Consider the following 115,343-nt stretch of genomic DNA (forward strand, 5'->3'; position numbering starts at 1 on the left):
TGGTGCTGTAGCCATTGAATATCAGGGAAGAAAATCAATTACAGCATCTTCGATAAATTAAGTCAGCTCAATCAACGAGAGATTGTTGAGAATAAACGTTTGGGTTCTGTGGTGGCACATATTCAACAACAGCATGAACAACTGGGACACCAAAACAAACGCAATCATTCTCAAACGATGCCACGAAGACAAGCACAGAAAACAGCGATTGAACAACGAAATCTGAATCCTGTGCTTGACTTGGAAATGTCCATATAGGACATTTCTACTTGGGAATAACAAAAAAAGCCTAGACACTGGTCTAGGCTTTAAACTTTAAAAATACATAAAAATCAGTGTAATAGATTCATTTCCAGAACTTCATATAACGTGTATCATGTTAGTTTTAGGGAAATTAAAAAGTAAAATGAACTTAAATCTAAATAATAAAAAATTTGTAAATGCTAAAAATACATCTAATGGAGAAGTATCTCACGAGACTATTTTTAATTATTACCAAGTAGGTGAGCGTATAGAAGCTACCTATTCTGGTGGCAGTATTACCAATGGACATTTACTAGGTTTGATGACTTCTGAAAAAACTTTCACTATGGCGTACCACCACATCAATGAGATGAATGAATTACGTATAGGGGAGTGTAATACTGAGATTCAGATCCAAGCTAATGGGAAAATTAAGTTAATTGAAAACTGGCAATGGCGTAATGGAGACTGCTCTACAGGCGAATCAATACTTGTTGAAGTGTAAGATAGAGATACATAAAGCCCTGATTGTAGTTCAGGTGTTATTCCCCAATTAAAATGTCTATGCGATAAACCATTTAAAATGTCCTGTTTTTAACTACAAGAGTCAAGCACAGGATTTAAATTTCTTTGTTCAATAACAACTTTCTGAGCTTTACGACTCGGCATACTTTTCTTGAGACGGGAACGTTTATTCTGTTTCTCCAATTCCTCATGTTGCTGCTGGATATGGGCCAGGACCGAACCTAATCTTTTATTCTCAACCACATCATTCTGCTGTAGTCCAGCCAGTTTATTGAAGACGCTATAGTTGATCTTCCGTCCTTCATGCATGATTGCCACAGTACCATCCGGGTACTCCAGAAATGAAATGTATTGCCCAACAAGCTTATGATTCAGCTCTGTCGGTTCAAGCATATAAATACACTTGTCATAGGTCAGGGTCAGATTCTTGGTGACCTTACGCGGTTCCTGCCAGGTAAAAATATCATCCAGTTCAAGATCAGATTCGGTTAATGGCCGATGCAGGTTCTTTGAGTTTCGCGCACATTTGGTGAACTTCTGATTGAACTGCTCAATAAAGCAGGGTAACCATATATTGGCCTCTGCAATCGAACCGATGCCTTCCAGGCGCATCTCTTTGATCAGACGATCCTGAAGGGTTCTGTTGGCACGTTCCACACGACCTTTGGCTTGGGGTGAGTTGGCAAAGATAATATCGATGTTCAAATTATTCAGAATCCGCCCAAATTGCGTAATCTGGCTGTCTTGCCTGGATTTCTGATTAACTCTGAATACCGAATGCTTGTCACTATAAAAGGCTAGAGGTTTGTCGTATTGTTCAATGTAGGCTCGGGTTGAAAGCATGTAGTCAAAGGTCGTTTCAGCCTCACAAAAGCGCAGATGCAACAGCTTTCCAGTGGCATCATCGATATAAACCAACAAGCAGCATTTTGCAGCTCGACCTTCAAACCAGTCATGATATGAGCCATCAATTTGGATCAGTTCACCGAAGCAATCCCGGTTATAACGTGGCTGATATGGACGCTTCAGGCGCTTGGATCGCGGAATCCACAGGTCATTGGCCGTCATCCAGCGCCGAAGCGTTTCTACCGGGATATTCAGGTCAAATATGCTGCTGAGCTTCTCATGCGCCAAGGTGGGTCCAAAGCCCAGCAAATGTTCAGCAATAATGGAAAGGCACTTTGATTTTAACAAGTCATCATGGCGACGATGGCCAGGTTGACCACGACTGGCATGTGCCATACCTGAGACACCATCTTGATTGAGCTTCTGCAATAACCGGGTAATTTGACGGGTGGAAAGATTTAGGATTTCAGCAGCACGGACCTGGGTAATACGATGATCTCGAACGTCTTGCAGAACTGCAAGCCGTTGAATTTATTTGTCAGACATAGTGATCAGCATCTATATTTATATCCAGTCCATGGTGATAAAAACCATCATAAACTAGACATTTTTATTGGTGAGAATATAGACACTTTAAATGGGTTCTAACATTAAAATTTCGTATAATCGCCATTATGTTAAATGGAGAGAAAATTAGTCTAAAATTCTTATATATTCTTTTTGTACCCCAGTTAAGATACTCACAAGTTGTTTCTTTAAATTATCAGCATCTTCTTTATAATCAGTATTCCAATCATTCCATTCAGTTGGTCTGTTAGCTAAATCCCAATCGCATAAAGCTAACCCATTTATTACTTCCATATCGAAAATTAAAGTACCTAATTGCTCCTGCATTTCTATAGGGAAATTATCTTTAAAACCATCGTAAATATTTTCAACATTTTTCGTAAATTCAGCATAGTGGTAATGAGTTTCTGTGGGTCTCGAATAGTTCTGTACAAATTCTAAAAGTTCATTCATTTTATTTTCCCTTACCATCAATTTTCCCATGCGATACTGTAACAACATTGATCCTAGCCAAAATAATGGACAGTACTTCCCTCTAAAGATAACGTAACGTTAACTTTGGAGATACAAGAAATGGGCAAACGTTTTAGTCCTGAATTTAAACAGCAAGCAATTGATTATGCACTTTCAAACTCACACGAGTCAGTAGCTGCAATCTCCCAGAAATTAGGTGTGGGTTATTCAACATTAGATAAACGGATTCGTGAAACCAATCCGGCAGGTTCAAGCAAACGTCAACTTTCACCAGAACTACAGCGGATCCTAGAATTAGAGAAAGAAGTCAAACAGCTCAGGGAAGCCAATGACATCTTAAAAAAAGCGCATGTGTACTTTCTGACAGATCATGCCAAGAAAAGTACACGGTAATTCAAGATCTAGCTGTGAATGGAGTCACTGTATCTTCTGTCTGTAAATGCCTGGCGAAAACGCCAGGCCAATACAGCGCAAAAATATAATGATTTAAAAGCCGTATATTGGCGGCATCATGCACGATTGGGTGCACCTTCATTGGTACATGACATGCATGATTTGGGTTACAGCATGAGCGAACGAACCGTTGGAAGAATGCTTAAAAAGCTTGGTTTACGTAGCAGGATTGCACGTAAATACAAGCATACGACAGATTCAAAACATCGTTTGCCTACAGCATCAAATCTGTTGGAGCGTCAATTTACAGTCATTCAGCCTAACAAGGTTTGGACAACGGATATCACCTATATCCGTACCAAGCAAGGTTGGCTGTATTTATGTGTGATGCTGGATCTATTTAGCCGTCGTATTGTGGGTTGGCAAACCAGCCATCGAATAGACCGTCAATTGGTGTGTGATGCATTTAATTATGCAATGGCTCGTCAGGGGTATCCAACGGGTGTTATGGTACATTCACTTGCGAAGCAGTGCTTCTCAGGCTCACAGTACTGTAGTCGTGATTTTAGGGCGCTATTATTAACGAATAACTGTATTCAAAGTATGTCTAGAGGAGGCCTTGCGCAGTATACTGCTCATGGGATAATGCAGTGACCGAAAGCTTCTTTCATACATTGAAAGGTCATGTAGTCCATGGCAGTGCGTTTGCCACTCGAAAAGAAGCGAATACTGTCTTGTTTGACTATATTGAGATTTATTACAGTCGGGTCAGAAGGCATTCCGCAAACGGCTGGTTAAGCCCAGAAGCCTTTGAACAGAAATATTTCAAGAATTTAGAGGGATTTTTGTCCACGATACTGTCTAGGATCAGGTGGACTTTCAGTACTCCAATATATTTTCGAAGCCGTTTTTGGTGGAGATTGGAAAAAGCCTGATGCTAGAGGAACCATTGAAGATATAGGAATGGATCAAGCAGGAAAGGCTTATGAGCATGCTAAAAATGATGCCCGTATGAAATATTTCAAAGTCCGTGACTCTGGAGATATTGATGGACGAATTGGAGATGCAGGGCAAGCTGCCATAGCAGGTCTTCAAATGACCTACAAAAACCGATTTGCGATGCTGCAATAATCTTCACTATCTAGGGTGATTTAGTAATTCTCTGAATAATGGTCTGAGTCGCCCTATCTGTCATAGAATGTAAGTTTTTAACTAATTGCACATATTGATCTTGTAAACAAGAAGCTGTTTCTTCATAAATTTTATTTTTGTCTTTAGGAATATCTACAAATGCGAAACTTGTATTCATAGCACAATATTCTTCAGATGCCTGAACATAGTTCCTCGCATATTCTCGCACCTCTTTTTCAAACTTACCTTTTCCAACTTGTTGAAAATAGTATTTTACTTCTTCATTTAAATATTTGTTTTTATAATTTTTTAATTCACAATGCTTAGTATGTTCTGTACTGCCTGATACACATTCATATACTCTAGAATCAACATTCTTGGCTTGAGTACAACTAGTTAAAATAAAGAAAGATAAGATGGAAAATAGTAATGTTTTAAACATGATATAAAATTCTTTGGTTCTTATAGAGACCATTATCTAATAATTTAAAACAAAATCCATATTCATTTGTTTAACTGTAAAACCACTCTAATCGATATGCATCAGGATATGCTTTGTTGCACAAAGATTTCATAACTATATGATTTTAAAAGTTTTGATTGTTTTTTGATCCAAAATTAAATTTATTTAAATCAGATGCTTACATATTTATGCAACAAAGCCCTTCATAATTAATATTCTTTGTCTGAATGGTTTTAACTATTATCTATTACAATGTGAAAATGAATAAAAATCAATGAGGAAATGGTGCTGGATTAGGTGAAATTGTAAATATGGATGAGTTGTTTATGGATGAAACAACGATTATTACTTCAATTTGGCTTTGTTGCACAAAGCTGTTCTTGAGGGCTTCTTCAGCAATATAATCTTCAAATGAAGAATCCTACACACAAAATCTACCGCACAACCAATTGGCCCGCATATAACAGAGCCCTCATTAATCGTGGGAATATTGCTATTTGGTTCGATCCAAAGACCCAGTGGTATGCACAATTACAAGGCAAACATGGACGAAATCAAACTTACTCCGATACTGCTATTCAATGCTGCTTAATGATCAAATCTTTATTTAAATTGTCTTTGCGAATGGTCAAAGGCTTTGTCCAAAGTCTGATTAAGCTTTGTGGATTAGATTGGATAGCGCCAGATTACTCCACACTGTGCAGAAGACAAAGGCATATCAATATTGCAATTGGCTATCAAAAAAGTAGTGGTAGTCTCCATCTACTCGTAGACTCTACTGGCCTAAAGTTTTTAGGTGAAGGTGAATGGAAGCGTAAGAAACATGGACCTGAATATCGTCGCTAATGGCGTAAGCTTCATATTGGTATCGATGCTGAAACCCTTCAAATACGTGCTGTACAACTCACCGCAAATAATGTCAGTGATTCACAGGTACTGGAAGATTTACTTGCTCAAATCCCTTTAGATGAACAAATCGATTCTGTCTATACAGATGGTGCTTATGACACCAAGCAATGCCGTCAGGTCATTGCAGATCGGCAAGCGTATGCAGTGATTCCACCTAGAAAAAATGCGAAACCATGGAAAGATACAAAGATCAGCTCGCTAGCACGAAATGAATTACTTCGAACAGTTAAACGTTTAGGCAGGACACTATGGAAAAAATGGACAGGATATCATCGTCGAAGTTTGGTTGAAACCAAGATGTATTGCATCAAATTATTAGGCGATTAATTAACAGCAAGGAGTTTTCCAAGTCAGGTGAATGAGATTCGTGCACGTGTGGCCGTCTTGAATAGATTCACAGAATCAGGTCGCCCTCATACCCAAGTTGTCTCTTAAATTTGGAATACTTGGGATAGTTTTATCTTCCTAATCTTTATGCAACAAAGCCGAGGTTCCTTATAAAAACGGTCCTCCAGATAATCAGCGTTACCCAGACTTTAGTGATTTCAAATCTGAAAATGTTAATATTAAAATGACTGGTTTGCCTGAAAGTAAAATAACACCACCTGAAACAGGTGATTTTTCAAAGGCGTGGGAGCAACTTGAACAGCAGAAAGGTGAAAAATATATCAATGAAGTTTATGGAATAAACAAAAGACAAAGTGGTCAAAGAGCTGGCAGTTGGCCAGATACTAGTCCTAAAGGACAAACTTGGCATCATAGTGGTAATGGGAATGATATGGAATTAGTGGATGGAGCTGTGCATAGACAATTTACCCATAGAGGTGGTGCATCAGGAGCTAGAGGAGAATAAAGATGTCTGATTTTATCATGATTGAAGAAGGGCCTTTGCTTGATAAAAAGTTACTTGCTAATTTTGAAAAAAAAATTGGTAAAAAGTTACCAAGTGAATATCAGTCTTTTATAGAAACTTTTAATGGTGGTAGACCACAAAAATCTTATGTAGATTTTATTCTTCCTGATGGAGTTGATGCTGGTGATTCAATAAATTATTTTTATGAAATATCAAATGACGCAGGTAATAGTCTTATAGATATTTATGATGAAATAGGTTGGCAAAATCCAAAGGGAATTATAATGATAGCTGAGTCACCTGCTGGAAACTATTTTGGTATTAGTATTAATGATAACGATTACGGTCAAATTATTTATAAAGATCATGAATTAGAAGACGAACCAACAAAGGAGGATGGGCTACCATACAACATGGTTAAAGTCGCTAATTCGTTTAATGAATTTTTAGATAAACTTTATGATCCTGATGAATAACTTAAATGAGCTTGATTAAGGATTACAATTTTTTGACCTAAAGCCATATGGTTATAAAGGGTATATCATTGTAATTAAAATTGTCTTAAAACAAAAAGTTGAATACTTCTATAGTGATCTGACCACAGAACAACGAGAACCCATCATCAAAGGTTTACCCCTCAATGCCTTTGGTCAACTGGAAAAGATCAAACATGCTGATGGGACTGAAGAACATTTTGTCCATGATGCTGAAGGACGGTTAATTGCTCACGTTGATGCTAAGCAACAGCAGACACGCTATGAATACGATGCAGCAGGTTTAATAACCAAACGCATCGATGCATTAAACCATACGCTAAAATATCAATGGGATCGTTTAGGACGCCTAAAACGATTGACGAATGAAAATGGTGCAAGTTACGAATTTGTTTACGATGCTGGCGGTCGTTTGATTAAGGAAATTGATTTCGATGACAAAGAAACAATTTATCATTATGATGAGTTAAATGGTCGACTCACCACAAGTATCGAGGTTGCGTCAGCTTATGGACAAGATTTAAAAGACCGTGCAGCACCGAAAGACCGAATTCAACAATTCATCTTTGACAGTATGGGACGTTTGGAACAACGTACCGCAGGCTATGGGCACTATGGCTTAGAACTAGAAGAGAAACAGACTGAAGAATTTGCTTACGATTACATGGGACGTATTCTGCATGCCAAGAATGCAGAAAGTAACCTACAATGGTTCTACGATGCTGCGGGTAATGTGATCAAAGAACATCAGCAAGATTACAAGAGTCATAAAACAGCGGTGTGGAAACACAGCTACGATGAAATCAATGACCGAATCAAAACCATACGCCCAGACGGACAAAATATTGACTGGCTTACATATGGTACAGGTCATGTACAAAGCCTGATTGTCAATGGACAGGATTTAGTCAGTTTTGAAAGAGATGATTTACATCGAGAAATCACAAGACACTACGCCAATGGCATCAGCCAAGAACAACAGTTTGACCTTGTAGGACGCTTACACAGCCAAATCATGCTCAATGAACATGACAATGGCTACCAAAGCCAGTACAAAGAAAAAAATAACCAACAGAACAATGCGCTGCAACAGACCAGTCAATTGATTCAACGACTGTATCAATACGATAAAACAGGTGAATTGACTGCGATCAAGGATACACGACGTGGTAACATTGCCTACAAATACGATCCTGTAGGACGTTTACTTGAAGCAAGCAGTAAACTCGGTAAAGAGACCTTTAACTTTGACCCTGCTAGTAACATCATAGATCGTTACAATGATGATAAAGCGCAAAATCATGACCAAAGCCACCAACAACAAACAGAAGAAAAAGGCTTTGGCTACAACCGTCTAGTCAATAACGTGGTGAAAGAATATCTCGACCAACAATACCAATATGATGCATACGGACAATTGGTTCGACAGAAATCTACCCAAGGTGATTTAAACCTTGAATGGGATGTCTATGGGCGCATGATCAAAAGCCGTAACAGTCAATACACGGCAGAGTATCGTTATGATGCTTTAGGTCGAAGAATACAAAAGCGGAGTAAGCACCACCACACAGGTGATGAACAAAATATCATCTACGGATGGGATGGTGACACATTGGCTTATGAATCGACTGAACAAGCCACCAAACACTACATTTATGAAAAAGACAGCTTTGTACCGATGTTACAAGCGGTATATCAAAGCCCAATAGAGTTACATCAAACACCTGATTGGTCAGACAAGCCGTATAGTGTACATCGTGACCCACTCTGGAAAACCACCAAGCAAAGCAAAGGCTTTGATGATGTATGGTTCTACCACTGCGACCACTTAGGTACACCACAAGAAATGAGTGACCACACAGGTTCGATCATTTGGAAGGCTGAATATAAGGCTTGGGGTGAGTGTAAGGCTGAAAAGGCAAAATCAAGTTTCTTTGAAAACTCAGAAATTATATCGAACAATATTCGCTTTCAAGGGCAATATTTCGATCAAGAAACAGGACTTCACTACAACCGTCATAGGTATTATTCACCTTATGTGGGAAGGTTTGTAAGTAAAGATCCAATTAGTTTATTAGGTGGAAATAATGCATATATGTATGTTAAAAATCCGACGGGGTGGATTGATAGATTAGGGCTTTGTAGCACTACATTAAATAGAAACCTAGGAGGAGTCACAGGTGATCATTTACAAGCACATCATATAATTCCTGAGGAAATTTGGGCAAAACGTAAGGACTTTCTTGATGATATCGGTATTGGTGGGAATAGGGATAAGGCTGAAAATGGAGTATTAATGCCAGATAGTGAAGCAAAGGCAAAACAAATGAAACGTAAATTGTATCATTGCGGGTCCCACCCGATATATTCTACATTAATAAATCAAAAACTGATTAGGATTGAAAATCAATTTAATGATGGAAAAATAACTGCAGCACAAGCACGAGAAAAGGTTGCAAACGTACAAACTAGTATGAGAGTTGTTTTATCAGCACCTGGAAGTAACCCAATTAGATTAAGTTAGGATTGAATAAATATGAATTATTTCGTTTTAAGTGCTACACAAAGTGAAAATTGCCCAATTTCTCTTGTTGAGGATGCAATTTTATATTCGGATAAAGAACAGGCTAATTCAAGTATAGAGCCAGGTTCTTTACCTTGGTATAGTTATAAAACTAGCGGAGATTGTGAATTACCTAAAAATGGAATTTTAGTTCTGAAAAGTAAAAAAACTAAAATGTCATTTCGAAATATTAATAAAAATATTTATGTTGTTAATGAACATTTTAAAAAAATTTTACAAAATTATATAAATGCTGACTTTTTAAATGTGAATGTAGTGAGTGAAAAATTAGAAGCAATTGATGAAAAAGGATATTTTATTTTTAGATTTAATAATTTAGTAAATTACATTGACGTAATTGATTTAAATAAATCTAAATATGAGTTTAGTGAAGGTGCTTTGATTTTAGAAAAAGTTCAAATATTAGAAAGTATAAATGAGAATATTTTTAAAATTAAAGATATTGATCCAGCACAAGATACCTTTTTCATAAGTGAAATTGTTAAAAATGGTATAGAAAAAATCGAGTTTAATGATATAAAAATTCATATTGTTTCTACAGCAAAGTGGAGAGATTCAGATGATTTTAATGTCATGTTTTTAGAAGAAAATGAAGTGAATGAATATGTGTGGCCGATCTAATGATATTGTAAACTGTAATTTTAGAAACAGATATGAATATTATTAACTTCCTTTAAAAATAATAGTACCATTGGAGGTTGTAAAAGGCTTTGTTGCATAAAGATTAGGAAGATAAAACTATCCCAAGTATTCCAAATTTAAGAGACAACTTGGGTATGAGGGCGACCTAATTCTGTGAATCTATTCAAGACGGCCACACGTGCACGAATCTCATTCACCTGACTTGGAAAACTCCTTGCTGTTAATTAATCGCCTAATAATTTGATGCAATACATCTTGGTTTCAACCAAACTTCGACGATGATATCCTGTCCATTTTTTCCATAGCGTCCTACCTATATGTTTAACAGTACGAAGTAATTCATTTCGCTCTAGCGAGCTGGTCTTTTTATCTTTCCATGGCTTCGCATTTTTTCTAAGTGGAATCACCGCATGTGCATCTAGATCTGAAATGACTTGTCGGCAGTGCTTTGTGTCATAAGCTCCATCGGTATAAACAGAGTCAATCTGCTCATCTTGTGGAATTTGATCGAGTAAGTCACCAAGTACCTGTGAATCACTGACATTGTTTGTCGTGAGCTGAACTGCCAGTATTTGCAAGGTTTCAGCATCAATACCAATGTGGAGTTTACGCCATTGGCGACGATATTCGGGCTGATGCTTTTTACGTTTCCATTCAGCTTCACCTAAAAACTTCAAACCAGTGGAGTCCACGAGTAGGTGAAGTCCATCGTTACTTTTCTGATAATTAATCGAAACATCAATATGCTTTTGTCTACGGCAAAGCGTACTGTAATCTGGAGCTGTCCAATCTAATCCGCAAAGTTTAATCAGGCTCTGAACAAAACCTGTGACCATACGTAAAGACATGCGAAATAGAGATTTGATCATTAAACAACATTGAATGGCTGAGTCGGAATAAGTTTGATTACGACCATGTTTGCCTTTAGAGTGAGCATACCATTGAGTCTTAGGATCAAACCAAATTGAGATATTTCCTCGATTTATTAGTGCCCTGTGGCTTTGTATTTCAAATCTTTGTGCAACAAAGCCGTTTTAAGTCCTTATGGATATTCGACTTATAGGGGTAACTAAGACTTAACAGGGCTAGTTTAACTAGCCCTTTTATTCGTGCTGAGTACCTAAACTACAGAAAAATCACAAAAAATTCATGATTGTATTGTTATTCTTTTAGTCAGATTAAAGTCGATAAAGCTTATTGACGCTTCGTGATGATTAAAAACGAGAATGGTATGAATCAATTTTCTGAAGAGGACTTATCCAGAATTATAGAAATGGCTTGGGAAGATCGAACTCCTTTTGAAGCTATTTTATGTGAGTATGGTTTAAATGAAGCGGCGGTGATCCGCTTGATGCGTCAAAATATGAAAGCATCGAGTTTTAAAATGTGGCGTGAACGCGTCACCGGCCGAAAAACTAAACATCTGCAACTGCGTTCACCCGACGTGATACGGGCCTATTGTTCACGGCAATACAAGCGTTTCTAAGCGTTTGATTTTGACCGCTGTCTGGACTCACGTTTACATCGTTCAGAACAGTATCTGACTTCCTCCCAGCAGCGTTGCCATTTTTTGCGCCAAGTAAAAGGGCGCAAGCAGTGAATACATATTTTTTCAGGGAGATGCTGTTTTTTCATCGTTTATAACTCATTGATCCGGCTAAGAAGCTGCTGGGCATGGCTGATGATCTGCTGCCGATCTTTCAGTTTGTCCAGCTGCCGATAGATCATGCCCATACGTGGATGGGTACGGAATATCGCTTCATGCCGGATCATGAAATACCAGTACAGGCTGTTGAACGGACAGCTGTCTGGCTCGGTACGGGTTTTGACATTGTAGCTACAGTGTTTGCAGTAATCCGACATCTTATGGATGTAATTGCCCGAAGCCGCATAGGGTTTGCTGGCCATCAAGCCGCCATCGGCATGCATTACCATGCCCAGTGTGTTCGGTAGTTCTACCCATTCATAGGCGTCGGCATAGACTGCCAGATACCACTCGCTGATCTGCTGAGGGTGTAAACCAGTTAATAAGGCAAAATTGCCAGTCACCATCAAACGCTGAATATGATGTGCATAGGCATGCTGAAAGGTATTACGGAAACACTCAGCCATACAGTTCATCTGGGTGTGGCCAGTCCAGTAAAATTGTGGCATCGGTGTTGAGTACTGCAGCGCATTGCGGCCGGCATACTCCGGCATGTACAGCCAGTAAATTCCACGCACATATTCGCGCCAGCCAAGGATCTGCCTGATAAAACCCTCCACCGCATTCAGTGGTGCATGACCGGCACAGTAGGCCGCTTCTGCCGCATCACAGACTTCTCTTGGCAGCAGCAAGCCGCAGTTCAGATAAGGCGATAGAAGGCTGTGAAACACCATATCTACACCCTGAACCATGGCATCCTGATAGTCTCCAAAATGCGGCAAACTGTGGGCAATGAAATGCTCCAATGCAATCAGGGCATTGCTGCGCGTGGTGGCCCAGTGAAAATCGGCAAGACTGCCAGAGTGATGGGAAAACTCGCGTTCAACCAGTTCCAGTACATCCAGATCAATCTGATCCCGTTCAAAATGAAGTGCTGGAGGCAATGCCGGACTGCCTGACCAGGCCTTGCGATTGGCACTGTCATAGTTCCACTGTTGTCCGAGCGGCTGCTGTCCCTGCATTAAGTAGCCGGTCTGCCTGCGCATTTCCCGATAAAAATATTCCATGCGCAGAGTCTGGTAACGGCTGGCCCAGTACCGGAACTGCTCCGGACTGCAGAAAAAACGCTCATCATTCAGGTACTGTACCGGCAGTTGCAGCTGCTGGCTCCAGTGCTGTTCAATCTGCTGCTGCAAGCGGTATTCTCCGCATTGGGTCATGACCAGTTCTGTGACAGGGAATAGCTGTTGCTGTCCCTGCACAAAATCCAGTAGGCTACGAATCGGACTGCCGGACTGAAAAGCATGGTAACGTACACGCCAGCCCTCGGCCTTGAGCTCTTTGGCAAAATGACGCATGGCGCTAAAAATCAGGGCAATTTTCTGTGGATGGTGGGCAACATACGTGGCTTCCTCCACAACTTCCGCCATTAGGATTACATCCTGGGTACGATCCAGCGCTTTGAGCGTAGCAAGCTGATGATGAAGCTGGTCACCCAAAATTAAACCAAAACGCATAGCCACTCCAGACCTGATCAAAGATAGCGAAGTGTAAATCTAGGCAGTTCAATTTTTTGTGAAAATAAAAATCACCCCACATGTTGAGCCAATTCAACACGGCTAAATGATCGTCTTGGATTGCATACATTGCACAGGAATCATGATTGCTGCAATAAAAGACTGTCCATCTCCGTAATGCTACAGCCCATTGATGAAATTCACATTGCATCATTCCTTAATCCATAGGTGGTGTGAAGATTATGTGATTTTAATCAAAAAGATACAAATTATTATGGTTGTAATTCAGGCAGCTTGCGCATAGTATCTGACCAGAAGTTACTCCATGTAAACTTCCTTAGTTTTATCCCATACACCCCTCTGTATGGGATTTTTTTTAATCAGGGAATTGTCATGAACATGCATTCAAAAGCGTATATTTTTAGACAGCAGCAATTACTGGTGGATGAGCATTTTCAGTTGCCGCAGGTAGCCAGACTGCAGCACGACCTGAACCTGACGGAAAATGGCGGGGTCATTGCCCGTGACCTGAAAGAAGACGAACCGGTGCCGCAAGGTTATCAGCTGGTTCCGATCCGGCAACTGGTGCAAGTCTGGGGCAGAACACAGTTTGAACAGGCCAGCCGTGCGGTACAGTTACTGGAATGGCGCCGTAATCACCGCTTTTGCAGTAAATGCGGTCACGCCACCCAGCAGCACGCCAGCCAGTATGCCATGGTCTGTCCATCCTGTGGCTATAACCAGTATCCGCGGGTGAATCCTTGTGTAATTACCATCATTACCCGGGGTACAGATGAAATTCTGCTGGCAAAAAATGCTCGCAACAAAACCCGGATGTACAGCCTGATTGCCGGCTTTGTTGAAGTCGGGGAAACCCTGGAAGAGGCAGTCCGCCGTGAAACGCTGGAAGAAGTGGGGCTGCAGATCAAAAATATTCAATATCTGGCCAGCCAGCCATGGCCGTTTCCCAGCAACCTGATGATGGCTTTCAAGGCGGAATATCATGCAGGGGACATCCAGATTCAGGAAAATGAACTCAGCGATGCACAGTTTTTCAAATTTGACCAGTTACCCGAAATTCCGTTCAAGGGCAGTATCGCCTATGCCATGATTCAGCATGTGATGCATGGAACGCCTGTTGCAGATGACAGCAAAGAGTGGCTTTGAAACAGCAATCCTGTTTGGGTCTCTCAAATAAACTGCGATAACGCACTGGGTCCTGAATATTCAGATGGCATTTCCTGACCAATAGACCCTGAATCGCAGCATTTGATCTTCACACTTTGTTCACATCCAGCTGGGTTATCTTAAGGCTGTAATCAAGAAAGGCTAAAAAATGAACATGCGATTCAAGTCTGTTTTTGCAGCGACGGCACTGGCCATCATCAGCTTAAGTACCACGATCCGAGCAGAAACTGCTGCACCTCAGGCAGTCGATCAGGTGGATATCCAGCAGTATGCAGGCAAGTGGTATGAAATTGCACATTTACCGATGTATTTTCAGCGTAAATGCGTCTCGGATATCACAGCGCAATATCGCCTCAATGCCGATCAGACCATGCAGGTCTTGAATAGTTGCCGGATTGCTAATGGCGAAATGATCAGCTCCGAAGGAGTTGCCTATACGCAAAATGCGGGCAACAGCAAACTGAAGGTCAGCTTTTTGCCGCCAGGTTTAAGATGGATTCCGTTTACCAAAGGGCATTACTGGGTATTACGCGTCGATCCGGAATATAAAGTGGCGCTGGTCGATGGATTCCGTTTACCAAAGGGCATTACTGGGTATTACGCGTCGATCCGGAATATAAAGTGGCGCTGGTCGGTGGACCGAGTACCAAATACCTGTGGATTTTATCGCGTGAACCGCAACTGGATGAAGCCACCTATCAGTCCTTTTTGGAAACAGCAAAATATTATGGTTATGACATCACAAAACTGATCAAATTGCCGCATTAATCTGCTACCCTTTTGCCAAACTGCTTAGTCTCTCTACAGTTCGGCTTTTTTTATTTTACTTCACATAAAATTCATATCTGACTGATTAGACTCATCAAATAGAATAGAGACAATCACTTGAAAATAGGATGAGTCCATGTTGAACAGTCTGATGCGATGGATAGACAGCTGGTCTACACCCACAGCGCCCGAAACACTGACGGCTGAAAACAGCAAGATTCAGTGGCTGCGGATTTTGCCCTTTATTCTGTTGCATCTGGCCTGTTTCGCTGTGTTCTGGGTGGGAGTGTCATGGTTTGCAATTGGTTTTATGTTGGCATTCTACCTGATCCGCATGTTTTCAATTACGGCTTTTTTTCATCGCTATTTATCGCATAAAACTTTTCAGACTTCGCGTCCCGTACAGTTTCTGTTTGTGCTGATTGGTACCATGAGCGCGCAGCGTGGTCCGCTCTGGTGGGCGGCGCATCACCGCTATCACCATCGCTATACCGATACCTTGAAAGACCCGCATTCCTCGACGCATGGTTTTTGGTATAGCCATGTGGGTTGGTTTCTGAATGAATATAATTTTGCTACACGTAAAGAAGTCATCAAGGACTGGCTGAAATATCCAGAGCTGATCTGGCTAGACCGTTTCAGTTTGATTGTTGTGCTGCTGACTGCTGGTGGAATTTATGTACTAGGCGAAAGGTTGGCAATCACTTGGCCACAACTCGGGACGTCCGGCCTGCAACTTCTGGTCTGGGGATTTGTGGTGTCCACGGTGTTGTTGATCCATGCGACCTTATGTATCAATTCACTGGCGCATCATTACGGTAGCCGTGATTTTGACACGGATGACCACAGCCGCAACAATTTATTCTTGTCTATCATTACCTTGGGCGAAGGCTGGCACAACAATCACCATTTTTATGCAGGCAGTACCCGGCAGGGTTTTTACTGGTGGCAGATTGATATGACCTATTACCTCTTAAAAATTATGTCTTGGCTCGGGATAGTTTGGGACTTAAAGCCCATTCCGGCACGGATTTATGAAGCCAGTAAAATTGCTCAGGCTCGAAAAAATAAAAAAGCTGCTACGGCAGGCACTACCACGATTCATTCGAAGGAATCACCATGAAAATTGCAATTATTGGTTCAGGTATTTCCGGTTTGTACGCTGCCTGGAAACTCAGCAAAGCGCATCAAGTTACAGTCTTTGAAAAGAATAACTACTTTGGTGGTCATACTGATACTCATCAGCTAAATATCGATGGTGAACAGGTTGCGGTGGACAGTGGCTTTATTGTCTTTAATGAGCATAACTATCCGCTGTTCTGCGCCATGCTAAAAGAACTTGGCATTCAATCGCAAAGCAGTGACATGGGCTTTTCGGTGAATAATCAGGTCACTGGCTTACAGTACAATCCTTCAAAAAAATTCTCGTTATTGTTCCGACCTCAAAACTTTTTTAATGCAGATTTTCGCGCGATGTTGTCAGATCTGTTCCGTTTCTATGCCGCCAATAGAGATCTAGATGTCGAGCAGATTGATGTACAACTCAGTATTGATGAGTATCTGAATCAGCATGGCTATTCCGAAGCCTTCCGTCAGGAACATCTCTATCCGATGTGTGGGGCGCTGTGGTCCTGTCCGGTGGAACAAGCCGGACAGATTCCCTATAAATTTGTGGTGAGCTTTTTCCAGCACCATCGCATGTTGCAGCTGAAAGACCGGCCGTTATGGCTTACGGTCAAGGGTGGATCGGCTCGCTATGTTCGTGCGATTCAGTCCCAGGCCAATATTACCTTCCGCAAAACGGGTGTTCTCCATGTCTCGCGGAGTGTCAATGATGTGGTGGTTGAAACAACACAGGGCAGCGAACGTTTTGATTGGGTCGTATTTGCCAGCCATGCTGACGATAGTCTGAAGTTACTGAAAGACCCGTCTGCACAGGAACTGGATGTGCTCGGCAAGTTCCGCTATCAGGATAACCGCATGGTGGTACATTCCGATACCTCTATCATGCCCAAATCCCGTCGCCAGTGGGCCAGCTGGCATGTACACGTCACGCCGACTAAGGCCACTGAACAAACGCCATTCAAGCACAATGGCACACATTATGGCTTTAGCTACTGGATGAACCAGTTGCAGAACCTGAACTGCAAAACCCAGGTCTTTGCCACCCTGAATCCTAATTTTGCCCTGAATCCGAAAAAAGTCTGGGTAGAACGACATTACCGTCATCCGGTGTTTGATGCCCCAGCGATTGAAGCACAGCAACGCTGGGCCGAGGTCAACGGCCAAAACCGCACCTCATATTGTGGCGCTTACTGGGGCTGGGGCTTTCATGAGGATGGGGCGCGTAGCGCATTATGGGTAATCGATCAGCTATTAAAACAGGCTGAACAGGCAGCCTAGGAGCGCATGATGCAGATGTATCCACTGGCGATCGCCACTGCTGAAATCCGGCATCGACGTTATTTGCCCCAAGCCCATGCTTTTAAAACCCAGCTAAGCTATCTATGGTTTGATCCAGATCAACTCGCGACGTTTACCGGAAAATCCTGGCTGTGGTCATCTAAACGCTGGAATTTCCTGACCCTAGATGAGCGCGATTTTCTGACTATGGAATGTGGCTCGATTCGGCAGAAGATTGCACGCCTGCTGATCAAGCGGGAAAACTACCTGCTTCCGCATGCCGCGTCTATCCGGGTGCTAGCTTTGCCACGAACACTCGGCTTTCGTTTCAATTCCGTAGTGTTTTATCTGGTCTTTGGTGCCACCGACCAGTTGCTCTTTGTGCTGAGTGAAATCACCAACACACCGTGGAATGAACGACAGGTCTACATTCACGACTGCCGGAACAATGCAGACGAATATGCGCCGTACCAGAGTCACCAGTTTGACTTTAAAAAGGCCTTTCATGTGTCGCCGTTCATGCCGATGGGGCTGGATTATCGCTGGCGCTTCAGCTTTTCGGATCGGCAAAACGTGATTCATATGCAGCTGTTTGAGGAGGGAATCTTGCAATTCGATGCCACCCTGAAATTTTCCTTGCAGGCCATCACGGTTCCTTCACAGCAGTATCGCTATGCTGTACTGAAAGTTCTTGAACCCTTCAGGATGGTCAGCGGAATTTATCTGCACGCCTTTCGTTTATGGAAAAAGAAAATTCCGTTTTACCGGCATCCTAAAAAAGAAAAAGGAAACACATTGCAATGAAAACACTATTCATGGGAGAGCAAAGCACACTGCCGGTAGTATTACGGCATTTGCTGAAATTACGGCATGGTCAGCTGATTTTTAAAGGCGTCTGGAACGGGTCGGTCGGGGAAAACAGCGATCTTGAGGCCGTGATTCAGGTGCATGATGCCCGTCTGATGGAACTGTTGTTCCGTAATGGTGTGCTCGGTGCAGCAGAGGGTTTTATCCGCGGTTACTGGAGCAGTGAAGATCTGGTGGATGTGATCCGCATTTTGGCACGTAACCGCGATGTGCTGGATCTGATGAATCAGAATGCAGTGGCCAAAGCCAGCCAGTTACTGTTAAAGGTTTGGTATAAATCGCGCAAGAATTCGATTGATGGCAGCCGCAAAAATATTGCCGAGCATTATGACCTGAGTAATGACTTTTTCAAGCTGTTCCTGGATTACAGCATGATGTATTCCAGTGCGGTGTTTAAAGAGCCGGGCATGAGCCTGGAACAGGCTTCGGATTATAAAAAAGAGCTGATCTGCCAGAAACTGCAACTCAAACCGATGGATCATTTGGTCGAAATTGGCAGCGGCTGGGGCGGTTTTGCCATTTATGCCGCGCAGCAGTATGGCTGCAAAGTCACCACCATCACCATTTCCAGAGCACAGTATGATGAAGCCGTGGCCCGGGTCGCTGCAGCCGGACTGTCACATCGTGTGACTGTGCAGCTGAAAGATTACCGCTTACTGGAAGGCAAATACGACAAGCTGGTGTCGATTGAAATGATCGAAGCCGTAGGTGAGCAGTATTTATCCACCTATTTCCAGAAATGCCGTGAGCTGCTGAAACCGAATGGTCTGGCCCTGATTCAGGCCATCACCATTGAAGATGCACGCTATGCCAAAGCCCTGAATACCGTGGACTATATCAAGCGCTATATTTTCCCAGGCAGTTTTATTCCCTGTATCAGTGTCATGACCCAGACCGCTTCCGAACAAAAACTGCGTCTCAAACATCTGGAAGATATCGGCCAGAGCTATGCCCAGACCTTGCACCACTGGCGTCAGCGTTTCTTGCAGCAGCATGATCAGGTCCTGCAACTCGGCTTTGATGAGCGTTTTATCCGCATGTGGGATTTTTATCTGTGTTATTGCGAAGGTGGCTTCCGCGAAGGCGTGATCAGTGATGTACATCTGCTGTTCGAAGCCAGTGCCTACTAAGCCAAGATAAAACAGGAGGGACGAAATGCTGCTGAATTTACTGATGCTGAATGTCTTTATCATGCTCTGTAGCTGGCTGCTGGTGACCTATAATCGCAGAGCAGGGCTGGTCGATGTCGCTTGGAGTTTCAGTATTGCCCTCAATGTGATTATTGCCGCTTGGGCGATTGACAGTGCACCGATCTTGGTTCGCTTATTTCTGGGACTGGCGAGTGGGATCTGGTTTTCACGGCTGACTTGGCATCTGTTACGGCGCTATGCCAGTGAAACCCAAGAAGACACGCGTTATGCCAACATGCGCCGAGCGATGGGGGAGTATCAGCATCTTGGTTTTCTGGTGTTTTTTATATTTCAGGCAGGATTGGCTCTACTGTTTTCTTACCCAATGCTGAAGCTGTTAAGTATCTCGACCGAGCAATGGAATGACTGGACTTTGGTCACTGTGATTGTGGCGGGCATGATCATGCTATCCGTTTTGATAGGCGAAAGCACTGCCGATCAGCAACTTTACCGTTTTAAGCTAGATCCACAGAATCAAGGTAAAACCATGGATCAGGGTTTGTGGAAATATTCGCGCCATCCGAATTATTTTTTTGAATGGCTGCATTGGTTTGCTTATCCAGTGCTCGGTCTGGCAGCAGGATGCTATGAATTATGGATTTATCCACTGCTGATGTGGCTGTTTCTGTACTACATCACCGGGATTCCCTTTAGTGAACAACAGGCGCTGGCACATCGCGGCGACAACTATAAAGATTATCAACGACGAACTTCAATGTTTATTCCGTGGCCACCCAAACAGTAGGTAAATACATGGACTTTATGATTCAACAATCTTTAAAACTGGTCGAAAGCGGCAAGCTGCCCGATTCAGTCATTCGCGCCGGCATTCGCAGCCTAAGCAAAAAACGTCTGGCACAGGAAGGACGCTTTGACCCGGCACTGGCAGCTCGGCGCTATATGGATGTGCTGCATATGCTGAAAAACAGCGAGATTGCCATCGAGACCGAAAAGGCCAATGAACAGCACTATGAACTGCCCACCGCATTTTTCCAGGCGGTGCTGGGCAAGCGTCTGAAATACAGCGCTAGCCTGTTTGAACATACTCATACCACCCTGGATCAGGCGGAAGAAGCCGCACTGGCCAGCTATTGCCAGCGTGCACAGTTAAAAGATGGACAGGATATTCTGGAAATTGGCTGTGGCTGGGGATCGTTGAGTCTGTATATGGCCGAGCATTATCCCAAGGCCCGCATTACGGTGGTGTCGAATTCCTCGACCCAGCGCCAGTATATTCAGGAACAGGCGCGTCTGAAAAAACTGCAGAACCTGACGGTGATCACCTGCGACGTCAATGTACTGCAACTGGAACCCGCGTCCTTTGACCGCGTAGTTTCGGTGGAAATGTTTGAACACGTACGTAATTACCAGAAACTGTTTGAAAATATCAGCAGCTGGCTGAAAGCGGATGGTCTGCTCTGGTGCCATATTTTCTGTCACCGTTTCCTACATTATCCGTTTGAAGTGAAAAATGAATTCGACTGGATGTCGAAATATTTCTTTAGTGGCGGACTGATGCCGGCAGCTTCGACCTTTCTACATTTCCAGCAGCATTTGCAATTAGAGCAGCACTGGCAATGGGCCGGCACGCAGTATGAACGCACCGCAAATGCTTGGCTCGAGAACATGGACCGGAAACAGGACGAGCTGCGCCCCTTATTTGAACAGACCTATGGTGTAGATGCCGCCATCTGGTGGCAACGCTGGCGGATTTTCTTTATGGCCTGTGCCGAGCTGTTCGGTTATGAGCATGGACGCGAGTGGGTGATCGGTCACTTTCTGTTTAAAAAGAAAACCGTATAATTGAATGGCGAATCGGATGGGCTAGCGGGGAATGCACCAATGTTAAAGCTGTTCAGGGACAAACACGATCATCCTCTGGGTGAGGTGTTTAACCGCTATTACTGGCTGCAAATCGGATTCATTGCCCTGTCCGTGGTGATCGGGATTGGCTGTAGTGCCTGGGTAATCAAGGGTTCCCTGCTCAGAACTGCGCTAGAACAGGAAATGTCACACTACTGGCAGCGGCTGGAACGTAATCCGGCTGCTGAACTGCCCGACACCAAAAACCTGTATGGTTACCGCTGGAGCGATCTGCCGCCAGTCCAATTTCGCCACATGCAGCTTGAGCAAGGGGTGAACCGGCATTTTGTCGATGGCAAGGAGCGCATGACCGTGTATGGTGAAAAAGACGGACAGCATGTGCTGCTGGTGTTTGGCGAAAGCAACGTCAACAAGCTGGTCTGGCTGTTTGGTCTGGCACCGCTGATGGTCAGCCTGTTCGTACTGTATAGCGTATTTTGGTGGTGGAACCGTCGGGCCCGACGTTATTTTTCCCCGATTACCCGTCTTGCTAATGCGCTGGAGCATATTGACTGGGAACATCAGAAAAATCAGGCTTCGCCTTTTCAGGACATCCGCACCGACTCCAATCTGGAAGCTGAATACCTCAAGCAGGCGCTGGAAAAATATCATCAGGTATTAAGCGAATTTATTCAGCGTGAGCGTGAATTTACCGGAGATGTAAGCCATGAGCTGCGCACGCCACTGACCATTTTAAAAGGCAATGTGCAGCTGTGTCAGGCACGCTATGGCGACAACAAGTCCTTTACCCGCCTGCATAACACAATTGAAGACATGCAGCTGCTGGTCGATACCTTGCTGGCTATTGCCCGCAATACCACCAATACTTTAACTGCTGAACCGACCATGCTTTCAGAATGTCTGGACAATCTGGTGCAGGATCTAGAGAGTGTCAGTCATAACAAAGGCATGCAGATTGACCTGCAAAAAGACCTCGATGAACAGCCGCGTAAACTTTATCCATCCATGACCAAAATGGTGTTTGGTAATATTCTGCGCAATGCACTGAACTATTCACAGGGCACAGAAATTGATGTGATTCTGGAAAAAAATAAAGTGCTGATTGCTGACAATGGGGTCGGCATGCCTTTACCTAACAATTCTAAGGTTCAGGAACTGTCTGGCCAGCAGCTACAACTGGAAATCAAAGGGCATGGCATTGGATTGCAATTGGTGCAAAAGCTATGCAAACAGCTAGGTTGGCGTGTGGAGCTGTTTGACAGGCAATATTATATTGTCACCCATCAGAATGTTGACCTGGCAATGACCACTGGACTGATTGTCGTTGTGTACCTAAATTAGGCTTCATCTTCGAAAGCAATCTTTAAACCAATCCCGGATATGGTGTGAATCAGCTTTTGTTCAAAGGGTTTATCGACCATTTTGCGTAAATTATAGATATGACTGCGCAGAGCATCACTTTCTGGCTCTTCGTCACCCCAAAGCTCCATCATAATTTCCTGTTTGGTCAGTACTTTAGGAGAGTGACGCATCAGTAGCTTCAAAAGTTTAAACTGAATTGGAGGCAATTCAATGTTCTGGCCAGCTCGAGTTAGCTGCTGTGTTGCGGGGTCCAAAATTAGGTCATGAATTTGCAGACGACTGTTGGATACTTCACCCAGGGAGCGTTTGATCAGGGCCTTGACCCGAACCACCAGCTCGTTAAAGTCAAAGGGCTTGACCAGATAATCATCCGTGCCGGAATTGAAGCCTTTGAGTTTATCATCCAAGGTATCCCGAGCGGTAAGCATCAAGACAGGTAAGTCCAACCCCTCTTCATTGCGTAACCACTCGCACAATTCATAACCAGAACCATCAGGCAAATTAATGTCTAGTAGCAAGATATGGTAGCGTTGCTGTTTCAGTAATTGTCTAGCAGCACTCAGATTGCGGGCATGATCGACCACAAAGCCATGTTCTTCCAGAAACTCGCATAGGGTAGAGGCCAGTTCATAATGGTCTTCAACCATCAGGATAAAATGTTTCGACATAGCGGCAGATACTAATTTAATAATTGCTGTTTTAATTTAGCACTAAATGGCTGGGGACCCAGCCATATATTAAAATATTGTTGTGCCAGAGGATGTCTAAGCTGCCCTAAACCTTGCTGGTTCAAGGATAAGCTCAGGGTCTGTGTAGCATGGTTGTATTTTAAACGGTATAGGTCGCCTGATCTGACCGGACGATACAAATCGGTGATTGGGTTGAATAGAGCATGTATTTTTGCGTCTTTAACATTACGTTTCAGTAAATGTGTGGCCGCACGCTTAAATGCCCATTCCGGAATATTCTGTGTATAGGAAAAGTCCATCTGTATATTTTGTTTTTCCCAGAATTGGCTACAGTTTTGGGCAAAATAACTGGCCATACCGACCTGTTTTTGACCCACCATCAGCGGACCATTGCCGCATTGATTCAGGCTTTGTGCCTGTGCCCATGGACTGAAGCTACATCCCATCACTAAAGCCGTGCTGATCGCTATTTTTTGAAAGGCAGTAGCCATGAGTAGACCCCTCCAACATAAGGCAGGGAACGGTACAGGCCGTTCGCAGGGTCCCAGAAATCCTGCTGGAAAATAATCTTGTTGTTTTCGTTGATCTTGATTTCACTGATACCGTAAGAGTCCATACTGCGGGTCGTGCCGAACATTTTAAAATCATAGGCCATATGCCAGTGCACATAGGCAGAGTCCTGATGATAAGAAGCGTTTAACAGCTTGACGCTGACCTTGCTGACCCGTTTGTTCATGCCTTGAAAGTGCTCCAGCAGATTTTGACGGGATGAAAATTGCGATAGGGTATCGTTAATAAACAGCTGGTCAGCATACAGCGATCCGGCTCTTTCCACAAATTTCGGTGTGCCCAAGGTATTAAAGGCTGAGGTAAAGCGGAGGCCGATATCCTGAGCTTTAGCCTGATCCAGCGCTATCCCCTGAATACCGTTTCTGGATTGGGCATAATCGGCTGAATAACTGGGAATACTTTTACATCCGGCTAACAACAGAAGCGGCAAGGATAAGGCTGTAGCAATAAGTGTTTTTACAAGTCTCATCATCAGTGTCCGTATGAAGTGTATCTTTATACCTTAGGCAGCACAGCGTGAACAGAATGTGAAATAGACGTTATAGATGAGCAATTGAATAGAATTTTTCAAATCAAAGATTAAATGTTTAACTTTTTTCTTCGGCCATTAACCAATCAATGATATTCATAACATCACGATTTTCGTTATTTTTTCTGACCATTGCATAAAAATTATAGTCACAATAGATAAAACCAAAAGGGGCAATGATCTTTCCATTTAACATTTCTTTTTCTACTAGAATTTGAGGTGCTATGGCAATTCCTAACCCAGACACTGCAGCTTCTATCATTAAATTCAGACTATCAAAATAACGGTCATTGGATTTTGGGGAAAAGCTTATTTGAAACTGATCAAACCATGTATGCCATGCACTTTTATTTGAGTGGGTATGAAGTAATGGATAGTTTAAAAGATCATTTACGGAATGAAGAGGGTTTATTTCACGATTACAAATAGGACCCATGTTATCGGGAAATAACAGATATTTATTCAAAAAGTTGGGAAGTAGATGATGCTCACTGACGCTATTGATAAATATGTCAACTTTCTCTTTTTCTAACAATTTTAAGTCATTACATGTCATTAATTTGATATGGATATTGGGATAAATGACTTCGAGCTTTTCTAATCGAGGAATCAGCCAATTTGCCATAAAACTATGAGAAGCGCCTATTACAACTTCTACTTCTGAAGTTTTATTTGTTAACTCAAAGACGCATTGTTCTAAACGATTAAAAAGCTGCGTACAAACTAGCGATAATTCTTCGGCATCCGCCGTCAGAGAGATGGTCGAGGAATGTCGAATAAACAATTTTTTATCCAACCATTCTTCTAACTGCTTTATTTGATGGCTAATCGCACTATGGGTTACACACAATTCTTCCGCAGCTAAACTGAAACTTTTATTTCTAGCGACAGCCTCGAATGCTTTTAAAGCATTAAGGGGAGGTAATGTTCTGCGTTTCATGTTGTAAAATTCTCTAACACCATAAGCTCAAAATATATCAATTATCATAAAAATGAAAATATTTTAAGATCAAACAAGTTTTGATAGTAAAAGAGATATGAGATGACAACCCCTTATACAGGTAATGGTCCTGATGACTTGGGATTTTTTGGTAAATTTGGCGGATCTTACATGCCAGAGAGCTTAATGCCAGCACTTCAAGAATTAGAGCAAGCCTTTAATACAGTTCGGCACAAACCTGAATTTTGGGCTGAATATCAGCAGATTTTAACGGACTTTGTTGGTCGTCCTAGCCCTCTTTTTTATGCAAAAAACCTAACAGCTTATGCAGGCGGCGCTCGAATATATTTCAAGCGAGAAGATTTGAACCATACGGGTGCGCATAAGATCAATAATTGTGTAGGGCAAATCTTATTAGCCAAATTTATGGGCAAAACCAGAATCATTGCAGAAACGGGTGCTGGTCAACATGGGGTTGCAACAGCAACGGTTTGCGCGCTGTTTAAGATGAAATGTACCATTTTTATGGGAGAAACAGATATTCAGCGCCAACAAATGAATGTTGAACGTATTAAATTACTCGGTGCTGAAGTCAGAAGTGTTCAAAAAGGTCGTGGGACTTTAAAAGATGCCATGAACGAAGCATTACGTGACTGGATTCGTCATGTGGATACAACCTATTACCTATTGGGTACGGGTGCAGGCCCTCATCCATATCCCACCATAGTGAGAGAATTTCAGAAAATTATTGGTTTAGAAGCCAAAAACCAAATACTCCTGAAAGAAAATAGACTGCCTGATGCTCTAGTTGCTTGCGTTGGTGGGGGATCAAATGCACTAGGGTTGATGCATCCTTTTCTAGAAGACCTAAATGTCAAAATGTTTGGCGTTGAGGCAGGTGGAAAAGGAACAAATAGTGGTGAACATGCCGCCTCTATTTGCAAAGGTCAAGCCGGTGTGCTGCATGGCAATTTAACCTATTTATTACAAGATTCAGATGGACAGATTTTAGATGGACACTCTATATCAGCTGGCTTAGATTATCCTGGTGTTGGTCCTGAGCATGGCATTCTGTTTGAAACAGGACGTGTGACATACACGGCTATAACCGATCAAGAGGCTGTAAATGCATTTCAGCTTTTAAGTCAACAGGAGGGTATTATTCCTGCTCTTGAGAGTTCTCATGCGATTGCATATGCGATTAAACTTGCTCAAGAAATGCAACCAGAACAGATCATTATTGTCAATTTAAGTGGCAGAGGAGACAAAGACTTAAACACGGTCAAAAAATATCTTGCAGGAGCTACAGCATGAACCGACTAGATCAAAAATTAGAGCAATTGAAACTGGAAAATCGAAGCGGTCTGGTCTGTTATTTTACTGCTGGAGATCCTAATTTTACAGAAAGTTGTCGTCTGTTAAGCCAATTGGGTCAAGCAGGGGCTGACATTATTGAAGTGGGTATTCCATTTTCTGATCCAGTGGCAGATGGAGAGATCATTCAGGCAGCGCATCTTCGGGCTTTAGATGCAGGTCAAACGGTAAAACAGACCATTGAGTTGGTAAAAGTAATCAGGCTGCATGATGACCAGACACCAATAATTTTCATGACTTATTTAAATCCGATTATGCAATATGGTTTTGAGACACTTATCGCTGAAACAGAAAATCTTATAGATGGAATATTGATTTTAGATGCTCCATATGGATATCGAGAAAAATTTGAGGTGCAATTAAATGAAAAAAATATGCATTTAATTGCAATGACCGCGCCGACGACCCCAGTTGAAAGGTTAGAGCAAATTTCAGCGCGCGCGACAGGTTTTTTATATCATGTTGCAGAAAATGGCTTAACAGGAGGAGACTTCAATCTATCTAATCTTGAGAAAAAGATAACTGAAATTAAGCCAATTTTTAATATTCCAGTTGCAATTGGCTTTGGGATCAAAAATGAAAGCCATGTTAAAGCACTAGCCAATAAAGTAGATCTTATTATCATTGGCTCAGCGCTTGTCGATACTTTTTTTAATAAGGGAATGAATGCTACTTTAGAAAAAGTGACGGTTTTTGCACAAATACTTAGAGAAAATAAATAATATCCTTTTTTAAAATCAGTATGCTTTGAGTTAATTTATCAAATGGAGCGTAAAACTCTGTCCTTTAGGCCAGAGATATAAGCGACACGACATGAAGTGTCGTTTGATTTAACTAAGGACTATTTTCCTTGAGTTTTGATTGTTAATTAAGTACATGAAAACCCTTAAATTACGTATAAAAGACAAACATTGCAAGGTGTTAGACCAACTAGCATCAGAAGTGAACTTCGTCTGGAATTATGTCAATGATTTAGGGTTTAGGCATTTGAAGCGGAAAGGTGAATTTCTCTCTGCTTTTGATATTGCCAAATATACGAAAGGCACATCCAAAGAATGTAATTTACATAGTCAAACCATTCAGGCTGTAACTGAAGAATTAGTCACCCGAAGAAAGCAATTTAAAAAGGCAAAGCTGAAATGGCGTGTCAGCAATAAAAAATCAGCAAGGCGCTCTTTGGGATGGGTTCCCTTTAAAAAGGTGGCTATCAAATATGTCAATGGATATGTCCAGTATGGAAAACACCAATTTAAGTTTGGGATAGCTACGGTTTAAGCCAATACACGTTAAAAACAGGTTCATTTGTAGAGGATAGCCGTGGGCGTTGGTATGTATGTCTTGTTGTTGAATCACCTAAGCAAGATAAATCGACAGCAACCAAAGCGATTGGTATTGATCTAGGCTTAAAAGATATTGCCACCTGTTCTGATGGCACTGTAATTTCAAATCCAAAATTCTATCGAAAATATGAGCAGAAATTAGGTATTGCTCAGAGAGCAAGGAATAAGAAGCGTGTTCGTGCATTACACGCCAAGATTGCAAATAGTCGAAAAGATCATTTGCATAAAGCAAGCACCAAGCTTGTGAATGAAAATGCATTGATTATTGTAGGTGACTTGAGTGCTAAAAAATTAGTAAAAACCAAAATGGCAAAATCTGTTTTGGATACAGGATTTTCGGCACTAAAAACAATGAACCGTACCGAGTTTGTCGGAGAGTCAATATTCTGAGAGACTACCCCGATGACAAAATTAAAATATACCCCTGAAATCAGAGAAAGAGCGGTTCAATTATTGATTGAATCTGAAAAAGATTATCCTTCTACTTGGGCTGCAATCACAGCAATTGCGCCTAAGATTGGTTGTACTCCTGAAACACTTCGTGCCTGACATCAAAAGCATTTAGATCAGCAAAATCCTATTAAAGTACAACAGATATCTGATCAAGAAAAAATGAAGCAAATGGAACGTGAAATTAAAGAATTAAAGCGTGCCAATGAAATTCTACGTAAAGCAGCCGCTTTTTTCGCCCAGGCGGAGCTCGACCGCCCACACAAATAATGGTGGATTTCATCCATAACAATAAAGACTTATATGGTGTTGATGCGATTTGTAGGATTTTACCGATCGCAGCTTCAACCTATTACCGAACTTTAGATCTCGTTGATGAGAAGCATTGCTTCGCAAGGGAACATCGAGCGAAACGAGATCTACATGATGAGTATCACGCTGAACAAATTAAACGAATTTGGAAAGAAAGTCCAGGTCGATATGGTGTGCGTAAGGTCTGGCAACAATTGAAACGTGAAGGTTATATTATCGCACGTTGTACAGTTGCTCGATTGATGAAAAAGCTAGGTATACAAGGTGTTTGGCGTGGTAAGAATAAACAAACCACCCGTAGCCGAGATGATCAAAAAAGAGCAGATGATTTAGTGAAACGGAATTTTAATGCTGATCATCCTGACCAACTGTGGGTGAGTGACTTTACGTATATTCAAACTCATTCAGGCTGGGTCTATACCGCCTTTATTATTGATGTGTTCTCATGAGCAATTGTTGGATGGAAAGTATCTACACGGATGAATACAAATATGGTGCTCGATGCACTTGAGCAAGCATTGCACGATCGAGGCATGCCAAAGAATGTGATTCATCATTCCGATAGAGGTGTTCAATATCTTTCTATTCGTTATACCAATAGTTTAGAAGCTGCAAATTTAATAGCATCAGTTGGTACAACTGGTGATTCATACGATAATGCTCTGGCTGAAACGGTGAATGGCTTATACAAAACAGAGGTGATTGAATATTTAAAAGCAGATTGGCAAGGTTTAGCAGATGTACAACTTGCGACACTAAACTGGGTAGATTGGTTCAATAAAAAGCGTGTACACAGTGCACTGAGTTATGTATCGCCTTTTGAGTTTGAAGCAATGTACTATGATAAGATTAACCCGTTAGGTCAGGTGGCCTAACTTAAATAAAAAGTCTCCGACAAACCCGGTACGGTTCAGAATAGGAAAAAAAATATATATTTATCCAAATTCACAGACTAAAAAAGAATTATCGAAAGATAAGGATGGAGGATTAGCTTTTACAAGTGTTAAAACTCTGGGATTTCAAAAATTTGAATACGCACCTAAAAGTTTAAATATGCCTTATGCACCTCAAAGTGCAACTAATTTTGGAGAGTTTAAAGTACCAGCAGACAGACCTGTAATAGTACAAATGACCTATGGTTATAAGGAAGGTCAGAGATACGAATCCTGTCCATTCAGAATGTTTAAAGTTACATTCGAAGAAAGTAAGGATTATGTATTAATTATGAATACAAATTCAGGTTGCACCTACGAATTTTACGAATATAAAAATGGGCAAGCTCTTAGGATGAAAAATATTGAAAAATTATAGTTTTAAATAATTAAGCATCTCTAAAATTAACATAATACGCGTTATACGAATCTAAAAATGGGAGCATTAAGCTCCCATTTTTTAAGTAATTTTTTCAAATAAGACTTGGATGAGCATCTAAAATTCGAATCAATGTAGCTGCTGGTCCAGTTGGATAGCGTCGTCCCTGTTCCCAATTTTGCAGGGTACGAGGACTAATATGCAGACGTGCAGCAAACTCATTTTGGCTCAAGCCTGTTTTTTCACGTACTTCTTTAATATCTGGTAGTTCGAGTTCTGTAACTCGACTTGCTTTAACTTCTTTACGTTTGATAGCTCCAGCTTCTTTTATTGAAGCAACCAAGTCATCAAATAAGTTGTTATCCATGAAATTGCTCCTTCACGAGTTGGCGCAGAATGGCTGTTTCCTCATCTGTTAAATTATCTTTCACTGATTTTGGATAAGCCACTAAGAAAAATATCTGATCATCTTCGGTGACCCAATAATAAATCACCCGAATGCCACCACTTTTTCCTTTGTTACCTTGAGCGCAACGTACTTTGCGAATACCACCGCCATTCTTGATTAGATCACCTCTATCAGGCTGTACCAAAAGATCTTGCTGAAGTTGACGATATTCCTCATCAGATACAAGGTCTTTAATTTGCTTAGTAAAGATGCTGGTTTCAATAAATAACATGGACTCTTTATACGTCAATGGCGTACTTGTATTTTAGCAGTTTCCATAACAAAAAACGAGAGCTGTCAGCTCTCGTTCCGAATAACGCCCATCATGCTAAATAAAAGGATATTCAGAAAAATATAGATGTAAAATTATGACCAAGAAAAGTTATTTGAGTTGTTATATGAGCGTTACTGTTACTCAGCAAAAAGATATTGATGAGGTTTTGAAGAAATACCCTGATTGCTGTTCAGTCTGTAAAGATCATTTTGATGATGAAGATTTGACATATACAGTTTTTGGATATGACAAGAATCAACGTATGCAAATCGTTTCAGGTTGTTGTATTGATGAAATATCAGAGGTAGTGCTTCTAGGCTTATGTGGTTGTTATGCCCCAAATGACATACAGAATTTAATGAAAGAGCATCCTCTAGTAGATTAATTCTTTAAGGTGAGCTTGAAGACTTTCTAAAATTAACATAATCGGCGTTATTTGATTATTTATTGTTGATCCAAAATTTGTAAAAGAGAGTCTGGCTTAATTTAGACAGCTCTCTACTATATTTATTTAAGGTTTTTTATGAAGCACTTAGGATTTGTAGGAAAAAGTACTGAATATTTAGGGTATACCCATGTTGAAATTATCAATAGCTCATTACGCTTATCTTTCAATATTTCATCAACAAAAGATCTAGAAGAAACCTTTAAAAAGATGGTCGAAAATAACTATGATTTACTTATGGAAACATCAGCAGAAATCGAGTTCGAGTTAGAAAGTGAAACGATAGCAGAGATAGAAACCATCATAAAAGAAAAAGGGATTGAACTTGATGAGTTTGTTCAAAATGCGCTGATTAAACTTATCAACCAAAATGAATTGGCTAAGACTGATTAGACCTTAAATGCAGGCAATAAAAAAGCCCGACATCCTGTCGGGCTTTTTCGTATTGGGTGTTTAGGTATAACTCCTGTCGTACCTCACGTCCTGGTGTCGCACTTATTATTATTGTTTTATGTGTTGGAACATCTTGTTCTCTATGTCCCTATCATATGAAAAATCCCCATAGTGGCCTAGACGCAATGGTCCTTAATTCATGTCAGCATGAGCTTACAAGATTGCTCAAAACTTACCCCAAGGTTTATCCGCAGAAATTGCGGATAGTTTCAGAGGTTGGGGTATTGAGTTATCAGGGAAAATCGCAAAATCGACTACTTTTTAAACAAATTTATTGGCAAAACATTCCAAAACTGCTCATAAAAAAGCCGACTTGTTTCCAAGTCGGTTTTTTGTTGTTTTTTAGGGGGATGAAAATTTTTAACTATATGAAAAACAAAGATATTTTAAAAAGCTGTTATTCCTAAGTAGAAATGTCCTATATGGAAATTTCCAAGTCAAGCACAGGATTTAGATTTCGTTGTTCAATCGCTGTTTTCTGTGCACGTCTACGTGGCATGGATTGAGAACGACTCCGTTTGTTTTGCTGTTCTAATTCTTCATACTGTTGTTGAATATGCGCTAGTACAGAACCCAAACGTTTATTCTCAACGATCTCTCGCTGGTTGAGCTGACTTAATTTATCGAAGATACTGTAATTGATTTTTCTACCTTGGTGTTCAATGGCTACCGTACCATCCGGGTATTCCAGAAACTCAATATACTTGCCGATAAATCTTTGATTTTCTTCTGTTTTTTCCATGATATATACGTATTTATCATATGTAATCGTCAGGCTGTTTGTAACTTTGCGAGGTTCACGCCAAGTAAAAATATCATCTAATTCTTCGGCTGTTTCAGTGATAGGCCGATGTAGATTCTTAGGATTAAAAGCCATCTTGGCGAACTTCTGATTGAACTGCTCAATGAAGCAGGGTAGCCAGGCATTCGCTTGCTCAATCGAACAGATACCTTCCAAGCGTATTTCTTTGATCAGACGGTCCTGAAGCGTTCTATTCGCCCGTTCTACACGGCCTTTGGCCTGCTGTGAATTGGCGAAGATGATATCGATATTCAGGGTGCTGAGTACACGTCCAAACTGGGTAATCTTGGTGTCTTTCTTGCTGCTTTGATTCACCCTGAAGACTAAATGTTTGTCGCTGTAAAACGCTAAAGGCTTACTGTGCTGTTCGACATATAAACGGGTTGAAATCATATAGTCAAAAGTTGATTCTGACTCACAGAAGCGTAAATGCTGTAATTTACCTGTGGCATCATCGATAAATACCAGTAGGCAGCACTTGGCAGAACGGCCTTCAAACCAGTCATGGTGTGAGCCATCAATTTGGATCAGTTCACCAAAGCAATCCCGGTTGTAACGAGGCTGATACGGGCGTTTCAGGCGCTTGGATCGAGGAATCCATAAGTCAGCTGCAATCATCCAGGAACGCAGGGTTTCTACTGAAAGATCGAGTCCATGTACGGTGGTGAGCTTTTCATGCGCTAAAGTGGGCCCGAAACCATGGAGTTGGTCAGAAACAATATTGAGGCATTTGAGTCTGAGTTCTTCAGGAAGTTTGGAATTGCTGATTTGGCCACGACCGGCATGGGCTAATGCAACTGGACCTTGGGCTTTGTATTTCTGCAGTAAGCGTCTGATCTGACGTTCTGAAATATGAAGTAGCTGAGCAGCATGGGATTGAGTTATGCGTTGATCGCAGATTTCCTGCAAGACCGACAATCGTTTAAGTTCTTTATCCGACATAGACACCAACATATCAAACCGTCCGCTAAGGAAATTGCAGAAGTGCATATTCTAAAAGCGGACATTTTTACTTTGGAGAAACCGGACATTTCTATTTTGGAGTTACAGACAAACTTCGTATAAGAGATTTTATGTTGAAGACTTTCAATAGAGAGTACAGTGATAAAGCGATCATTTGGCTATTAAAATATAGTTAAATAATCGCTTTTTTATCGTTTACCTATAGGCTAGTGATAAAATTATTTCCGATCTAACCAAGATAAAAAACTAGGGCTAAGATTCAATTTAACTGCTGGAGTTAATAGTGAATAAAAAATGATTTACGAACAAGTTTTAATCAGTTTGCAGTATATAAAGCTCATTAAAATTTAATTTTTTCTTAAAATATAAATTAAGTAACTGATCAAGTTTCGCATAATCTATTATTTTTTTAAGATTTAAGGTAATTTGAAATATACTATACCAATCATCCATAGGTGAATTATCTCTCCATTTATCACCATATGAATCATCTCTTTCAACATTAATCACGATGTCCTTATAATCTGAAGATTCTTCTCGATCATCAACTATCGCAAAGAAAAATACCTGTTCTTTATTATGATTCACACATGATAATAGAGAATAAAAAGCATCTGGATCATTCCGTCTTGCATCATAATAATCTGATGAAAATTCCCAATTATTTATTTCATCTTTAGGAATATAAGCTTTCACAATATTTAAGATCATTAATCTAGCAGCACAATATTCATCATAATTAACATAATAATTATTAAAAGGATACTTTGGATGTTTTTTAAAAAAACTAATTATTTCTTCTGTTTTATATTTCATTTAAGCACTCTTTAGAATTAATCCTGTTCTGATATCAATATCAATATCAATATCAATATCAATATCAATATCAATATCAATTCGCCTTGAATCACCCATAACTCGATCTTGCTTATGAGTTCCATCAAAACTAAAACTCCATTTACTAACACCTACCCCACCTGGAGTATTTTTTGTCATCCAAGAAACTAAATTATTATATGCCGTTGTTGCCCCTTTCTCATAATCAACTTTCTGCCCTTTTTTCTTATCCGGACTATGACCTTTTAAACCTATCATTTGTACCCGAACTGATTTTGCATATAATTTACATAAAGTTAACGAAGGTGGAGCAGGTAAATCTACCCATGCTGAATTAGCCTCAGTTGCTGTAACAATCATCTGGTTTGTTTTTGCACCATTTTGTGCTTGAATTCGACCATTATGCTTTTGTTTATTACAATTAGAATTATTAGGATTACAAGTTCTATTTAACTTATCTATTTCATCTTTAATATTTTGTAATGCTAGTGCTTTTTGATAATCAGAAATATTTCCTTTCTCTCTTTGTATTTGTTCCTCTGCTGTTTCTAATGCACTATTTAAAGCACCTGTAATAGTACTATCACCCAATGTAGATGGAGTTAATATACCGATCAATACTGCACCAACCGGATTAGTTCTCGCTCCAACTCTAGCAGCTTCACCCGCTTTTTCTACGGCTGTTCCCCATCCACCTAGACTACCAATATCTGCTGCTACTGCCATGTTTCTTTCTCCAAAGCAGCATAAAATTTTTGAGATTCAGAATTATTTAAGCAACTTTCTACAATTCCTGCTAAAACATCAATTCTTAAATACGGAGGCCATAATTTTTCTTCTAAAATACCTCTATTCCAATTATCATCATCTATATTGTTCTTATTTAAAATAAAACAAATTTCTCCATATACCGCACACCACTTATTATAGTCAGCATCTTCTTCCATTCCATTTAAATATTTCTTTACACGCCCCTGTGCAATAAATAAAAAATCAACACCTCTTTTTTCATCATTATTAAAATATTTTTCAGAAAAAAAGGAAATTTCATTTTCAATCTATTCCAATTCCATAGAGCTAAATCTTCTTCACGGCTATTTGAAAATATATCAATCTGCTCTTGAGTAAACTTTATTGTCATATCAAAGACTCACTATATTATGCAAAGTACTATCGAATTCTTGATACCACCAATTACTAATTGGTTTTAATAAAACCATATAACTTTCATCATCTAACATTTTGTTAAGTATTTTAATAATTGCTGGATCATAAAATCTAAATAAAGCTAGCTCCTCACTAGGTAGCTCTGCCTGTAAAAAAGGCTGTAAATGTTGAATTAGTTGTTGTTTAGATAAAGAAGTTTCAATAATTGAAAACATCCCTATTGTTTCACCAACAACAAGTTTTTTTTGTAATAACTCACTAGATTCCTTTGTGATTGGTATTAATAATGGAGATACTTCTAAAGGGCTTTGTTGCACAAAGATTTGAAATACAAAGCCCCCCCTAATTGAACCTAATTTAAGGCGTAACTTGGGTAAGTGGTCGACCTAATTCCGTAAATCTGTTGAGGACTGCTACACGTGCATGAATTTCATTGACTTGGCTATCAAATTTTCTTGCACTGAGTTTATCCCCCAATAATTTGATGCAATGCATCTTAGTTTCCACCAAACTTCGGCAATGATAGCCGGACCATTTTTTCCATAATGTCCTGCCTGAGAAGCACTGCTTCGCAAGATTAACTGTTCGAAGTAATTCATTTCGCGCTAGCGAGCTGATCTTTGTATCTTTCCATGGTTTCGCATTTTTTCTAGGTGGAATCACCGCATGCGCTTGCCGATCTGCAATGACCTGACGGCATTGCTTGGTGTCATAAGCTCCATCGGTATAAACAGAGTCAATCTGCTCATCTTGTGGAATCTGATTGAGTAAATCACCAAGCACTTGTGAATCACTCACATTATTTGTAGTGAGTTGAATGGCGCGTATTTGAAGGGTTTCAGCATCTATACCAATATGAAGTTTACGCCATTGGCGACGATATTCAGGTCCATGTTTCTTCCTTTTCCATTCACCTTCACCTAAAAACTTTAGACCGGTAGAGTCTACCAGCAAGTTAAGCCCACCACTGCTTTTTTGATAATTAATCGCAATATCAATATGTTTTTGTCTTCTGCAAAGCGTACTGTAATCTGGTGCGGTCCAATTTAATCCACAAAGTTTAATCAGACTTTGCACAAAGCCAGTGACCATACGTAAAGATAGACGGAATAAGGATTTAATCATTAAGCAGCATTGGATAGCTGCGTCGGAGTAGGTTTGATTTCGCCCTTGTTTGCCTTTTGATGGAGCATACCATTGCGTAGCAGGATCAAACCAAATGGCAATATTTCCGCGACTCATGAGTGCTCGGTTATATGCGGGCCAATTGGTTGTGCGATAGATTTTGTGTGTAGGCTTCTTCATTTGAAAATTATATCGCTGAAAAAGCCTTTACAGATAGGTTTGTGCAACAAAGCCTTTTTGAATTACTTTGTACTTTCATCTGAGTCTATTAGAAGTTGCCTATTTCGTTCTTGTGTATTGATAGTTTCTAGGTGACTAAGCCAATATTGAATTGCGTATTGATATTTAGAAAAGAATGTAAAAAACATAAAAGTGAAGGTGGGTCCCATATCTATACTTTCAGAATAGCCCATATATTTATCATATAGCGCCATACCTATCGACCACATAGTTAACAACCAAAACATATAAGTTGATAATTTTATAAAGTTATCGAAACTTTTACCTTTGAACATAAAATTTATAAAAGTAATTAATTATTATTCTCAATTATACCAAATTTTGTAAGTAATTAAAATTTAAGAATATCTAAAATTAACATAATACACCTTATACGAAGTCAAAAATGGGAGCTTATAGCTCCCATTTTCAGTCTTTAATACGCTTTTTCGCTTCGTCATAAACTATGCTGTCAGCTCGTTTCCCGACGGTGATGAGCAAGATAACTACCTGATCATCTTTGACTTGATAAACTAGTCAGACTCCAGCCTTTAATAATTTAATTTTATAGCAGCCTGCGAGATCCCCTCTAAGCATATTCTTGGGAATATGTGGCTGCTCTATGATCTTGGCAAGTTTCTTCTTAAATTGATCTCTTATAGCACTAGGAAGCTTTTCCCATTCAGCTGTGAAGTCCTTATGACGTAAAAGCTTATAAGTCATCTAAAGTAATTTCCTCGAACATTTCTTTAGGATCATTAATTCGTTTACGAACAATCGCTAATAGCTCGGTATCCTCTTCTGAGAGTAAGGCTTTTTGTACAGGGAGTTTTCCAGTCGCTGCAATGTATTCAAGGACATTTGTAAAAAACTCAGTAGGTGCAATACCTTGTTCTCTTAGAACTGAATACGATTTTTCTTTAAGGGCTTCATCGACCCTGAAGTTAACAGTAGCCATCACTTTTCCCATTTATTGAATGTATGGAAATATTGTAATGCAAACTGCATTACAAGGCTTGTTATTCACCAATTAAAATGTCTATGCGATAAACCATTTAAAATGTCCTGTTTTTAACTACAAGAGTCAAGCACAGGATTTAAATTTCTTTGTTCAATAACAACTTTCTGAGCTTTACGACTCGGCATACTTTTCTTGAGACGGGAACGTTTATTCTGTTTTTCCAACTCTTCATGCTGTTGCTGGATATGGGCCAGAACCGAGCCTAATCGTTTATTCTCAACCACTGCATTTTGCTGTAGTCCAGCCAGTTTATTGAAGACGCTATAGTTGATCTTCCGTCCTTCATGTAAGATGGCCACAGTGCCATCTGGGTACTCCAGAAATGAAATGTATTGCCCAACCAGCTTATGATTCAGTACTGTTGGCTCAAGCATATAAATACATTTGTCATAAGTGATGGTCAGGTTCTTTGTGACCTTACGCGGTTCCTGCCAGGTAAAAATGTCATCCAGTGCAAGATGAGATTCCGTTAATGGCCGATGTAAATTCTTTGTATTTCTCGCACATTTGGCGAACTTCTGATTGAAGTGTTCAATAAAGCAGGGTAGCCAGGCATTGGCTTCGGCAATCGAACTGATGCCTTCCAGACGCATCTCCTTGATCAGACGATCCTGAAGTGTCCTGTTGGCACGTTCCACACGACCTTTGGCCTGTGGTGAGTTGGCAAAGATAATATCAATGTTTAACTCATTCAGAATCCGGCCAAATTGCGTGATCTGGCTGTCCTGACTGGATTTCTGGTTCACTCTGAATACCGAATGTTTGTCACTATAAAAGGCCAGCGGCTTGCCGTATTGCTCAATGTAGGCTCTGGTGGAAAGCATATAGTCAAAGGTGGTTTCAGCCTCACAAAAGCGCAGATGCAACAGCTTTCCAGTCGCGTCATCGATATAAACCAGCAAACAGCATTTGGCGGCTCGTCCTTCAAACCAGTCATGATATGAACCATCAATCTGGATCAACTCACCGAAGCAATCCCGGTTATATCGAGGCTGATATGGCCGTTTCAGACGCTTGGATCGAGGAATCCAGAGATCATTGGCAGTCATCCAGCGACGAAGCGTTTCTACAGGAATATTCAGGTCAAACATGCTGATGAGCTTCTCATGCGCCAAGGTTGGGCCAAAGCCCAGCAAATGTTCAGAAATAAGGGAAAGGCATTCAGACTTTACGGCTTCATCATGGCGACGATGACCCGGTTGACCACGACTGGCATGTGTCAGACCTGAGACACCATCTTGATTGAGCTTCTGCAATAACCGGGTAATTTGACGGGTGGAAAGATTTAGGATTTCAGCAGCACGGACCTGGGTAATACGATGATCTCGAACGTCTTGCAGAACTGCAAGCCGTTGAATTTCTTTGTCAGACATAGTGATAAGCATCTATATTTATATCCAGTCCATGGTGATAAAAACCATCATAAACTAGACATTTTTATTGGTGAGAATATAGACACTTTAAATGGGTTCTAACAAGGCTAGTTCGTATAATCGCCATTATGTTAAATAGACTTAATATTCGATGAAATTTTTCTGAAGGAACAACACCTATGGCAGGTGCCGAAACTGGTTTAGGTGGTGGTTTTAATATACAACATAATCTTAGCTATACTTTTGTTATCCCTTTGAATTGAATCCGGACAAAAATATGAGAATTATTCATTTAACTTTATGTACTATTTTTTTATTCACTGGTTGCGAAGCAAAAGTAGAAAAAACTATACCCCAAAGTAGTATATCTACTATTCAACTTAAAGAATTTAAGAATATTGTTGAAAATGGCAATAAAACCCAACAAAAAACTTTATTTGAAATGATAGAAAAAAATGCTAACGATGGAGACGCAACTTCTCAAAATTTACTAGGAGTCATTTATGAAAATGGTTATCTTGAGCAAATAGAAAACTTTGAGACAGCTCTTAGTTGGTATATAAAATCAGCAAGTCAGGGCAATGGAATAGCAGAAAATAATATTGGTAATCTTTATTATAGAGGACAAGGAGTATCAAAAGATGATGAGTTGGCCTATAAATATTATGAAAAGGCAATGCAGAAAAACATTCCTGAAGCAATAAATTCACTTGGATTGATGTATTTTAATGGATCATTTGTATCTAGCGATAAGCTAAAAGCATGTGAATATTTTAAAAAGTCTGCAGATTTTGGATATTATCTAGGAGAGTCAAACGTTGCAAACTGTTATTTAAATGGTTGGAATGGACCTATAGATAAAAAGAAATACTTTTATTATTCTTTAAAAGCAGCAGAAGCTAATTATGCTCCATCACAATTTAATGTTGCTGTTATGTATTCAAAAGGTGAAGTTGTAGAAAAATCCATTACAGAATCAATAAAGTGGTATAAGAAAGCTTTAGATCAAAATGATCCTAGAGCTGCCTATAATTTAGGAAATTTATATGAAAAAGGAAATGATGTTGAGAAAGACCTAAATAAAGCATATAGATATTATGAGTTAGCTTATGAAATGGGACTAGATATTGCTAAAAATAAATTAGATGAATTAAAAAACCTAGATGTTAATTAAAATTTTTAATGTATTTGTTGTATGAGTATTTCATAACCATATGATTTAAAAAGTTTTTATTATTTATTGATCTGGTAATCCTCCAATAAATAACCGAAGTTAAAAGTAGAGATTAAAGTATCAGTCATATAATTCTACGGTCATTAATTTTTCCTAAAATTAACATAATACACGTTATACGAATTCAAAAAATGGGAGCTAAGCTCCCATTTTTAATGCATTTTTTTAAATAAGACTAGGATGTGCATCTAAAATTCGAATCAATGTTGCTGCTGGTCCTGTTGGATAGCGTCGGCCTTGTTCCCAGTTTTGCAGAGTACGATGGCTAATGTGGAGACGTGCTGCAAATTCGCTTTGACTTAAACCAGTTTTTTCTCGCACTTCCTTAATATCTGGTAATTCAAGTTCGGTCGTTCGACTAGCTTGGATCTCTTTGCGCTTGATTGCTCCTGCTTCTTTAATCGAAGCAACTAAGTCATCAAATAAGTTGTTATCCATGAAATTGCTCCTTCACGAGTTGGCGCAGAATGGCGGTTTCTTTATCCGTTAGATTATCTTTTACAGATTTTGGATAAGCCACCAAGAAAAAGATTTGATCATCCTCATTTACCCAATAGTAAATTACTCTGATACCGCCACTTTTGCCTTTATTACCTTGAGCACAACGTACTTTTCGAATGCCACCGCCATTCTTGATTAAGTCACCTTTATCTGGCTGAACCAATAGATCTTGTTGAAGTTGACGATATTCCTCATCAGATACAAGATCTTTGATTTGCTTGGTAAAGATACTGGTTTCAATGAATAACATAGATTCTGTGTACGTCAATGGCGTACAAGTATTCTAGCAGTTTCCACATCAAAAAACGAGAGCTGCTGCTCTCGTTTCGTATAACAGCCATTATGTTAAATAGGAGCTCTTCGCTCCCATTTTTACGGATGATTTTTTAGTTCATTTAGTATTACATTACATAAATTCTGATTCATACGTGTCTGTTGACCTGAAATAAATTATTTTCGGGAGTATCTTAATTTTGTGGCTTAATACCTAAGCGATCAACTTCTTTAGAAATATCAAGCATGACTTGGAATTTATCCAGTTGAGCCACAAAAGGAATATATTGGAATAGATCAACTTTTTTCATGTTTTCTATGAGCTGTTTTTCACCAAGTACAGCAGGCGGTTCATAAGCATAAATTTCATTGTCTTTCAGTTCGCCTAAATTCGTTAAACAACGATCAAAAAGTAAGTTTTCATTTTGATCATATGTATCTATTGATTCTTTTGTTCCCCTGATCATAACTTTTGATAAAAAAGCTCTTAGATGTTCCCCATCTTTAAGATTCTTATTATTATTCAAGCTCGGATAAATACGCATATCAATAATATCTATAGTCAATCCCGAAGTTGTTTCTTTACCAATTAGAAATAAGTCCCCAAATGCTGTTCGCCCTATTACATAAAAGTCATCAGGCTCTAAATCTGTGTTTTTAAGACAAAGTTCTAAAATATCTTCATAATCGACAGGATTAACGAGCCAAAATCCACCATTCTCAAATGATGCAAAACCTAATTTGTCCCAAATATAAAAAAAATATTCAGGATAAGTATGTTCATATTGAGCAATAAATTCTGGAGAGGGTTTTTTACCTATTTCAATTTTAGAAAATTTAATTTTAAAATAATCTAGATACTTTTGTATCTCTTCCTGTTGGCTTAACGGTAACATTATTTACATCTCTCTAATTTTACATTGAGCTTGAGTGAAAAATGGGAGTTATAAAAACTCCCATTAAAGCCATCTTTTTTAGATTTAACTGCTTGGCTTAATACCTAAACGATCAACTTCTTTAGAAATATCAAGCATGACTTGGAATTTATCCAGTTGAGCCACAAAAGGAATATATTGAAATAAATCGACTTTTTTCATGTTCTCTATAAGTTGTTTTCCACCAAGTACAGCAGGCGGTTCATAAGCATAAATTTCATTGTCTTTCAGTTCGCCTAAATTCGTGAGACAACGATCAAAAAGTAAGTTTTCATTTTGATCATATGTATCAATTGCTTTCTTTGAACCTTTCATTGTGATGGTTGATAACAATGATCTTAAAAAATCTATCTCCTTTTTATCTACATTTTCTCTTATATTTGGATAGATTTTTAAGCCAATGATATCAACTGTCAGTTTTGATGTTGTATTTTTTCCTATAGCATACAAACTACCAAAAGCCGTTCTACCAATAACATAGAAATCATCATATTCTGGGAAATTAGTATCTTTTAAACACAACTCTAAAATATCTTCATAATCTAAAGGGTTAACTAACCAAAACCCCCCATTTTCAAATGATGCAAAACCGAACTTTTCCCAAATATAAAAAAGATATTCAGGAAAGGTGTGTTGATGCTGAGAAATAAATTGAAGTGTTGGTTGTGGTCCTTTTTCTATTTTTGAAAAATGACTTTGAAAAAATACAAGAAACTCATCAATTAATTTTTTTGATTCTAATTCCATTATGGACACCTATGTAATTTCACGTTGAGCTTAGTTGAATCTTTAATATTAGGGTCAACGCCTTTCACCGCACTATCAATAGATTCTACGCGGGTCACACTTTCATTTTTAGCTTTATTTCCCCAACCACTACAATAGATGAGTTCACATTCTTTAATCCCATATCCATCTCTGCGCTACTATTTGCCCCACCCACAATTTGATCCGGGTTATGCAAGGCGGCCATCGTCGACATAATATCTTTGGAATCTGCATCAGCTTTTTGCTTTGCTGTTATTGGATCCATTGTTATTAAATTTTCTTCAAACTTTGAATCAGATAAATCTTTTTCATATTCCTGTCTAGGATCAGAAATTGAACTACACGGAATTTCTAACTCTGCCACACAGTTACCAAAAATAATCGTTGAAGTAAGTGCAACAACAGGCATGTCTACAGGGGAGAAAATTGTATTAGGCTTAGAAATAGCAGCCACTGTGGCTATGCTCATTCCTGGGGTAAATATTGCTGCAGGGGCATTAAGAGCCGGATTGTTTTTATTTAGAATCGCTAAAGCTGCAAAATTTTCACCTAGAATAGCTAGAGGTTTACAAAGTATATTTAGTACAGGAAGACAAGTAGCACCCGCTTTTTAATATGTAGAGATTAGGATCAATAATGCACTTAGTTGAAATAAAATCACCCTCAGAGCAAGAGTTAGTTCAACAAATCAATCAGGCTGAACGTGAATTGTTGATGTTAGATAAAGATGATAATAAATTGGCTCAGTTATCATTGACTATCCAAGTTTATTATCTGAATGGCGGTAATGAGGAAGGTAAGAAAAAAGCATTAAAGCTCATAGAACAATTCAAATTGAAATATCCTCTAAAATCACATTTCCATATAAATATCAGGGGATTTGTAAAGTTAACAGAAAAAAGCTATCAAGCCATATATAAAAAAGCACCTCAGATCAATGCTTTTGAGTGGTTTCTCAGTTCAACTGAAGATGGGGAAACTGCTGATGATTATTCAATGAGTATTTATACAGCAAGAGATAACTATGGTGTCTCTTATATGCATATTAACCTCCCCATAGATTTTGCTTATAATGAAAAAGGCAGAGCTGAATTTGACACATGGGTTAAGAATATTGTGAGCAAATTAGAGGTTCTGCATGGCTATGCAGGACTTAATATTCAATTACCTTATGATCGTCATGCATATCAATTTTATGAGTATGGCGTCACCCGCCAATATTGGGGACTAACCCCAGATGGAGCGAGTTTCTTCACTACCGATTGGCAAAAGGGGACTAGAAGCATTAATTGGTATTCTTTTGTCGGAAAACAACTCAAAAATAAACTAAAACAACAACCTTATTATGCTGAAATTTTAGCAAACACCTCTGATATTCAAGTTTCAGAACTTAATGATAGTTTGATTTTTAAAGCAGGTGAAATACCTCGCTTGGGGAATAAGGATTTACCCTTACCATTAAGCTATATCGCCATTAATGAGCTATTTAAAGTAATTCGTTCAGATATGCCGAGTGATGCAATGCATACAGCATATAAAGGCCCCCGATATTCCTTGTCACAAGTTTATTATTGGATGAGACGATGGGACAATGCTAATTTTATCCAAGGTAAATTGGACTTGAACGGTAAAAATGAAGCTTTATTTCCCGTTCTGGGGCAATATGACAATGATGATCGAATCATTCCTCATAGTGGGATATGGACACCTTTTGATTTTGAAGGAATTGAACAGCATTTAACAAAAGGTAATGAATTTCCAGAAGAAGCGGAATATGAATGGCATGATGGGGAATTGGATAGCAAAATGGCAGTATGGAGGTTAGTTAAACGAGATGATGGTGGGGATGTATTATTACCTAATCCATTTTAGATAATCTAAAATTAACATAATACACCTTATACGAAATGCTCTTTATTTTGTCTTTTAAATCATAACCTTATCGTATAGGAAAAAGCCCAGACCTACCGATCTGGGCTTTTTGGTTGAATTTTACCGTTCCACGCCTATTCTTTGACCAATGTTTCACGGTTTTAATAAGCCTTGGTAAACAATTCAACCTCTAGTCATCACTTAAAACAGCATGTAGCACTCGGCCCAATAAACCTCGTTTTTTAGGTTCCGGTGTTATCGTAGCAGCTTGCTGAATAGGCTTATTTTCTATTGCTGTAATTTGTTCGGGCTGTACAATTTCTTGTAAGTCTGTAGTTGTACGGATTTGTTCATTTGTACTGTAATCCTGACTGTCAGGCTGAATATTTTTAGGTGTATAGCCAAGTGCTAATGTTAGGTTGTCAATTTTATCTTTAAGTTGCTCAATCTCTTTGTACATAAGCCTTTCACGTTCTTCGGCAACTGATTTATCATGTCGTAATTCTTCAATCAATTGCTTGTACAGTTCAACTGTAGTGTTGTCAGTTTCCTTACTATCAGGCTTACTGTCAGCCTGACTGTTAGGCATACCGTAAACACGTTGCATTTCACTAAAATCAATGACTTTTCGATTCTTAGAGTCAATTTCATAACTAATAGAACCATTCTTCATACGATCATAAATAGATGTACGAGCGATTCCATATTTTTAGCTAATTCCGCAACAGTAAATTTAGGCATAGTTCTTTAATTATGGTTTTAGTTCGTCATTACATGAACTGTAATGTACTTAAACCTTAAAACCTAGATCTTTAAGATGTGGAAGAAGTTGTTTTTGTTGTACTGGATCTCTGAGCATATCTTTAATTTTAATGGCTAACTCTTCATAGCTTTCACCTTGATTTGCTAAATGAGACAGTTCATGTAGGCGAGATAATTGATTTCCAAATAAGTTAATTTGTGAGTCACTCATTTGATAAAAAGACTGTTTGAGAGAGTTAGTTTAGCAGCTGCAAAAAATTTCAAATTGTTTAAACAGAAATACGCTAGTTTATATAGTCAAATTGAGAATGAGTCTACTCAAAAGTTTTTCAAATGGGATCAGTCTATTAAGACCAATAATTTGCGTAGATTTTTAAGCCAATCAGCACCATCAAGAGATAAAAATTATAAAGGTGGAATTAAAGACTATGCTAAAAAAATGGGAGAAATTGGTAAATTTAGTAAACAGTTAAAACTTGCTGGTTACGCAGCTCTTGCAACAGATGTAGTAAGTTCCGGAATTACAATTGCTGAGGCTAAACCTGAAGATAGAGCAAGAACAACAGTTGTAGAAACAACTAAAATAGGAACTGGTATTTTGACAGGGGCATTCACCAGCGCATTAATTATTGGTTTAGCCACAGGTGGAACAGGATTAGTCGTTATTGGGGTTGTTGCTATTTCTGCCACTATGGCAGGCAAGGCAACTGGCGATATTACAGGTTGGATAGCTGGTGAAACTTATGATGCGATTAGTGAATATCAGAGCAAATAGAACATGAACTTTTTAATATATATTCTGGAAACTAGACCTTTTTTATTGATAGGGATGTTTGGGCTTTTCTTTTTTGCTATTTCTTTAGCTTTTTATATAATTTTTTATATTTACATGAATGTAAATATAAAAAAAATATCTAAAATTATTTTTAATGATGAAAATAAGTATAGTAGACCATTAGAACCTTTTAATTTTCTTTTCCTTAGTTTTCTGCCTACAACTTATTGGAGAGAAATTATTAATATAAAGTATGGGAGTAGCTTCAAAAAACTATATGGAAAAGAATCTTTTTACTACTCAATAGATCGAGATCAACTTACTGAGCTATTAAAAACAAATAAAGGTTATTTTATTCTTCAATATACCATATTTACTTTGATAGCCTTGGCAATCATTTGTGTTATTGTGTCATATGTTTTTGAAAAATATTAGTTAATACTTAATAATTCAGCGTTTTTAATCCTGGAATATAAATTTCTTATTTTGGGTCAATCACACACAAATCCCCACCATCATAATTGCACTGATTTCGCATGATACGAACACAAGGTTTGCTAACACCATTGACAAGACAAGTCTTAACTTCCATGTTGTAAAGCTCTGCAAGCTCTCTCCGCTGTTTAATTTCATCCCAACTTGGAATGAATAAATATAAGCACATGACAACCAGTACCACTAAGCCAATAAAAATACTGGAGTACAAGATCAGAAAGCGGTTATCAAAATTACGATCTAAACGGTTGGCAGTTTGATTTAAGACCTTGGTTTTTTCATCCAGTAACTTAGCGGATTGCTCAAGTCGGGCATGTGCATTGGATCTGCAATGACCTGACGGCATCGTTTTGTGTCATAAGTACCATATGTATAGGCAGAATCGATTTGTTCATCTAAAGGGATTTGAGCAAGTAAATCTACCACTACCTGTGAATCACTGACATTATTTGCGGTGAGTTGTACAGCACGTATTTGAATGATTTCAGTATAGATACCAATATAAAGCTTACGCCATTGGCGGCGATTCAGGTCCATGTTTCTTACGCTTCCATTCACCTTCACCTAAAAACTTTAGGCCAGTAGAGTCTACGAGTAGATGGAGACCACCACTACTTTTTTGATAGCCAATTGCAATATCGACTTACCTTAAGCAGTATTATATAGCTGTATTGGACTAAGTTTGATTTGATCCATTTTTTCTTGCGTATGAACATACCATTGAGTCAAAGAATAAAACCGGATAGAAATATTGCCTCGAATAATTAAGGTTCGGTTGCGAGGTCTTTAAAACAAACCCATTGCAGAGTAATGATTAACTATTACTGATTTTTGTTGCTTAATACAGATTTTAACAGTGGTTACTTTTTTGGTTACTTCAACTTATAAACTCAGAATAATATTCATAAAAAACATATATATAAATTCTTATGTGATGCGTAATATACGCATCACATAATAATGCTTATTTTTGATATAATTAAGATAATGGGGATCATTATGCTGGTTTATAAAAATTTATGAGTCTTACGGAAACACAAGTACGAAAGTCATATCCAAAAGAAAAAATTTACTTTTTAGCTGATGATGATGGTTTAAGCTTAAAAGTCGATCCTAATGGAAAAAAGTCTTGGAGTTATCGATATTCAGTTGCAGAAACGGGTAAAAGACCACGAGTCACTCTAGGTACATATCCTGAGATGAATCTCAAAGAGGCTAGAGTGGCCAGAGACTCCTATAAGGCAACTAAATTTTCTACACAAAATTTAGTTCAGGAGAAAATTCAAACTTTTAAAGTTGTTTGTGAAGAATGGTTAGAGTTTAAAACAAATAATTCATTTAAAGATCAACCACGTGGTGGTGTAATCCAATTGGCGAATGCATGTTTAATAAATGACATTTATCCCGTTATTGGTGATATAGATTTTAGTAAAATTAAAAGAACTGATTTAGTTAAGGTAATTAAGCAGATTGAAAATAGGGGAGTTAAGGAACCTGTAAAAAAAGCGTATAGCTATTTAAATCAAATCTATGATTTTGCAGTTGCAATGGGATACTGTGATTATAATCAAGCTTATGGTCTAAATAAAATATTATTGAAAGGGAAATTAAAGAAAAATTATCCCTATTTAAAAGATGAAGAAATTTCTAATTTTATTCTTAGAATAACTCAACTAAATACAGATCCGATTATAAAAAAAGCAATCCTATTTAAATTATATACTGGAGTCAGGGGGGCAGAGTTATTGTCTGCAGAACCTCATCATTTTGATTTTGATAACAATCTTTGGAAAATACCTGCTTTACATATCAAGCAATATCGTCGAAAAGTGATAGCAGGTTATGATATTCCTGATTTTTTAGTTCCATTATCATCGCAAGCGGTGAGCATTGTTAGATCTGCACTAGAGTGGTCACAAGGCGATCGTTATGTTTTTGCCAGCCCAAAAATTAAAGATAAGCCATTGCATTTTAACACAATAAATTCAGCCATTCGTAAGATGGGATACAAAAAAAATGAGCTATCCTCACACGGTTTAAGATCAACATTCAGTACTATTTTAAATGATTCTGGCTTATTTCAAGATAGTTGGATTGAGGCTCAGCTTTCACATGTAGATAAGAATAAAACACGTGCTAGTTATAACCATGCAGATTATATTCAAAAAAGAGCTGATATGATGCAGTGGTGGGGTGACTATTTAGAAAATAAATCAAAATCTAGTTTATAGGTAATTTAAATTAAACTATTTGGATTTAATAATAAATTTTAAACCAAATGCATTTAACAACTTATTTATAGAATCTAATGTTGGATTACTATCAGGTTGCTCCATTTTCTGTAAAGTCTGTGGTGCAATTTTAGTAATTTTACTCATTTCATTTAATGTTAAATGTAGTTCTTTTCTAATGTATGATGCAATCTGATAAATTTGCCACTCAGGATTGTTATTTATATTTTCTAAGACTTGTAAGCGTTTATTCATTTGCTCGATTGCCGTCATAGGCTTATAACGTTTATCCATTAGAAAGCTCCTGAATCTGTTGGCATATATTCAATATACGATGATGACTATTTTGTAGAATCTCATCATCTATATTTATTTTTTTCATTTCATCGAGCAAATTTTCATACAGTGGCAATTGTTGAATTATTGTATGTTTAATTTCAGTTGAATCTATTCCTGTACATTCTTCTATTTGCGTTATGACAGATCCCCATATAGGCATTCCTCCATGGTCATCTTTTTCCCAACGTGTAGTACGTGCAATTCCGTCAGGATGAAGCCACATTGGTGCAAAATCGAAGAGGGGTGTTAATTGAATTGTACCGTCATTTAAACGTTGAATTGCGGTATTACGGGTATGATTATCTTTATTTCCTAATGCAACATTAGTAATATCTCGTTTCAAATATTCAAAAATTTCAGCTTTTGGTGATGAGCAACATTCCATGATCAATGTACAGATTTGATTATGTGTCATTTTAACGCCGAAGCCAGCTTTACCACTTAAAGAGGCTAGGCTTTCTTGTGCAACTCTTTCGACTTTACCATTGATAATTTGGCGATCAAAACGTGGAATAAATAGCGTTCTCTGGTGAAGTTCCAAGTCCTTGAACACTCTTAGACCTAAATACCGAGCTATTTTCATGTAAATTGCTTCATGTAACAGTATTTTTTCCAGTTTTTGATCATTTCCACGACTAAATTTAACTAGCCAATGCTTTGCTGCTAGTTCATCTGGAAGACTGTGATCTAAATAAAACAGACCATCATATCCTTGTGTTAGTAATAGTTTAGGCCATTCACCTTGAACACCTGAAGAACCAGCAACAAATAAGCCATATGATGCAAGTGACTCAATGAAATCTTCTTTCCTTTCAATTATTTCGCTTAGGCTAAATCCACGAGGTTTCACTGTCGGAAAATGATCTTGAAGCCAGTCATAAGCTTCTTTAATTCGTAGATTACCAATAGGATTACCTGCCCCAGATTTCAGTAGGGGCCAATCAGCTTGTTCTTCTGCATTAATTGAAAAACCCAGCTGATTTAAAAGCTCCTTTCGCCCATAACCTTGAGGTAGCAAGTCCATGAGAAATGCTGGCCATTGGTTTTCTAAGTTGTTTTGTACATTGACTGGAAATTGGAATGATAGAGCATGACCATCCCTTAAATCCATATGTTCAATAGCATATTCAAATAAGTATGACGTTCGTGTAGATGCTCTCCAGCCTTGCTCTTGATTAGCAATTAATTCAACGATAGCGCAATCTTGCCATTCGTTATTTTGAAAAATTTGAAGTGTGCAATATTGATTCATATATGTATTAAAATAAAAAATTAGTATCTATTTTCGGCTATATTTATTTATTATAGTAGATATATATTGAATTTCCTACTCTGATTTAGAATCATTTAATTTGCACTATAAGCAATCATTTTAAACGTCATAACTTGTCGTATTGCTAAATTACTAACTTCTTTATGCAATTTTTTTGATTAAATATTCAAAAGGAGAAATTGACATCCTCCCCGACCTAAAGGACGGAGATTCCTACTGCTAGACGCTCATGCCCGAGCGCAAGAATATTCAGTGCGGAATTTACATCCCGATCATGGAGCGTACCGCACTCCACACACTGCCATTCTCTTATTCCAAGTCCTGCTCTACCTTTCAGACTACTGGAGCGTGAGCCACAGCACGAACAAATTTGGGTGGTATAGGCTTCATTGACTTCTTCATAACATACCCCTGCGTTCTCGCATTTATACTTGAGCATGGTTCTTAGTGTTGTCCAACTGGCATCTAGCACTGATTTAGCCAATCTGGTTTGTGCTAATGCTTTGGCATTCACATTGCCAACGAAGATGGCTACATGTTCATTCACCAATTTTCGGCTGAATTGATGCAGCATGTTTTGTCTTACATTTTTAATCTTGGCATGGATGGCTTTGACACGTTTCTTATTTTTTGCACGTTGAGCAATACCAAGTTTTTGTTCATATTGCCGATAGATTTGAGGTGCTTTAAGTTTTACGCCATCTGAACAAGTCGCTAAATCTTTTAAACCTAAATCTATGCCAATTGAGGTTTTAGCGTTGTTTTTTTCTATTTTGACTGCATCAACTACAAGACAAACATACCAACGTCCACGACTATCTTCTACGAATGTGCCTGTTTTGATATTGTATTGACTTAATCCGTAACTATCCCATAGTTTAAATTGATGCTTGCCATATTGAACATAGCCATCAGCATATTTGATTGCAACCTTTTTAAACGGTATCCAACCCAGTGAACGTCTAGCTGATTTTTTATTACTGACACGCCATTTTAGTTTTGCTTTTTTGAACTGCTTGCGTCTTGTGACCAATTCTTCTGTCATTGCCTGAATAGTTTGACTGTGCAAGTTGCATTCTTTCGATGTGCCTTTCGTGTATTTTGCAATGTCGTATGCTGAAAAGAATTGTTGTTTACGTTGTAGATGCTTAAAACACAAATCATTGACATAATTCCAGACAAAATTTACTTCGGATGCTAACTGATTTAGCACCTTGCAATGTTTATCTTTTATGCGTAATTTGAGTGTCTTCATCCAATTATTTTAACAGTATTTTTCTTAATAGTGACTATAGTACAAGTATTTAAAAAGACATTTCGTGTCGTTCATATGGTTTACTCCAGTCGCATATATCCTCGTGCTGAACCACGAGGTTTTACGCTCCAGTGGATAAATGGAATAACTTAATCCATCTGATCTAAAAGCGATTCTAAATTCAAAAAGAGCAAATCTGTATTATTTAGAACATACCCGTGTCATGCAGGAAGATGGGCGTGTCTTATATCTGACTGAAGCTAAGAAAAGTTAGACAAATTGTTGTACAACAAGATAAATCTGTTGATGACACACTGGACATAGCATTTAAAGAAATATATTAAACTTATTAAACCTAACTTAATCTAATTGGACTTTGGTGCACAAACCTACCTCTAAGGGCTTATTCAGTAATATAATACTCATAAGCTCACACCAAAAATCTATCGTACAACCAATTGTCCACCTACAATAAAGCCTTGATCAATCGAGGAAATATATCAATTTGGTTTGATTCAGCGACCCAATGGTTGCTCCGTCCATTGATAAACACGGGTGAAATCAAACCTATTCTCATACAGCAATCCAATGCTGCTTAATGATTAAATTCCTATTTCGTCTGTCTTTACGCATGGTCACTGGCTCTGTTCAAAGCCTGATTAAACTATGCGGTCTAGATTGGACTGCACCAGATTACACTACACTTTGTAGAAACCTGAGTTCGATGAAATCCACTTAGCCTTTTAACATATTTTGGAAAGTTGGCTTATCTATATATTCATGGCATCGGGGTAGATGCGCGATCTTAAAATTGCAGAACAACATTTGCAAAATGCGGCTTTACAAGGACATCTTGAGGTGTTAGCGCAATTGGAAAATATTCACGCTTTTTTAAATGCAACTTAATAGTATTGGGTTTGAGTTGAGTTGAATTAAACGAAAGAGACGTATCGAGGTGGATGCGTCTCTTTTTTCATCAATAAGGGACTTTTCGCTTACATAAAGCCAAACAAAGTCAGGCGCCGAAGCCTTGGAATATATGAGTTTTCTTGATTAAATACCGCCGTATTTTATAAAAAATCGATTTTTGATAATAAACATGCTGAACAATATTTATTCTGCACTTGAGAAATTGGGCATTAGTCCACAAAAACGTGCCTTGCATATTCAATTTTCCAATACCACGCTGAATGAACAAGTATTCTTGCAACGTATTGATGGGGAACATGCCTTAAGTGAAGGTTTGAATGTTCAGCTCATCTGTCTCTCAACTTCTGCCACCTTAGAACTCAAACAATTTATTGGTACACAAGTCGCAATCGATCAGGTAACCGATGCGGGTCAACTTTTTCGTATTACCGGGATCATTACAGAAGCATTTCAAGGCCAAAGTGATGGTGCATTAACGCTATATAAGTTGACCTTAGAAGATGCAACGACACTATGGCATAAGCGTCGTAATAGCCGCGTGTTTATGAATAAATCGGTCAAAGATGTGGTCGAGATTATTTTTAAGGAATGGCAAAAAAAGAGCCCACTTTTTGCAGCGAGCTTAAGTTTGGACTTAAGTGGCTTAAAAAAAGAGTATGACGTCCGGCCATTCATGATGCAAAGTAATGAAACTGACTATGATTTTATTACTCGCTTACTACGCAGTGAAGGCATTCATTGGTTGGTTGATGAAGCTCAATCTTTTGTAACATCGTCTGTGACACCCATAGCAGCTCAAAAGCTACGTTTGATTGATGAAAATAGCCAATATCAAGCTTTGGAGCGACGTAATATCCGTTTTCATCGCAGTAGTGCGACTGAAAAAAATGACAGTATGACCAGTTTTATCGGTCAGCGCAGTCTGCAACCGACGTCGGTACATGTGCAGCGGTGGCAAGCGGATGTGCTTGAACAGGACGAGGGTGGTGGTGCAGTACAAAGCAAGCATCTACATAGTCAAAATCAAGATAATGCGAGCTTAAGCTTAGAGCAGGCATGGCATGTGAGCCCTGCATGGATGCAAGATCTGAATGGTGAAGATGCTGCAACTGCCTCTAATAGTGCTCAAGTTGAACGTCTCAATCAAAATTTTAGTGATTATTATGCAGCTCAAGCCAAACAATTTATTGCTAAAAGTACCGTGCGTGATACACAAGTTGGTTATTGGTTCAAATTGGATGAGCATCCAGAGATTGACCAGCATCGTGGTGCCGATCAAGAGTTTTTGATTTTATCCAAGTCTTTTTATAACCAAAATAATTTACCCAAAGACTTAACCGATCAAGTTACACAACTGATCCATCAAAGTCAGTGGCAAGTCAAACAAAGCGATGCGGATGAACGCCAAGCCAATACCTTGACTTTGCAACGTCGAAATATTACGACTGTCCCTGAATTTAATCCACTTACACATCGACCAGTAACACATCCGCAGCGTGCCAAAGTTGTGGGTCCTGCTGGTGAAGAAATCCATGTTGATGAATGGGGACGGATAAAAGTCCGTTTCCTATTTACCCGTTCCGATGATCATGGCCATGATGGCGGTGCAGGTGCGAATAATAATGACACAGACTCGGCTTGGGTTGATGTGCTGACGCCTTGGGCCGGTGAAGGTTATGGTGCGCGCTTCTTACCTCGAATTGGTGAAATAGTTGTCGTTGATTTCTTTGATGGCAATATTGACCGACCTTTTGTCGTGGGTCGTATTCATGAAGCGCAGCGTAGTCCCACTAAATTTGACAATAAAGGACAATTACCAGATACCAAAAAACTCGCGGGAATTCGTTCCAAAGAAGTGGCGGGAGAGGGATTTGGTCAATTACGCTTTGATGACACCACGGGGCAAATTAGTACCCAGCTGCAAAGTAGTCATGGTGCGAGCCAACTGAACCTCGGTAAGCTCAGTCATCCAAAAGATAAAGCAGAAAGTGAAGATCGGGGTGAAGGTTTTGAGCTGCGGACCGATCAATGGGGGGCGCTACGAGCTGGACAAGGTTTATTGGTGTCGACTTATAAACAGGAAAAGGCCAATGGTGAACATTTAGATGCAGAGATTGCAAGAACACAGCTGGAGACGAGTCATAGTAATAGTAAGTCTTTAAGTGATATTGCAAAACAACAAAAAACAGATGAAATTGAATCTGTTGAACAGCTCAAAGCTTTTGCCAGTGAAATAGAAAAAGATATCGCTAAATTTAAAAAAGCCATTCTTTTACTTAACTCAGTGGATGGTATTGCACTGAGTACACCAGAGGATATTCATTTATCTGCAACAGGCATGATCAACCAAATTGCCGGTGATAGCATTAACCTGAGTACGCAAAAAAATATTGTGGGACAAGCTTTAGGTAAGGTTAGCTTATTTGCAGCACAAGGCGGTATTAAAGCCATTGCAGCGCAAAGCAAAATTGAAATTCAAGCACAGTCAGATGCTTTGGATATTTTGGCAAAAAAAGGAATTACGATTTCTTCTACTGAGGACAAAATAGAGATTAGCAGTCCGAAAGAGATTGTGATCACAGGAGCTTCTTCTCAAATTACTTTAAATGGCTCGGGAATTCTTGCTAAGACAGGCGGTAAATTTGAAGTAAATGCAGGGCAGCATCTATTTAAACCAGCATCGAGTGCTAGCAAGTCTGCACAACTTCCTGCTTCTAATCCGATGAAAGGGGCCTTAGAACTGCTCAAGAGCTATGGTGGTCAAGATTTCTTTAGCGGAACTGGATTTAAAGTGATTGATGCTTTGGGCAAGCAAGTTACAGGAAAATTAGACGGCAATGGCTTTGCTCAAGTAACGGGTATTGCACCAGGACCGGCTAAAGTTGAGTTTGACAAAGATCCTCGAAGTGCTTGGGATTCAGCGAGTCATTTTAAGCGTGACTATCAATGGGCAGAAAACGTTGTACCGGGAGCTTCAGACTTGATTCAGAATGCACTCGGGTCGTTGGGGCAAAATTTAACTTCACAGCTTAAAGATAACTTATTCAATTTAAATGCAGATTCTTTAAAAAATATAGGAAAAAATGCATTAAAAGATCTAGGTGGACAGGCATTAAATCAATTTAAAGACCAAGTCACCAACTCTGCACTATCTGCAATTTCATCGAAACTCAACTTGGGACTTTCTGCTTCACAAATGGCAAGTTTGGGTCAGGGTGCACAAGGCTTATCCAGCGTATTAGGTGGAAGTGGAATGAGTAACGGCATCGTTTCTGGGTCAACTGCTGCCGCAGTTCAGAACTCACAAGCAACCATTGATAAGGATATAGTGGGCCGTAAAATTTCTTATTCCACACGCGCATTGACTTATACGGAAACCATTCGAGAAGGCTCTGCAACGCCTACGAATGTGACAGCTGCACCAGTCGCAGTGCCTAAAGTGCCTGAAATAAAAGTAGCGGAAGCTGCACCAGAAAAAGCGATACCTGTCCTTGCCAGTGACGATGATTGGGTAGATAGGAAGCAATATTCAAGCCCTTATCTCACTTATAGCGAAACTACACGACCGAAAAAGAACAATGGTTAGCGTTTGCTAAAGCTAGCGCCAAACACAGTTTTAAATATTTAGAATTTGAGTAATAGGTTTTTACATGACAACTGATCAAAATGTTCAAAAAGAACAACAGACAATAAATAAGCCAGCCGTAGAATTGGCAATTTTCAATTTAGAGAGTGTGACGCATACTGAAGATCATAAGTTTATAGCACATCAAATTCAGGATTATTTAAAAGCGTGTGGAAATACCAGCCTTGAGCAGCTAAAAGCTAATGCAAATGTTCCGACTGTAGCGAATATCTTTGCATTATCTGGGGCAGTTTTAGACTTGTTATTATTTGCCACCGAGCAAGAACAAGGGGATGCCGCTGTACAAAAAATAGCAGTGCTGAGTATGAACCTGATAGGTTTGTATTTAGAACCTAAAGCTGAAGCTCATGTACGTATGGCTTTACGTCCTTTATTGGGACTCATGGCTGAATGCTTATATCCGCAAAATGGTAAGATCAAAGAAGCTGATATCCGTCGCATGTCTTTGCATTTAAATGCACAAATGGCAGGAGATTTAGAAAAGTTTCTGACTGAAACACAGGCCAAACTACCTAGCCTGCTTTCAGGTGCGACAAATTTAGGAACATCAATATTAAACACTTTTGCAGCACCTATTCAGTCGGGGCTGGTTTCACCGACTATTAGCTTTGGTGCAAGTGCTGAAAAACGAGATCCGGCAGAACAATTTAGCAATTGGGCAAAACCGCTGATTGATTTAAGTAAAACCAGCGCACTTGCCAATATGCTACCTAAAATAAGGAAAGAACAAACAGGCACGCTGCTACAAACTCAAGCAACTCAGGCATTGAGTTCATTTCCAAATGAAATTCAACGTCAAGCTAACGCAAGTCTAAAATACAGTTTGGCATGGCTAATTCAAGAAACCTTAAAAGCCATTAAAACTCAAGGTAACAAAGCCAATGCCAGTGTGCCGATTAATCAAACTGGGGAACATGAGCAGCACACCACAGGGGATACTTTAGAGTTTTTAGCTTTACAGGCTGACGCATTGAATGATTCGACTTGTTCGATTCCAAATGAGGATGCTACACCTAGTGATTCAGCAACTGATAACAGTATTAGTTATGCTATAGGTGCTGAACGGGTCAATCACACCGATTTTAATTTACCTAAAGTGGGTTTTAGCTTTAGCCGTCAATATAATTCGCAAATGCATGAGTTTGATGGCAGCATGATAGGCGCTCGTTGGATGATGCCTTTTTCGAATGTCATCATCCAAAATAGAAACGGCTATTTGTTTATTGATAGTAATGGGCGCAAGCATCAGCTACCAGATTCAATTACCTATGAAGCATACACGGTGCCTTATGAAGGCTTTACGGTAGAACCTTTAGAAAATGAAGATTTGCTGCTAAACTTTGGTTCAGCGTGGAGTTTCCATTTTCACAGCTTTAATGGCGGAAAACACTATCAGTTGATTCAGCAATTTAATGAAGAAACAGATGAAAAAGTTGCTTTAAGTTATTTACTATTTGAACAGCAGGCTTATCTGCAAAGTATTGATTTTCAATTGAAGAAAGCTAAACACCAGCTCAAGTTTGCCTTTAATGATCAAGTAAAAGTTATCGCTGCTTTTGTGGATGAACAGGCAGAGCCAGTGTCACGTTATGAATATGATACGCAAGGCAATTTAATTAAGGCTGTAGATCAAAATGGTCACGTGCGCAGCTATGAATATAATGATGCGCATCAGCTGACCCGTTATACCGACCGTACAGGGCGTGGGCAAAATATTCGTTATGAATCCAAAGAAGCGAATGCCAAAGCCATAGCAGAATGGGCAGATGACGGCAGCTTTAAGACCCGTTTGGAGTGGCATCCACGACTGCGCCAAGTTGCTGTATATGATGCTTATGATGTGCCGACCTATTACTACTTTGATTTAGATGGTTTTACCTATCGCACACGCTTAGCCGATGGCCGTGAAAAATGGCTATCGCGTGACAGTCAAAAACGCATTACCCGTCAAATTGATTTTGCAGGCCTAGAAACCGAACAAATTTATAACGAGCAAGATCAGCTGATTAAAATTGTACAGCCGAATGGAGGCATCATCCGTTTTGCCTATGATGAAGCAGGAAATTTGACGGAAACTAAAGATCCAGAAGGTCATATTTGGAAAAAAGAATACGATGCAGACGGTAATGTAACGAAGGAAATTAATCCTTTAGGTCATAGCACGCAATATAAATACAACAACGATAATCAAATTGTCGAAATCATTGATGCCAAAGGCGGCGCTAAAAAAATTCAATACAATGATTTGGGGCAAATGACCGCATATAGCGATTGTTCAGGTAAAGAAAGCGCATGGGAATACGATGAAGAAGGCGCACTGACGGCCCAGCAGTCTGCAGATGCGCAGCAAGTCAAATATATCTACAGCTCAGAAGGTAAAGACAAAGGTCAGCTTAAAGCAATTGTCTATCCTGATGGTTTAAAAGAACAATTTGAGCATGATGAAGAAGGGCGCTTGCTCAAGCATACGGATACCAAAGGTTTAAGTACGCAGTACCGTTATAATGCTGCGGGTTTGCTCGAACAGCGTATAGATGCGAACCGTCATCAAATTGGCTATCAGTGGGATAAGCAAGGTCAAATTCAAAAGCTGATCAATCAAAACCATGCGGAATATTTATTTAGTTATAACCGTTTTGGGCAGTTGGTGCATGAACAAGCCTTTGATGGCGAAGAAAAGCATTATAGTTACAATGACAATGGACAGCTGTTTCAAATACGTCAACCGAATATCCTGACCCAATTGGGTTATCATGCAGACGGTTCAATTGCTTCAAAAACCTATACGCATGTGCAAACACGACACAGTCAAACTGAAGAATTTGAATACAATCTAAATAATCAACTCAGCCAAGCGACAAATAAAGAAAGCAAAATCAACTTTTATCGAAATCCGCTCGGGCAGTTGGTACGCGAACATCAGCACTATAACGTGCCAAATTTAAAGCCGCTGACTGCAGTGTTGCGTTACGAATACGATGAGTTGGGCAACTTAAGCAAGACTATCCGCCCAGATGGACAAGTCCAAACCAATCTGACATATGGTTCAGGGCATATCTATGGCATCGCCTTTAACCAACAAGATATGGTGGCATTCCAACGTGATGATTTGCATCGTGAAACAGCTCGTATGTTGGCCAATGGCTTAATTCAAAGCAAAAATTATAATGATGTCGGTCTGCTGAGTTCACAAATTATTCGACCAGAACAAGAAACTACAGGTCGTGTACAGCATCAAGCAGAACGTCATTATCAATACGATAAAAACTACTTACTGACCCAAGTTGAGGACAGTCGCTTAGGTCAACTCAACTATCAATACGATGTAATTGGACGATTGATCAAAAGCCAAGGTCCGCAACTTACAGAAAGCTTTGCCTTTGACCCAGCGGGTAACTTGATTGACCCGATTGCGACACAATCATCACAAGTGAAAAATAACCTGATTACGCAATATCAAGGCAAACACTATAAATACGATGCGCAAGGCAATGTGATTGAAACGACCCAAGCAGGCAAAACGCTAAAACTAACGTGGGATAACCTAAATCGTCTGATTCAAAGTGATAACAATGGCCAAGTCACGACTTATGGCTATGATGTCTTTGGTCGACGCTTATATAAACATAGCCCAATAGAAAAAAACTTAACGTTATTTGGCTGGGATAGTGACTTAATGATTTGGGAGTCACAACAATCCAGTAATGAACAAGCGCAATATACCAAGCATTATGTTTATGAGCCGAATAGCTTTGTACCCTTGCTACAAACAGGCTATGCCGGATTTATTAAATTAATTGAAACACCAGACTACTCAAAGTTCCAAACAGAACCTTACTCAGTTTATAAAGACTCAGTATGGAAAACTGAAACACGGAAGAATAAGGCTGCATTAGAAAAAGTTACATTTTACCACTGTGACCAAGTAGGTACACCGCAAACCTTAAGTAATGAGTTGGGTGAATGTGTTTGGGAAATTAAGCAGAATACATGGGGTATTGCTTTAGAAATTAAGGCTAGTGAAAACCTACTTGAACAAACAAATATTCGTTTCCAAGGCCAATATTACGACAAGGAGACAGGTTTACATTATAACCGCTACAGATATTATGAGCCGCATAGTGCAAGGTATGTAAGTAAAGATCCAATAGGACTAGAAGGTGGATTGAATAACTTGGCTTATGTGAATGATCCTAATTTGTGGGTCGATCCAGAAGGATTAAATAGTTTTAATTTTGGTGAAATGTTTGGAATTCCAGCAAGTGCTCAAGCTAGAATAGCATATGAAGGACAGCGTAATTATGATTGTTGGATGAAAACAGGGAGACAATGTGAAATTGCAGTAGAACCTTTGTTTGATTATGTAATATGTACTGGAGGATTCTCAGCATTTGGAGGTTCTAAGATATATAATTTACATAATGGTAATGTCTATACCGCGGGTGGTATTTCGTTAACTGGAACTAAAGATATGAAAGATCATGCAAAAACGGTAGGAGATATTGCTGAAAAAAGTATAGATAATAAATTTAAAATAGGAGCTACTAAGCTGAATAAACTAAGAAAAATGTTTAGTGGTAGCTGCATGGCAGGATATATATTAAATAAACCATCAGGTTTGACAAATTCAAAAGCTACTGATGAATTTCTAACAGGCATGGGAATATCTCAGAGTGTTGGATGGTGGGGAGCTAGGATTGGAGTTACAACTCCTGCTGGCTCCTTCTTTGATAGGAATGGACCTGTTGGTGTGGAAGTTGGTATGGGTACTCCTGGAGTAGATATAAGTGTAAGTGATAGTAAGCCTACTTTAGTTCGTACACAAGATTAGAGGTTATAAAATGAAAAAAATACTATGTTATATTATACTATCTCTTTTACTTATAAACTGCACATCATTAAATAATAGTAAAAATGATGAAATAGATTTAAAAGAATTATCTGAAAAACTATTTAAAGAATATAGTTTTAGTTATGAGACTCTCCGGAAAAAAAGCTCTACTCAACTTGTGGTTTTAAAAATAAGTAAAGAAAATTTCTCTAATAATGATTATGAAAAAATAAAAAAAGCGTTATTAGCTGATAAATGGAGTTTGATTGATTCATATAATAACTATTATAGTTTTTGTAAAACAAATGATTACTCTGTTGATATATTAAATCCTATTTATAGTAAACATTACTCAAGAGATGGTGATGAAGTTAACTTTACTAGTAATGATTATTGGTATTTCGCTTTTTATTACAATAAATTAGGGATTAATACATGTATGGAATATTACAGAAATTAAAACGCCATTTACTCGCTGAGAATAATTTAACTTTATTTGGTTGAGAAAGATGAATTAGAACGGGTTGTATTTTATCACTGTGTAGGTACTCCACAAACTCTCATTAAGTAAGCGTCTGCTGATGCAAAGCAAGTCAAATATATCTACAGCTCAGCAGGAAAAGACAAAGGTCAGCTTAAAGCGATTGTTTATCCTGATGGTTTAAAAGAACAATTTGAGCATGATGAAGAAGGGCGCTTGCTCAAGCATACGGATACCAAAGGTTTAAGCACGCAGTACCGTTATAATGCTGCGGGGTTGCTCGAACAGCGTATAGATGCGAACCGTCATCAAATTGGCTACCAATGGGACAATCAAGGCCGTATTCAAAAGCTGATCAATCAAAACCATGCGGAATATTTATTTAGTTATAACCGTTTGGGGCAATTGGTACATGAACAAGCTTTTGATGGGGAAGAAAAGCACTATAGCTACAATGAAAATGGTCAATTGTTTCAAATTCGCCAGCCGAATGTTTTTACTCAATTTGCCTACTTTGCTGATGGCATGATTGCATCAAAAACTTATACCCATGTGCAAACGCGTCATAGCCAAACCGAAGAGTTTGAATATAATCTGAATAACCAACTGAGCAAAGCAAAAAATAAAGAAAGCCAAAGTGATTTCTATCGAAATGCGCTTGGGCAATTGGTACGTGAGCATCAGCATTACAAAGTACCCAACTTGAGCCCTATGACTGCGGTATTGCGTTATGAGTATGATGAATTGGGTAATTTAAGCAAGACGATTCGTCCTGATGGGCAAGTTCAAAGCAATCTAAGCTATGGTTCAGGGCATATCTATGGTATTGCATTTAATCAACAAGATATGGTCGCGTTCCAACGTGATGACTTACACCGTGAAACAGCTCGTATGTTGGCCAATGGCTTAATTCAAAGCAAAAATTATAATGATGTCGGTCTGCTGAGTTCACAAATTATTCGACCAGAACAAGAAACTGCAGGTCGTGTACAGCATCGAGCAGAACGGCATTATCAATATGATCAAAATTATTTGCTCACCCAAGTGAATGACAGTCGATTAGGTAGGCTGACGTATCAGTATGATGCAATTGGCCGTTTAACACAGAGTCAAAGTCAACATCAAACAGAAAGCTTTGCTTTTGACCCAGCAGGGAATTTGATTGACCCGATTGCCATGCCAGCATCTCAAGTTAAAAGTAATTTGATTGCTCAATATAAGGGTAAAAATTATAAATACGATGCGCAAGGCAATGTGGTTGAAACTAGCCATGCAGGTAAAACATTAAAACTGACGTGGGATAACCTGAATAGATTGATTCGCAGTGATCATCAGGGTCAGGTGACTGAATATGGTTATGATGTATTTGGCCGACGATTATTTAAAAAAAACCCAAATACACAAACCCTGACTTTATTTGGCTGGGACGGAGACCTGATGATTTGGGAGTCGCAGCAATCCAATACAGTAGATGAAAACTACACTAAGCATTATGTCTATGAACCACAGAGTTTTGTGCCATTACTACAAACGGGCTATACAGGGTTTATCAAGCTTTTAGAAACCCCTAACTATGCCCAATTTCAGCATGAAGAATATTCGGTTTATAAAGATCCGATTTGGAGAACAGAAACCCGAAAGAATAAAGTTGAATTAGAACGAGTTGCCTTTTACCACTGTGACCAAATAGGGGCACCTCAGACTTTAAGTAATGAGTTAGGTGAGTGTATTTGGGAAATTGAGCTGAATACATGGGGTACAGTTTCAGAAATAAAGGCCTCTCATAATTTTATTGAGCAAACGAATATACGTTTCCAAGGTCAATATTATGATGTGGAAACAGATTTGCATTACAACCATTATCGTTATTATGATCCACTTAGTGCGAAATATTTAAGTAAAGATCCAATAGGTTTAATAGGTGGTATGAATAATTCAGTTTATGTGAGTGATCCGAATCAGTGGGTGGATCCAATGGGATTGGTAGCTGATAGAGAGATTAAAAAAAGGCTTCAACAAATTGAAGAGTGTCGTCGTACTGGGCAATGTGAAGCATTATTTGATTACGCATATTGTTCAGTTGCAGGTGGCGGTGCTGAAGGCATGGTAATTATTAACTTATATAGTGGCAAAGTCTATGGTGGAGCTGGTCTTAATATTCCTTCAACATTAAAAGATATTCACAAAGAAAAAACGATTTCAAAGAGATTGAAAAGTACGGTCGGAGGTTCTTGTATGTTGGGTAAAATATTTAACGGAAGAGGGCGAAATAATACTGAAAGAACAGACAGATTTATCAATGGTCAAGCTGTTGGGATTAGTGGTGGACCATGGTGGAAAATTGGCATTAGTACTCCAATGGGGGAAGATTTTCTAACTTCACTATCTACAAAGACACCTTTTGCTATTGAAGTTGGTCTAGGTACTCCAGGTATAGATGCGTCATTTCTTGAAGTATTTGGGGATAAGGAAATTAATCCTGTTAAATTTTTAAAGCAAATAAATAAAGAAAATGAAGCTATGATACTTGAACAAAAGATTAAGAATTTAGAGTCTCAAGGTAAAGGATGGGGTACTTTTACAGATGAATTTGGTCGTTTATTTTAAGGGGAATACGATGAGAATAATGTTAGTAATTCTAATTACTTTTTTGACTGCTTGTAGCAGCACGACACCGTATAAATCAAATAAATTTCACAAAGAAGCAGATAAAATATTTAAAGGTTTTAATTATAACATTGTATATGGTAGAACCACTAATTCATATGTTGCTTTAGATGTTGAAATTGATAAAAAAGACATAAAAATTGATGATTTATTAGAAGTTAATAAGAGGCTTATAAAAAGTGGTTGGAGTAATAATTATAATTTAGAAGGTTATTATTGGTCTTATTGTAAGCCTGGAAGTAATGATGCGATAGGAATATATTATCCAAATGATAAAATTAAAAAAACTAAAAATGGAAAATTTTTTAGTTCACGATTAAATTATAATACAGTTTATATATGGATGACTAATTATAAATCAGATGAAATGAATTTTGAGCATACAGAATGCCCTTGAAAAAATGTTTAGAGTAACTCTTTAATGTATGTGTTAGTGCTTTGTTGCACAAACCTATTCTTAAAGGCTTTGTTAGAAATACAATTTTCACATAAAGAAGCCTGCTCTTAAAATCTATCGTACAACGAATTGGTCCGCTTATAACCGAGCATTAATAAATCGAGGAAATATCTTCTCAATTTAGTTTGATCATACGACTCAATTGTATGCGCCATCAAAAGGCAAACAAGGGCGAAATCAAACCTACTCCGACGCAGCCATCCAATGCTGCTTAATGATTAAATCCTTATTTCGTCTGTCTTTACGTATGGTTACTGGCTTTGTGCAAAGTCTGATTATTGCGGATTAAATTGGATAGCTCCAGATTACACCACGCTTTGTAGAAGACAAAAGCATATTGATATTGTAATCAGCTACCAAAAAAGTAGCGATGGGCTGCATCTACTCATAGACTCTACAGGCATGAAGTTTCTAGGTGAGGGCTAATGGAAACGCAAGAAACATGGACCTGAATATCGTCGCCAATGGCGTAAACTTCATATTGGTATAGATGCTAAAACCCTACAAATACGAGCAGTTCAGCTTACAACCAATAATGTCAGTGATTCACAGGTGCTTGGTGATTTACTTAATCAGATTCCACAAGATGAGCGGATCGACTCTGTTTATACTGATGGAGCTTATGACACCAAGCAATGCCGTCAGGTCATTGCAGGTCGGCAAGGGCATGCGGTGATTCCACCTAGAAAAAATGCGAAACCATGGAAAGATACAAAGAGTAGCTCGCTAGAGCGAAATGAATTACTTCGAACAATTAAACGTTTAGGCAGGACACTATGGAAAAAATGGTCAGGCTATCATCGGCGAAGTTTGGTTGAAACTAAGATGCATTGCATCAAATTATTAGGAGATAAACTCAGTGCAAGGAGTTTTGATAGCCAAGTGAATGAGATCCATGCACGTGTAGCAGTCCTTAACAGATTTACGGAATTAAGTCGACCACTTACCCAAGTTACGCCTTAAATTTGGCTTAATTAGGGGCGCTTTGCATTTCAAATCTTTGTGCAACAAAGCCGTGATCAGGTTGAAAAGCATGGAGTTGATAAGTAAATGAATATTATAAAATACAAATTATGTATTCTTTTTGTTGTTTTTTTATTGTATCTTGTGGTATAAATCCTGCGATAATTGTAAATAATAAAAATGATTTTATTAGTGGTTGTATAAATTCAGGTGAGTTTGGAGAAGAAATATGTGAGTGTGTATATAATGATTTACAGAAAAATTACAAATATAATTTCTCTGAGGATGAAAAAAATCTTGATCCGGGAAGTATAGATAATAATATTTATAATCAGAAAATTATAGAGGTATATGGGAAGTGTAATGATTTTTAAATTTCTTAAAAATGGTGGTGGTTTTTCAGTTGTAGTCTTATATTTAATATCTACTATGCTTTATGATTGTGTATATTTTAAGGAGTGTAGAGCTAGGAGGTCATTAAATATATATTTGGAGGACTCTTTTAATTATTATTTATCGATATTTATTCTTTTTATAGGGGTTCTCATTTCCTTTATTATGGTTGTGAATTATATAGTTAAAAGTATGGATGATTAGTTTGGGGAGGCGTTGTTACACAAAGGTGAAATATTAAATAACCTCTAGATTGCGAAGATTTAAACTGACAAGCATGATAAAAAGGATAACGGTCAGATCGGTTTTGAGTTATTACAAATAGTTTATCCAAACTAAAAACTACAATGATATGGGCTCACTCAGCTCATCCGCCCTGAACAGCATACCTTAGATCAAGTTCAGAAAGCCTCAAATTACCGAGCAGAACGTCATTCCCAAGACGAAAAAAATACTTACTCACGTAGGTGGACGACAGCCGTTTAGGCAAGCTGAATTATCAATATGATGCGGTTGGCCGTTTGATACAGAGCAAAAGTATGCATAAAATGGAAAGCTTTACTTTTGACCCTGCAGGGAATTTGATTGACTCCCTTGCTACACAAGCGTCTCAAGCGAAAAGTAATTTGATCGCTCAATATAAGGGTAAAAACTATAAATACGATGCACAAGGCAATGTGATTGAAAGCAGCCATGCAGGCAAATGATTAAAACTGACGTGGGATAATCTGAACCGTTTGATTTGCAGTGATCATAATGGTCAAGTGACTGAATATGGGTATGATGTATTTGGACGGCGTTTATACAAGAAAAATCAAAATGCGCAAACCCTGACTTTATTTGGCTGGGACGGTGACTTGATGATTTGGGAGGGCTTTGTTGCACAAACCTATCTGTAAAGGGTTTTTCAGCGATATAATTTTCAAATGAAGAAGCCTACACACAAAATCTACCGCACAACCAATTGGCCCGCATATAACCGAGCACTCATGAGTCGCGGAAATATTGCCATTTGGTTTGATCCTGCTACGCAATGGTATGCGCCATCAAAAGGCAAACAAGGGCGAAATCAAACCTACTCCGACGCAGCCATCCAATGCTGCTTAATGATTAAATCCTTATTCCGTCTGTCTTTACGTATGGTCACTGGCTTTGTGCAAAGTCTGATTAAACTTTGCGGATTAAATTGGATAGCTCCAGATTACACCACGCTTTGTAGAAGACAAAAGCATATTGATATTGTAATCAGCTACCAAAAAAGTAGCGATGGGCTGCATCTACTCATGGACTCTACAGGCATGAAGTTTCTAGGTGAGGGCGAATGGAAACGCAAGAAACATGGACCTGAATATCGTCGCCAATGGCGTAAACTCCATATTGGTATAGATGCTAAAACCCTACAAATACGAGCAGTTCAGCTCACAACGAATAATGTGAGTGATTCACAAGTCCTCGGGGATTTACTTGATCAAATCCCGTTGGATGAACAGATTGATTCAGTTTATACAGACGGGGCTTATGATACAAAACAATGCCGTCAGGTCATTGCAGATCGGCAAGCACATGCAGTTATTCCACCCAGAAAAAATGCAAAGCCTTGGAAAGATATAAAAGTTCATTCGCAAGAGCGAAATGAATTACTTCGAACAGTTAAACGTTTAGGCAGGACATTATGGAAAAAATGGTCAGGCTATCATCGGCGGAGTTTGGTCGAAACCAAGATGCATTGCATCAAATTATTAGGCGATCGACTACATTCAAGAAACTTTCAAAGCCAAGTTAATGAGATTCATGCACGTGTGGCCGTGCTGAATAGATTTACAGAGTTAGGTCGTCCTCATACCCGAGTTGTAACTTAAATTTGAGTGAGTTGGCGGATGCTTCAAATTATAAATCTTTGTGCAACAAAGCCCTTATGTTTACAAAAAATTGCAAACCAAGTATCATTTTTACATCCTAAATGTACATCTATAGCTAATTTTAAACATTTTATTTAAGAAGAGCCTTTATGGTTAATATAAAAGTTGTTTCAAAAGACAGTCATAATATTTTATCCGAAACGACCACGGAAGATTCATTGTCTTTAGTTGAGCCATCGGTTGTTATTTTTGGTGTTTCAAAAGAAAGTATCTCGAGTATTAAAGTACACGGTCTAGATGCTGTAGTACAATTAAATGATGGTCAAACGATAACTATAAAAGATTTTTTTGCTGCAGATAATACTTTGGTATTGGAGGATGGCGATAAATTATTGTGGGTGCAATTTACTGACGAAACGGGTGCATTTTTAAATGAGGTTGTATATAACCCACTGTCTGAAATAAAACCATTACTTTATAAAGATGGAGTGCCAGCTTGGGCTTGGATTCCTCCATTAGCTGCTTTAGGTGCGCTTAACTTTGATAAATCTATTAAAAGCTCGAATGATAAACACGATACTACGCTAGAAAGTGCAGAAAAAGCAGTTAAAGATGCTGTAGATGCATATCAAAAAGCAAAAGATAAATTAGATGCCGCACTTAAAGATGATTTAATCACACCTACAGAAAAAGCAGAAATTGAAAAGGCGATTGCAGAAGCAGAAAAAGCCAAGCAAGAAGCAAATGACAAGTTAAATGCTTTGGCAGATGGTAAGCAAAAAAATGATTTGGAACAGCAGTTAAATGCATTACCTGAGTTAAAAGTACCCCCTATAAATGACAAAAATGAAAATGGAATCGCTGACGACATTGATGCTGCGATCGACGATGCAGAACAAGCGGTTAAAGATGCCCAAGACAAATATGATGCTTTAGAAAAAGAGATCGCAGACAAAGGCGGGATCATCAATCCTGAAGACAAAGTTGATTTAGATCAGTCTAAAGAAGAGCTCGATGCTGCGATCAAAAAAGCAGAAGACTTAGTCAATGCGTTACCTGATCAACCAGCGTCAGTGCAAGAGAAGAAAGATCAACTTACAGACGATCTCAACAATCTTAAAACTCCTGGCATCACTGTACCTGAAGTAAATGACCAAGATGGTAATGGTATTGCCGATGATGTAGATGTATTGACGGCGGCTAAAGCAGTTAAAGATGCCCAAGACAAGTATAATGCTTTAGAAAAAGAGATCGCAGACAAAGGCGGGATCATCAATCCTGAAGACAAAGTTGATTTAGATCAGTCTAAAGAAGAGCTCGATGCTGCGATCAAAAAAGCAGAAGACTTAGTCAATGCGTTACCTGATCAACCAGCGTCAGTGCAAGAGAAGAAAGATCAACTTACAGACGATCTCAACAATCTTAAAACTCCTGGCATCACTGTACCTGAAGTAAATGACCAAGACAGCAACGGCATTGATGACGGTGTTGAAGCTGCGATCGACGATGCAGAACAAGCGGTTAAAGATGCCCAAGACAAATATGATGCTTTAGAAAAAGAGATCGCAGGCAAAGGCGGGATCATCAATCCTGAAGACAAAGTTGCTTTAGATCAGTCTAAAGAAGAGCTCGATGCTGCGATCAAAGAAGCAGAAGACTTAGTCAATGCGTTACCTGATCAACCAGCGTCAGTGCAAGAGAAGAAGGATCAACTTACAGAAGATCTCAATAATCTTAAAACCCCTGGCATCACTGTACCTGAGGTGAATGACCAAGACAGCAACGGCATTGATGACGGTGTTGAAGCTGCGATCGACGATGCAGAGCAAGCGGTTAAAAATGCCCAAGATAAATATGATGCTTTAGAAAAAGAGATCGAAGGCAAAGGCGGGATCATCAATCCTGAAGACAAAGCTGCTTTAGATAAGTCTAAAGAAGAGCTCGATGCTGCGATCAAAGAAGCAGAAGACTTAGTCAATGCGTTACCTGATCAACCAGCGTCAGTGCAAGAGAAGAAGGATCAACTTACAGAAGATCTCAATAATCTTAAAACCCCTGGCATCACTGTACCTGAAGTAAATGACCAAGACAGCAACGGCACACCGGATGATCAAGATGCTGCTAACGCCGCAGATGCCATCGCGAAAGTTGAAGAAGCAGAACAAGCTTACAAAGACTTAGCGGATGAAATTACAAAAGCCGAAGCCGATGGTGCGATCAATCCGACCGAACACAAAGCCATGCTTGATGCGCTTAAAACCGCACAAGATGCCAAAGAAGTCGCTGCTGAAGAAGTTGGTAAGCTTAAAGACAGCTTGATTAAGACTGAGCTTAAAGGTCGCCTAGAAGACCTGAAAGATCCAAACATCCCAGCGATTAACGATGCGGACAGCAACGGCACACCGGATGATCAAGATGCTGCTAACGCCGCAGATGCCATCGCGAAAGTTGAAGAAGCAGAACAAGCTTACAAAGACTTAGCGGATGAAATTACAAAAGCCGAAGCCGATGGTGCGATCAATCCGACCGAACACAAAGCCATGCTTGATGCGCTTAAAACCGCACAAGATGCCAAAGAAGTCGCTGCTGAAGAAGTTGGTAAGCTTAAAGACAGCTTGATTAAGACTGAGCTTAAAGGTCGCCTAGAAGACCTGAAAGATCCAAACATCCCAGCGATTAACGATGCGGACAGCAACGGCACACCGGATGATCAAGATGCTGCTAACGCCGCAGATGCCATCGCGAAAGTTGAAGAAGCAGAACAAGCTTACAAAGACTTAGCGGATGAAATTACAAAAGCCGAAGCCGATGGTGCGATCAATCCGACCGAACACAAAGCCATGCTTGATGCGCTTAAAACCGCACAAGATGCCAAAGAAGTCGCTGCTGAAGAAGTTGGTAAGCTTAAAGACAGCTTGATTAAGACTGAGCTTAAAGGTCGCCTAGAAGACCTGAAAGATCCAAACATCCCAGCGATTAACGATGCGGACAGCAACGGCACACCGGATGATCAAGATGCTGCTAACGCCGCAGATGCCATCGCGAAAGTTGAAGAAGCAGAACAAGCTTACAAAGACTTAGCGGATGAAATTACAAAAGCCGAAGCCGATGGTGCGATCAATCCGACCGAACACAAAGCCATGCTTGATGCGCTTAAAACCGCACAAGATGCCAAAGAAGTCGCTGCTGAAGAAGTTGGTAAGCTTAAAGACAGCTTGATTAAGACTGAGCTTAAAGGTCGCCTAGAAGACCTGAAAGATCCAAACATCCCAGCGATTAACGATGCGGACAGCAACGGCACACCGGATGATCAAGATGCTGCTAACGCCGCAGATGCCATCGCGAAAGTTGAAGAAGCAGAACAAGCTTACAAAGACTTAGCGGATGAAATTACAAAAGCCGAAGCCGATGGTGCGATCAATCCGACCGAACACAAAGCCATGCTTGATGCGCTTAAAACCGCACAAGATGCCAAAGAAGTCGCTGCTGAAGAAGTTGGTAAGCTTAAAGACAGCTTGATTAAGACTGAGCTTAAAGGTCGCCTAGAAGACCTGAAAGATCCAAACATCCCAGCGATTAACGATGCGGACAGCAACGGCACACCGGATGATCAAGATGCTGCTAACGCCGCAGATGCCATCGCGAAAGTTGAAGAAGCAGAACAAGCTTACAAAGACTTAGCGGATGAAATTACAAAAGCCGAAGCCGATGGTGCGATCAATCCGACCGAACACAAAGCCATGCTTGATGCGCTTAAAACCGCACAAGATGCCAAAGAAGTCGCTGCTGAAGAAGTTGGTAAGCTTAAAGACAGCTTGATTAAGACTGAGCTTAAAGGTCGCCTAGAAGACCTGAAAGATCCAAACATCCCAGCGATTAACGATGCGGACAGCAACGGCACACCGGATGATCAAGATGCTGCTAACGCCGCAGATGCCATCGCGAAAGTTGAAGAAGCAGAACAAGCTTACAAAGACTTAGCGGATGAAATTACAAAAGCCGAAGCCGATGGTGCGATCAATCCGACCGAACACAAAGCCATGCTTGATGCGCTTAAAACCGCACAAGATGCCAAAGAAGTCGCTGCTGAAGAAGTTGGTAAGCTTAAAGACAGCTTGATTAAGACTGAGCTTAAAGGTCGCCTAGAAGACCTGAAAGATCCAAACATCCCAGCGATTAACGATGCGGACAGCAACGGCACACCGGATGATCAAGATGCTGCTAACGCCGCAGATGCCATCGCGAAAGTTGAAGAAGCAGAACAAGCTTACAAAGACTTAGCGGATGAAATTACAAAAGCCGAAGCCGATGGTGCGATCAATCCGACCGAACACAAAGCCATGCTTGATGCGCTTAAAACCGCACAAGATGCCAAAGAAGTCGCTGCTGAAGAAGTTGGTAAGCTTAAAGACAGCTTGATTAAGACTGAGCTTAAAGGTCGCCTAGAAGACCTGAAAGATCCAAACATCCCAGCGATTAACGATGCGGACAGCAACGGCACACCGGATGATCAAGATGCTGCTAACGCCGCAGATGCCATCGCGAAAGTTGAAGAAGCAGAACAAGCTTACAAAGACTTAGCGGATGAAATTACAAAAGCCGAAGCCGATGGTGCGATCAATCCGACCGAACACAAAGCCATGCTTGATGCGCTTAAAACCGCACAAGATGCCAAAGAAGTCGCTGCTGAAGAAGTTGGTAAGCTTAAAGACAGCTTGATTAAGACTGAGCTTAAAGGTCGCCTAGAAGACCTGAAAGATCCAAACATCCCAGCGATTAACGATGCGGACAGCAACGGCACACCGGATGATCAAGATGCTGCTAACGCCGCAGATGCCATCGCGAAAGTTGAAGAAGCAGAACAAGCTTACAAAGACTTAGCGGATGAAATTACAAAAGCCGAAGCCGATGGTGCGATCAATCCGACCGAACACAAAGCCATGCTTGATGCGCTTAAAACCGCACAAGATGCCAAAGAAGTCGCTGCTGAAGAAGTTGGTAAGCTTAAAGACAGCTTGATTAAGACTGAGCTTAAAGGTCGCCTAGAAGACCTGAAAGATCCAAACATCCCAGCGATTAACGATGCGGACAGCAACGGCACACCGGATGATCAAGATGCTGCTAACGCCGCAGATGCCATCGCGAAAGTTGAAGAAGCAGAACAAGCTTACAAAGACTTAGCGGATGAAATTACAAAAGCCGAAGCCGATGGTGCGATCAATCCGACCGAACACAAAGCCATGCTTGATGCGCTTAAAACCGCACAAGATGCCAAAGAAGTCGCTGCTGAAGAAGTTGGTAAGCTTAAAGACAGCTTGATTAAGACTGAGCTTAAAGGTCGCCTAGAAGACCTGAAAGATCCAAACATCCCAGCGATTAACGATGCGGACAGCAACGGCACACCGGATGATCAAGATGCTGCTAACGCCGCAGATGCCATCGCGAAAGTTGAAGAAGCAGAACAAGCTTACAAAGACTTAGCGGATGAAATTACAAAAGCCGAAGCCGATGGTGCGATCAATCCGACCGAACACAAAGCCATGCTTGATGCGCTTAAAACCGCACAAGATGCCAAAGAAGTCGCTGCTGAAGAAGTTGGTAAGCTTAAAGACAGCTTGATTAAGACTGAGCTTAAAGGTCGCCTAGAAGACCTGAAAGATCCAAACATCCCAGCGATTAACGATGCGGACAGCAACGGCACACCGGATGATCAAGATGCTGCTAACGCCGCAGATGCCATCGCGAAAGTTGAAGAAGCAGAACAAGCTTACAAAGACTTAGCGGATGAAATTACAAAAGCCGAAGCCGATGGTGCGATCAATCCGACCGAACACAAAGCCATGCTTGATGCGCTTAAAACCGCACAAGATGCCAAAGAAGTCGCTGCTGAAGAAGTTGGTAAGCTTAAAGACAGCTTGATTAAGACTGAGCTTAAAGGTCGCCTAGAAGACCTGAAAGATCCAAACATCCCAGCGATTAACGATGCGGACAGCAACGGCACACCGGATGATCAAGATGCTGCTAACGCCGCAGATGCCATCGCGAAAGTTGAAGAAGCAGAACAAGCTTACAAAGACTTAGCGGATGAAATTACAAAAGCCGAAGCCGATGGTGCGATCAATCCGACCGAACACAAAGCCATGCTTGATGCGCTTAAAACCGCACAAGATGCCAAAGAAGTCGCTGCTGAAGAAGTTGGTAAGCTTAAAGACAGCTTGATTAAGACTGAGCTTAAAGGTCGCCTAGAAGACCTGAAAGATCCAAACATCCCAGCGATTAACGATGCGGACAGCAACGGCACACCGGATGATCAAGATGCTGCTAACGCCGCAGATGCCATCGCGAAAGTTGAAGAAGCAGAACAAGCTTACAAAGACTTAGCGGATGAAATTACAAAAGCCGAAGCCGATGGTGCGATCAATCCGACCGAACACAAAGCCATGCTTGATGCGCTTAAAACCGCACAAGATGCCAAAGAAGTCGCTGCTGAAGAAGTTGGTAAGCTTAAAGACAGCTTGATTAAGACTGAGCTTAAAGGTCGCCTAGAAGACCTGAAAGATCCAAACATCCCAGCGATTAACGATGCGGACAGCAACGGCACACCGGATGATCAAGATGCTGCTAACGCCGCAGATGCCATCGCGAAAGTTGAAGAAGCAGAACAAGCTTACAAAGACTTAGCGGATGAAATTACAAAAGCCGAAGCCGATGGTGCGATCAATCCGACCGAACACAAAGCCATGCTTGATGCGCTTAAAACCGCACAAGATGCCAAAGAAGTCGCTGCTGAAGAAGTTGGTAAGCTTAAAGACAGCTTGATTAAGACTGAGCTTAAAGGTCGCCTAGAAGACCTGAAAGATCCAAACATCCCAGCGATTAACGATGCGGACAGCAACGGCACACCGGATGATCAAGATGCTGCTAACGCCGCAGATGCCATCGCGAAAGTTGAAGAAGCAGAACAAGCTTACAAAGACTTAGCGGATGAAATTACAAAAGCCGAAGCCGATGGTGCGATCAATCCGACCGAACACAAAGCCATGCTTGATGCGCTTAAAACCGCACAAGATGCCAAAGAAGTCGCTGCTGAAGAAGTTGGTAAGCTTAAAGACAGCTTGATTAAGACTGAGCTTAAAGGTCGCCTAGAAGACCTGAAAGATCCAAACATCCCAGCGATTAACGATGCGGACAGCAACGGCACACCGGATGATCAAGATGCTGCTAACGCCGCAGATGCCATCGCGAAAGTTGAAGAAGCAGAACAAGCTTACAAAGACTTAGCGGATGAAATTACAAAAGCCGAAGCCGATGGTGCGATCAATCCGACCGAACACAAAGCCATGCTTGATGCGCTTAAAACCGCACAAGATGCCAAAGAAGTCGCTGCTGAAGAAGTTGGTAAGCTTAAAGACAGCTTGATTAAGACTGAGCTTAAAGGTCGCCTAGAAGACCTGAAAGATCCAAACATCCCAGCGATTAACGATGCGGACAGCAACGGCACACCGGATGATCAAGATGCTGCTAACGCCGCAGATGCCATCGCGAAAGTTGAAGAAGCAGAACAAGCTTACAAAGACTTAGCGGATGAAATTACAAAAGCCGAAGCCGATGGTGCGATCAATCCGACCGAACACAAAGCCATGCTTGATGCGCTTAAAACCGCACAAGATGCCAAAGAAGTCGCTGCTGAAGAAGTTGGTAAGCTTAAAGACAGCTTGATTAAGACTGAGCTTAAAGGTCGCCTAGAAGACCTGAAAGATCCAAACATCCCAGCGATTAACGATGCGGACAGCAACGGCACACCGGATGATCAAGATGCTGCTAACGCCGCAGATGCCATCGCGAAAGTTGAAGAAGCAGAACAAGCTTACAAAGACTTAGCGGATGAAATTACAAAAGCCGAAGCCGATGGTGCGATCAATCCGACCGAACACAAAGCCATGCTTGATGCGCTTAAAACCGCACAAGATGCCAAAGAAGTCGCTGCTGAAGAAGTTGGTAAGCTTAAAGACAGCTTGATTAAGACTGAGCTTAAAGGTCGCCTAGAAGACCTGAAAGATCCAAACATCCCAGCGATTAACGATGCGGACAGCAACGGCACACCGGATGATCAAGATGCTGCTAACGCCGCAGATGCCATCGCGAAAGTTGAAGAAGCAGAACAAGCTTACAAAGACTTAGCGGATGAAATTACAAAAGCCGAAGCCGATGGTGCGATCAATCCGACCGAACACAAAGCCATGCTTGATGCGCTTAAAACCGCACAAGATGCCAAAGAAGTCGCTGCTGAAGAAGTTGGTAAGCTTAAAGACAGCTTGATTAAGACTGAGCTTAAAGGTCGCCTAGAAGACCTGAAAGATCCAAACATCCCAGCGATTAACGATGCGGACAGCAACGGCACACCGGATGATCAAGATGCTGCTAACGCCGCAGATGCCATCGCGAAAGTTGAAGAAGCAGAACAAGCTTACAAAGACTTAGCGGATGAAATTACAAAAGCCGAAGCCGATGGTGCGATCAATCCGACCGAACACAAAGCCATGCTTGATGCGCTTAAAACCGCACAAGATGCCAAAGAAGTCGCTGCTGAAGAAGTTGGTAAGCTTAAAGACAGCTTGATTAAGACTGAGCTTAAAGGTCGCCTAGAAGACCTGAAAGATCCAAACATCCCAGCGATTAACGATGCGGACAGCAACGGCACACCGGATGATCAAGATGCTGCTAACGCCGCAGATGCCATCGCGAAAGTTGAAGAAGCAGAACAAGCTTACAAAGACTTAGCGGATGAAATTACAAAAGCCGAAGCCGATGGTGCGATCAATCCGACCGAACACAAAGCCATGCTTGATGCGCTTAAAACCGCACAAGATGCCAAAGAAGTCGCTGCTGAAGAAGTTGGTAAGCTTAAAGACAGCTTGATTAAGACTGAGCTTAAAGGTCGCCTAGAAGACCTGAAAGATCCAAACATCCCAGCGATTAACGATGCGGACAGCAACGGCACACCGGATGATCAAGATGCTGCTAACGCCGCAGATGCCATCGCGAAAGTTGAAGAAGCAGAACAAGCTTACAAAGACTTAGCGGATGAAATTACAAAAGCCGAAGCCGATGGTGCGATCAATCCGACCGAACACAAAGCCATGCTTGATGCGCTTAAAACCGCACAAGATGCCAAAGAAGTCGCTGCTGAAGAAGTTGGTAAGCTTAAAGACAGCTTGATTAAGACTGAGCTTAAAGGTCGCCTAGAAGACCTGAAAGATCCAAACATCCCAGCGATTAACGATGCGGACAGCAACGGCACACCGGATGATCAAGATGCTGCTAACGCCGCAGATGCCATCGCGAAAGTTGAAGAAGCAGAACAAGCTTACAAAGACTTAGCGGATGAAATTACAAAAGCCGAAGCCGATGGTGCGATCAATCCGACCGAACACAAAGCCATGCTTGATGCGCTTAAAACCGCACAAGATGCCAAAGAAGTCGCTGCTGAAGAAGTTGGTAAGCTTAAAGACAGCTTGATTAAGACTGAGCTTAAAGGTCGCCTAGAAGACCTGAAAGATCCAAACATCCCAGCGATTAACGATGCGGACAGCAACGGCACACCGGATGATCAAGATGCTGCTAACGCCGCAGATGCCATCGCGAAAGTTGAAGAAGCAGAACAAGCTTACAAAGACTTAGCGGATGAAATTACAAAAGCCGAAGCCGATGGTGCGATCAATCCGACCGAACACAAAGCCATGCTTGATGCGCTTAAAACCGCACAAGATGCCAAAGAAGTCGCTGCTGAAGAAGTTGGTAAGCTTAAAGACAGCTTGATTAAGACTGAGCTTAAAGGTCGCCTAGAAGACCTGAAAGATCCAAACATCCCAGCGATTAACGATGCGGACAGCAACGGCACACCGGATGATCAAGATGCTGCTAACGCCGCAGATGCCATCGCGAAAGTTGAAGAAGCAGAACAAGCTTACAAAGACTTAGCGGATGAAATTACAAAAGCCGAAGCCGATGGTGCGATCAATCCGACCGAACACAAAGCCATGCTTGATGCGCTTAAAACCGCACAAGATGCCAAAGAAGTCGCTGCTGAAGAAGTTGGTAAGCTTAAAGACAGCTTGATTAAGACTGAGCTTAAAGGTCGCCTAGAAGACCTGAAAGATCCAAACATCCCAGCGATTAACGATGCGGACAGCAACGGCACACCGGATGATCAAGATGCTGCTAACGCCGCAGATGCCATCGCGAAAGTTGAAGAAGCAGAACAAGCTTACAAAGACTTAGCGGATGAAATTACAAAAGCCGAAGCCGATGGTGCGATCAATCCGACCGAACACAAAGCCATGCTTGATGCGCTTAAAACCGCACAAGATGCCAAAGAAGTCGCTGCTGAAGAAGTTGGTAAGCTTAAAGACAGCTTGATTAAGACTGAGCTTAAAGGTCGCCTAGAAGACCTGAAAGATCCAAACATCCCAGCGATTAACGATGCGGACAGCAACGGCACACCGGATGATCAAGATGCTGCTAACGCCGCAGATGCCATCGCGAAAGTTGAAGAAGCAGAACAAGCTTACAAAGACTTAGCGGATGAAATTACAAAAGCCGAAGCCGATGGTGCGATCAATCCGACCGAACACAAAGCCATGCTTGATGCGCTTAAAACCGCACAAGATGCCAAAGAAGTCGCTGCTGAAGAAGTTGGTAAGCTTAAAGACAGCTTGATTAAGACTGAGCTTAAAGGTCGCCTAGAAGACCTGAAAGATCCAAACATCCCAGCGATTAACGATGCGGACAGCAACGGCACACCGGATGATCAAGATGCTGCTAACGCCGCAGATGCCATCGCGAAAGTTGAAGAAGCAGAACAAGCTTACAAAGACTTAGCGGATGAAATTACAAAAGCCGAAGCCGATGGTGCGATCAATCCGACCGAACACAAAGCCATGCTTGATGCGCTTAAAACCGCACAAGATGCCAAAGAAGTCGCTGCTGAAGAAGTTGGTAAGCTTAAAGACAGCTTGATTAAGACTGAGCTTAAAGGTCGCCTAGAAGACCTGAAAGATCCAAACATCCCAGCGATTAACGATGCGGACAGCAACGGCACACCGGATGATCAAGATGCTGCTAACGCCGCAGATGCCATCGCGAAAGTTGAAGAAGCAGAACAAGCTTACAAAGACTTAGCGGATGAAATTACAAAAGCCGAAGCCGATGGTGCGATCAATCCGACCGAACACAAAGCCATGCTTGATGCGCTTAAAACCGCACAAGATGCCAAAGAAGTCGCTGCTGAAGAAGTTGGTAAGCTTAAAGACAGCTTGATTAAGACTGAGCTTAAAGGTCGCCTAGAAGACCTGAAAGATCCAAACATCCCAGCGATTAACGATGCGGACAGCAACGGCACACCGGATGATCAAGATGCTGCTAACGCCGCAGATGCCATCGCGAAAGTTGAAGAAGCAGAACAAGCTTACAAAGACTTAGCGGATGAAATTACAAAAGCCGAAGCCGATGGTGCGATCAATCCGACCGAACACAAAGCCATGCTTGATGCGCTTAAAACCGCACAAGATGCCAAAGAAGTCGCTGCTGAAGAAGTTGGTAAGCTTAAAGACAGCTTGATTAAGACTGAGCTTAAAGGTCGCCTAGAAGACCTGAAAGATCCAAACATCCCAGCGATTAACGATGCGGACAGCAACGGCACACCGGATGATCAAGATGCTGCTAACGCCGCAGATGCCATCGCGAAAGTTGAAGAAGCAGAACAAGCTTACAAAGACTTAGCGGATGAAATTACAAAAGCCGAAGCCGATGGTGCGATCAATCCGACCGAACACAAAGCCATGCTTGATGCGCTTAAAACCGCACAAGATGCCAAAGAAGTCGCTGCTGAAGAAGTTGGTAAGCTTAAAGACAGCTTGATTAAGACTGAGCTTAAAGGTCGCCTAGAAGACCTGAAAGATCCAAACATCCCAGCGATTAACGATGCGGACAGCAACGGCACACCGGATGATCAAGATGCTGCTAACGCCGCAGATGCCATCGCGAAAGTTGAAGAAGCAGAACAAGCTTACAAAGACTTAGCGGATGAAATTACAAAAGCCGAAGCCGATGGTGCGATCAATCCGACCGAACACAAAGCCATGCTTGATGCGCTTAAAACCGCACAAGATGCCAAAGAAGTCGCTGCTGAAGAAGTTGGTAAGCTTAAAGACAGCTTGATTAAGACTGAGCTTAAAGGTCGCCTAGAAGACCTGAAAGATCCAAACATCCCAGCGATTAACGATGCGGACAGCAACGGCACACCGGATGATCAAGATGCTGCTAACGCCGCAGATGCCATCGCGAAAGTTGAAGAAGCAGAACAAGCTTACAAAGACTTAGCGGATGAAATTACAAAAGCCGAAGCCGATGGTGCGATCAATCCGACCGAACACAAAGCCATGCTTGATGCGCTTAAAACCGCACAAGATGCCAAAGAAGTCGCTGCTGAAGAAGTTGGTAAGCTTAAAGACAGCTTGATTAAGACTGAGCTTAAAGGTCGCCTAGAAGACCTGAAAGATCCAAACATCCCAGCGATTAACGATGCGGACAGCAACGGCACACCGGATGATCAAGATGCTGCTAACGCCGCAGATGCCATCGCGAAAGTTGAAGAAGCAGAACAAGCTTACAAAGACTTAGCGGATGAAATTACAAAAGCCGAAGCCGATGGTGCGATCAATCCGACCGAACACAAAGCCATGCTTGATGCGCTTAAAACCGCACAAGATGCCAAAGAAGTCGCTGCTGAAGAAGTTGGTAAGCTTAAAGACAGCTTGATTAAGACTGAGCTTAAAGGTCGCCTAGAAGACCTGAAAGATCCAAACATCCCAGCGATTAACGATGCGGACAGCAACGGCACACCGGATGATCAAGATGCTGCTAACGCCGCAGATGCCATCGCGAAAGTTGAAGAAGCAGAACAAGCTTACAAAGACTTAGCGGATGAAATTACAAAAGCCGAAGCCGATGGTGCGATCAATCCGACCGAACACAAAGCCATGCTTGATGCGCTTAAAACCGCACAAGATGCCAAAGAAGTCGCTGCTGAAGAAGTTGGTAAGCTTAAAGACAGCTTGATTAAGACTGAGCTTAAAGGTCGCCTAGAAGACCTGAAAGATCCAAACATCCCAGCGATTAACGATGCGGACAGCAACGGCACACCGGATGATCAAGATGCTGCTAACGCCGCAGATGCCATCGCGAAAGTTGAAGAAGCAGAACAAGCTTACAAAGACTTAGCGGATGAAATTACAAAAGCCGAAGCCGATGGTGCGATCAATCCGACCGAACACAAAGCCATGCTTGATGCGCTTAAAACCGCACAAGATGCCAAAGAAGTCGCTGCTGAAGAAGTTGGTAAGCTTAAAGACAGCTTGATTAAGACTGAGCTTAAAGGTCGCCTAGAAGACCTGAAAGATCCAAACATCCCAGCGATTAACGATGCGGACAGCAACGGCACACCGGATGATCAAGATGCTGCTAACGCCGCAGATGCCATCGCGAAAGTTGAAGAAGCAGAACAAGCTTACAAAGACTTAGCGGATGAAATTACAAAAGCCGAAGCCGATGGTGCGATCAATCCGACCGAACACAAAGCCATGCTTGATGCGCTTAAAACCGCACAAGATGCCAAAGAAGTCGCTGCTGAAGAAGTTGGTAAGCTTAAAGACAGCTTGATTAAGACTGAGCTTAAAGGTCGCCTAGAAGACCTGAAAGATCCAAACATCCCAGCGATTAACGATGCGGACAGCAACGGCACACCGGATGATCAAGATGCTGCTAACGCCGCAGATGCCATCGCGAAAGTTGAAGAAGCAGAACAAGCTTACAAAGACTTAGCGGATGAAATTACAAAAGCCGAAGCCGATGGTGCGATCAATCCGACCGAACACAAAGCCATGCTTGATGCGCTTAAAACCGCACAAGATGCCAAAGAAGTCGCTGCTGAAGAAGTTGGTAAGCTTAAAGACAGCTTGATTAAGACTGAGCTTAAAGGTCGCCTAGAAGACCTGAAAGATCCAAACATCCCAGCGATTAACGATGCGGACAGCAACGGCACACCGGATGATCAAGATGCTGCTAACGCCGCAGATGCCATCGCGAAAGTTGAAGAAGCAGAACAAGCTTACAAAGACTTAGCGGATGAAATTACAAAAGCCGAAGCCGATGGTGCGATCAATCCGACCGAACACAAAGCCATGCTTGATGCGCTTAAAACCGCACAAGATGCCAAAGAAGTCGCTGCTGAAGAAGTTGGTAAGCTTAAAGACAGCTTGATTAAGACTGAGCTTAAAGGTCGCCTAGAAGACCTGAAAGATCCAAACATCCCAGCGATTAACGATGCGGACAGCAACGGCACACCGGATGACTTTGATACAGCACAAGAATTATTAAATGAAGCACAAGCTGCAGTGACAGCGGCTGAGAATAAGTTAATCACTGCGCTTGAAGACGATGAATTGACTGAAACTGAAGTTGCTGCACTTGAAAAAGCGATTGCTGAGGCAAAAACTAAGTTAAATTCGGCGGTTGAAGCGATTAATAAACTTCCAGTAGGTACAGCGAAAGAGGGCTTAGAGTCACAAGCTAAAAATATTCAAGATCGATTGGATGTGACGGATGCATCAACCTCTGTTGTAGTGGCTGAGCAAGCTTATGCAGATGCGGAGACAGCTATTGCAAATGCGAAACAAAATGGTTTGACACCAACTCAAAAAGCTGAACTTGAGCAAGCTGTAAAAAATGCAGAAAGCTTAAAAGCAATAGCTCAAGATAAAGTTGATGGTTTAGCTCCAGGTGCACAACCAGAACTTCAAGAGCGCTTAGATGACTTATCTAAACTAGATATTCCAGTAAATCTGAATATATCTCAGTTAACGCCTGTAGATACGGATGAAATGGCGGACGGTGAAGCAGATCGGCTGATTGTCAAAGGTCAAACCAGTGAAGCAAACACCACGGTTATCATTAAAGATCACGCTGGTGAAGAAATTTATCGCGGTCAAACTGATGCAAATGGTGAGTTCTCATTCACAGTTGATACCACGAAGGTTCAAGCGGGCAATCAAGTTCAAATTGAATTGGTTGGAGAGCAAGGCTCACTTGCAAATACTACAGCAACAGTGGGTGACTTAGAGTTTGTAGATGATACAGCGCCATCAACACCAACTGTGACAATTGGAAGCAATGCTGATGCATTTATTAATGCGACAGATATTGATGAAAATGGTCAGGTTACAGTCACAGTCACATTGCCAAGTGATGGTTCTGTGCGTGCAGGAGATACATTAACGATTAATGGTGAGGATCAAATCTTAACTGCTGAACAAGTTGCGGCTGGGAAAGTACAAGTCCAATTTACAACACCAAGTGAAGATAAGACATTAGCGTTATCGGTCAGCTTAACAGACCAAGCGGGTAACATTTCTAAGATTGTTAGTGCTACAGCAGTGGTTGATACTTTTGCAGATATCAAAATTACAGATTTTGCTGAAGATAATCTTGTACAGTGGAGTGAAAAAATAGAAGGTTTCACCATTAAAGGCACTGTCGATGGTGTGTCTGAAGGTGCAACTGTGACCTTAACTTTCAAAGATGCTCAAGGTCAGCCAATTCTTGGTGAAGATGGTGCACCAATCATGGTAACTGCGACAGTGAACGCAGAGAAAGGTTGGACAGCTGAAATTTCATCTGAGGTCTCTAAACAGCTGAAAGATGGTCAAGTTCATGCAAAAGTGACGGATACCGCAGGTAATATCGCCCAATCAACCCAAGATTATACTCTGGCTGCACCACCAAAGTCTGTGATTGAAATTACAGGCTACTATGACAATATCGGTAGTGTTTATAATAAAGTGACAGACACAGGTATCGCTGCAGATGGTCAAGGTAAACTAACAGGGAAAATTACTAATAAGTTTGGTCAGGTGATAGAGTTTGAAGAGTCTTCAGGTTCTAATGATCTTTCAGGTATTGGTGAAATAACTTTTAATACAGATGGTTCATGGGTTTTGAATATTGCGGACATTCAAGAGCAACTAGACAGTTCTAATGCGCCATTACATGCAACCTTTACTCTTAAAGATACATTAGGTCACAGCTATCAAATACAGTTCTCTGTTCGTAAGGATGTTGATTTTGCAACTACAGGTAAAGTCAGTGTTACAACGACGACAGTAAGTCTTGTTGATAAAGAGGTGGTTGAGAGTGATGGCGAGACTCACACCCAGCTTACCAATGATGTCTTAGGCGAGCTGACTGGTAAAGTCGATTTAGCATTAGTGCAAAATGGTAAAGCTACTATTCGCCTCTATGTCAATAAGTTTAATACATCTGACACAGAGTCTTCGGTCGAGCCGTATCCAAATGGTGCGGATGTTGAGGTAAATGTTGAAGCAGATGGTACGTGGAGACTGACGGAAGCGGACTTGCAAAAAGTCTTAAATGAAATTTGGGCAGCAGATGAATTACGTGAAGATAATATTTATATTCAGGTTAAAGTTTACGACCCGGTCACTGGAAAGTTAAGTGAGGTTACTGACAAGTACACCTTTAAGACAGACATCACACCGCCAGAGGCGACCAATGTTGGCTTTGATGCAAGTCATGGCGAGCATGGCCAGGTGACGGCTTTAATCACCAAGTCAGGCGAAACTTCTGCCGAAACAGGTAATATTGTCACGGTATTGTACGATGGTAAAATCGTGGGTACAGGTGTAGTAGGTGAAGATGCACTTGGATTTAATGGTTACTTAGATATTAAAGTGAGTCTTGATCAAGCTATTGAAAACTATGATCCACTTAAGTTACAAGTGTTTGTTGAGGACAGTGCGGGTAATGTTGGTGTCAATAATGGTAAGACGCTTAACCCAGAGTTGAGCTTAGCCACTCCTGAAGTAACAGCTTATGTAGACAATGTTATTGGCGGTATTGTTGGAAATATTGCCAATGGTGGTATAACCAATGATGCACAAGGGGTGATCAAAGGTACAATTGACCTTGGAACAGATGGTTTAGTCAGCCAAATTTGGGTGTATTTACATAACATTAACACCCCAATTAAGATTGATATTCCACAGGGTGCAACGGGTGTTTATGAATGGAATGTACCATCTGATCAACTTTCTGCTGCAGTGACCACTGGTAAGTTGGTAGGTAACGTTAAAGTTACCGCAAAAGCTTATAATGATGAAACTGGCTTGCTCAGTGATGCATCAAATGAGTTCAACTTTACAGTCGATACTACACCGCCAGTGATTGAAAATATCGTTGTCAGCAACCAAATGGCAGCGGATGGTTCGGTTGCAAGCACCATAATGACAGTAAAAGTCAATGCGGATGCACAACAGGTGTATACAACGCTTGATGGGGTGAAATACACTGCGGTTGCAACAGGTGTTGCAGGTGAATATAAATTAACACTTCCTGCGCTAGCGAAAGGTAAAACACTTGATATCTATGCTGAAGATGCTGCAGGTAACGTTGTGGTTTCAAAACAGTCTGGTCTAAACAACCAACCGACTGCGCCAGGCACGTCTTTCAATATCAAAGAAGATCAATCGATCATCTTGACACAGGCAGATTTACTGAAAAATGCCAAAGATATTGATGGCGATAGTTTGAGTGTGACTGCAGTGACTCTGGCAGACCCAAGTATGGGTAAAATTGTAGCCAATGCAGATGGTACATGGACATTCACACCAAAAGAGCATTTTGCGCATGCCAATACTACGGATGCTATTGTGCTGAACTACACAGTTTCTGATGGTACGCAGCAGATATCGACTACAGCAAAAGTTAATGTTGAAGCAGTAGCTGATGGTGCAAACATTATCTTAAATGCCAATATTTGGGATAACTCAAGCACAGGTGGTACAGCTGGTTCAGGTGTTGCATTAAAACCAGCACCTGCTTCAACAGGTCTAATTTTTAAACAATATAATGGCCTGAGCTTAAGTAATAGTAGTAAACCTACGTTTGATTCAAGCCGACTTGAAGGTTTACTCGACACTGCTAAGGTAAATAGCACTGGACGTGCCAACGAGTTTGCAGGCAACTTTAGTGGTAGTAGTGTTGCTAGTTCAAGATTTGACGCTGTGTCTTATACGGGCTTAATTTACCTAGAAGCTGGGCGTGAGTATAGCTTTGAAGGTTATGCCGATGATGCAATGCATATTGAGCTTGGAGGTAAAGTTCTAGCACAAACTACTGGTGACGCCTATGGCGACTATCATCCGACCATTATTGGCGGAGATGGTAAAGGTACCATTAATATCAGCAGTTTTGTACCTGAAAAAACCGGCTTTTATACTTTTGAAGCTTATTTTGCCAATCTAAATCGTGGAGGTAAATATAACATTAGCGTTCTAGAAAAAGGCAAAGGACAAAGTTGGGATCAGGCAACATCGAAACTATTGACTTCTGAAAACTACAAACTTTATGGTAGTGCCGAAGAGTTACTGACTTTAGGTGCGGACGTGGGTGGTTTTGTAAGCAACACGACTGGTAAACCTGATGGGGGTTACTTCTCTGCTGAAGCGGTTGATAATGGTATGCAAGACACACCAATCAAGTTATCGGGTATCCAGATTGATTTGATTGATAAAGATGGATCTGAAACGTTAACAGCACTTGAGCTCAGTGGAATTCCAGTTGGTATTACCATCACCGATGGTGTACATACCTTTACTGCTAAAGCGGGTCAAACAGGTTTGAGTATTAAAGACTGGAATTTGAATAACCTCAGCTTAATACCAAGCAAAGGCTTTACTGGTAAGATTAACTTATCTATTTCAGCAACTACGACTGAAAGTAGTAATTCGCACAGTAAGACCACAACTAAAGCGTTGGAAGTAGAAGTACTTGACTTTAATAAAGCAACGACAGGCTTAGACAAAGATATCAAAAATACAGATAACTTGTTTCAGAATGGAACTGCTGCTAATGACCTTGTTGGTCATAAGCTGACCGCAACTGTCAAAGGCGAAACAGGTTCAGGTACTCCATGGTCATTGCAATATCATAATGACAAACCAAATACTTCAATTACTAAAGTGGTGATTGATCTAAGTGGTTCTAAAACTTCTGATGTGCATTTTGGTGCTGCCAATACTGGACGCTTAGATACTGATAAACAAGGTAATCAGTTTAAGTCAGATAGCCCGAGTCATAAAGCTATTATTAATAATAGTATGGTGCAAAGTTACGAGATTAAACGTAAAGGCACAAATGCAGATCGACCAGAACTCTTAGAAATTGACTTTAAGGCTGGGCAGTTTACTGTAGGTAAAGAGTTTAATTTTGCTGCTGATACAGATAATAGTTCTTTCTGGTTTTCTAGAAATGACAGTTATGCCAGTGATATGAAAGGCTCCACAATTACGGTTTACTTCAGTAATGGCACGAGTCAAACCATGACCTATTCAGGTTCAGGTAATGGTTCATCAAGTGTTTCACAGGCGGTAGATGGTATCGGTTATCAATACTACAACGGTGGTGCAGGTGATGACACGATCTTTGGAACGACTTTAGATGATTACTTGGTGGGAGGTGATGGTAATGACTTTATTGCTGGTGGTGCCGGTAATGACTATCTGCTGGGTGGTGCCGGTAACGATATCCTCTATGGTGGTGCAGGCAATGATACTTTCGTTGGTGGTTTAGGTAGTGATACTGCAGTCTATGATGTTTTAGTTGCTGCCGATGCGACTGCTGGCAATGGTACCGATACATGGAATGATTTTACCGTTGGTAAGATTGGAGCGAATGTCAATGCCGATAAGATTGAGTTTAGCCAAGGATTCTTCCAAGGATTACTGGATGTCAATCAAGGCGATATCGGGCAGTACATTAAAGTCGAAGATGTGAATGGCACAGCGACGGTGAAAGTGGACCGTGATGGTGCTGCAGGTACGCATGATTGGGCAAACCTATTGGTACTTGAAGGGCATAAAGCTGCCGATGTAAATTTACAAACTTTATTAGATAATCAACAGATTATTATTGGATAAAGTGAATTGAATCCATGCCTCGGCATGGGTACAATAAAAAGCTGGTTGGTTGCAACCAGCTTTTTTTATTTTAAGAGTGTGATATTGTTTTTCTATCTCTTATTGAATATTTTGCAGCGAATGATAATACTATAGGATGAGATACCTAAAGTTTGTATCATTACATTTTATTCGAGTTTTCGAGGCGTTCTATGTCCCTGCTGCGAAGGTGGTTTGATCCAATTCGTTCCAAATGGTATTACAAGCAACTACAGTGAACCGTACCGGGTTTGTCGGAGACCAAGCTTTCTGAGAGAATGTCCCGATGAAAAAAGTAAAATATACCCCCGAAATTAGAGAAAGAGCGGTTCAATTACTAATTGAATCCGAAAAAGATTATCCATCGAATTGGGCTGCAATCACTGCTATTGCGCCTAAGATAGGTTGTACTCCTGAAACACTACGTGTTTGGTATCAAAAATATTTAGATCAACAAAATCCTATCAAAGTACAACAGGCATCAGATCAAGAAAAAATGAAGCAGATGGAACGTGAAATCAAAGAATTAAAGCGTACCAATGAAATTCTACGTAAAGCAGCTGCTTTTTTCGCCCAGGCGGAGCTCGACCGCCCACACAAATAATAGTGGATTTCATCCATAGCAATAAAGACTTATATGGTGTTGATGCGATTTGTAGGATTTTACCGATCGCAGCTTCAACCTATTACCGAACTTTAGATCTCGCGGACAATCCAGAACATCGAGCGAAACGTGCTCTGCATGATTTACATCATGCAGAGCAAATTAAACGTATTTGGAAGGAAAGTTTGGGCCGATATGGTGTTCGTAAAGTTTGGCAACAACTGAGACATGAAGGCTATGTGATAGCACGCTGTACCGTAGTTCGCTTGATGCGAAAGCTAGATATACAAGGTGTTTGGCGTGGTAAGAATAAACAAACCACCCGTAGCCGAGAGGATCAAAAACAAGCAGATGATTTAGTGAAACGTAATTTTAGTGCTGATCGACCTGACCCTTGCGAAGCAGTGCTTCTCAGGTCAGTGACTTTACGTATATTCAAACCAAGTCAGATTGGGTGTATACCGCATTTATTATTGATGTGTTTTCACGAGCAATTGTTGGATGGAAAGTATCGACACGCATGAATACAGATATGGTACTTGATGAATTAGAACAAGCTTTGCATGATTGAGGTATGCCAAAGAATGTAATTCATCATTCAGACAGAGGTTTGCAATACCTCTCTATTCGCTACACCAATCGTCTAGAAGCAGCAAATTTACGAGCGTCAGTCGGTACGACCGGTGATTCGTACGATAATGCTTTGGCTGAAACGGTAAATGGCTTATACAAAACAGAGGTGATTGAATATTTAAAAGCAGATTGGCAAGGTTTAGCGGATGTACAACTTGCGACACTAAATTGGGTAGATTGGTTTAACAAAAAGCGTGTACACAGTGCACTGGGTTATGTATCGCCTTTTGAGTTTGAAGCAATGTACTATGATAAGATTAATCCGTTAGGTCACGTGGCCTAACTTAAATAAAAATGTCTCCGACAAACCCGGTACGGTTCAATTTTGGTGGCTATTCACTATGCTAGAATGGCATATAAATTATTCTGACTAAGTGAATGAAAAATGAATGTAAAAAAAACAGCTTTTTTTTTAGTATTTTTGAGTTTACTTGGTCTTAATAGTTGTACAAAGACTGTACCTCAGAAAGAAAAAAATCTTGTTAAATCAGAGTCTTTATATAAACAAGGTCAAAAATATTTTTTAGGTGATGGTGTAGAACAAAACTATCAAAAAGCTTTGGAATATTTTGAAAAAGCTGCAAATGAAGATTCTGTAGTTGCTCAAAATGATTTAGCAGGTATGTACTTCAAAGGAATAGGTACACAAAAAAATGAAGCTAAAGCTTATTATTGGTTTAATGAAGCATGTAAATTAAATTCTTCTGAAGCTCAGTATAATTTAGGTGTAATGTATGACAATGGATATTATGTAGATAAAGATCGAACAAAAGCTTTAGATTATTATAACTTATCTGCAAAACAAGGATATGCTCGGGCTCAATTCAGCCTCGCTAATGCATATCTTGATGGAAATGGTATTGAAAAAGATATCAATAAGGCCATTAGCTTGTATACCGATGCGGCTAAACAAAATTTACCAGATGCTCAATACAATTTAGCCAACATATATGAAGAAGGAGCTATAGTTCCAAGAGATGAAAAAAAAGCACTCGATCTTTATATACAAGCAGCAAACCAGAATTTTCCTATAGCTCAAAATAATTTGGGTTATATGTATGCGAATACCTATAATGATCTAGAAAAAGCAAAATATTGGTTTCAACGGGCATTTGAGAATGGTTATAGAGATGCTGGGGATGCACTAAAAAAAATAGAATCAATATCTAATTTGTATTAGTTCAGATTTGATCGTACATTCTTCTTGAAAAAGAGAAAGTTACCCGTTTTGATAAAGGTGTCGAAATCTTAATCAAATAAAGGTAACTTTCTTATGTTGCATACTAACAATCAAATCATTAAACACAAAGTAGAGGTCTGCTCAATTTAGCTAAAGAGCTTCAGAATGTATCCAGAGCATGCAAAGTGATGGGTGTTTCAAGAGATACATTTTATCGCTATCAAGAGTTAGTGAAGTCTGGTGATATTGACGCACTGATCAATAAATCCCGTCGAGTACCAAATTTAAAAAACCGTGTAGATGATGCTACTGAACAGGCTGTTATTGATTTCGCAATTCAATATCCCGCATATGGTCAGCACCATACTAGTAATGAATTACGCAAGAAGGGTGTATTCGTTTCAGGGAGTGGGGTTCGCTCTATATGGCTTCGTCATGATTTAGAAAACTTTAAGAAGCGTTTAAAAGCACTTGAGGCTAAAGTGGCACAGGATGGTATTGAATTAAATGATTAGCAGATTGCGGCACTTGAACGTAAGCATGAGGATGACGTTGCTTGTGGTGAAATCGAAACAGCTCATCCAGGCTATTTAGGCACACAAGACACCTTTTATGTGTATGATTCATAGAGATCGTTTCAATTTAGCGATCTCTAAATCCATTTTGTAATTGGCATGTTTAATCCGTTCATTGGATGGGTTGTATTGCTTCAGAACCTCGTCTGAGAAAGGAGTTTCTTCACATAATTCAAAGTACCTTTCCATCGGTATTTTACCTTTCAAAGCTGAATGTGGTCTCATCCAGTTATAGTAATGCTGCAATTCGGCTAGCTTGTCTTGGATAGCTTCAGAATTAATATCTACAGTAGCGTAGAACTCAGATTTATCAGTCTTTTGTGAGCGCTCTACTTTGTGATTCAGATGAGGTTAACCTGGTTTATTTGGCCTAAATTTTATCCCATGCTGCATCATTTTTTTCTGTACTTTTTCAGCAAAGAATTCCCGCCCTCGATCGGTCTGTATTCGCTGTATGGGAAAAGGCATTTCTTCAATTACGCAATCTAAAAAGTCGAGAGTATTCGCTGCTGTTCGGTGTTTATATATCCTTAAAACGCGATATCGTGTGTAGTCATCGATAGATGTATACTGATATAGCCCAGGACCCAGTTTACAGGTATCCATTTGAATTCTATCGTCTGGTAATGGGCGTTCATAACGAATAAAATCTGCTTTACGACGAAATTTTTATTGGTTTGGCTTGATGGGAGGATAGTACTTTATGGATAGACGCTAAGGACAGCGAGACTCCGTGCAGCCTCATCAATTCTGTTTGCAAACGTCGGGCACCAAGATTTCTGGCTGAACGTATTTCTAATATTTAGACTTCTAGCTCAGCACTGATTTTAGTATTTGGCGATTTTAAGGGACGTCTACTCTGGCTACTTAACCCATCAATACCTTGCTCAGAATATCGTTTCCACCACTTGCGTAACGTTGGTCTGGAAATGCCACATCTCCGACAGACTAGGCCAGCATCATTGGTCTCTTCAAATAATTTAACCCATACGAGTCTTTGTTGAATTTCTCTGTTCATAGACACCCATTAGATTGAAATGATGTCTATGAATCACCCCCCTAAACTAAGGCTGATCGGCAATCAATTCACATTGGTTAATGAGCTTAATCAAAGTGTTTTGCACATATTCTTCAAACTCAATACCTTGTTCTTCCGATATTTTTTCAATTTTTTTAAGAACATCACTATCTAATTCAAATTCTATTTTCTCTGATGTTTCCATTAGTAAATCATAGTTATTTTCGACCATTTTTTTGAACATTTCTTCTAAGTTGTTTCTCGATGATACTTTGAAAGATAGTCGTAAAGAGCTATTAATAATTTCAACATGAGTATATCCAATATATTCAGTCAATTTTCCTACAAATCCTAAATGCTTCATAATCATGCTCAAATATACTGAAAGGAAATAGCTCTCTACTAATAGCTATGTAAATTTAGCTAAACTTTCCTTTACAAACGTTGGATCAACAATAAATAACCTAATTAATGATGTTGCTGCACCAGAAGGTCTTCTCACACCTTGTTCCCAAGATTCTAATGTACGTTTGGAAACACCAAGGAGCTTAGCAAACTGTTCTTGTGTCAGCTGTGCCTTTCTACGTGCTAAAGCTACATCTGTTTCAGTAATTACTGTTCTTTTTGCAGCATTATTTGCCAACATATCATCGATGCCTTGTAAGATTTCAGCCTCAATATCTCTTGTTGCTTCAAAGGCTTCTAGTTCTTTTTCAGTCATTAAACGAGTCATTTAATTTCTCCACGAATACTTGAAGGGTTTTCTTACTAAGTTGTACCGTTTGCTTTTTACTGTACAAGGTTAATAACCAAATCTCTCCATTCGTTAAACGATTAAAGTAGATGACTCTGACACCACCACTTTTGCCTCGACCACCGCTAGTCCATCTGATCTTACGAATGCCACCCGAATTAGGTTCGACATCCCCGGCCTCAGGATTTAATGCCAAGAATGTTTTAAATTCCTCATATTCTTCCTGAGTTCAATAAACAAGACAGTATTTGGTAAATAAAGGGGTTTCACATATTGTATACATTGCTTGTGTTTATACTACCTTGTAGTAGTTTATTTTATACTACTTTGTGGTACTTTTAAATATGAATGTGTAATTCGTAGGATGAAAGATGATATATTATTTTACAGAAGAGCCCTTCTAGGTAGTGTTATCTAGGAGGAAAAATGAAAAAACTGAAACTGATCCTAGCCAAAATAATGGACAGTACTTCCCTCTAAAGATAACGTAACGTTAACTTTGGAGATACAAGAAATGGCCAAACGTTTTAGTCCTGAATTTAAACAGCAAGCAATTGATTATGCACTTTCAAACTCACACGAGTCAGTAGCTGCAATCTCCCAGAAATTAGGTGTGGGTTATTCAACATTAGATAAATGAATTCGTGAAACCAATCCGGCAGGTTCAAGCAAACGTCAACTTTCACCAGAACAACAGCGGATCCTAGAATTAGAGAAAGAAGTCAAACAGCTCAGGAAAGCCAATGACATCTTAAAAAAAGCGCATGTGTACTTTCTGACAGATCATGCCAAGAAAAGTACACGGTAATTCAAGATCTAGCTGTGAATGGAGTCACTGTATCTTCTGTCTGTAAATGCCTGGGTGTCAGCACTTCAGGCTATTATGCCTGGGGTTGCTGCGCATATGCGTCCATTCCTCGGAAATATTAGTACGACACCTTCACGTGACTTACCAGACTCTCAAAACTGCCACGACTTTGGTCAGTATTTGATTGATGCACCGCATAAATTCGGAATGACTGATGAAGAACTTATCGCAGCCAAAACAGACGGTCACATGGATACCAATTCGATTCATCCAGGCTGTATTTTGATTTGTCCTGTGAAAGTACCAGGTGCAGGTGTCTACATGGGGGATATGCATGCGCAACAAGGCAATGGTGAAATTGCAGGACATGCCATGGACGTTTCAGGCGAAACAGAATTACAAGTAGAAGTGATTAAAGGCTTAACAATTGACGGCCCAATTTTACTTCAAGCACCAGATGACTTACCACCAATGGCACATCCATTTACCAAGGAAGAGCGTGAAAAAGTGAAAGCTTTAGGTGCGCGTTGGGGACAAACTGAGATTGAGGAAAGTGCTCCAATCACATTTATGGGAACAGGTAAGAACCTCAATGATGCAACGGACAATTCATGATTACATCCATTATTATAATCATGAAAGAATACAACTAAATTTAAAAGGATTGAGCCTTGTTCAATTCAGAACTCAATCCTGTTGTTAACTAAACTGTCCAAGATTTGGGGTTCAGTTCAAATGGGCGGTTTTTTAGTTGCCTAGATTGTAGTAATGGTCCAGTTGTCTCATTTGGTAGTCGCTCATTTCAGCATCCTTAAAGAATTCATCTCTTGACTCAAGTACATCTCGAACATCCTTTATGATCTCTTTTGCCTGAAACTCGGTTAACCCAAAGGCATTGCAGCGACTCAATAGATTTTGCGCCGTTCCGATTCGGCCTTCTTCTCCCACGGCGATCGCATGTTCTTTTGGGTAAGATGCGCGAGATCCGTGCGGTAGAACATCAAATAGAGGGCTGAGTGAATAATGATGATTTTTCATGTCATGCATTAAGAAGCCATGGTTTTTTAAATGATCATCTGTATTACTGATCATCACATTCAAGACCATGCGCTTATATAGCTCTAATTGATTGCTGATTGCGTCATGGCAAATTTGACTGCAGATCTTAGACAAATGCATATAAGACATCTTTAAGTCGTCTACGCGCACTTTACGAATGTTCATAAGGCTGTGTGCGCTGATGTAGTGTTTCTTTCGCTCAGGGCAGTTACGATCAAAGCGCTCAACAAGCAAAATAGGGTTGCCTTCAACTTCTTCAAGCTCGACATTGCTGACATTCAAACCTAAAGCTTGCGCCATCTTCATTGATGCATATTCAACTTTTGCATTATCAAAGAGGTCATCGGATTTATTGAATTTCGCAATCCACTCAATGCCTTTGTGCTGTACGACCACTTTAGGTCGCGCACCCCCCATTGATGACCCATGGTGAATGAGTTTTGATAAATAATTATCGGTCATCATGCTGATCATGTTCGGGTCTTGGTGCTGATCAACTGCTTTAGATAATTTTAAGTAAGCCTGTAAGTCAGAGAATTTAACAAAGGATTCTTTGCCAACGGTTTTGACCGCTTTAGAAGACAAACTCGCCACTAAGCACCCAACTGCATTACCACGTGCCGCAATAAGCCATTCAATTTGATTGAGTGGTACGCGAGTGTGCTGGGTTAACGTAAGCTTACGACCCCAATTGTCGGGCGTAGCATCTGCAAGTACGCCAAAGCCATCTTTAGCTGCAGTGGTGTACGCCGTGTTGGGTGTAATAAATGGTAGGTTAATTGGATCAAGCTCAAATGAGTTATTGAGATCCAAATAGCTCTTACCATAAATAAAATTATAGATTGAATCTTTGAGCGCATATTGAGCAACAACTTGCGGCGTATCGCCTGTATCCAAAAAAATGTAGCAGCTCTTAATTTCTTCTTGCATGGATAGGTTTTTAGAAGTCATCACTCATATCCTCTGATTTATTATTAGCGCGGACTCGAACTTTTTTGGTAGCGAGTGCTTTTCCAACTTCGTCATTTTGTGGGTTCGCAATACTAAGCAAACTGTCTTCCAAGCCAAATACAACGAGAATGGAAATAAGATTTTTTAGGTTAGAGCTGGGTTTGCCGCTTTCAAGTCGTGAGATTGTCTTTTCATCCACATGCACACGGTTAGCCAATTCGCTAATCGTCATATTCCGGTTCATGCGTGCTGTTTTAATGTTACTCCCGATCTGAACTAACAGATCTTCAACACCCTCAAGCATAAAATCACTTGCTGCTCTTTTCATGAAAAATCTCCTCAATACGGTCATTATATACCGATTAACCGACTTAAGCAGTGTTTTATGGGTGTTTTTAAATTATATTTGTAAGAGATTTTAAGCTCTTGAGCCTATTTGCAGGGTTGGTGCATAATTTAAATTGACTTGAGAGGAAGTGCGCTGTGTAAGTGTGAGAAATAAAAGAAAGGTAAAGTAATGGATCAACCGAAAATTCTTTTGGAAATGGAGCAATTTTGTGAAACTAATAGCAATGTAAGGTTAATGCTCAGGGAAGTAAGTCGTTATCCTTTAGGTGAATGCGTCATGGAACGTATGTCATTAAAAACGCAGGCCATACAGCGCATAGATGACATGGTAATGTTTCATAGGTTTGCAATGTCTGTACATAAACAGTGATCTTAGCCAAAATAATGGACAGTACTTCCCTCTAAAGATAACGTAACGTTAACTTTGGAGATGTAAAAATGGCTAAACGCTTTAGTCCAGAATTTAAACAGCAAGCAATTGATTATGCGCTTTCAAACTCACACGAGTCTGTAGCTGCAATCGCCCAGAAATTAGGTGTGGGTTATTCAACATTAGATAAATGGATTCGTGAAGCTAACCCAACAGGTTCAAGTAAACGTCAACTCTCACCAGAACAACAGCCCATTCTAGATTTAGAGAAAGAGGTCAAACAACTCAGGGAAGCCAATGACATTTTAAAAAAGGCGCATGTGTACTTCCTAACAGATCATGCCAAGAAAAGTACACGGTAATTCAAGGTCTAGCTGTGACAGAAATTAAGGTTTCATCTGCCTGTAAATGCCTAGGTGTTAGCACTTCGGGATACTATGCTTGGCGGAAGCGACAGATTTACGCTACTCAAAAATATACTGATTTAAAAGCTGTATATTGGCAACACCATGCTCGCTTAGGAGCACCTTCATTAGTTCATGACATGCATGATTTAGGTTACTGCATGAGTGAACGTACAGTTGGAAGGATGCTAAAAAAGCTTGGTTTACGCAGCAAGATTTCCCGCAAATATAAGCATACAACTGATTCAAATCATCGTTTGCCGACGGCACCGAATTTGTTAGATCGCCAGTTTACAGTCACTCGGCCAAATAGAATTTGGACGACCGACATAACGTATATTCACACCAAAGAAGGTTGGTTTTACTTATGCGTGATACTAGATTTATTTAGTCGTCGTATTGTGGGTTGGCAAACCAGCCATCGAATAGACCGTCAATTGACGTGTGATGCATTTAATTATGCAATGGCTCGTAAGGGGTATCCAATGGATGTTATGGTCCATTCTGACCAAGGCTCACAATACTGTAGTCGAGATTTTAGAGCGCTATTGTTGACGAATAACTGCATTCAAAGCATGTCTAGACGAGGCCTTGCGCAGTATACTGCTCATGGGATAATGCGGTGACGGAAAGCTTCTTTCATACATTGAAAGGTCATGTGGTACACGGGAGTGTGTTTACTACCCGAAAAGAAGCCAATGCTGTCTTGTTTGAATATATTGAGATTTACTACAATCGAATTAGACGGCATTCTGCAAATGGCTGGTTAAGCCCAGAAGCTTTTGAACAGAATTATTTCAAGAATTTAGAGGGACCGATTGTCCACGATACTGTCTAGGATCATCTCTGCATTAGTCACAATAATGTCCCAAATTTCACGCATTTTATTGGCTTTACTAGTTTTTTTCCCTTGTATGGTACTGCTTGGCTTTTGCGTATTTTGTGGTACAGCCCTTGCTTTACAACCACAATCACTTGTTTTGGGATCCGCAGATACTCGAATCATCGCAAGTTTTGTGCTACTACCTAAAAATCTTGTGTAGTTAGTCATTTGTTTTTGATCAGGAGGGTCTTTGCTGTCCAAAAACTTAATTTCGACCCAATGTAAAATATTATCAATCGTTGGCACTTTCATAATATCTTTCACCACAATGACATCAGCCCCTATTCGATGATCTCCTCCTGGGGTTTCCATAAATTTATGTCGCGGAGGATTAGCCCCTGAAACCATCAATGGTTGTTTGCTTTTTATGTCATAAATCACTTCTGCTTTAATTGGACATTTATGTTCCATCACAATATCTACCAAGGCAAAAATCACTTGTACCGCTTTTTGTCTAAGATGGCGTACCCCCCATAAACTAATCACCTTATCAGCCATGGTTTCTTTTCTTGGGGCTTTTCCTGTTACACCACCAATCTGATTGCTAAAACAGCAAACTATACAAATCACTGATTTAAATAAAATTGGTTTCTTGGTGTAAACCTCATACTACGCCCCCGACCCTTGAAGCTTGTGAAGGTGCTGTAGGTTTAGTTGAACCACTCGGTTGTGGTGTTGTTGAACCTCTTTGCTCTTTTTTAATATCCGTTGCAACTTCTGTTGCAAAAGAAAAAAATAAACTCAATCAACTCTTGGGCTATATCTGCGCCAATATCTTTCAAAAAGGTAATTAGATGTTTTTTTACCAGTTCGGTGGTAGCTTTAGCTGCCTGATTTAATAACTTTTTTAGGACATAGAGTAAAGCTCTTAATAAAAATGCAAGTACAACATAAACAGCAGCAGCAATAACTGGAGCAACCATAATTTTCTCTTATTCTTCTATTTCTAAATCAATATCATCAAATTCATCTTTTGATCCAGTCAGTGAAAAGCAAATGGCTTTATCTGGATGGTCAACAATAAATGCTCAATGCGCACCAACTGCTCGTTTTGTGATGTTTGGTTGTAATACAGCATCTGATGACAAAGTTGTTAGAGTGTTTGCTAAAGATTTATCTGAATGTTCTAATTTTCAAAATGTACAAGTATGGGGACAAACTGGACCTGCAAAACCTTCATTTTATCCAGATAAGAGAGATAGTAGTGTCTTAAGAAATATGGGAACTGGTTGGACAGTCAACACTACTTATATGGTGGCTTCTACGCCAGGTGATGGTTTTGCTGCAACTCGTGGTGTGCCACTATTTTCTCCACCTGCTCTACCCATGAAAAAATTTATCAATGGTGTATTAATAGAAACAGCATTCCAAAATCAATTTAATGATCATAGGAATAACGTAAATTGAAGAAAAAAATTGGAATTTTTATCATCCTTATAGGCCTAATTATGGTAATAGCTACTAATTTTGAAAAGAAATATGAAACTCAGATCAGTATTGACTTAGATGAAGATGTAAGGAAAGATAATTTAAAAATAATAATAAATACATATGGTTATTTACTAAATGGTTATGAGTCAAGTAAACATATTGGTCAGACAAATACGTATTTATTTTTATATAAGGATGCTCAGATTCAAGATTATAGAAATACTAAAATCAATAAATATAGTGATTATTATATCTACGCTAAATATGGAAATAAGTATGCAAAAATGAAGTATACAAACTCTTTAGTTATGGGAAATAATGTAACTTCTATAAAAATTTTTATTAAAAAATTTAATGATTTATATTACATTTCTTCAAGTAATATAACGCCCAGTATTGAAGCTATTTCAGAAAATTCCTTTAAAGACATAGATGCTTTCAAGAGTAATAAGCATGACATTAAGATGTTAGGCTATCTAGATAAGCCTTAATTATTATGTTTACCTTAAGTCGGTTTTGTTGCACAAAGATTTCATAACTATATGATTTTAAAAGTTTTGATTATTTTTTGATACAAAATTAAATTTATTTAAATCAGATGCTTACATATTTATGCAACAAAGCCTATTCAATTCAATAAATGAATATTATGCTCAATCCTATTTTGGATCATTTGCAGAGTCTCTGCTTGAATTTGTCCAGGTAATAGATCATGAGCGATATTGCTGAATCGGATTGCAACCTTACAAATAGAGCCAATAATTTCATCGACTTCTTGAGCAGAAAGTTCTGCTTCCTGAGTACCAAGTTTTACAAGAGCTTGTCGAGGAATATCCAGTGCCTCACCCATGATATCCATTTGATGATATCCACCTGGCCCTTCACAGAAAGTAACATCATAGGCAGGGGCGAGTTTCCATTGCCCATTTTGAGACATCAGAAATGAAAAGTTTTTGCAATGATCATCTCGATTATTGAAGACTACATTGAAAACAGCTCGCTTGAATGCAATTGCTTTTTCGCGAACATCATTGGTGCAAAAGTGTGCAGCGCGAAGAAAGTTACTGTAGTCTAAACTCCCTGGTGATTTAAAATCAGCTCCGGTGAAGGCAGCTAAACTTTGCATAGGGATACGCATACCATCATGGCGGTCAAATCTTTTTGATGCAAATGCGGTTAATCCATTCGGAAGAGTAAAATATTGAGTATCAGGGGTGTCAATATCACAATGACGTAAACATTCTGCATAAACAGCTTCAATTGCACAAACTTCAGGATGCTCTTGCTGAGCGGGAAATTTGATCAGCCAGGCTTCATGTTGATGTGAGCTAACTGTTGAGAATTCGTTGGTGACAGGATCACGATAGACGAGTGCTTTTGGCCTTGCACCTTGTGGTGATCCACCCATAACTAATAAATGCTGTAAAAATTCAGCACCTTCTCCTTTGAGAACTTCCTGGACTTCTTGGGCGAGTTTAAGCAGTGGAATATTTTCAGTTAATGCTAACTCAGGTGCTGAAGGTTCAAAGGATAATGCCCCCATCGCATGTGTATTAATATACGTTAGTCTTTCTAATGGCCCAATCCGTGCTGGATTGAGTCCATTTTTTTTAAATAAGCGATCCATAAGGAGCATGCCCCAACCATCGGGTAGGGCATCATATATAGGACCTGGCAATCCCATTTGATGTGCAGGAAAGTTCGTTCTTAATGGGTCACCTTTTAACGGAAGTAGGTAAGAGGAAAGTTCTAAACCTTTACTGATCGCTTCTGCACTGTATTCAAAGGCGATTAATGGTCGACCTGTGATTGCGGTTGAGGAGACCAGTGTACCCCAAAGCCAATATTCACCCCATCCATTGTAGTAAACATTAAGTTTTTTGAGCATGGATTTATTTCCTTTTGATACGTTGGCGAGCCGTATTGCTCTCATAGCGGAGAATGTCATCTACACTGTTTAAATGAGGTTTAAAGAGTTCCTCTAATTCTTTTAATCGACCCAGTACCATGGCAACGCGTACTAAATTTTCAAATGAAACATTTCGACCAGCTTCCAAATTAGATACTGTATTTACACCAATACCAGCACGTGTAGCGACGTCTGCCTGAGTCATTTCCAGATAAAGTCGTTCCTTACGAAGCCTTTCACATAATAAAGTAACAACTTCTTCAGGTTTTTTGAATATTAAATCCATAATATTGGGTCTTATGTCTATATATGTGTATTAAACCACAAAATAATGGAGTTATAAAATAAACCGACTTAGTCGGTAAGGAGGGTACTTTATTGGCCTGATTAGATCCTATTAGATTAAAGAAGTCTAATTAGACATTTACAATCTAATAGAGTCTAACAACTTGCTTTAAGCTCAATCAGTTTCGCGTGGTGTCGCGAGGAACCGTGATTTGCTATCAGTTCAATCTGGAATATCTGACACAAGTGGTCTGGAGTAATGAGGTCGATGGGCAGCTCTTTGCCTTTCTTGATACCTTATTCAGTACCGATTTACAATTTATTCATCATCTTCCGCAAACATTGCTTCAATTTCATCCCAGTGCGGAAATTTATACTTGTTTTTATTCACTTCAAATTGCAGGCCTACTGCATTAAGTATAGATTCAAATATGCTAAATGAGCCTGTAAAGTGGCCATTTTCTATCTCTGAAATTGTTGTTTTATTAACGTTCGTTTTTTCTGAAAGATTTTTCTGTGTATAGCCCAGAGCTTTTCTTGCCAAACGTATTTCTTTACCTATTTCTTCTCTTGAAGCCATATCAATTCTAACCCTAGAAATTTGTTCGCTATATAGCAAACTTTTATAGTGATTTTTGAATACCTTTGAATTTATAGGGTTCGATGTTGCCTTAAATTATTTGAATAGAGCTCATATGTGTATAGGATTTTTAATCCTTTAGAATTAGGCTAGCCTGTCTCTTGATGTAAAATCAATAATACTTGGACATCTATTCTTGTTTTATCTGGACATTTTTTTCTGCTTTAGGGTTAAATGAAACTACACAAAGATGTGGAACTTTGATTAAAGAACAGGCGTGGAACAGTAAAATTCAACAAAAAAGCCGTTCCAGTGCGCTGTTTACTGGAACGGCTTTAGTTAAGATATTGATAATTATAGGAAAATTCAAGCATTTCGTATAACGCGTATTATGTTAATTTAGCTTACTCTATGACATTATTCAGGAATATTAACCAAACTAAAATCCTCTAATTTTGTTTGTTCATTAAAAATATGGCTATTAAATTTATATGATTCTTTTAACCTAAATTTTTTTGTATGCTCTGTTTTATTGCTATTATGGTATTGATTATATTTAAAAAAAATATCACCATCTTTTTCATATGGATAAATTAAAACCTCACTACTTCTATCGTTATTACCTCTTATTGAATATTCATCTTCAATAAAATAAATATTTTCTCCAGAAATATAAGCAAATTTATTATTCTTTTTGACAAATATCTCATACATTTTAAAATCATATTTATTATTTAGTGGATAATAGATACCATTTCTTAGTAGTGTAAACATATGATTCTTATTTGAATTAATGTTGTTCATATCATTAATTTTTCTAATATTTATTTGAATCTCTTTATCTATATGATGATCAGTTAAAATTTTAAAACTAAGTGTAGGCTCTGTGTTCATAGTTTTTTGTATCCTATTCCAAATAAATACGCTAGAAAAAATTAATAAGATTATAAAAATCAATGGATAAATTATTTTTTTCATTTTATCTTCTTAATATAGCCTTTGGTTTGGGATCATAATTAAAAAAAGATTGATCTTTTTCATAGAGTAAGTTTCCATTCTTATAAAATCTCATAGGTTCTGCTTTTACACCAAAAAAATGAGCTTGTTTACCTTTTCCTGGTTTTGAATCTACCATATAAGTATCAGCAACAGACCAAGCTAAATCGTTACTTCTAGCAAAAGACGTAATTCTTTTAGAAGGGGAAAAGGATGGAAAACTTGAAGCACTTTGTCCGCCGACTTCCACATTTAAAAAATTAGGTAAGCAAGAAATATTTTGAGCGAAACTTGGGTTATTTGCAGAGTTACATCCAAAAAAAGTGCACCTAACATTACTAGAACACCAAGGCGTTGTTGCACAAAGATTTCATAACTATATGATTTTAAAGGTTTTGATTATTTTTTGATCCAAAATTAAATTTATTTAAATCAGATGCTTACATATTTATGCAACAAAGCCGATACTACAGGACACATTGGTGGAGCTTGGAAAGAAGCAAGTAGTGTGGATGCATTAAATAGAAAAAGTACTAGAAATGGGACTTTTGATGTAAATATGAAGAAAGTTGGAGATTAAATAGCGTGTTAGAAAATTTCAATAGGAATGTTACGTTTTTAGATGACTATGATCCTAATTGTTTTATAGGTTTATGGATTGATGAATGTGTTTGGTCTGATAAGGAATACTGGAAGTTAGAAAAAGATCTTTTAAGCATCAATTATCATTATTCCAATAATGTGGCTATTCCTAGAAATATTTTGTGTGGAATAATGAGAATTACCCAGTTAATGATTATTCCAAATTGGAATGATTTTGAAATTTATAAAGAACATGAGTTGTATACACTAAATGAAGATTGGGTAGTTCCAACAATTTTTGATAGATATGAAAGATTCAAATATTTATTAGGGATTTTGTTTACAGAAGAAGTTAGCTTAGAAAAGTTAGATTTTGGTTATAATCTGAAATCTAATTAAAGTTAACATAATACACGTTATGCGAAGTCAAAAATGGGAGCTTAAGCTCCCATTTTTATTGATGATTTTTTAATTCTTTCAGCATAGCATCCCGTAAAATTTCATTCATTCGTGTTTGATAACCTTTGCCTTGTGCTTTGAACCAAGCAAGTACATCAGCATCTAACCGAATTGAAGTTTGTTGCTTCACTGGGCGGTAAAATTGATTTGGGCGTACAGCACTGCTCCAATCGGTAATTTCAGGAATATCTGATAGATCTAGCTGATCATCCGGAACCGTGCCTTTAGCAAGCAAGCGTTGAATTTCAGCATCTTGCTTCTCACTAAATTTCTCATTCAGCTCTTTGCGTGAGTATCTAACCATGCTCATATTTGTTTCGCTCCGCTTTAGTCACTTGCCTTGCACTAATGATTCGTATGATTTCACAGTCATCTTCATCAAAAATGGTGTGAGCCACCAATAACATTAGTACGCCTTTAACTCGTCCAATGGTTTGCCAACGTTCTTCACCATCGGTATGTCTGTCTTGGATTGAGATCCTTAATGGATCTTCAAAAACAAGGCTTGCAGTTTCGAAAGAGATATCATGCTTTTTCTGATTCTTTCGATTCTTAGCCTCATCCCATTCAAAATACTGTTTCATAAAAAACATTCAAATTTGTATATACAATAATGTATCACAAAATTGTATCACTCAACCCAATTGGTGTAATTTTTAGTCAAAATTATTGGCAAAACACTCCAAAACCGCTCATAAAAAAGCCGACTTGTTTCCAAGTCGGCTTTTGAACATCATCGAGCAAATAATTTATATCATAAGTTTTTGATTTTTATATGTTTCAATTTGTGCATTTCGTATAATGCCCATTATGTTAATTAATTACCTTCTCAAAATTATATGTTTTACAATCATATAAAGTATCTTTTGGTAGTTTACTATTTTCTAAATACTTCAATAAAAGTTCCTGTTTATGATTAATCCAATCAAAAGTATCTTTATCTGTAGGTAGTACCGCATTTGGATTTTTTTCTTTATATAATATTAAAAATTTGTTAATTAAGCAGTAATCATTTGCAATATGTGGTCTATATGTCATTTGTTCATTAACAGAGAATCCTTCTTTTCCTGCTTCCTCTAAGCCTTTCAGTGAAGCTATTTGAAATAAAACATGTCTAAATATAGTATCTTTTAGATCTATAGGTGTTTTTGAATCTAATTTATTAATAAGTTTCAAATTATAGGGTAAAAATGTTAGTACAACACTTGCTGAATGTTCTGCTTCCAATTGAGCAGCTTTAAGATTATCCTTATATTCATTAGCGAAACTACAGCTACTTAACTGAAAACTTAAGACTAATACCATTAATTTATTCATATTAATAACCTAATTTTTTATAGCTTTCATTCAATCCATCACCCTTATAAGTTCCATCTTTTCTAAGTAACTCTAACATTCCAGCATGATAATCTTGATTAAAAACTTTTTTATACATAGCCCTATTAATCGTTAAAGGCCCTTGATTTTCAACTAATTGCCTTGTATCTACCACAGTTTTAGCAACACTAATCTTATCTTTGACATCTAAAATTAATTGAGCAATATCATAAAACCCACCTATAGACTTAGTTGTTCTTAAAGCAAACGTATCAGACTGAAATTCTGCAACTAATTTTGCCGCGTCTTTAAGCGCATTTTGTCTCACATATTTTTGAAAATTAATATAATGTTGAGTATGAAAAGATGCTCTATACCACATTTCCTCTGGAACCTTATTCATATCATATTCGAGACCAAATCTAGCTGCTAATAAGAGTTCAATATCATTAGTAACTTCTTCCCAATATTCCTTTGCCATCATAAAGTTATATGGTCTTGCCATATAATAACCAACAACTTTAATGTAAGAATTGCACAATGGAGCTGTTAATATTTTTGTAGGATCACAGGCTTTCTGCTCAACAGGCCAATCTACATTTTTTCCATTTATATATTGAGCCATTATATTTAATCCATTGGTGGTAGAGGTTTTGAAAGATCATAAGTTAAGAACTGAATATCTTGTGCTCTTGATCCAGTAGTTATTTCTTTTGTGTGACCATTTTCATCAGTTTCTCCTTCAATAACATTTCCATCAGGATCAACTAATTTATAATACATATTTGCTACGGGTTTATTAGAATGCTCATCTAATAATTGATAAACCATACCATGTATTATTTCTTGATTAGTTTCGACAAAACTATTTTCAATGGGAATAATACTCGAAGCAGCAGATGAACCATAAGAAGAACCACTATCACCAACGACATGGACTTGATTAGGCATTAAAGTTGCGCCACACGTGAACTTATCACCCACATAAGCGACAGCTTTCCCATCGAAAATCACATGATCATTGCTCTTAATCAAAGTTGACCAACATTTACATTTTGGACAGGCAAATCCATCACCAGCTCGAAGAAATAGATTCCCCATTTGTGAGCTACGTGACTGAGTTGAAATTACTACTCCACCATGGTCAGTGGTTGAACCATGAATACCAGAACCTTTAGACATTCTTTGAGTCTCCAAGAGTTGGATTCATAAATCCTTCAGGAATCATTGCATCATGATATAAACGTAAAATATGTGATGTGATCGGACTATCAATGATTTCATCGCCATTTTCTAATGGTGAACCAACGAGTGCCGCGGATCGATCATGAACAGTGATAGCACTGCCAGCGCCAGAGATAATTTTTGCAGTTGAACCATCAGCATATATGGCTTCATCACCAACTAGAGCTAAAGAAATGCCTTTGACTTTATAGGTGTCGGTAGAGGCTCTTATCAACCCACCTTTTTTTGTTTTAGCTCCATTAAATGCAGCATAAAATTTGGTATACGGTTTATGATCCCAATAGAGCTGTTCTGCTTGCTGAATCTTTTGAATATCATTTTGAGAAAGTTTTTTTAACTGCTCTTCTGGCAGTTGATGTAAAAAAGTAGGGCTAGTCATGCTAGATCCAATTATTTTAATTAAGTAAAGAATAACAAAAGAAAAAGTGAAGCAAAAATTAAAAATGTAATGGTTCAAATTTCTACTAAATATGAGTCCATTTAACATAATCTATATTATACGAAATTCTTCTGTTAGAACCCAATCAAAGTATCTATATCCTCACCAATAAAAATGTCTAGTTTATGATGGTTTTACCATCATGGACTGGATATGAAATATGGATGCTGATCACTATGTCTGACAAAGAAATTCAACGCCTTGCTGTTCTACAAGACGTTCGAGATCACCGTATTACTCAAGTCCGTGCTGCTGAAATCCTTAATCTTTCAACCCGTCAAATTACCCGGTTATTACACAAGCTCAATCAAGATGGTGTTTCAGGTATGGCTCATGCTAGTCGTGGTCAACCTGGTCATCGTCGCCATGATGACTTGTTAAAATCAAAGTGCCTCTCCATTATTTCTGAACATCTGTTGGGATTTGGGCCGACCTTGGCTCATGAGAAACTCAGCAGTATGTTTGCTCTAGATATTCCTGTAGAAACGCTACGTCGCTGGATGACAGCCAATGAGCTTTGGATCCCGAGATCTAAGCGCCTTAAACGCCCATACCAGCCACGCTATAATCGTGATTGCTTCGGTGAGCTGATCCAGATCGATGGCTCATATCATGATTGGTTTGATTTCGCCCTTGTTTGCCTTTTGATGGCGTATACCATTGCGTAGCAGGATCAAACCAAAGGGCAATATTTCCGCGACTCATGAGTGCTCGGTTATATGCGGGCCAATTGGTTGTGCGGTAGATTTTGTGTGTAGGCTTCTTCATTTGAAAATTATATCGCTGAAAAAGCCTTTACAGATAGGTTTGTGCAACAAAGCCCAATAGAACTCTAAATTTTAAAGATACTGTTCTAAAAAGTATGCAAAAAATAGGAGGAATGTACCTGAAATACCTGACATAATAACCAAATAATGTAAATGAAAGAATAAGGGATAATTTTTCAACATTTCTTTTAGTTGTGAATCAGCTATTTTGTGATATCTATCATTCCCATAAAAAGCTTTAAATGAGGTATTAAATTTTATATTTGATATTTCTCTCCAGTAAGCACTGGGAAACATACTCAAATAAAAGAAATCAAATGGTTCCATTAGTCTTTTAAATTTTCTCTCATCCTTATATATAATTTTACAAATTCCTTTTAGATAAATATTGGTATAGATATAAAGACTTATGAAGAAGATCCACAATAAAATAAAGAATAAAAGCCCGACCATTCCGATGAATGTTGTAGGTTCAGTTTTATATAACTTAATAATAAATTCTATCATTTATTTTCCATAACTTTTTCAACTAAATCGTATGATTTACCAGCATAGTGACCTGCAATCTCAGATGTACCTTTAGCGGCAATAGCAGCTCCAGCAGCAACAATACCAATAACAATTAATCCTGTTCCACCTGTCGCAAGACAATTAAATAACTAGCTTTTTTAGAAGAAACCTCGGTTTTCGATAGAACTCTAATTTTTTTTAAAATACTGATCCACAGAGTAGCCAAGAAACAAAAAGATCAAACTTAAAATTCCAGATAGCATAAATAGATAATGAAGATAAAAAAACATTGGGTAATTTTTCAAAAACTCTTTTAACTGATAATCACCTATTTTTTGATATATATTATTCCCATAGAAAGCTTTAAATGAGGTATTAAACTTTATATTTAATATCTCTTTCCAATATGCACTAGGCAAAACACTTAAATAAAAAAAATCAAATGGCTCCATTAATCTTGCAAACCGTTTCTCATCCTTATACACAATTTTGCAAATTTCTTTTAGATAAATATTAATATAGATATAAAGGCTTATTATAACCACCCATGCCACTACAATAAATAAAATACCAACTAAAATAATAAATAAACCAGGTCTATCTTTAGACATAGATAATAGAATTTCCAACATTATTTATTCCTAATTTCGTCAATATAGTCATAGGCTTCACCTACGCCATATCCTGCAATTTCACTAGCACCCTTTGTAGCCATTGCTCCTGAAGCAGCCACAATACCTATTACAATCAACCCAGTTCCACCTGTGGCGAGTCCAATCACAATAGCACTCACTACTGCTCCAGCAACCAAACCAGTACCGACTTTGGCAGTCTCAACAATCGTTGTTCTTGCTTTGTCTTCTGGCGCGGCTTCATATACATTTACACCAGAACTCACAACATCCGTAGTAATAGACACATAGCCTGCTATTTTAAGAAAAAACCGAGACATTAACTCGGTTTTAGTTTTTGATAGAGTTTCAAATCTTTTTAAAAATAATGTGCATGAATGTATGCATAAAGCATAAATAAAGTACCTAAAATACCTGACACAATGATCAAATAATGTAGATAAAAAAATACGGGATAATTTTTCAACATTTCTTTTAATTGGGAATCACCTATTTTTTGATATACATTATTCCCATAGTAAGCTTTAAATGAAGTATTAAACTTTATATTTGATATTTCTCTCCAATAGGCACTGGGCAACATACTCAAATGAAAGAAATCAAAGGGCTCCATCAATCTTGTAAATCGTTTCTCATTCTTATATAAAATTTTGCAAATTCCTTTTAGATAAATATTGCTATAAATATAAAGGCTTATGAAGAAGACCCACAACAGAATAAAGAATAAGAAACCAAAAGCAAAGAGTGCAAATATATGATCTGAAACCAATAAGTTGATAATTTTATTCATTTATACTTTCCACTTTATCATACATATATCCCGCACCAACGCCAGCAATTTCTGATGCACCTTTCGTAGCAAGTGCAGCCGATACTGCTACAATTCCAATAACAATTAATCCTGTGCCACCTGTAGCCAAACCGACAATTAATGCTGCTGTAAATGTGCCAGCAACAATTCCAGTTCCTAGCTTTGCTGTCTCAACCACTGTTGTTCTTGCTTTATCTTCAGGTGCAGCTTCATACACTTTTATGCTTGAACTCACGACATACGTAGCGATAAACACATAGTCATAAAACTTAATAAAAAGCCGAGATGTAATTATCGATCTCGGCTTTTAACACAATTATTTAACCTAGTTCAAAATAATATGACGCCAACATTAGTGACATAAATAAAATTCCAGAAAACAGAATCACATATTGTAAAATAAAAAAAACTGGGAAGCTTGTTAGTAAGCTCTTTAACTGCTCTTGATTCATTTTTAGGAAGAAATCTTTTCTATAAAGACTTTTAAACTTTATCCCTTTCTTTAAATGCAACAGCTCCCTCCAAAAAGTAGTAGGTATAAAGCTAATGTATATAAAATCAAAAGGCTCTAATGGTGCTTTGTACTTTCTTTCATTACCAAAAGCAATCCTGCAAATCCCTCCCAAATTTAAACAAACATATACATACATAACAAAGTATAGTAAAAACATCGCTATAAGGAAAAAGAATGCTAGTGCCCCCATAGGCATTTTTTGAAATACTAAAATAAGTTTATCCATTGTTATTTATCAGCCACAATGTCATACAATCCACCAGCAACATCCCCACTAATATCACCAAAAGCTTTAGATGCTCCAGCTCCCGTTAACGCTACAATCCCAATGACTATAAGTCCAGTTCCACCAGTTGCAAGACCAACAACAATAGCACTTACCACTAATCCAGCACCAATGCCTGCGGTAACTTTAGCAGTCTCAACAACCGTTGTTCTTGCTTTATCCTCAGGTGCAGCTTCATACACTTTTACGCTTGAACTCACAACATCCGCACCAATAGACACATAACCAGCTATTTTTAATTGTGTCGCAAACTTACCGATTTTACCCATTTCTTTGGCGTATTCTTTGAGTCCGCCTTTAAAGTTATTGTCTCTAACCAATGCCGATTGCTTCAACATACGGCGTATATTGGTAGTTTTAATCGACTGATCCCAACGCAAGAATTTCTTAGTTCCTTCGTTATCTAACTCCCTATACAAGTTTGCATACTTCTTTGGTAGCTGATTACAATATCAATATGCTTTTGTCTTCTACAAAGCGTGGTGTAATCTGGAGCTATCCAATTTAATCCGCAAAGTTTAATCAGACTTTGCACAAAGCCTTTGACCATTCGCAAAGACAATTTAAATAAAGATTTGATCATTAATCAGCATTGAATAGCAGTATCGGAGTAAGTTTGATTTCGTCCATGTTTGCCTTGTGATTGTGCATACCACTAGGTCTTTGGATCGAACCAAATAGTAATATTCCCACGATTAATGAGGGCTCTGTTATATGCGGGCCAATTGGTTGTGCGGTAGATTTTGTGTGTAGGCTTCTGCATTTGAAAATTATATTGCTGAAGAAGCCCTCAAGAACAGCTTTGTGCAACAAAGCCTATCAATACTCATAATTAAATAGCTTTGCTAAATAAAACTATGGATTAAAAATATCATTTAAAATTTAATTGATCCATTCTTGAGGAACTTGAGGGATTTTAGATGTTCTCACACAAAGCCTTCTAATTAAGAATTGAGGAATACCAAAAATCAAAAGATTTAAATTAAAGTCTGAAGGTAATTTCACTTGATCTGTGAAATAATCTCGCTCTGAAAATCTTAGTAGTTTAAGTCTAAACCAAGTTTCTCTTGCTATCTCTTTACGGTCAATGACATTCGGGGCATAGTAATGAATATTATTTTTTAATTTTTCTAAGTCTTCACCCGCCATATAGCGTCTAAAAAACTCCCAATGACCTTCAACCAAACTTAAGCTACGAAATCTAAATGGAAAGACGACCACTTGTTGAATGATCTCATTTTGATCAATCAGTGAAGCATTCACAGCGTATTCATGATTTTCATTAATATTTATAGAAAAATGATAATCACTCCATGGAGCTGAAATCCATTTTTTTTGGTAAGGCTCAAAATAGTGTAATTCTTGCTTTTTACGGTTAAAAATTAACGGGTAATGTGTATAGCCAAATAATTCGCGACCGAATGAAATATTAAATATTTTTATTAAAAGATAAGTACTTCCAATCAGGGCAAAAGTCCCTATTATAAGAGCAAAAGATATTTCATTTTTAAAAAGTGCATAAAATAGAAAAAAAAGTAAAGAAGAACTGATTATTAATAATATGATGGAGAACCATATAGAAAAAATTGATGGCAATCCTCTAATTTCGTCCCAAGCATCAGTACAAACTAGGTAATCATCATTAACTTGCTGGATATTAAAATATGGAATCAACTTGTTTTTTAATTTTTCTTTAGGATCTAAATTAAAATTAATCAATCCTCGTTCATTAATATAAGTTAATATCTTTGGTCTTTCATGATTAATTTTTAACCCTAGTATTAAATTCTGATTCTCATAACCATAGTTACCGCTCATAATCTTCCTTTTATTTCTTAAGATCTACTATTCTTCAATTAGAACTACTAACTTCTTCAACGGCCATTATATAATTTTTTTCAAGTTGATCTAAAGAAAATCCTGCATCAGATACCCCCCAAGCACTTTGTTCAAGCCATTGTATAAGCTGTTGCCTACGATTATAGTCAGCATAATAATCAATTCCAAAACCAACTATAATTAAAGCAACTCCCCATCCAGTCGCTCCTAACCCAGTAAACGAGCTGACATAAACGTTGTACCTTTACGTAAAAGATAAGTTGAAGCTATTAGCGAGATTCCAAATGCTCCATCAAAAATCTTGCTAGTTTTATTATTTCGATTAAAAGAAATCCAAGCATTTTTAAATTCTAAAGCAGCAAAAATGGTAGCACCACCATATAAACCAAAGCGAGCGATTCTCGTGGTCCAACCTTTTTAAATATCTTAATTTTGCTGATTCACCAACCTGCAATACTTTCATTTGAAGCTGACGGTTTAACACATCCGCAACCTTGCCAAATGTTGCCGCAATTACACCAATAAAATTAGTCCCCGTTTGTAAATTCACTTCTGTAACCATGCCTTACGTAGTGCTAAACCATCTAGATGGCCAAACACTACAAATGGGAGAGCGCTTAACCGTACGGCATAGTCATGCTCACCCAGTACAACCAATAGATTTTCCTGAAAGATTTAAAGGGGTAATTAATCCAAACTTTGACAACTCTGTCCGCTGTGTAGTAAACCAAACTAAAAAAATTATGTAGTCTCACCGGCTTTGTTGCACAAACCTATCTGTAAAGGCTTTTTCAGCGATATAATTTTCAAATGAAGAAGCCTACACACAAAATCTATCGCACAACCAATTGGCCCGCATATAACCGAGCACTCATGAGTCGCGGAAATATTGCCATTTGGTTTGATCCTGCTACGCAATGGTATGCTCCATCAAAAGGCAAACAAGGGCGAAATCAAACCTACTCCGACGCAGCTATCCAATGCTGCTTAATGATTAAATCCTTATTCCGTCTATCTTTACGTATGGTCACTGGCTTTGTGCAAAGTCTGATTAAACTTTGTGGATTAAATTGGACCGCACCAGATTACTGTACGCTTTGCAGAAGACAAAAACATATTGATATTGCGATTAATTATCAAAAAAAGCAGTGGTGGGCTTAACTTGCTGGTAGACTCTACCGGTCTAAATTTTTTAGGTGAAGGTGAATGGAAAAGGAAGAAACATGGACCTGAATATCGTCGCCAATGGCGTAAACTTCATATTGGTATAGATGCTGAAACCCTTCAAATACGCGCCATTCAACTCACTACAACTAATGTGAGTGATTCACAAGTGCTTGGTGATTTACTCGATCAGATTCCACAAGATGAGCAGATTGACTCTGTTTATACCGATGGCGCTTATGACACCAAACAATGTCGTCAGGTCATTGCAGATCGGCAAGCGCATGCGGTGATTCCACCTAGAAAAAATGCGAAACCATGGAAAGATACAAAGATCAGCTCGCTAGCGCGAAATGAATTACTTCGAACAGTTAATCTTGCGAAGCAGTGCTTCTCAAAAAAAGCAGGAACACCATATAAAGTATTTCCAACAGATCCAAGTAAATATACGAAAGAAGATCCTAAAAAATTAATTAAAGAGTATTTTCCTGCAATGAATGATTTGGATTATATAAAATGGTAACTAAACATGCTTTATTGATATTATGTTTTTTTGCACTAATGGGTTGTCATGAAAAAGATAATCCTGCTGAGAACCATCAGAAGATAAATATTATTCCTAAAATTGAGAAACTTGTTGTGACAAATGATGAATATGATAAAGAATATTTTGGATCTCTAAGAGATTGGATATCAGAAAATGATTTTTTGAAAATATCTGAGTATGTTATAAAAAAAGCAAAAGAAAATAATTTTCAGGATATTGATCCTGTTTTAGGAAAAAAAGAAAAAATGTATAGCAAGGATTTTAGCGATCCTTATATGTCTTATCATTATATTAATATTCCTAATTTACCTCAAACGGAAGTTTATTTGAAATATAAAAAAGATAATAATAAATTAACTTATATTTCTTTATCCTCTGGTGGACCAGTAAGCTTTATTTTGAAAAATTCAGATATAAATGTATTAAATGAATTAAAATTAAAACTATTGAAAAAAGAAAAGCTTAGTTCCTCAAATCAACTAGCGGAATATCAACTGAGTGACGGAACTTTAAAGTATCAGGTAGTAGCAAAAAATACCCTAGATGATACAAGCTTACCTAAAGAATTCTATAGCTTTGATATATATAGAATAGTTGAAAATAAATTTTTGAGACTGTTCTAAATTTTGTGTAAATGCTTAATTTTAATTTATCATTAAAAGAATAATTACAAAAGGTACTTCACATAGAAAACAATATAAAGTCATTCGTAATTAAGTTGATTATTTTCAGTGGTTCTAAAGATTTCCTAAAATTAACATAATACGCGTTATACGAAAGGCCCTATTTACAGGCCTTTTAATCATCTGATTAACATAAAATCTCTTATGCGAAATCAAAAATGGGGGCCTTATAGCTCCATTTTTATTGATTTTTGCTTGATAGAGTATGAGCAATAAAAATT

The 115,343-nt window shown here is 39.2% G+C and carries 90 protein-coding genes, 29 pseudogenes and 2 other annotated features (1 of these 121 running past the window's edge); of the genes and pseudogenes, 56 read left to right on the plus strand and 63 right to left on the minus strand.

What is annotated here, in order from left to right:
* Position 1: 1 nt before the first annotated feature.
* A pseudogene (locus tag G0029_RS18580) lies at positions 2-258 on the plus strand (ISNCY family transposase); the annotation flags it as partial.
* A gap of 118 nt (positions 259-376) precedes the next feature.
* The gene (locus G0029_RS16130) at positions 377-748 is read left to right on the plus strand and encodes a hypothetical protein (protein WP_227591936.1); all 372 of its coding nucleotides are present in this window, start codon (positions 377-379) and stop codon (positions 746-748) included.
* 89 nt (positions 749-837) lie between these two features.
* Here the strand turns inward: G0029_RS16130 and G0029_RS16135 are convergent, their stop codons facing one another.
* A complete protein-coding gene (locus G0029_RS16135) occupies positions 838-2,145 on the minus strand; it encodes an ISNCY family transposase (protein WP_227591942.1) in 1,308 nt (435 codons plus the stop codon).
* Positions 2,146-2,307: 162 nt separating this feature from the next.
* On the minus strand, positions 2,308-2,634 hold the full coding sequence (locus tag G0029_RS16140; protein ID WP_180022336.1) for a hypothetical protein: 327 nt from the start codon (positions 2,632-2,634) through the stop codon (positions 2,308-2,310).
* Between the two features lie 120 nt (positions 2,635-2,754).
* Between G0029_RS16140 and G0029_RS16145 the strand changes: the two are divergent.
* Positions 2,755-3,913, plus strand: a pseudogene (locus tag G0029_RS16145) (IS3 family transposase).
* Positions 3,914-4,011: 98 nt separating this feature from the next.
* Positions 4,012-4,179 carry a hypothetical protein gene (locus G0029_RS16150; RefSeq protein ID WP_180110269.1) on the plus strand — a complete coding sequence of 56 codons (168 nt, stop codon included), beginning with the start codon at positions 4,012-4,014 and terminating at the stop codon, positions 4,177-4,179.
* Positions 4,180-4,189: 10 nt separating this feature from the next.
* Here the strand turns inward: G0029_RS16150 and G0029_RS16155 are convergent, their stop codons facing one another.
* Positions 4,190-4,621: a hypothetical protein gene (locus tag G0029_RS16155; protein ID WP_180110270.1), complete on the minus strand. Its 432-nt coding sequence runs from the start codon at positions 4,619-4,621 to the stop codon at positions 4,190-4,192.
* Positions 4,622-5,053: 432 nt separating this feature from the next.
* Between G0029_RS16155 and G0029_RS16160 the strand changes: the two are divergent.
* From G0029_RS16160 to G0029_RS16180, 5 genes and pseudogenes are all read left to right on the plus strand, one after another.
* Positions 5,054-5,986 (plus strand): annotated as a pseudogene (locus G0029_RS16160) (IS5 family transposase).
* A 103-nt stretch (positions 5,987-6,089) separates the two neighbouring features.
* Positions 6,090-6,404, plus strand: a pseudogene (locus tag G0029_RS16165) (HNH endonuclease); the annotation flags it as partial.
* Between the two features lie 2 nt (positions 6,405-6,406).
* Entirely contained in the window at positions 6,407-6,880 is a 474-nt protein-coding gene (locus G0029_RS16170; protein ID WP_180110271.1) for an SMI1/KNR4 family protein, read from the plus strand.
* 79 nt (positions 6,881-6,959) lie between these two features.
* Positions 6,960-9,422 (plus strand): annotated as a pseudogene (locus tag G0029_RS16175) (RHS repeat-associated core domain-containing protein); the annotation flags it as partial.
* A gap of 12 nt (positions 9,423-9,434) precedes the next feature.
* On the plus strand, positions 9,435-10,103 hold the full coding sequence (locus G0029_RS16180) for an Imm43 family immunity protein (protein ID WP_180110272.1): 669 nt from the start codon (positions 9,435-9,437) through the stop codon (positions 10,101-10,103).
* 137 nt (positions 10,104-10,240) lie between these two features.
* On the opposite strand, the pseudogene G0029_RS16185 reads toward G0029_RS16180, so the two are convergent.
* Positions 10,241-11,131 (minus strand): annotated as a pseudogene (locus G0029_RS16185) (IS5 family transposase).
* A gap of 224 nt (positions 11,132-11,355) precedes the next feature.
* On the opposite strand from G0029_RS16185, the gene G0029_RS16190 reads away from it, so the two are divergent.
* Complete coding sequence (locus tag G0029_RS16190) at positions 11,356-11,610, plus strand: TIGR03643 family protein (protein WP_004976999.1); 255 nt, start codon at positions 11,356-11,358, stop codon at positions 11,608-11,610.
* Here the strand turns inward: G0029_RS16190 and G0029_RS16195 are convergent.
* Entirely contained in the window at positions 11,607-11,759 is a 153-nt protein-coding gene (locus G0029_RS16195; RefSeq protein ID WP_160241406.1) for a DUF2256 domain-containing protein, read from the minus strand. The genes G0029_RS16190 and G0029_RS16195 overlap by 4 nt on opposite strands.
* 3 nt (positions 11,760-11,762) lie before the next feature.
* Positions 11,763-13,286 (minus strand): cryptochrome/photolyase family protein, encoded by a 1,524-nt coding sequence (locus G0029_RS16200; RefSeq protein ID WP_180110273.1) that lies wholly within the window; start codon positions 13,284-13,286, stop codon positions 11,763-11,765.
* A gap of 393 nt (positions 13,287-13,679) precedes the next feature.
* Here G0029_RS16200 and nudC point away from each other — a divergent pair, with 393 nt between their 5' ends.
* The 9 genes and pseudogenes from nudC to G0029_RS16245 all read left to right on the plus strand — a co-directional run bounded on the left by nudC (position 13,680) and on the right by G0029_RS16245 (position 22,867).
* Positions 13,680-14,453: an NAD(+) diphosphatase gene (nudC, locus tag G0029_RS16205; RefSeq protein ID WP_180110274.1), complete on the plus strand. Its 774-nt coding sequence runs from the start codon at positions 13,680-13,682 to the stop codon at positions 14,451-14,453.
* A 169-nt stretch (positions 14,454-14,622) separates the two neighbouring features.
* Positions 14,623-15,242 (plus strand): annotated as a pseudogene (locus tag G0029_RS16210) (lipocalin family protein).
* 136 nt (positions 15,243-15,378) lie between these two features.
* Positions 15,379-16,365: an acyl-CoA desaturase gene (locus G0029_RS16215; RefSeq protein ID WP_180110275.1), complete on the plus strand. Its 987-nt coding sequence runs from the start codon at positions 15,379-15,381 to the stop codon at positions 16,363-16,365.
* A complete protein-coding gene (locus G0029_RS16220) occupies positions 16,362-17,645 on the plus strand; it encodes an NAD(P)/FAD-dependent oxidoreductase (RefSeq protein ID WP_180110276.1) in 1,284 nt (427 codons plus the stop codon). The genes G0029_RS16215 and G0029_RS16220 overlap by 4 nt, the downstream gene beginning before the upstream one ends.
* 9 nt (positions 17,646-17,654) lie before the next feature.
* Positions 17,655-18,449 carry a DUF1365 domain-containing protein gene (locus G0029_RS16225; RefSeq protein ID WP_180110287.1) on the plus strand — a complete coding sequence of 265 codons (795 nt, stop codon included), beginning with the start codon at positions 17,655-17,657 and terminating at the stop codon, positions 18,447-18,449.
* On the plus strand, positions 18,446-19,642 hold the full coding sequence (locus G0029_RS16230; RefSeq protein WP_180110277.1) for an SAM-dependent methyltransferase: 1,197 nt from the start codon (positions 18,446-18,448) through the stop codon (positions 19,640-19,642). Before G0029_RS16225 ends, G0029_RS16230 begins: the two co-directional genes overlap by 4 nt.
* A 25-nt stretch (positions 19,643-19,667) precedes the next feature.
* Positions 19,668-20,447 carry a DUF1295 domain-containing protein gene (locus tag G0029_RS16235; RefSeq protein ID WP_180110278.1) on the plus strand — a complete coding sequence of 260 codons (780 nt, stop codon included), beginning with the start codon at positions 19,668-19,670 and terminating at the stop codon, positions 20,445-20,447.
* Positions 20,448-20,455: 8 nt separating this feature from the next.
* Positions 20,456-21,505 carry an SAM-dependent methyltransferase gene (locus G0029_RS16240; RefSeq protein ID WP_180110279.1) on the plus strand — a complete coding sequence of 350 codons (1,050 nt, stop codon included), beginning with the start codon at positions 20,456-20,458 and terminating at the stop codon, positions 21,503-21,505.
* A 39-nt stretch (positions 21,506-21,544) separates the two neighbouring features.
* Positions 21,545-22,867, plus strand: coding sequence for a sensor histidine kinase (locus G0029_RS16245; protein WP_180110280.1), 1,323 nt, complete (start codon positions 21,545-21,547; stop codon positions 22,865-22,867).
* On the opposite strand, the gene G0029_RS16250 is transcribed toward G0029_RS16245, so the two are convergent.
* The 4 genes from G0029_RS16250 to G0029_RS16265 form a co-directional block, all read right to left on the minus strand.
* Positions 22,864-23,556: a response regulator transcription factor gene (locus tag G0029_RS16250; protein ID WP_078194299.1), complete on the minus strand. Its 693-nt coding sequence runs from the start codon at positions 23,554-23,556 to the stop codon at positions 22,864-22,866. The genes G0029_RS16245 and G0029_RS16250 overlap by 4 nt on opposite strands.
* 11 nt (positions 23,557-23,567) lie before the next feature.
* On the minus strand, positions 23,568-24,068 hold the full coding sequence (locus G0029_RS16255; protein ID WP_180110281.1) for a chalcone isomerase family protein: 501 nt from the start codon (positions 24,066-24,068) through the stop codon (positions 23,568-23,570).
* Complete coding sequence (locus tag G0029_RS16260) at positions 24,044-24,616, minus strand: nuclear transport factor 2 family protein (protein ID WP_180024907.1); 573 nt, start codon at positions 24,614-24,616, stop codon at positions 24,044-24,046. Before G0029_RS16260 ends, G0029_RS16255 begins: the two co-directional genes overlap by 25 nt.
* 118 nt (positions 24,617-24,734) lie before the next feature.
* Complete coding sequence (locus G0029_RS16265) at positions 24,735-25,616, minus strand: LysR family transcriptional regulator (RefSeq protein WP_180110282.1); 882 nt, start codon at positions 25,614-25,616, stop codon at positions 24,735-24,737.
* Between the two features lie 102 nt (positions 25,617-25,718).
* Here G0029_RS16265 and trpB point away from each other — a divergent pair, with 102 nt between their 5' ends.
* From trpB to G0029_RS16290, 5 genes and pseudogenes are all read left to right on the plus strand, one after another.
* The gene (gene trpB / locus G0029_RS16270; protein ID WP_180110283.1) at positions 25,719-26,930 is read left to right on the plus strand and encodes a tryptophan synthase subunit beta; all 1,212 of its coding nucleotides are present in this window, start codon (positions 25,719-25,721) and stop codon (positions 26,928-26,930) included.
* Complete coding sequence (trpA, locus tag G0029_RS16275) at positions 26,927-27,712, plus strand: tryptophan synthase subunit alpha (RefSeq protein ID WP_180110284.1); 786 nt, start codon at positions 26,927-26,929, stop codon at positions 27,710-27,712. Before trpB ends, trpA begins: the two co-directional genes overlap by 4 nt.
* A 154-nt stretch (positions 27,713-27,866) precedes the next feature.
* Positions 27,867-28,684: pseudogene (locus G0029_RS16280) on the plus strand (RNA-guided endonuclease InsQ/TnpB family protein); the annotation flags it as partial.
* A 48-nt stretch (positions 28,685-28,732) separates the two neighbouring features.
* A pseudogene (locus G0029_RS16285) lies at positions 28,733-29,967 on the plus strand (IS3 family transposase).
* Positions 29,008-29,124: a sequence feature (AL1L pseudoknot), on the plus strand. It overlaps the preceding pseudogene by 117 nt.
* A gap of 178 nt (positions 29,968-30,145) precedes the next feature.
* Positions 30,146-30,403, plus strand: a complete 258-nt coding sequence (locus G0029_RS16290) for a hypothetical protein (protein WP_180109893.1) — start codon at positions 30,146-30,148, stop codon at positions 30,401-30,403.
* A gap of 94 nt (positions 30,404-30,497) precedes the next feature.
* On the opposite strand, the gene nadS (G0029_RS16295) is transcribed toward G0029_RS16290, so the two are convergent.
* Together nadS (G0029_RS16295) and G0029_RS16300 are read right to left on the minus strand one after the other, a co-directional pair.
* Positions 30,498-30,770: a NadS family protein gene (nadS, locus tag G0029_RS16295; RefSeq protein WP_000369781.1), complete on the minus strand. Its 273-nt coding sequence runs from the start codon at positions 30,768-30,770 to the stop codon at positions 30,498-30,500.
* A complete protein-coding gene (locus G0029_RS16300) occupies positions 30,763-31,083 on the minus strand; it encodes a type II toxin-antitoxin system RelE/ParE family toxin (protein ID WP_180109894.1) in 321 nt (106 codons plus the stop codon). The genes nadS (G0029_RS16295) and G0029_RS16300 overlap by 8 nt, the downstream gene beginning before the upstream one ends.
* A gap of 166 nt (positions 31,084-31,249) precedes the next feature.
* Here G0029_RS16300 and G0029_RS16305 point away from each other — a divergent pair, with 166 nt between their 5' ends.
* Together G0029_RS16305 and G0029_RS16310 are read left to right on the plus strand one after the other, a co-directional pair.
* The gene (locus G0029_RS16305) at positions 31,250-31,510 is read left to right on the plus strand and encodes a hypothetical protein (RefSeq protein ID WP_180109895.1); all 261 of its coding nucleotides are present in this window, start codon (positions 31,250-31,252) and stop codon (positions 31,508-31,510) included.
* Positions 31,511-31,648: 138 nt separating this feature from the next.
* Entirely contained in the window at positions 31,649-31,963 is a 315-nt protein-coding gene (locus G0029_RS16310; RefSeq protein ID WP_180109896.1) for a hypothetical protein, read from the plus strand.
* A 478-nt stretch (positions 31,964-32,441) separates the two neighbouring features.
* Here G0029_RS16310 and G0029_RS16315 read toward each other — a convergent pair whose 3' ends face one another.
* From G0029_RS16315 to G0029_RS16355, 9 genes and pseudogenes are all read right to left on the minus strand, one after another.
* The gene (locus G0029_RS16315; protein ID WP_180109897.1) at positions 32,442-33,767 is read right to left on the minus strand and encodes an ISNCY family transposase; all 1,326 of its coding nucleotides are present in this window, start codon (positions 33,765-33,767) and stop codon (positions 32,442-32,444) included.
* Positions 33,768-34,100: 333 nt separating this feature from the next.
* Positions 34,101-34,604, minus strand: coding sequence for a hypothetical protein (locus tag G0029_RS16320; RefSeq protein ID WP_180109898.1), 504 nt, complete (start codon positions 34,602-34,604; stop codon positions 34,101-34,103).
* Positions 34,605-35,351: a hypothetical protein gene (locus G0029_RS16325; RefSeq protein WP_180109899.1), complete on the minus strand. Its 747-nt coding sequence runs from the start codon at positions 35,349-35,351 to the stop codon at positions 34,605-34,607.
* Positions 35,342-35,572, minus strand: coding sequence for a hypothetical protein (locus G0029_RS18340; protein WP_227591937.1), 231 nt, complete (start codon positions 35,570-35,572; stop codon positions 35,342-35,344). The genes G0029_RS16325 and G0029_RS18340 overlap by 10 nt, the downstream gene beginning before the upstream one ends.
* A gap of 195 nt (positions 35,573-35,767) precedes the next feature.
* Positions 35,768-36,109, minus strand: a complete 342-nt coding sequence (locus tag G0029_RS16335) for a DUF4123 domain-containing protein (protein WP_180109900.1) — start codon at positions 36,107-36,109, stop codon at positions 35,768-35,770.
* Positions 36,110-36,149: 40 nt separating this feature from the next.
* Complete coding sequence (locus tag G0029_RS16340; RefSeq protein ID WP_180109901.1) at positions 36,150-37,097, minus strand: IS5 family transposase; 948 nt, start codon at positions 37,095-37,097, stop codon at positions 36,150-36,152.
* 468 nt (positions 37,098-37,565) lie between these two features.
* Positions 37,566-37,859 (minus strand): annotated as a pseudogene (locus G0029_RS16345) (type II toxin-antitoxin system RelE family toxin).
* Positions 37,849-38,094, minus strand: coding sequence for a type II toxin-antitoxin system RelB/DinJ family antitoxin (locus tag G0029_RS16350; protein ID WP_111885987.1), 246 nt, complete (start codon positions 38,092-38,094; stop codon positions 37,849-37,851). The pseudogene G0029_RS16345 and the gene G0029_RS16350 overlap by 11 nt, the downstream one beginning before the upstream one ends.
* A gap of 113 nt (positions 38,095-38,207) precedes the next feature.
* Positions 38,208-39,542: an ISNCY family transposase gene (locus G0029_RS16355; RefSeq protein ID WP_180109902.1), complete on the minus strand. Its 1,335-nt coding sequence runs from the start codon at positions 39,540-39,542 to the stop codon at positions 38,208-38,210.
* A gap of 265 nt (positions 39,543-39,807) precedes the next feature.
* Here G0029_RS16355 and G0029_RS16360 point away from each other — a divergent pair, with 265 nt between their 5' ends.
* Complete coding sequence (locus tag G0029_RS16360) at positions 39,808-40,704, plus strand: tetratricopeptide repeat protein (RefSeq protein WP_180109903.1); 897 nt, start codon at positions 39,808-39,810, stop codon at positions 40,702-40,704.
* Positions 40,705-40,929: 225 nt separating this feature from the next.
* Here the strand turns inward: G0029_RS16360 and nadS (G0029_RS16365) are convergent, their stop codons facing one another.
* The 5 genes from nadS (G0029_RS16365) to G0029_RS16385 all read right to left on the minus strand — a co-directional run bounded on the left by nadS (G0029_RS16365) (position 40,930) and on the right by G0029_RS16385 (position 43,695).
* Positions 40,930-41,202, minus strand: a complete 273-nt coding sequence (nadS, locus tag G0029_RS16365) for a NadS family protein (protein WP_004676016.1) — start codon at positions 41,200-41,202, stop codon at positions 40,930-40,932.
* Positions 41,195-41,515, minus strand: a complete 321-nt coding sequence (locus G0029_RS16370; protein WP_002126330.1) for a type II toxin-antitoxin system RelE/ParE family toxin — start codon at positions 41,513-41,515, stop codon at positions 41,195-41,197. The genes nadS (G0029_RS16365) and G0029_RS16370 overlap by 8 nt, the downstream gene beginning before the upstream one ends.
* A gap of 217 nt (positions 41,516-41,732) precedes the next feature.
* The gene (locus G0029_RS16375; RefSeq protein WP_180109904.1) at positions 41,733-42,434 is read right to left on the minus strand and encodes a GAD-like domain-containing protein; all 702 of its coding nucleotides are present in this window, start codon (positions 42,432-42,434) and stop codon (positions 41,733-41,735) included.
* A gap of 84 nt (positions 42,435-42,518) precedes the next feature.
* Positions 42,519-43,220: a GAD-like domain-containing protein gene (locus G0029_RS16380; protein ID WP_180109905.1), complete on the minus strand. Its 702-nt coding sequence runs from the start codon at positions 43,218-43,220 to the stop codon at positions 42,519-42,521.
* A gap of 94 nt (positions 43,221-43,314) precedes the next feature.
* Positions 43,315-43,695, minus strand: a complete 381-nt coding sequence (locus tag G0029_RS16385) for a polymorphic toxin type 15 domain-containing protein (protein WP_180109906.1) — start codon at positions 43,693-43,695, stop codon at positions 43,315-43,317.
* 1 nt (position 43,696) lies between these two features.
* Here G0029_RS16385 and G0029_RS16390 point away from each other — a divergent pair, with 1 nt between their 5' ends.
* Together G0029_RS16390 and G0029_RS16395 are read left to right on the plus strand one after the other, a co-directional pair.
* The gene (locus G0029_RS16390; protein ID WP_180109907.1) at positions 43,697-43,855 is read left to right on the plus strand and encodes a hypothetical protein; all 159 of its coding nucleotides are present in this window, start codon (positions 43,697-43,699) and stop codon (positions 43,853-43,855) included.
* A 22-nt stretch (positions 43,856-43,877) separates the two neighbouring features.
* Positions 43,878-45,113 (plus strand): type VI immunity family protein, encoded by a 1,236-nt coding sequence (locus G0029_RS16395; protein WP_180109908.1) that lies wholly within the window; start codon positions 43,878-43,880, stop codon positions 45,111-45,113.
* Between the two features lie 190 nt (positions 45,114-45,303).
* Here the strand turns inward: G0029_RS16395 and G0029_RS16400 are convergent, their stop codons facing one another.
* The gene (locus G0029_RS16400; RefSeq protein WP_257223795.1) at positions 45,304-45,786 is read right to left on the minus strand and encodes a hypothetical protein; all 483 of its coding nucleotides are present in this window, start codon (positions 45,784-45,786) and stop codon (positions 45,304-45,306) included.
* 117 nt (positions 45,787-45,903) lie between these two features.
* Positions 45,904-46,095: pseudogene (locus G0029_RS16405) on the minus strand (replication initiation protein); the annotation flags it as partial.
* Between G0029_RS16405 and G0029_RS16410 the strand changes: the two are divergent.
* Positions 46,087-46,650 carry a hypothetical protein gene (locus G0029_RS16410; protein ID WP_180109909.1) on the plus strand — a complete coding sequence of 188 codons (564 nt, stop codon included), beginning with the start codon at positions 46,087-46,089 and terminating at the stop codon, positions 46,648-46,650. The pseudogene G0029_RS16405 and the gene G0029_RS16410 overlap by 9 nt on opposite strands.
* 3 nt (positions 46,651-46,653) lie before the next feature.
* Positions 46,654-47,085: a hypothetical protein gene (locus tag G0029_RS16415; RefSeq protein WP_180109910.1), complete on the plus strand. Its 432-nt coding sequence runs from the start codon at positions 46,654-46,656 to the stop codon at positions 47,083-47,085.
* 46 nt (positions 47,086-47,131) lie between these two features.
* Here the strand turns inward: G0029_RS16415 and G0029_RS16420 are convergent, their stop codons facing one another.
* Together G0029_RS16420 and G0029_RS16425 are read right to left on the minus strand one after the other, a co-directional pair.
* Entirely contained in the window at positions 47,132-47,491 is a 360-nt protein-coding gene (locus G0029_RS16420; protein ID WP_373685877.1) for a hypothetical protein, read from the minus strand.
* Positions 47,470-47,788 (minus strand): annotated as a pseudogene (locus G0029_RS16425) (transposase); the annotation flags it as partial. The gene G0029_RS16420 and the pseudogene G0029_RS16425, both read right to left, overlap by 22 nt.
* Before the next feature lie 376 nt (positions 47,789-48,164).
* Between G0029_RS16425 and G0029_RS16430 the strand changes: the two are divergent.
* A complete protein-coding gene (locus G0029_RS16430) occupies positions 48,165-49,376 on the plus strand; it encodes a tyrosine-type recombinase/integrase (RefSeq protein WP_180109911.1) in 1,212 nt (403 codons plus the stop codon).
* A 15-nt stretch (positions 49,377-49,391) separates the two neighbouring features.
* Here the strand turns inward: G0029_RS16430 and G0029_RS16435 are convergent, their stop codons facing one another.
* The 3 genes from G0029_RS16435 to G0029_RS16445 form a co-directional block, all read right to left on the minus strand.
* Positions 49,392-49,670: a helix-turn-helix domain-containing protein gene (locus tag G0029_RS16435; protein ID WP_004871362.1), complete on the minus strand. Its 279-nt coding sequence runs from the start codon at positions 49,668-49,670 to the stop codon at positions 49,392-49,394.
* Complete coding sequence (locus tag G0029_RS16440) at positions 49,663-50,967, minus strand: type II toxin-antitoxin system HipA family toxin (protein WP_180109912.1); 1,305 nt, start codon at positions 50,965-50,967, stop codon at positions 49,663-49,665. Before G0029_RS16440 ends, G0029_RS16435 begins: the two co-directional genes overlap by 8 nt.
* 217 nt (positions 50,968-51,184) lie before the next feature.
* Positions 51,185-52,243, minus strand: coding sequence for an RNA-guided endonuclease InsQ/TnpB family protein (locus G0029_RS16445; protein ID WP_180109913.1), 1,059 nt, complete (start codon positions 52,241-52,243; stop codon positions 51,185-51,187).
* 441 nt (positions 52,244-52,684) lie between these two features.
* On the opposite strand from G0029_RS16445, the pseudogene G0029_RS16455 reads away from it, so the two are divergent.
* The 13 genes and pseudogenes from G0029_RS16455 to G0029_RS16515 form a co-directional block, all read left to right on the plus strand.
* Positions 52,685-52,955: pseudogene (locus G0029_RS16455) on the plus strand (transposase); the annotation flags it as partial.
* A 387-nt stretch (positions 52,956-53,342) separates the two neighbouring features.
* On the plus strand, positions 53,343-56,759 hold the full coding sequence (locus G0029_RS16460; RefSeq protein WP_180109914.1) for a type VI secretion system Vgr family protein: 3,417 nt from the start codon (positions 53,343-53,345) through the stop codon (positions 56,757-56,759).
* A 64-nt stretch (positions 56,760-56,823) separates the two neighbouring features.
* The gene (locus G0029_RS16465) at positions 56,824-61,650 is read left to right on the plus strand and encodes an RHS repeat-associated core domain-containing protein (RefSeq protein ID WP_180109915.1); all 4,827 of its coding nucleotides are present in this window, start codon (positions 56,824-56,826) and stop codon (positions 61,648-61,650) included.
* A 10-nt stretch (positions 61,651-61,660) separates the two neighbouring features.
* The gene (locus G0029_RS16470) at positions 61,661-62,110 is read left to right on the plus strand and encodes a hypothetical protein (RefSeq protein WP_111886095.1); all 450 of its coding nucleotides are present in this window, start codon (positions 61,661-61,663) and stop codon (positions 62,108-62,110) included.
* Positions 62,111-62,224: 114 nt separating this feature from the next.
* Positions 62,225-64,738 (plus strand): annotated as a pseudogene (locus tag G0029_RS16475) (RHS repeat-associated core domain-containing protein); the annotation flags it as partial.
* A 10-nt stretch (positions 64,739-64,748) separates the two neighbouring features.
* Positions 64,749-65,195 carry a hypothetical protein gene (locus tag G0029_RS16480; protein WP_180109916.1) on the plus strand — a complete coding sequence of 149 codons (447 nt, stop codon included), beginning with the start codon at positions 64,749-64,751 and terminating at the stop codon, positions 65,193-65,195.
* Positions 65,196-65,286: 91 nt separating this feature from the next.
* Positions 65,287-66,218: pseudogene (locus tag G0029_RS16485) on the plus strand (IS5 family transposase).
* Between the two features lie 721 nt (positions 66,219-66,939).
* Positions 66,940-67,489: pseudogene (locus tag G0029_RS16490) on the plus strand (RHS repeat domain-containing protein); the annotation flags it as partial.
* Between the two features lie 48 nt (positions 67,490-67,537).
* Positions 67,538-68,470, plus strand: coding sequence for an IS5 family transposase (locus G0029_RS16495; protein WP_180081891.1), 933 nt, complete (start codon positions 67,538-67,540; stop codon positions 68,468-68,470).
* A 149-nt stretch (positions 68,471-68,619) separates the two neighbouring features.
* Complete coding sequence (locus tag G0029_RS16500) at positions 68,620-88,521, plus strand: GA-like domain-containing protein (RefSeq protein WP_194087887.1); 19,902 nt, start codon at positions 68,620-68,622, stop codon at positions 88,519-88,521.
* Positions 88,522-88,825: 304 nt separating this feature from the next.
* Positions 88,826-90,059: pseudogene (locus G0029_RS16505) on the plus strand (IS3 family transposase).
* Positions 89,101-89,217: a sequence feature (AL1L pseudoknot), on the plus strand. Its footprint overlaps the pseudogene before it by 117 nt.
* Before the next feature lie 102 nt (positions 90,060-90,161).
* A complete protein-coding gene (locus tag G0029_RS16510) occupies positions 90,162-90,956 on the plus strand; it encodes a tetratricopeptide repeat protein (RefSeq protein ID WP_180109922.1) in 795 nt (264 codons plus the stop codon).
* Positions 90,957-91,049: 93 nt separating this feature from the next.
* Positions 91,050-91,573 (plus strand): annotated as a pseudogene (locus tag G0029_RS16515) (helix-turn-helix domain-containing protein); the annotation flags it as partial.
* 6 nt (positions 91,574-91,579) lie between these two features.
* On the opposite strand, the pseudogene G0029_RS16520 reads toward G0029_RS16515, so the two are convergent.
* The 4 genes and pseudogenes from G0029_RS16520 to G0029_RS18345 all read right to left on the minus strand — a co-directional run bounded on the left by G0029_RS16520 (position 91,580) and on the right by G0029_RS18345 (position 93,586).
* Positions 91,580-92,549 (minus strand): annotated as a pseudogene (locus tag G0029_RS16520) (IS481 family transposase).
* 46 nt (positions 92,550-92,595) lie between these two features.
* Positions 92,596-92,913, minus strand: coding sequence for a hypothetical protein (locus G0029_RS16525; protein ID WP_180036203.1), 318 nt, complete (start codon positions 92,911-92,913; stop codon positions 92,596-92,598).
* Between the two features lie 45 nt (positions 92,914-92,958).
* On the minus strand, positions 92,959-93,282 hold the full coding sequence (locus G0029_RS16530; RefSeq protein WP_180109923.1) for a helix-turn-helix domain-containing protein: 324 nt from the start codon (positions 93,280-93,282) through the stop codon (positions 92,959-92,961).
* Positions 93,263-93,586: pseudogene (locus tag G0029_RS18345) on the minus strand (transcriptional regulator). Before G0029_RS18345 ends, G0029_RS16530 begins: the two are co-directional and overlap by 20 nt.
* Before the next feature lie 231 nt (positions 93,587-93,817).
* Here G0029_RS18345 and G0029_RS16535 point away from each other — a divergent pair.
* From G0029_RS16535 to G0029_RS16545, 3 pseudogenes are all read left to right on the plus strand, one after another.
* A pseudogene (locus G0029_RS16535) lies at positions 93,818-94,194 on the plus strand (transposase); the annotation flags it as partial.
* Positions 94,181-94,720: pseudogene (locus tag G0029_RS16540) on the plus strand (acetamidase/formamidase family protein); the annotation flags it as partial. The pseudogenes G0029_RS16535 and G0029_RS16540, both read left to right, overlap by 14 nt.
* A gap of 1 nt (position 94,721) precedes the next feature.
* A pseudogene (locus G0029_RS16545) lies at positions 94,722-94,814 on the plus strand (IS3 family transposase); the annotation flags it as partial.
* Between the two features lie 44 nt (positions 94,815-94,858).
* Here the strand turns inward: G0029_RS16545 and G0029_RS16550 are convergent.
* Entirely contained in the window at positions 94,859-96,121 is a 1,263-nt protein-coding gene (locus G0029_RS16550) for a type II toxin-antitoxin system HipA family toxin (RefSeq protein ID WP_227591938.1), read from the minus strand.
* Positions 96,111-96,449, minus strand: a complete 339-nt coding sequence (locus G0029_RS16555) for a helix-turn-helix domain-containing protein (protein ID WP_111886070.1) — start codon at positions 96,447-96,449, stop codon at positions 96,111-96,113. Before G0029_RS16555 ends, G0029_RS16550 begins: the two co-directional genes overlap by 11 nt.
* Positions 96,450-96,907: 458 nt before the next feature.
* On the opposite strand from G0029_RS16555, the pseudogene G0029_RS16560 reads away from it, so the two are divergent.
* Positions 96,908-98,081, plus strand: a pseudogene (locus G0029_RS16560) (IS3 family transposase).
* Here G0029_RS16560 and G0029_RS18350 read toward each other — a convergent pair.
* Positions 98,049-98,624, minus strand: a complete 576-nt coding sequence (locus tag G0029_RS18350) for a hypothetical protein (RefSeq protein ID WP_227591939.1) — start codon at positions 98,622-98,624, stop codon at positions 98,049-98,051. The pseudogene G0029_RS16560 and the gene G0029_RS18350 sit on opposite strands and share 33 nt — an antisense overlap.
* 200 nt (positions 98,625-98,824) lie before the next feature.
* On the minus strand, positions 98,825-99,049 hold the full coding sequence (locus G0029_RS18355; protein ID WP_227591940.1) for a hypothetical protein: 225 nt from the start codon (positions 99,047-99,049) through the stop codon (positions 98,825-98,827).
* A 73-nt stretch (positions 99,050-99,122) separates the two neighbouring features.
* On the opposite strand from G0029_RS18355, the gene G0029_RS16570 reads away from it, so the two are divergent.
* On the plus strand, positions 99,123-99,533 hold the full coding sequence (locus tag G0029_RS16570; protein ID WP_180109925.1) for a hypothetical protein: 411 nt from the start codon (positions 99,123-99,125) through the stop codon (positions 99,531-99,533).
* On the plus strand, positions 99,530-100,048 hold the full coding sequence (locus G0029_RS16575; RefSeq protein WP_227591941.1) for a hypothetical protein: 519 nt from the start codon (positions 99,530-99,532) through the stop codon (positions 100,046-100,048). The genes G0029_RS16570 and G0029_RS16575 overlap by 4 nt, the downstream gene beginning before the upstream one ends.
* 137 nt (positions 100,049-100,185) lie before the next feature.
* Here the strand turns inward: G0029_RS16575 and G0029_RS16580 are convergent, their stop codons facing one another.
* The 5 genes from G0029_RS16580 to G0029_RS16600 all read right to left on the minus strand — a co-directional run bounded on the left by G0029_RS16580 (position 100,186) and on the right by G0029_RS16600 (position 103,577).
* A complete protein-coding gene (locus G0029_RS16580) occupies positions 100,186-101,445 on the minus strand; it encodes a type II toxin-antitoxin system HipA family toxin (RefSeq protein ID WP_180108329.1) in 1,260 nt (419 codons plus the stop codon).
* A 4-nt stretch (positions 101,446-101,449) separates the two neighbouring features.
* A complete protein-coding gene (locus tag G0029_RS16585) occupies positions 101,450-101,752 on the minus strand; it encodes a helix-turn-helix domain-containing protein (protein WP_111886029.1) in 303 nt (100 codons plus the stop codon).
* Between the two features lie 318 nt (positions 101,753-102,070).
* Complete coding sequence (locus G0029_RS16590) at positions 102,071-102,331, minus strand: helix-turn-helix domain-containing protein (RefSeq protein ID WP_180036186.1); 261 nt, start codon at positions 102,329-102,331, stop codon at positions 102,071-102,073.
* 417 nt (positions 102,332-102,748) lie between these two features.
* Entirely contained in the window at positions 102,749-103,225 is a 477-nt protein-coding gene (locus G0029_RS16595) for a hypothetical protein (protein WP_180109926.1), read from the minus strand.
* An 85-nt stretch (positions 103,226-103,310) separates the two neighbouring features.
* The gene (locus G0029_RS16600; protein ID WP_180109927.1) at positions 103,311-103,577 is read right to left on the minus strand and encodes a hypothetical protein; all 267 of its coding nucleotides are present in this window, start codon (positions 103,575-103,577) and stop codon (positions 103,311-103,313) included.
* Positions 103,578-103,790: 213 nt separating this feature from the next.
* On the opposite strand from G0029_RS16600, the pseudogene G0029_RS16605 reads away from it, so the two are divergent.
* A pseudogene (locus G0029_RS16605) lies at positions 103,791-103,907 on the plus strand (toxin C-terminal domain-containing protein); the annotation flags it as partial.
* A gap of 5 nt (positions 103,908-103,912) precedes the next feature.
* A complete protein-coding gene (locus G0029_RS16610; protein WP_180109929.1) occupies positions 103,913-104,308 on the plus strand; it encodes an Imm41 family immunity protein in 396 nt (131 codons plus the stop codon).
* 55 nt (positions 104,309-104,363) lie between these two features.
* Here the strand turns inward: G0029_RS16610 and G0029_RS16615 are convergent, their stop codons facing one another.
* The 6 genes from G0029_RS16615 to G0029_RS16640 form a co-directional block, all read right to left on the minus strand.
* On the minus strand, positions 104,364-104,678 hold the full coding sequence (locus tag G0029_RS16615) for a BrnA antitoxin family protein (RefSeq protein ID WP_070155399.1): 315 nt from the start codon (positions 104,676-104,678) through the stop codon (positions 104,364-104,366).
* Complete coding sequence (locus G0029_RS16620; RefSeq protein ID WP_092818268.1) at positions 104,665-104,952, minus strand: BrnT family toxin; 288 nt, start codon at positions 104,950-104,952, stop codon at positions 104,665-104,667. The genes G0029_RS16615 and G0029_RS16620 overlap by 14 nt, the downstream gene beginning before the upstream one ends.
* Before the next feature lie 229 nt (positions 104,953-105,181).
* Positions 105,182-105,685 (minus strand): hypothetical protein, encoded by a 504-nt coding sequence (locus G0029_RS16625; RefSeq protein ID WP_016803256.1) that lies wholly within the window; start codon positions 105,683-105,685, stop codon positions 105,182-105,184.
* Position 105,686: 1 nt separating this feature from the next.
* A complete protein-coding gene (locus tag G0029_RS16630; protein ID WP_180109930.1) occupies positions 105,687-106,310 on the minus strand; it encodes a hypothetical protein in 624 nt (207 codons plus the stop codon).
* Between the two features lie 5 nt (positions 106,311-106,315).
* The gene (locus tag G0029_RS16635; protein WP_180109931.1) at positions 106,316-106,867 is read right to left on the minus strand and encodes a PAAR domain-containing protein; all 552 of its coding nucleotides are present in this window, start codon (positions 106,865-106,867) and stop codon (positions 106,316-106,318) included.
* Positions 106,860-107,309 (minus strand): PAAR domain-containing protein, encoded by a 450-nt coding sequence (locus G0029_RS16640; protein ID WP_078426712.1) that lies wholly within the window; start codon positions 107,307-107,309, stop codon positions 106,860-106,862. Before G0029_RS16640 ends, G0029_RS16635 begins: the two co-directional genes overlap by 8 nt.
* Positions 107,310-107,533: 224 nt before the next feature.
* On the opposite strand from G0029_RS16640, the pseudogene G0029_RS16645 reads away from it, so the two are divergent.
* Positions 107,534-108,025: pseudogene (locus G0029_RS16645) on the plus strand (helix-turn-helix domain-containing protein); the annotation flags it as partial.
* Here G0029_RS16645 and G0029_RS16650 read toward each other — a convergent pair.
* The 10 genes and pseudogenes from G0029_RS16650 to G0029_RS16690 all read right to left on the minus strand — a co-directional run.
* Positions 107,979-108,137, minus strand: a pseudogene (locus tag G0029_RS16650) (IS5/IS1182 family transposase); the annotation flags it as partial. The pseudogenes G0029_RS16645 and G0029_RS16650 sit on opposite strands and share 47 nt — an antisense overlap.
* A gap of 697 nt (positions 108,138-108,834) precedes the next feature.
* Positions 108,835-109,278, minus strand: a complete 444-nt coding sequence (locus G0029_RS16655) for a hypothetical protein (protein ID WP_180109932.1) — start codon at positions 109,276-109,278, stop codon at positions 108,835-108,837.
* Positions 109,278-109,565, minus strand: a complete 288-nt coding sequence (locus G0029_RS16660; RefSeq protein ID WP_227591931.1) for a hypothetical protein — start codon at positions 109,563-109,565, stop codon at positions 109,278-109,280. The genes G0029_RS16655 and G0029_RS16660 overlap by 1 nt, the downstream gene beginning before the upstream one ends.
* 71 nt (positions 109,566-109,636) lie before the next feature.
* The gene (locus G0029_RS16665) at positions 109,637-110,068 is read right to left on the minus strand and encodes a hypothetical protein (protein ID WP_180109933.1); all 432 of its coding nucleotides are present in this window, start codon (positions 110,066-110,068) and stop codon (positions 109,637-109,639) included.
* Entirely contained in the window at positions 110,061-110,306 is a 246-nt protein-coding gene (locus tag G0029_RS16670) for a hypothetical protein (protein ID WP_227591932.1), read from the minus strand. The genes G0029_RS16665 and G0029_RS16670 overlap by 8 nt, the downstream gene beginning before the upstream one ends.
* A 103-nt stretch (positions 110,307-110,409) precedes the next feature.
* Positions 110,410-110,829 carry a hypothetical protein gene (locus G0029_RS16675; RefSeq protein ID WP_180109934.1) on the minus strand — a complete coding sequence of 140 codons (420 nt, stop codon included), beginning with the start codon at positions 110,827-110,829 and terminating at the stop codon, positions 110,410-110,412.
* 2 nt (positions 110,830-110,831) lie between these two features.
* Positions 110,832-111,308, minus strand: a complete 477-nt coding sequence (locus G0029_RS18585; protein WP_413782961.1) for a hypothetical protein — start codon at positions 111,306-111,308, stop codon at positions 110,832-110,834.
* Positions 111,309-111,316: 8 nt separating this feature from the next.
* Positions 111,317-111,652 (minus strand): annotated as a pseudogene (locus G0029_RS16680) (transposase); the annotation flags it as partial.
* Positions 111,653-111,771: 119 nt separating this feature from the next.
* Complete coding sequence (locus tag G0029_RS16685) at positions 111,772-112,707, minus strand: hypothetical protein (protein WP_180109935.1); 936 nt, start codon at positions 112,705-112,707, stop codon at positions 111,772-111,774.
* 364 nt (positions 112,708-113,071) lie between these two features.
* Entirely contained in the window at positions 113,072-113,278 is a 207-nt protein-coding gene (locus tag G0029_RS16690; protein ID WP_180109936.1) for a hypothetical protein, read from the minus strand.
* Positions 113,279-113,538: 260 nt separating this feature from the next.
* Here G0029_RS16690 and G0029_RS16695 point away from each other — a divergent pair.
* A pseudogene (locus G0029_RS16695) lies at positions 113,539-114,415 on the plus strand (IS5 family transposase).
* Entirely contained in the window at positions 114,409-115,062 is a 654-nt protein-coding gene (locus G0029_RS16700; RefSeq protein ID WP_180109937.1) for a hypothetical protein, read from the plus strand. Before G0029_RS16695 ends, G0029_RS16700 begins: the two are co-directional and overlap by 7 nt.
* 241 nt (positions 115,063-115,303) lie before the next feature.
* Here G0029_RS16700 and G0029_RS16705 read toward each other — a convergent pair whose 3' ends face one another.
* Positions 115,304-115,343, minus strand: the 3' portion of a protein-coding gene (locus tag G0029_RS16705; RefSeq protein ID WP_180109938.1) for a hypothetical protein. The gene runs 263 nt beyond the window's last position; 40 of the gene's 303 nt are visible here — the last part of the coding sequence; its start codon lies off the right edge, out of view — the gene reads right to left on this strand; its stop codon occupies positions 115,304-115,306.

The organism is Acinetobacter sp. YH12138 (assembly GCF_015218525.1).
In the GTDB taxonomy this organism is placed as follows: Bacteria; Pseudomonadota; Gammaproteobacteria; order Pseudomonadales; family Moraxellaceae; genus Acinetobacter; species Acinetobacter amyesii.

Bases quoted from the DNA above. Each gene is read 5' to 3' on its own strand.
- G0029_RS16130 (WP_227591936.1), top strand. From the start codon at position 377: ATGTTAGTTTTAGGGAAATTAAAAAGTAAAATGAACTTAAATCTAAAT.
- G0029_RS16140 (WP_180022336.1), bottom strand. From the start codon at position 2,634: ATGAATGAACTTTTAGAATTTGTACAGAACTATTCGAGACCCACAGAA.
- G0029_RS16150 (WP_180110269.1), top strand. From the start codon at position 4,012: ATGGATCAAGCAGGAAAGGCTTATGAGCATGCTAAAAATGATGCCCGT.
- G0029_RS16155 (WP_180110270.1), bottom strand. From the start codon at position 4,621: ATGTTTAAAACATTACTATTTTCCATCTTATCTTTCTTTATTTTAACT.
- G0029_RS16170 (WP_180110271.1), top strand. From the start codon at position 6,407: ATGTCTGATTTTATCATGATTGAAGAAGGGCCTTTGCTTGATAAAAAG.
- G0029_RS16180 (WP_180110272.1), top strand. From the start codon at position 9,435: ATGAATTATTTCGTTTTAAGTGCTACACAAAGTGAAAATTGCCCAATT.
- G0029_RS16190 (WP_004976999.1), top strand. From the start codon at position 11,356: ATGAATCAATTTTCTGAAGAGGACTTATCCAGAATTATAGAAATGGCT.
- G0029_RS16195 (WP_160241406.1), bottom strand. From the start codon at position 11,759: ATGAAAAAACAGCATCTCCCTGAAAAAATATGTATTCACTGCTTGCGC.
- G0029_RS16200 (WP_180110273.1), bottom strand. From the start codon at position 13,286: ATGCGTTTTGGTTTAATTTTGGGTGACCAGCTTCATCATCAGCTTGCT.
- nudC (WP_180110274.1), top strand. From the start codon at position 13,680: ATGAACATGCATTCAAAAGCGTATATTTTTAGACAGCAGCAATTACTG.
- G0029_RS16215 (WP_180110275.1), top strand. From the start codon at position 15,379: ATGTTGAACAGTCTGATGCGATGGATAGACAGCTGGTCTACACCCACA.
- G0029_RS16220 (WP_180110276.1), top strand. From the start codon at position 16,362: ATGAAAATTGCAATTATTGGTTCAGGTATTTCCGGTTTGTACGCTGCC.
- G0029_RS16225 (WP_180110287.1), top strand. From the start codon at position 17,655: ATGCAGATGTATCCACTGGCGATCGCCACTGCTGAAATCCGGCATCGA.
- G0029_RS16230 (WP_180110277.1), top strand. From the start codon at position 18,446: ATGAAAACACTATTCATGGGAGAGCAAAGCACACTGCCGGTAGTATTA.
- G0029_RS16235 (WP_180110278.1), top strand. From the start codon at position 19,668: ATGCTGCTGAATTTACTGATGCTGAATGTCTTTATCATGCTCTGTAGC.
- G0029_RS16240 (WP_180110279.1), top strand. From the start codon at position 20,456: ATGGACTTTATGATTCAACAATCTTTAAAACTGGTCGAAAGCGGCAAG.
- G0029_RS16245 (WP_180110280.1), top strand. From the start codon at position 21,545: ATGTTAAAGCTGTTCAGGGACAAACACGATCATCCTCTGGGTGAGGTG.
- G0029_RS16250 (WP_078194299.1), bottom strand. From the start codon at position 23,556: ATGTCGAAACATTTTATCCTGATGGTTGAAGACCATTATGAACTGGCC.
- G0029_RS16255 (WP_180110281.1), bottom strand. From the start codon at position 24,068: ATGGCTACTGCCTTTCAAAAAATAGCGATCAGCACGGCTTTAGTGATG.
- G0029_RS16260 (WP_180024907.1), bottom strand. From the start codon at position 24,616: ATGAGACTTGTAAAAACACTTATTGCTACAGCCTTATCCTTGCCGCTT.
- G0029_RS16265 (WP_180110282.1), bottom strand. From the start codon at position 25,616: ATGAAACGCAGAACATTACCTCCCCTTAATGCTTTAAAAGCATTCGAG.
- trpB (WP_180110283.1), top strand. From the start codon at position 25,719: ATGACAACCCCTTATACAGGTAATGGTCCTGATGACTTGGGATTTTTT.
- trpA (WP_180110284.1), top strand. From the start codon at position 26,927: ATGAACCGACTAGATCAAAAATTAGAGCAATTGAAACTGGAAAATCGA.
- G0029_RS16290 (WP_180109893.1), top strand. From the start codon at position 30,146: ATGCCTTATGCACCTCAAAGTGCAACTAATTTTGGAGAGTTTAAAGTA.
- nadS (WP_000369781.1), bottom strand. From the start codon at position 30,770: ATGGATAACAACTTATTTGATGACTTGGTTGCTTCAATAAAAGAAGCT.
- G0029_RS16300 (WP_180109894.1), bottom strand. From the start codon at position 31,083: ATGTTATTTATTGAAACCAGCATCTTTACTAAGCAAATTAAAGACCTT.
- G0029_RS16305 (WP_180109895.1), top strand. From the start codon at position 31,250: ATGAGCGTTACTGTTACTCAGCAAAAAGATATTGATGAGGTTTTGAAG.
- G0029_RS16310 (WP_180109896.1), top strand. From the start codon at position 31,649: ATGAAGCACTTAGGATTTGTAGGAAAAAGTACTGAATATTTAGGGTAT.
- G0029_RS16315 (WP_180109897.1), bottom strand. From the start codon at position 33,767: ATGTCGGATAAAGAACTTAAACGATTGTCGGTCTTGCAGGAAATCTGC.
- G0029_RS16320 (WP_180109898.1), bottom strand. From the start codon at position 34,604: ATGAAATATAAAACAGAAGAAATAATTAGTTTTTTTAAAAAACATCCA.
- G0029_RS16325 (WP_180109899.1), bottom strand. From the start codon at position 35,351: ATGGCAGTAGCAGCAGATATTGGTAGTCTAGGTGGATGGGGAACAGCC.
- G0029_RS18340 (WP_227591937.1), bottom strand. From the start codon at position 35,572: ATGGAAGAAGATGCTGACTATAATAAGTGGTGTGCGGTATATGGAGAA.
- G0029_RS16340 (WP_180109901.1), bottom strand. From the start codon at position 37,097: ATGAAGAAGCCTACACACAAAATCTATCGCACAACCAATTGGCCCGCA.
- G0029_RS16350 (WP_111885987.1), bottom strand. From the start codon at position 38,094: ATGGCTACTGTTAACTTCAGGGTCGATGAAGCCCTTAAAGAAAAATCG.
- G0029_RS16355 (WP_180109902.1), bottom strand. From the start codon at position 39,542: ATGCTTATCACTATGTCTGACAAAGAAATTCAACGGCTTGCAGTTCTG.
- G0029_RS16360 (WP_180109903.1), top strand. From the start codon at position 39,808: ATGAGAATTATTCATTTAACTTTATGTACTATTTTTTTATTCACTGGT.
- nadS (WP_004676016.1), bottom strand. From the start codon at position 41,202: ATGGATAACAACTTATTTGATGACTTAGTTGCTTCGATTAAAGAAGCA.
- G0029_RS16370 (WP_002126330.1), bottom strand. From the start codon at position 41,515: ATGTTATTCATTGAAACCAGTATCTTTACCAAGCAAATCAAAGATCTT.
- G0029_RS16375 (WP_180109904.1), bottom strand. From the start codon at position 42,434: ATGTTACCGTTAAGCCAACAGGAAGAGATACAAAAGTATCTAGATTAT.
- G0029_RS16380 (WP_180109905.1), bottom strand. From the start codon at position 43,220: ATGGAATTAGAATCAAAAAAATTAATTGATGAGTTTCTTGTATTTTTT.
- G0029_RS16395 (WP_180109908.1), top strand. From the start codon at position 43,878: ATGCACTTAGTTGAAATAAAATCACCCTCAGAGCAAGAGTTAGTTCAA.
- G0029_RS16400 (WP_257223795.1), bottom strand. From the start codon at position 45,786: ATGAAGAATGGTTCTATTAGTTATGAAATTGACTCTAAGAATCGAAAA.
- G0029_RS16415 (WP_180109910.1), top strand. From the start codon at position 46,654: ATGAACTTTTTAATATATATTCTGGAAACTAGACCTTTTTTATTGATA.
- G0029_RS16420 (WP_373685877.1), bottom strand. From the start codon at position 47,491: ATGCCGTCAGGTCATTGCAGATCCAATGCACATGCCCGACTTGAGCAA.
- G0029_RS16430 (WP_180109911.1), top strand. From the start codon at position 48,165: ATGAGTCTTACGGAAACACAAGTACGAAAGTCATATCCAAAAGAAAAA.
- G0029_RS16435 (WP_004871362.1), bottom strand. From the start codon at position 49,670: ATGGATAAACGTTATAAGCCTATGACGGCAATCGAGCAAATGAATAAA.
- G0029_RS16440 (WP_180109912.1), bottom strand. From the start codon at position 50,967: ATGAATCAATATTGCACACTTCAAATTTTTCAAAATAACGAATGGCAA.
- G0029_RS16445 (WP_180109913.1), bottom strand. From the start codon at position 52,243: ATGAAGACACTCAAATTACGCATAAAAGATAAACATTGCAAGGTGCTA.
- G0029_RS16460 (WP_180109914.1), top strand. From the start codon at position 53,343: ATGCTGAACAATATTTATTCTGCACTTGAGAAATTGGGCATTAGTCCA.
- G0029_RS16465 (WP_180109915.1), top strand. From the start codon at position 56,824: ATGACAACTGATCAAAATGTTCAAAAAGAACAACAGACAATAAATAAG.
- G0029_RS16470 (WP_111886095.1), top strand. From the start codon at position 61,661: ATGAAAAAAATACTATGTTATATTATACTATCTCTTTTACTTATAAAC.
- G0029_RS16480 (WP_180109916.1), top strand. From the start codon at position 64,749: ATGAGAATAATGTTAGTAATTCTAATTACTTTTTTGACTGCTTGTAGC.
- G0029_RS16495 (WP_180081891.1), top strand. From the start codon at position 67,538: ATGAAGAAGCCTACACACAAAATCTACCGCACAACCAATTGGCCCGCA.
- G0029_RS16500 (WP_194087887.1), top strand. From the start codon at position 68,620: ATGGTTAATATAAAAGTTGTTTCAAAAGACAGTCATAATATTTTATCC.
- G0029_RS16510 (WP_180109922.1), top strand. From the start codon at position 90,162: ATGAATGTAAAAAAAACAGCTTTTTTTTTAGTATTTTTGAGTTTACTT.
- G0029_RS16525 (WP_180036203.1), bottom strand. From the start codon at position 92,913: ATGAAGCATTTAGGATTTGTAGGAAAATTGACTGAATATATTGGATAT.
- G0029_RS16530 (WP_180109923.1), bottom strand. From the start codon at position 93,282: ATGACTCGTTTAATGACTGAAAAAGAACTAGAAGCCTTTGAAGCAACA.
- G0029_RS16550 (WP_227591938.1), bottom strand. From the start codon at position 96,121: ATGACTTCTAAAAACCTATCCATGCAAGAAGAAATTAAGAGCTGCTAC.
- G0029_RS16555 (WP_111886070.1), bottom strand. From the start codon at position 96,449: ATGAAAAGAGCAGCAAGTGATTTTATGCTTGAGGGTGTTGAAGATCTG.
- G0029_RS18350 (WP_227591939.1), bottom strand. From the start codon at position 98,624: ATGGCTGATAAGGTGATTAGTTTATGGGGGGTACGCCATCTTAGACAA.
- G0029_RS18355 (WP_227591940.1), bottom strand. From the start codon at position 99,049: ATGGTTGCTCCAGTTATTGCTGCTGCTGTTTATGTTGTACTTGCATTT.
- G0029_RS16570 (WP_180109925.1), top strand. From the start codon at position 99,123: ATGGCTTTATCTGGATGGTCAACAATAAATGCTCAATGCGCACCAACT.
- G0029_RS16580 (WP_180108329.1), bottom strand. From the start codon at position 101,445: ATGCTCAAAAAACTTAATGTTTACTACAATGGATGGGGTGAATATTGG.
- G0029_RS16585 (WP_111886029.1), bottom strand. From the start codon at position 101,752: ATGGATTTAATATTCAAAAAACCTGAAGAAGTTGTTACTTTATTATGT.
- G0029_RS16590 (WP_180036186.1), bottom strand. From the start codon at position 102,331: ATGGCTTCAAGAGAAGAAATAGGTAAAGAAATACGTTTGGCAAGAAAA.
- G0029_RS16595 (WP_180109926.1), bottom strand. From the start codon at position 103,225: ATGAACACAGAGCCTACACTTAGTTTTAAAATTTTAACTGATCATCAT.
- G0029_RS16615 (WP_070155399.1), bottom strand. From the start codon at position 104,678: ATGAGCATGGTTAGATACTCACGCAAAGAGCTGAATGAGAAATTTAGT.
- G0029_RS16620 (WP_092818268.1), bottom strand. From the start codon at position 104,952: ATGAAACAGTATTTTGAATGGGATGAGGCTAAGAATCGAAAGAATCAG.
- G0029_RS16625 (WP_016803256.1), bottom strand. From the start codon at position 105,685: ATGAATAAATTAATGGTATTAGTCTTAAGTTTTCAGTTAAGTAGCTGT.
- G0029_RS16630 (WP_180109930.1), bottom strand. From the start codon at position 106,310: ATGGCTCAATATATAAATGGAAAAAATGTAGATTGGCCTGTTGAGCAG.
- G0029_RS16635 (WP_180109931.1), bottom strand. From the start codon at position 106,867: ATGTCTAAAGGTTCTGGTATTCATGGTTCAACCACTGACCATGGTGGA.
- G0029_RS16640 (WP_078426712.1), bottom strand. From the start codon at position 107,309: ATGACTAGCCCTACTTTTTTACATCAACTGCCAGAAGAGCAGTTAAAA.
- G0029_RS16655 (WP_180109932.1), bottom strand. From the start codon at position 109,278: ATGTTGGAAATTCTATTATCTATGTCTAAAGATAGACCTGGTTTATTT.
- G0029_RS16665 (WP_180109933.1), bottom strand. From the start codon at position 110,068: ATGAATAAAATTATCAACTTATTGGTTTCAGATCATATATTTGCACTC.
- G0029_RS16675 (WP_180109934.1), bottom strand. From the start codon at position 110,829: ATGGATAAACTTATTTTAGTATTTCAAAAAATGCCTATGGGGGCACTA.
- G0029_RS16685 (WP_180109935.1), bottom strand. From the start codon at position 112,707: ATGAGCGGTAACTATGGTTATGAGAATCAGAATTTAATACTAGGGTTA.
- G0029_RS16700 (WP_180109937.1), top strand. From the start codon at position 114,409: ATGGTAACTAAACATGCTTTATTGATATTATGTTTTTTTGCACTAATG.